Below are 97711 nucleotides of genomic sequence, written 5' to 3' on the forward strand. Positions count from 1 at the left end.
CTTCTGAACCGCACCTCTTGTTCCCACATCATAACTTGAGGTCAACCATTCGTCGATTTTCTTTTGTATGTCTTTATCTAAATTTCCCATTTTGTCGATGACAATGAATTAAATGGTATGCACTTATTTGAATGAAAGAATTGTCTTGATCAAGCCCTCTTTCGTACTTGTGGGTAGCGATTGAATCCCTAGAGCCTTTTTTACCTTACTATTAGATACAACATAGGATTCTGTTAATTTTTTCAGCCGTTCAGAATTAAGAGGTAATGGGAGTATATCTCCAATTTTAACGGTTGTCTTTATCAGAGACGAGGGTATGCGCAATAACTTGGGTTTCTTTCCCAATGTTTGAGAAATTAATGTGACCAGATCATTAGTAGACAATGCATCATCATCTGCAAAATTATACACCCCTGAAGGTATATCTTGACTTTCTATCATTGCCTTTATGAGAAATGATAGATTATCAATACTTAAAAACGACCTTTCATTGTGAAAAGAAGCTAACGGCCATGGAATTCCCTTTTCGACCACTTTATACAAAAGATTTAGATTTCCTTTATTCCCAGGGCCATGAATCATACAAGGACGGATAATAAATAAACGTTTCCCTTCGGGTAATGGCTTACTTAATAGATATTGTTCCGCTTGTAATTTGGATTTCCCATATGGCGTAAAAGGCCTTCCTTCTACCTCTTCTCCTAGCACACCATCAACTGTATCGGCTACAGCTTTGACTGAAGAAAAATAAAAAAAATCTTTAATTTGGGTATTTAAAAAAACATCATACAGCTCAATAGTAAGATCTCTATTCACTTTATAATATTCATCATCTTTAGAGGTATTATTTGTATCATGAGCTTTACCTGCCAAATGAATAATTGCATCAGCCTCTAGATTTAAATGGTTTAACCAGTTTTCATTTCTTAAAGAAAGCCCCTTAATAGTCTTAGCGTTTTTCTCTAAATATTTTACGAGATTCTGTCCTACAAAACCTGATACACCAGTAATAATGATATCCATAATTGAACAAAAACTAAACTATTTTCTTTTTAAAAATCCAAATACCTTCCAAATAGCGCGAGATTTTATTCGCAAAGGACTATAAGCAACTTTATTCATATCGAGTGCCTTCATAATTTCTTCCGATACTTTATTATAGCTTTTCCAGCCCGACGAACTTACTCCACCAACAAGCATTCTATGAGTAGTAATTCCAGTATAAGCCCAGGTAATTCTATTCTTTAAAAAGAATCGGGTTATTAATTCGTAATCTGCACCAATTTTAAAGTCTAGCGCATAATAACCAAATTTATCAAACAGTTCTTTTTTAAAAAAGATAGCGGGGTGCGCTGGCATAAAACCAATCTCTAACTTATCAGGTGTCCAGTTTTTTGCTGAATAATGACGAACAATCTTCCCTTCCTCATTATGCTGAACAATATCGCCTATACTAGCATTCACTTTATTAGTATATAAAAATTTAGCAATTCTAGAAATCACCATTGGATCAGCAAGTGTATCATCGGCATTTACAATACCAATATATTCTCCTGTGGCCATTTGGATCCCCTTGTTCATGGCATCATAAAGCCCTTTATCAGGTTCCGAAATCCATTTCGTTATAACATCAGAATATTTTTTTAATATATCTACAGTTCCGTCTTTGGATTTACCATCGACAATAATATATTCAATATTAGCATAATCTTGTGCTTGTACTGATTTTATTGTAGCTTCAATAGTATTAGATGCGTTCCAACAAACTGTTAAAATAGAGATTTTCATTGTTTTAAAATTATCCGAGATTACAAACATCAATATTATATTCTTTTTTAAAGAATATAACTAAGTCCTCCTTTAGGTGTCCGGCTTTCAACGCTTCATTAACTTTTGCATCAACAAGAAATCTATACCAAAAACATTGTAAAACACTCCAAATGAACCCTCTTTTACCCTCCAAAAAGCCTAATTGAAGAAAATATCTAATTACAAAAAATAAAAACGGCCTAATAAAAAGAGGCATTTTTAAATACTTTAGTTTGATCCACCGTCTTCTTTGTTCCGAATTTCCAAATAGGTTTGCATTTTGTTCCAAAACACCTGTAAAGCCATAAATCTTATCTAATATATCAATTGCTTCACGTGTAGCATACCCATTATGTTTTGCAGTCCACCAAGTTAGGTTATTCAAATTATTGTCAATTAAATCGCCATTTAATTCAACTGTGACACCTTCAGATATAATCATTCTTTCGTCCATCCAACGTTGTTCACATCTTGCCTTCCCATTTTTCCAAATTTTTAAGTGCCAAATCGGATACATACCACCATACTTCAAGGGCTTTCCCATAAAGTACATTAATCTTTTTATACGAATCCCACTAACATTCTCAGCGACATATTTAAGATCATTATTTATCGAATTAATAAGCTCAGTAGATAAATACTCATCAGCGTCTACACGCATCACCCAATCCGTTTTTATAGAACAATTATCCAACGCCCAATTAATTTGATTGGCATGATTTGACCACGGATTTTGAAAGAAAGAAGCGCCATATTTAAAAGCGATATCCCTAGTATTATCACTTGAAAAAGAATCTATTACAAAAACATCTGCATTAATTGCCTGCAATGATTTTAAACATCTTTCTATATGAAGATGCTCGTTATATGTTAAAACAATAACTGTTAAACTAGGCATTATTTAGAATTCTATTTTTTAAAAATTTCGCGGGATTACCGCCAACAACCGTCCACTCAATAACATCCTTAAAAACAGAAGATCTGGCGCCAACTACTGCTCCCTCCCCAACTGTCACTCCCATGCCAATAAAGACGTCTGCGCCAATCCACGATTGGTCACAAATTTTTATATCACTATGAATTAAAGGCATATTGCTAACATTAATATTATGAGAAGCTGTACATAGATAGGATTTCTGGGAAACTGTACTATGTTTTCCGATAGTAATTTTAGCTACATTATAACAATCTACTTCTGGCCCAAGACATGAGAACTCTGCCATTTCAAGATTCCAAGGCATATAAATTTTTACAGAAGAATAAATAACTGCCGTATTGTGAACACTAGCTCCAAATAACCTTAAAAGGAAAATTTTCCAGCCATTCAAAAACGTGCGCGGCAAAGGTCGTGCAAATACCTGCCAGATAACAACCCAAATTATTCGTAACCAACGTTGCTTAGAATTTATCTCGCTTCTATAACTCGAAACATTTACTTTCAACTCTTTCATTATAATATTTATTTACACAAATCTCGAAAAGAAAAGTTCTTCAACAAGTTTTCATCATTTATCATCCTCTTATGCCTTATTAATTCTTCATCATCTAAAAATCTATTTCTCAAAAACTTTGCTGGAACTCCCCCAAATATCGTAAAAGGTGGTATATCTTTGGTAACAACAGAGCCTAAAGCCACTATTGCCCCATCACCTATTGTAACACCCGCTTTTATTTTAACAAACGCACCAATCCAAACGTCTTTTCCTATAGTAGTTTTATTTAAAGTACCTCTACCAGAGAACACTATTGGGACACCAGGCACGTCATAACGGTGATCTCCTCCTATAATTGAGACATTATTTGCTAGCATTGTAAAATTTCCTATTTCAACCATCGGATAAATTATGCAGTTCGGGCCCACATAAGAATAAGCTCCAGCCACTAAATCAGAATATACACGAGAAGTACCTCCCATATAAAATGTTTTATGAACAAACTTCAGATTAAATCTCCTTCTATAATAAAACATTTTAAATTCTCTAAAAAATTTTCTAACTGTTTGCCTTAATAACATTTTTAATAATTTTAAACTGGTAATTAGGATTAAAAAAACTATCTATTCTTTTGTAACAATTTTGCCTAACAACTTCTCTATCTTCACGCTCAATCCACAAATTAAGCTTATTAGCCAAATCCAGAATATCTCCATCTTTAAAAAAGCTTCCAGTCAAGCCTTCTTCAATAGCTTCAAATTCAGGCATTTGATAAGGAAAATTGTCATTAGATATTACGGGAGTACCAAAAACTAAAGAATGCATAGCCGTTAACCCAACATTTCCAGGAGATACGCAAACATCGGCATGCGAGATGTATCCGGCAATTAACTTTTCATCATATATAGCTCCTGTAAACTTTACCTTCCCATCAAGATTGAATTGATGTACTTTTTCTTCTAAAAAGAACCGTTCTTCACCCTCACCTATTAATAAAAAATTAACCTCTACTTTTTTTTCATTTAGCAATTTAATCGCATCCAATACAAGATTCAGCTTCTTTACTTTTGTCAACCTTCCTATAAAAATTAGAGTAGGAAAATTATTGCAAAAAATATTTTCATATAGCTTCCCAATTTTAATTTCACTTCTTATTTGAAGTTGTTTATTATAATCCAAAGAATTGTAAATAACATGAAGAAACTTTGGATTGAAACCTTCTTTAACCATAAGATTCTTAGCATAATTACCATAAAGAAATATATTACTATTACCTAATCTATAGAAAATTTTCTTGATGAGTCGAAAGAAAAAGTTTTCTTTACCATACCAACCATGTGTCCAAAGGTAAATTCGTTTATTAGATATGGCAGAAAGTAGCAATATAACCCATGTTGACAAGGCATAATAATCACCTAAAATAATATAATGATTATATTTTTTAAAGAAAACCTTGACAGCTCCACTTTGCCAGTAAAACTTCTTAAAAATTCGAATGTTAGTAAGTTCATATTGGAAATTTGATAATAAATTATAATCTATTTTCTTCACATCATCCATTTTATCTCCAAAATAAAAATCCACATTCAGATCGTCATTTAATAATTTAAAAATACCATAGCGATAATGTTGGGCAAAATTATATATCAAACAAATTTTATTATTAAAAGCCATATTTATTTAAATAAATTCTTCGTAGATTCTATAAGCAAATTTTCGATAGTCTTCCCTTTACCTACGTTAATCCTCGACTTACTCAGAACCTTTGTATTAAATTGATCTGTAGCTGGGCTTTCCCACCAAAACACGCCAGAACATTGCTTTCCATCGACTTTTACATTTTTAATAACATTTAAATATCTCTTCATTATTGACGGCTCAATTAATTGACCTTTATAACGTTTATTAATAGTATGAACAACTGGCCAAACAAAAGGTATCACTTCTTTCTTTGTCAAATTCGCTAGTTTAATAGCCCTCTGAACATTAAATTTTATATAGTTATCATTTGCCTGAGCCCCTCGTTCATGATCAGGGAAAATAATATATGGAGCCGGAGATACGAAATCACAAAGGCGTAATATTGGCAATAATTTTGTATCATCCCCCTTAAAAAGATTTTTATAATACACTCTTGAAGGTAACCCATAAATCCCAATATTTAAATTGGGCCTAAGTTTTCTAATAGCTCTAATAGCCTGAATATAAACATCCTTAGCTTTCTCAAACTTCAAATCCCCATCAATTCCGTCTCTAAGATTTTCCATAACTGTTCCTTCAATATCAATAACCACAAAAGACTCGTCATTAAGCTTAGGGAAAGTGTCCTCTATCCATTTAGTAATATTATTAATATCTAATTCCCCATTTCTTTTAGGAGTAAGAATCCATTCTCCAACAAGATAATATTTCCGATATAAATTATTTGATTCCAAAATTCGCTTCTCTTTTTCACTATATCTACTTGATAAATAATAAACAGAGAAATCCTGTGCAAGTAAATAGCTACTATTCGAAATGCAATATGTAATAATAAAAACTATCAAAAATTTCATATATCTTCTTTTGGATTGTAAAAAAAATTCATCGTCAAAAATGCATAGTACCAAAATAAATAATTTGTATAAAAGGATTTTGAGCTTAAACCAAATACACAATACTGTATAAAAAGAACAGCGATCCAAGAATAATTTGGATAAATTTTTATGATAAAAAAAGACGACTTTAGAACTCGAACTAACCATTTGAAAAAGAAAAATGATCCAATGAGGCCTGTAGTCATGAGAGCTTCAAGTATCATATTATGTGGATAATATCCTTCGTATGTACCCTGATTTATTAGAAAGGAGCCTCCAAACAGTGGATTTTCAAAAAATTGATCCATTCCTTGCTTATAAATAATATCCCTTCCAGATGAATCACCTTTATCTAGAGATAATAATATTCTTTGTACAAAACTACTATTAAAAGATGTTAGAGAAGAAATAATACTATTGCCGAAAAATAAAAATGGTAAAATAATCATAGCCAAAACCACACCTCCCTTACCAATTCCTTTTTGGATGAAAAATATTAACGATAAACATACAAAAAGAGCCACCAAAGGACTACGGCTTGCAGCCATATACATAGCAAAAAGACCAAATAATAAACAAAAAACATACAATATCTTTGACTTTAAATTGCTTTTTTGTATTATTAGGAGCATAGATATTATTGCGAAACTGACTCCATAGTGACCTAATGTTAACGGTCCCATCACATTGTCGCTTCTACTCCGAAGTTCATTTGCCAAATTGTTAGATTCCCTTAAATTAAACCATAATGCAAAACATAAGGTCATAAACAGTAATAAAAATCCAGTCTTTAATAATTGCTTGAAATTAATCTTTTCTGAAAAAATAATTCCTATGGAAGGCACTAATGTAATAAAAAAAGTATACAATAAATAAGAAGATTTATCACTAAAAGTATCCGTTTTAACATTAATCACATATAAATCATATATCATATGGAATATATAAACGAAAAAAAACACAATAAGTGTAAAATTTTCCTTAAATATTCCAACAACTCTACTCTGATCGGTGGATCTAATATAAATTACTATAACAGCAAAAAATAAAGTCAAAAACGTATTCGCATATGATATAATCTGACTTGGGAGACCTAAAACTGAAAAAATTGATATTAAAAGAGGTGACACAAATAGAATAAAAAGTAAATACAATGTATCTATATTCCATTTATCCTCAATCATAGATATTCTATTAAAAGTAGTACCCATTGATGTATTTAATTCGACTCAAAAATGATTTTTATAAGCTTTTCAACATTCACTTCTACAGAAAATTTTTTTGCATCTTCGCTCATTTTATCCCTATTACAAAGAAAATTTCCCCTCTCTTTATAAGCTCTTTTTATAGCAACTCCATAATGTTCACTAGTGGGTTCTTTGACCAACCAACCATTTTGACCATCAACAATCATTTCCTCTGGCCCTCCTTTATAATATGCAATTACCGGTTTCCCCACTGCTAAAGATTCCGCTATAGTTATGCCAAACGGTTCAGGATTTGTCCTTCCATTAATCATAACATCAATACTATCATAAAAATTGTTTACATCAGAAATCGGGCCAATCAAACGTACATTATCACGTTCCGCAACCATTAACTTAATTTTATTTGCAAATTCGGACTCTAAAGGTCCACCTGCAATTAACAAAAATACATTATCATTATTCCCAGCAGAATTAACAAATGCCTCAATTACTATATCTATTGCTTTATCCTTATCGATCCTACTTAACATACCAAATATCACTGCTCCTTTCTCATTTTTGACCCCACTCCTGTATACAGATTCTCCTCCACTTATTCTTTCATAATCATACCCTGGGTAGACAACAAACTTACATATTCGGCCTATGGAGCATTTTGTGTATTCACTATTAGCTATAGGAATAATTCTAAACATCATACATAAGAAATGGTATATCCATTTAGATAAAGGACTTCCGACACTGTTAGCCATATGCCAAAAGCATGAGATTTTCAACCTAATACCAATGAGTCCTGCTAAAAACATGAAATTTTCACGTCTATAGATTATAGCATCATATTGGCTACTTAAATGTTCAATAATTGAAGCATACTGAAATTTCGAATATTTATATGTTGAAATTATCGACTTGATTCTATTCCAAATAGATCCATCAAATATTACATCCATATTTGGAAGACAATAATATTTATGGCAAGAGTTTTTATAAATTTCGAGTTTATCTCCAGAACCAATAATAATCAAATCAACCTGAACTCCCCGTTCTTTTAACTGCTTTAAATATTGAACTTCACATGTAAAAACACCTCCAGAATCACTACTATTTACAATTTTTAATATTTTCATATCTTATTTTTTCTACTTAAAAATTGTTTTGCATAACCATCTAACAGCAAAATAGAGGAATAATTTATTTTCTTCATAACAAATAAATAAATTCCACCACCTAAAATAATACTTAACAAAATTCTCACCCAATCGGGTATTCCCACAAATGTACTATTAAACAAAAAAACGACTAAAGCCATCAAAGCACTAGTTAAATAAACCATAAAAGTATCACTAAATTGATGTTTTAAAGAATAGTTTATCATTTTGGAAGAGTACATTCCACTTAAAAAAACCGCAGAAATGGCAACTATATTTTGTGACAAAATTATTCCTTTTAAACCAAGAGGGATTGAGCAAACAATACATATTACTGTTAGTCCTTTTCGAATTGCATTGAGCTTTAGAACCAAATCAGATCTTCCTTTAACTTTAAGTATATTGATATTATACCTCATATACGGATGTAAAATCCCAACCAAAGTTAATGATTGAAAATATGGAGCCATATGAACCCACTTTTCAGTCAATACAAATCTAAAAAAAGGAACAGCTATCGTAGAAATTAATACCATTATTGGTGTCAAGCAAAATACAACCAATCTAAAAATTTCCTTATAATAATTTCTCAATCTTTCGTTATCATCTTGAATTGCAACAAATGTTGGATAAGTTACCTTTTCAACTGCGGTTGCTATATTTTTACTTGGAAATAATTGAAACAGCTCTGCTCTACTGTAAAAGCCTAAAATTCTAGTGGAAAAAAACTTACCAATAATTATACTATAAATGTTATCGAAAACGGCATTTAATATATTATCTAAAGTGAGTTTATATCCAAATCTAAAATGTCCTAATAATTTTCTTTTATTAAACATAAATTTAGGTTTCCAATCTGATTTAAGCCAATATTGAACTGTTACAATAATATTTTGAAAGAGGTTATAAAAAACAATTGCCCATATTCCAGCCCCCATTTTAGCCATTGCTATCGAAATAATAGCTGAAACTAACATAGACGGCAATTGAATTATCAACTGTTCTTTAAATTTCATAGCTTTGATCAATCTCGTTACTTGGACACTAGCAAAAGCATTAACAATAAATGTTAAACAATAAACTCTCAAAACAGGAGTGAGTTCATTTAAATTATAAAATTTAGCAATCGGAGGAGCTAAGAAAAATATCACTAAATAAATAAACACTGAACTACTTAAGCATAACCAAAAAACACTTGAATAATCTTCTTCATCAAGATCTTGGGTGCGAATTAATGATGAATTCATACCTGAATCAGCAATGTTAACACCTATTGCAATAAATACTTGTAACAATGCGAACATACCAAATGCTTCTGGCAGAAGTAAACGTGCTAAAACAAGTTGAACAAAAAAACTAACCCCTTGGCTACCAAACATATGAATAATAGTCCAAAATAAACCAGAGGCAGTGTTAGATCTTAAAGACATAAGAATATTAACTTAATTCTTTATAAATCTAAATCTGAACGAACCATCTCTTTGACCAATGCAGCCAAATCATATTTCGGTACCCAACCTAACTTAGTCTTCGATTTAGTCGGATCGCCAATTAATAAATCTACTTCAGTAGGACGATAATATTGAGGATCCACCCTGACAATAACCTTACCTATTTCAAGCTGGTAATCAGGGTTAGTACATGACCTGACTTTCGCAATTTCACATTCTTCTGATCCTTCAAAATCCAATTCCACCCCTACTTCCGCAAATGCCAAACGAACAAAATCACGAACAGAAGTAGTAACACCTGTTGCAATCACATAATCTTCTGCTACATCTTGTTGTAGGATGCGCCACATAGCCTCAACGTAATCCTTGGCATGCCCCCAATCGCGTAATGCATTCAAATTACCCAAATACAAACAATCTTGTTTACCTAAGGCAATAGCAGCTGTTGCCATGGTGATTTTACGTGTCACAAAGGTTTCGCCACGACGTGGAGACTCGTGATTAAAAAGAACTCCATTACATGCGAAAAGATCATAAGCTTCTCTATAGTTCTTTGTAATCCAAAAACCATAAATTTTTGCTACGCCATAGGGTGAGCGTGGGTAGAAGGGGGAGTTTTCATCATAGAATCCCTTCTCATTTTTATTTTCCTCTAATCCGCCATATAGTTCAGAGGTAGATGCCTGATAGATTCGAGTCTTTTTCTCTAATCCTAAAATCCTCACAGCCTCTAATATGCGTAATGTACCAATACCATCAACGTTAGCTACATACTCTGGAGAATCAAAGGAAACCTTGACATGAGACATCGCTCCTAGATTATAGATCTCGTCCGGTTGAACCTCTTGGATAATACGGATAATATTGGTAGAGTCTGTCAAATCACCATAATGCAATTTGAAATTGACATTAGACTCATGTTGGTCCTGGTATAAATGATCGATTCGTTGTGTATTAAAAGAGGAAGCTCTTCTTTTAATACCATGCACCATATAACCTTTTTCCAATAGTAATTCGGCCAAATAAGAACCATCCTGACCTGTAATCCCTGTGATTAATGCTGTTTTCATATTTTAATATCGTATACTAATTCAATATTGTATAAAAATCCTCTATACAATACGGTTAATAATTTTGTAATTTTACTTCTTTATATTGACCCTCATTTTCCAAAAACCAAGCATAGGTACGCTCAATTCCTTCTTTCAATTCAACTTGATGTTTCCAGCCAAGCTCATGCATTTTGGATATATCCATCAATTTGCGCGGCGTGCCATCTGGTTTAGATTTATCCCAGACAATCTCTCCGGTATGCCCGACGACTTGTTGAATCAACTCAGCAAGCTCCTGAATGGTCAGGTCCTCACCTGTACCAACATTATAAAGATGCTCTGGCAATTTATTTTCTAAGGCAAAGACCACTGAGGCGGCCATATCATCCACAAATAAAAATTCACGCATCGGCGTACCAGACCCCCATAAGGTAACGGATTGATTTCCATTTAACTTTGCTTCATGAAACTTACGGATCATTGCTGGCAGCACATGGGAGGATTTGAGGTCGAAATTATCATGTGTACCATATAAGTTGGTCGGCATCAAACTCACATAATCTTTTCCGAATTGTTTGCGAATGGCCTGGCATGTTTTGACACCTGTGATTTTCGCGATCGCATACCATTCATTGGTGGGTTCGAGACTATCTGTCAACAGATAATCCTCTTTTAAAGGCTGAGGTGCAAACTTTGGATAAATACAAGAGGATCCCAAAAAAATGAATTTATCAACGTCACTTTTTAACGCACTATCGATCAGATTATTTTGGATCTGCATATTTTCCATTAAAAATTGATACGGGAAGTCATTATTGGCCAAAATCCCCCCCACACGAGCAGCAGCATCAATAACAACTTCAGGTGACTCTTGTTGAAAAAAATCCTGAACAGCAGTTTGATTCCTTAAGTTCAGTTCACCACTAGTTCTACCTATCAAATTAGTATATCCTTTAGACTCCAATATTCTCCATATTGCAGCCCCTACCATTCCGCGGTGACCAGCAATATATATTTTTGTATTTTTTTCCATTAAAAAATTCTTACGATTAATCCAATAATTTAGATTGATGTTTCTCAAGCATATTATAGATTTTTTTCACATCCTGAGACCTTTCTTTCTGTATAATCAAAAAGGCGTCTTTGGTATGTACAAATATTGCCCTCTTAAGCCCCACAAATCCAGTGAAAATATCTGTACCTATCACAATATTACCTTGATCATCTTTGGGATAGCCACTATTGATAAAATAGTCATACAATGACTCAAAGGATCCTAAATCAGACCAGTCAAAACTCGTTGGTACGACTCTAATTTTTTTCGAACGCTCCATCACAGCATAATCAACAGATATAGAAGGAATAGCTAAAGATAACTCTTGATCTAAGAATCCTTCTTTTGAAGCCTCCCATACCACTAAAGCCTTTTCATACACTATTGGCTCATATTTTTTCAGCTCTTCCAGAAAAACGGAAGCCTGAAAACAAAACATACCAGAATTCCAAAGGAAATTGCCTTTTTCAATAAAATCTTCGGCCGTATCCTGGTTGGGTTTTTCTCGAAATGACTTTACCTCATCACCATCAAATTCAATATAGCCATAACCTGTCTCAGGACGAGTAGGACGAATACCAAAGGTGACAATAAAACCTTCCTTTGCCTTTTCCACCCCCTCTTCCATGGCTTTTCGATACGCTTCGTCTCCAGCAATCATATGATCAGAAGGCGTTACGATAAGAATATCCTCGGGATTGACGCTAAAAGCGGCAAAAGCGATTGCAGCCGCGGTATTACGGGGTGTAGCTTCGACAATGTTTTTATAGGGCAACCCACAAGAAACCATTGCTTTGTGGCTCAAGTGCGTATTATCTTTGTTCCCGACCACAATGACTCGTTCAGCTACTTGTTGGTTGCGTTGGACAGTCATCTCAAACAGCGATCTCCCTTCAAATAAACCCAAATATTGCTTGGGGCTATGCTTGCGGGAAAGCGGCCATAAACGGCTGCCTATACCTCCCGACAAAAGAACGTGTACAATGTTCATTACTATAATCCGCTTAATAGTTATTTAACAATATTATTCACCAATAGCATAATAATCGAATCCCAACCCGTTTAACTGCGCACGATCCAATAATTTGCGACCATCAAAAACAAATGCCGGTTTTTTCATATCTTCTTTAATACGAACCCAGTCATAGCCTTTAAATTCATCCCATTCGGTCAATACCGCCACAGCATGGGCACCATGAAGGGCTTCATAAGGATCGTTAACAACCGTTACCAAACGGCGGTTATCTTCTGGCGAACGCGTACCTAAATAATCCAGATCTTTGTATACCTGCTCAGCAGGTACTTTTGGATCATAAACTACGATATGAGCTTCTTCTTCCAAAAGGTGATCTGCTACATAAATAGCCGCAGATTCACGGGTGTCATTGGTATCTTTTTTAAATGCCCAGCCTAGGAAAGCTATCTTTTTCCCATTGACTGTATTATACATGGTCTGGATAATATTCTCCGCAAAACGTGCTTTTTGATGATCATTCAAAATAATGACCTGCTCCCAATAATCCGCTACAGCTGTCAAGCCATAGGAACGTGCAATATAGACCAAATTCAAAATATCTTTTTGGAAACAAGATCCCCCGAAACCAACGGAAGCCTTCAAAAACTTAGGACCAATACGACTATCGTGACCTATCGCGCGAGATACTTCATCCACATTAGCTCCTGTCACTTCACATAATTCCGAAATGGCATTGATAGAAGAAACACGTTGCGCCAAAAATGCATTGGCAACCAGCTTGGATAACTCAGAAGACCACAAATTCGTTGTTAAAATACGCTCACGAGGCACCCATGCTTCATAAACCTGTACCAAAGCTTCGATCGCCTCTGCATCTTCTCCACCGATCAATACGCGGTCAGGGTTGTGCAGATCTGTAACTGCGGTACCCTCAGCTAAAAATTCTGGATTAGATAAAATATGAAAATTGACGCCATTGCCGGTATTGTCTAAAATACTCTTTAAAGCAGCAGCGGTACGAACGGGTAAAGTAGACTTCTCCACAACAATCTTATCCGACTTAGCAACAGCAGCAATTTGGCGCGCACACAACTCGATATATTTCAAATCAGCCGCTTGCCCTTTACCTTTTCCATAGGTTTTGGTAGGTGTATTAACCGAAATAAAGATCATATCAGCTTCATCTATTGCTTTCTCCACATCAGTAGAAAAGAAAAGATTACGCCCGCGCGCATCAGCAACAACAGCATCCAAACCTGGCTCATAAACGGGCAATTTATTTAAATCTGCATCATTCCAAGCATCAATGCGTGCCTGATTCAGGTCGACAACAGTAACAATAACATTAGGATTTTTCTGTGCAATGACTGACATGGTAGGACCACCTACATAACCCGCACCAATACAGGTTATTCTCTTAATTTCTTTCATTCTTGATATGCTCAAATTAATTTTATACTTTGATTTATTGTTATTTTACGCTATTTCAGATTCCTTTTTTTTATACAATACGATCATTCCACGTACGATATTAGGCTCCTCTGTATATACGGTCACCTTCTTACCAAGTATTGTGCCAGCTTTGATAGAAGCCCCCTTCAAATATTCTGAATTAAGCTCTTTTCCTTTCACTAAAACCTCAATATGCCCAGAATCAATACCTTGCGCATAGTCTCCTAATAATGCTACCTCTTCAACATCCCCTGTACGCTCCAACACCTTATCCACGAACGCATCAATCCCAAGAAAATTATGAATCAGCCCTTGTAAAGATGTAAAGAGTGAATGTTTAATATTTGCACGATAATAAATCTTATGTTCATTATCTTCACGAATGAGATAACCCGCATCGGTCAATTGATTAAGCTCTTTACGAATGGAATTGGTTGACTCTTTAAATTCATCAGCTAATCCACGTAAATAGCCACGATTGCTTGCCGAAACAAAAAATTTGATCAGCAGCTTAAGTCTGGTTTTGGATGTAATCAATGAATCCAGCATTGGTACAGTATTAGATTGAGTAACAAAAGTACTCATCTAAATTGATTGATGCAAATTAAAAAATTGTTAGTTAATACATAACGGTTAGCTTTTTACAAGATGAGCTTTCAAATAACTGAACAATAGCTTGATTTGAAAGAAATTCACGTGGAACATTCTATTAAACATTCAAATACAAGCGCTCCTAAACGAAATGCCTGAAAAATGAAAATATAAAATCAAGAGTTATCTTAAACAGATCAAACCTCGGCCTTTTGATAAAGATCGGAAATAGGTAATGTTGCTGTAAATGACTCTGGTCTATTGTGTTCAAAATTGAGCACACCGGAAATACTAACACGTCCACCGGTTAAGTTTTCAATCTTTGCTGTCCGTCGATTTACCTTAAATCGAACCGATACATCCGATTTGGTATGATCCTCCCGATCGAACGGGATAACCAAAATCTGCTCCAAATTAACATCTAGAGCGGCATGTAATGGCTTCACCTTTCGGATAACGATATTTTTTAGTTTTTCATCATTCCGTTTGGCTTTAAATACAAATACCCCCCCTCGGACATTTCTATCCCCACTATATTGTCCCGGTCGTTCCTGAAACATATAGCTCACAGTCATTCCGACAAGTCTATTAAATCTTTGTTCCTGTTGTCTTTTCTTCCAGAAAAGGTATCCTCCTAAAAATAAAACAATAAATACGGCTATGATCATCATATCAAATATGTTGGTTAAAATTAAATGACTTAAGTGTCGCACACAAAGGCGCTATTAAACAAAACCAAATATCTGATATTACTATTAATTCAACATTAAATCGACCTGGGACAAATAGGGGACATTTAAGAATTCACTCGCAAACAGCTAGCTATACAGATTAACTTTTTGTTAACAAAGCGCCTTAGGGGGATAGGTTTTAATAGATAGTACAATTCCGAAGCAAAAGAGCCGTTCATAATATGATCCGGCTCTTTCGTTAATCTAGTCAATCAGCTTGGACTGATGGCGTTCTAATGTATTATATATTTTTTTGACGTCCTGCGATTTCTCTTTTTGCAGCACCAAGATAGCGTCTTTGGTGTGAACAAGTATACTATCGCGCAAACCAACAAAGGCAGTATAGACATCCGTACCTATGACCATATTGCCATTTTCATCCACAGGATGCCCTGTCTGTTTTAGATAATCGTACATGGACTCAAAAGACCCAAGATCTGACCATTGAAAACTCGTCGCAACTACGCGAATTTTTTTTGAACGCTCCATTACGGCGTAATCAATGGAAATGGATGGTATCTCTTTTGACAAAGTTAAATCAAGTTCTCCATCCTGACGATGCTGCCAGGCATTAAAAGCCGTTGCATACACTTTGGGTTCGAAATTCTGTAATTCGCTCAGGAAAGTATCTGCACGAAAACAGAACATCCCCGAATTCCACAGAAAATTGCCCCGTTCAATAAAATCCTCTGCAGTATCCTGATTGGGCTTTTCCCGGAAAGAAAGAACCTTATCATCTTTATATTCGATATAACCGTAGCCCGTTTCCGGGCGAGTCGGCTGGATGCCGAAGGTCACAATATAACCTTTGTTTGCTTTTTCAATTCCGGACTGAATAGCCTTTGCGTAAGCATCATCGCCCACAATCACATGATCCGAGGGTGTAACAATCAGAATATCATCAGGCTGAGCCGCAAAGGCTGCAAAAGCAATTGCCGCGGCGGTATTACGTGGTGTAGCTTCGACAATATCAATGTAGTCTACCTTATTATTTTCCATCACCTCACGGCTCAGCCCATGATTGTCACGGTTGCCCACGACAATGACCTGACCACATAAGGACTGATTGCGCTTAATGGTCATCTCAAACAGAGATCCTTCTTTGAATAAGGAAAGATACTGTTTGGGATAACTCTTACGCGAAAGCGGCCAAAGCCGACTTCCTACTCCTCCCGTTAATACCACATGGATAACTGTACTCATAATATTATTTTTTCTCCGCTTCCTTATCTGCAACGACCTTACGCAAACCGGTACTTGAAAAACGATGTGTACGCTTGTTGTAATAAATCTCAATATTTTCTTCGACACAATATAGGCGGCCAGAAAAGTCTTTATCGCGGTATTCCTCACCGATAATACGCATATTGATCGGCAACGCTTTGATCATATCAATCAGATCTTGCTCCGTCTCGTAAGGGATAATCTCGTCCACATAGCGGCATCCTTCCAATTGGATATAACGCTCGACAATGGTCTGCGTTGGTTTAGCCTTTTCCGGAGACACCTCCGAAGGATCGGTATTGAGGCCAACGATTAAATAATCGCAGTGGCGTTTAGCCTCTTCCAACATCATAATATGGCCTGCGTGCAATAAATCAAATACACCAAAAGTAATTCCTATTTTCATGTCGTTATATGCTTTAAATTGTTGATGAAAGATCTGATTTTAATATGGATTGCTCTTCTAAATTGGCATTTGCCACAATCTTGCGCAAGCCTGAACTCGAGAATCGATGATCGCGGCTATTAAAATAAAGCTCGATTCCCTTTTCCTCACAATAGGCTCTACCGGTGAAGTTTTTCTCCCGATACTCGTCACCGACAATGCGGACATCAATATTAAAAGAGCGCAGCACATCCTCCAGATCCTGTTCAGTTGCATAAGGAACAATCTGATCCACATATTTGCAGCCCTTAAGCTGGATGTAACGCTCCACAACAGTCTGTGCCGGTTTGTTTTTTTCCGGCCGATCCAAAGTCGGGTCAGTCTGTAAACCACAGATCAAGAAGTCGCATTGGCGTTTAGCATCTTCAAGCATTTTGATATGCCCTGCGTGCAAGAGATCAAACGCACTGAATGTAATCCCGATACGCATGCCTTTGGCTGGAATAGTAATCATAGTCAAATTGAATATTAAAAATTTATAATAAAACGGCAGTACACCTATACCAAAGATAAAAATTAAAATATGATGCTGCTTTCTGTGCAGGAAGATTTAACGAAAAAATCATGCCAAAGAAGGGACATCGGCATGCCTAAGGTATAGATTGGCGCAAGCCCGTGCATCCGAAAGTGCCTCGTGGTGATTCAGTTCAATTCCCAACACCTCACAACAGGCATTTAAACGGGCAGGCTTAAAGCCTTTTCCCTGGTAGATCCTGAAGGTACATTCCCACTTCTCCATTAACCCCAAACTATCGTAAGGCAGGTTATAGTAATTCATGGTCTTACGCAAAACCCCGCGGTCAAACAGCTCATTGTGCGCAACCATAATCCGGTTATTAATCAAGGGAAGGATTCGAGGAAACAATTCTTTAAACGTGGGTGCATCGGCTGTATCCCGCGGTCTGATCCCATGAACACGCGTTGTCTGCCACATGTATTGGTTTTGAGGAGGCCGGATCAGTGAATAAAACTCATCAACGATAATACCCTGCTCAACCACCACAAGGCCAATGGCACAGGCTGAATTCTGGTTGGCCGTAGCGGTTTCGAAATCTATTGCGGTAAAACTTAATCCTGACTGCATGTTCACTCCTCTATAAACTTGCGGTAAAGTTAACAAATAGTATTTAGATATCAATTATTGAGAATTTGTATAGCCGTCTGTAATTCACATATAGTTTACCATGCACTTGAAAATGAAATAGGTTTTGACTATGTTTGAAAAGCATAATAATTAAACGTAAGGAATGAAAAGTTCAACTCTTGGTTTTTGGTTACCGATAGGCCTGATCATAAGCCTGCTGTGGGCCTGCAACGGAAATAACAATTCAAAAAAAGAAAGTAACGAAACAACGCCGCAAAAGGCAAGTATAACAAGTACTGCTGACAGCAGTCTGCTCCATTTCTGGGACAAATTTGACATGAACGATACAACGCAGGTGAAGAATCCGGACATCGGCGAGCAACAACTGGCTAATTTTATCGATCTGTTGTCTAAAACACCTGATTCGACCATGCGGGATAAAGCGGTAGACCTGATGCTGGACAAAGCCAAATCCAATAGGCCGAGTTTTGACCATTTCATTAAACTATACGAACGCTATCTTTATGACGGCAATTCGCCTATGCGGAATGACATTGTCTATGAGTCGGTGCTACGTTACCTGATCAAAACGGATCTGCTGTCGGATCTGGAAAAAGAGGCCTATCGTCCGATCTACAAATTGATACTGCGCAATAAAGTAGGACAGCCTGCAGAGGACTTCAATTACGAGCTGGCCAATGGCAAAAAAAAGAAACTATCACAGACAAAAGCGAAATATACCTTTCTGATCTTTTACGACCCTGAGTGTTCGCATTGCAAAGAAACCATCCATCAGCTCCGCGATACGCCAGAATTGGTCCAGCTGTTTGAACAGCGACAGGTGCAGGTGCTGGCAATTGACCCTTGGGGCGACCGCAACACATGGAAGAATTATATGCCCGAAATTTCCGAAAAATGGATCAACGGTTTTGACAGCGAGAGCAAGATCTTATCGTTCAACCTATATGACCTCAAAGCTTCACCAACCATCTATCTTTTGGATGAAAACAAGAAAGTGCTGTTGAAAGACACTTACCTGCAACCGGTGATTCAATATTTTGTTCAACCCAATCAATAGGATATGACCGAACATTCGGAGGACAATAAGACACGTATCATTTCCAATGCGCTTTATTTTAGCGAAGTACAACGTATGCTGGATGAAGGGAAGGAGGTCAGGATCCGTATCAAAGGGGGCAGCATGCGCCCTTTTATTCAGGATGGCGATAGTATCTTGCTACAGGCTTACCGGGGCGGGGCCTTGCAGCCAGGCAGTAACCTATTGGCCAGACATGAGGGAAAGTATGTTTTTCACCGCTATGTGGGGAAGAAAAATGGACAGATCGTCCTGGCCGGGGACGGCAATCTCGTGCTACGGGAGTATATAGATCCGACAGATATTATTGCTGTCGCTTTGGTTCATTTTCCGCAAAATTCAGCGAAGGAAATTAATTTAAACCACATTCGGGCAAGATTCCGCGGCCTCGCCTGGTACCATATCCGTCTGCTTCGACGGGTTGTGGCAAAATTGAATCGCATGGCACAGCAGTAAAACAAATTATGCTGATGAAAAATAATTATTAACTTTGGTTTTATTTATTCTATTTTGCCCCAACATATCCTTTTTCCAAGAATATACATCCGAAAAAAGGATATGACCATTAAAAACAGATAATTTATATATGAAATTGAGATCGGATTTAGTATTGAGAACAATTGGTTCAGATCATTTAATTGTAGACCCTAGCCAGGATATGGTCGACTTGTCGACCGTGTACACTTTAAATAGTACAGCGGCCTGGCTTTGGGAGGAATTAAAGGGAAAAGAGTTTGACCAATCTACCGTCGTTGAATTACTTTGCCAAAACTACGAAGTCGATGTTGAGCAGGCACAATCCGATACGGAAGTCTTACTTCAGGATTTTGAGAAACAAGGGCTATTGGAAAAATAACCTTTCCATTATTCAATCCGGATGAACAACAACAGCCTGAAACAACATGCACGCTGGGCATGGTCCATCAGCGAGGGCTATCGTGGCAGATTGCTTCTTTACTTTGTATTGGAGCTGATATGCATCGGTCTCTCCCTTGTTTTTGTATACCTGTCCAAAAAAGCGGTTGATGTGGCCACCTCCCCGGGGGAATTGCCGCTCAAATGGCTGTTGATCGGCATTATAGGCAGTATTACGCTCAATGTGGCTATTAAAGGCTATTCGGGCCGTCTGCTGGAACGGATCAAATTGATGCTGACACTCCAGTTGCAGCGTCATATGCTCGATGCGCAGATGTTATCGGTATGGCGCTTGATCAAAAACTGGCATACAGGTGATATCCAGATCCGGATTCAGACAGACTGTGAAGAAGTGGCCAACACCATCGCCAGTACCGTACTTTCTTTTGTATTGACGATTATCCAACTACTGGCTTCTGTAGGATTCTTATGGTATATGGACCCCATGCTGGCCCTGATGATCCTGGCCATCTCCCCCCTCTTTGTCTTTTCAAAGATCTACTTCCGTAAAATGCGCAAACTCAGCAAGGAGGTCAAAGAGGAGGAAAGTAATTTTTCAAAGGTCCTCCAGGAAAATCTGCGCTTCCGCCTGCTGATCCGTGCCATGGGCATTTTCCCAAAAAGACGGTCGAAATTGACGGCAAGCCAACAACAGCTTTTTATGCTGAAAATGCGTCAGATCAATTTTTCGACGTATACGCAGGGGGCGATGAAGGTAGCCATGAATGCGGGTTATTTGGTCGCCTTTATCTGGGGGGTCTATCGGCTACAATCGGGGCAGATCACTTTCGGAACAATGACGGCTTTTTTGCAACTGGTGGCGCGCATTCAGAGCCCGATTCTTGCCTTGATCGGCTATATCCCCGGCTTCGTCCGCTTTCGTGTATCCGCAGACCGCCTCCTGGAATTGCAGGAGGGGGAGATTGAACCTCAGGTAGAGCAGCAGCGATTAAATGGGACAGAAGAGCTGCGTATCACGGACCTGTCCTTTCGCTATGAGGATAAGTGGGTGTTGCAGCAGCTAAACCTCTCGCTAAAAGTGGGTGAGCCAACGGCAATTATCGGCCCGAGCGGAAAAGGAAAAACAACCCTGATCCGTCTGTTGCTATCGCTGCTAAAAGCTGAAACAGGTGACATCACAGTGGTTGACAAAGACGGTGAAAGATCCCTGGAAGCAAAACACCGTATCAATTTTGCCTATATTCCGCAGGGTAATTCGCTTTTCAGCGGAACGATACGGGAAAACCTTATGCTTCATGTAAAAGAGGATAGCCCACTGGATATTGATAAAGCGCTTTGGCTGGCCTGTGCAGAATTTGTATATGATTTTCCGGATGGTGTGGATACCTTAGTGGGCGAATCAGGAATGGGCTTATCGGAGGGACAAGCCCAACGTATCGCCATTGCGCGTGCCTTGATGCATGACGGTGATATCTGGCTCTTTGATGAAGTTACCTCAGCGCTGGACCGTACAACTTCGGATACGCTAACGCATCGTCTGCTGGAATATGGAAAACATAAAATATGTCTATTTGTAACGCACGACTTGAATCTGGCGGATAAATGTCCGCATCGCATCTATCTCGATTGAGGAAGATCAAGATGGCAACATATAAACATCAATAGAAAGAATCTGAATATTTCAACTAATATCAATGGATTAAAACAAAGCGAGCTTGCAAGCTCATGAAGTAATTAATCAAAAGATGAACTGAATCATGGATATCACCAAATCACCCGAGTTCGCTCAAACCCGCTACCATATTGCGGAATTATTGCTGGAATTTAACCATCCCAAGGAATTTCCCTTATATCAACTCCTTCGCTCCTTCCAGGGTTTTCACTGGGTAGGTACGTATAAAGCTGAAATTGTCATCAATATCAGTTTGGACAAGGCTCCGGTAACAGCCGATATGGGGACATTACGTACAGATGACTCCATCGCCTGGGGCGACCGGTTCCGTTTTTATGAAAAGGGTGATACCTTTATTACTACCATTGTAAATGAGAAGGGCAATGGCACATGGTACCAGTACAGTAACCGTAACTTTGAAGAATCGACGATCTATGTCCCTGAGAGCTCGGCGGATGAACAGAGTGCCGTGATCACCTGGATGGCCATGATGATATTTGGCCAGGCCAGCCTCCTCTATGATACGATAATGATTCACGCTTCTGTGGTCAATCACGAACGTAATGGAATCGCCTTTTTAGGTAAAAGCGGGACCGGAAAAAGCACACACAGCCGGCTTTGGCTGACACATATCCCCAATACGGCATTGCTGAATGACGACAATCCGGCCATCCGCATAACAGAAGATGGGATTTTTATCTATGGAACTCCCTGGAGCGGCAAAACCCCCTGTTATAAGAATGAACGGCAGCCATTAAAAGCATTCGTACGGCTGGAACAGGCTCCGGCCAATACGTTTACATGGCAGCCCGGAATCAAGGGCTTTATTGCGGTGCTCCCGAGCTGTACAGCAATCCGATGGAACAAAGATCTTTTTTCAGGTATGAATACAATTCTCGAAAAAATTGTAGCTGAAATACCGGTAGGTTATTTACAGTGCTTACCCGACGCTGCTGCTGCCCAGCTGTGTCATTCCTTCATATTTGACCGTAATTAATTCGTACTGAGCCTTCCATTAAATTAAAAGGTCACCAGATAACATGATTATCCGGTGACCTTTCGATCTCTCCTTTAGTTATCATCATACAGTCAAGTGCTCTTAGCGCACTGTGCCAGCACTAACTTATTTGCTTCTTGTCTTGATCATACCCCGCTCTGGCCTAGTATGCATTTTGCCCTGATCCACTGTTTGGATCGTTCGGGAAGAAATGCTGCGCAATGCTGCCCGGGTTTTGGTCGACGGAGCCGCATCCGCTAAAGCTGTTGCCAGCATTTTCTCCGCAGGATCTCCGACATCGGCTGAAACATCGTCACCGACGCCAGAAATATCAGGAACAAGGCCATCCCAATAATCGCGCAGGTCTCGGTCAGTACCCTTGTTATATTTTTCGCCAAGATTTCCGCGTGCGTTCTTCAGGATAAATGAAGCTGGCCAATAAGATACTTTGTCGCGGACTTTCTGCTCGAAAAACCCAACGGGCTTACCATATGTTCTTGATTCGGTGGCAATGATCTCAACCGGAAGGTGCGGAGTAAGCACATTGATCAGCATCTCCGCGGCTGAAGCTGTCTCTTCACTCACCAGGAAATAAACTTTATTGAGATTCAAGGCACTTCGTCCGTCGAAGTAGGTATCATACATATTCAGTTGATCTCTTAAGCTCTTTGCTGCATCCGACTGCATGTACTTGTTCATTTCATAGGTCAGCATCAACTTACCTTTGGTTTTGGCACCACCGATCTTATCTGCAATATAAATAGCCGCGTCTACATAGCCCCCGCCATTGTAACGCAGATCAACAATCAGGCTTTTGATCTGTTTGGCCTCATATTCCGTAAAGGCCGCATCGATATTTCTCTGATTTTGATTGTTTTTTTCAATTTCCTCAAAAGACGATAAAGCCAGATAACCGATATTATTGCCACTATTGAGGTAAATCGTATCCTTATAGACTGGATTGATGACGTACGAATTGTTATAGTTCATCGGCTTCTCGAACAGCTTATTATCAGCACGTTTGACCTGAAGAGTGAGGTTTGCTGCATCTAATGCGTTATTGATATTATTACGCAATCGACTGTAGGCTGCAGGATCCTTTACCTCGCAGCTTCCACCCGGGTCCGGACAGCTGACTTCGATCGAATAATTTTCCTTGTCATTATTGACAGATGTGATAATATCGGCCCGTTTAAACCCAGCCACCTGTGCCGGAGAACCACCTTCCACAAAGGAAATAAAGGGTCGTGCGGTCTTGCTGTCTATCGAAAACCACTGCACAGATATGCCATAGCCCTCGTTGTTATCCATCTTGGTACTGGCCTTTTCGGCGATATTGTAACCGTTGATACCTTCCATAAAGGAAAAGCGGTCAAATACCCCTGCGTAACCAGCCGCCACATGGACGGGTGTCAGCCTTTTGAGTGCATCAAGCACATTGCTCGCCGAACCATATTGATCGGTATATTGAGCCGGATCTTTTAAATAATCCGGAATAGATCCATCCGCCCATACGGAATAAAGCTTATAATATTTATAAATATCGTCTTTGATAAGCTGACCTTCGGTGCGGTCAGTTGGTTCGGGCTCCGGTTCGGGCTCGGGATTATCCTTTTTACAGGAGAGAATAAAAAGGCCGGAGAGCAATATTGCAGCCAGACGCCCTACTTGTTTTACACGCATTGTGTTCATACTTGAAACATTTGTAAAACAAACATAAATAATTTTAGCTGATCCGCAATGAAAAAAAACGCAGCCTCCCCATGATGCGCTACTGTAATAAATAACATTTTTTAACAATTTCATTTGTCTGTATGAAGATATTTCTTACATTTGCGCTGTTTATAATTAATCTAAATAAATTTTTAAAACAACAGAGATTCCGAATCTACCAAATAGATCAAGCGATCAACATAACATGAAAAACATCAAATACAATAGTATCTTTCTGCTTATCCTATTAGCATTCAGCGCGCAGGCGCAAAAATTTACTGCATCATTAAAAGGGTATGTCAAAACCACAGCCCAACAGGGGATTGCGGCTTCGACCATACGAATCGGTGACCTTTACTCATCAACAGATGAAGCAGGGTACTATGAAATCAAGCATATTGACCAAAGAAGTGTGACAATAACAGCTTCTGCGATAGGTTATAGAAATATAACGAAAACTATTGTCCTAAAAGCCGGCGAAAATACATTCGACCTTGAACTTACATCGGATCAAAAAGAAATTGACCAGGTGGAAGTATTTGGCCGTACGAAGGCTCAGGAAGTGAACCGGCAGGCTTTCAATGTAACTGCTGTAGATGCAACCAAGCTTTATAATACAACACTGAACATCTCAAGCGCACTTGATCAAGTGGCGGGTGTACGTGTACGTGAGTCTGGGGGCGTGGGCTCCAACTTTAACCTAATGCTAAATGGTTTCAATGGAAGTCAGGTCCGTTATTTTATTGATGGTATCCCCATGGAAAATTTTGGTTCAGCTTTCCAGATCAACAATATCCCCATTAATATCGCTGAACGTATAGAAGTCTATAAAGGTGTCGTACCTGTATGGCTGGGTTCTGACGCACTGGGCGGTGCCGTCAATATTGTAACGGGAGACCGGTTTAAAAACTACGTGGATGCCTCTTATTCTTTTGGCTCCTTCAATACGCACCGAACCGTAATCAATGCGGCACATACCACAAAAAGCGGATTATTTTTCCAACTGAATGCCTTTCAAAACTATTCCGACAATAATTATAAGGTTACAGTAGATGTTGCGGACCTCAATACACAGCAGTATAAAGAAGGGGTTAGATTAAAAAGATTCCATGATACCTATCACAACGAATCCCTGATCGCAAATATCGGTGTGGTCAATAAGCCGTACGCGGATAAATTGCTTTTTGGAATCGTATTGGGTAAAAGTTACAAAGAAATTCAGACCGGAGCCCGGATGGAAACTCCATTTGGTGGCTGGCACCGCAGAGGCACTACGGTAATGCCAACCTTCAAATATAAGAAGTCTGATTTATTTGTAAAAGGTCTGGACCTGACGCTAAATGGTAATATCAACGTCGGTACGGAACAGAATATTGATACCGTATATGCACGGTTTGACTGGTATGGCAATCGGAAGTATATCCCCGGAAAGGGCGGGGAAAGTTCCTATTCCATGTACAAATACAAGAATAATCTCGCTGTTGCCAATGCTATTTTAAACTATAAACTCTCCGAAAATCACAGCTTGTCGATAACAGATGTGTTCAACAGCTTTAAACGAATGGGAAGCGATGAAGTAAATCCGCAAAATACTTCTTTGGAGCGGGCAAAACTCAGTCAAAAAAATGTGTTGACTTTCGGTTATCAATACGATGTAAAAGACCGCTACAGCGTCAATGCTTTCGTAAAAAATTACCACCAGCATAATGTAAATGGAGCCAATGAGCTTGTCAAAGATCTATCAAAATGGGGCTATGGAACAGCGCTAGCCTATTACTTTACACCATCTTTCCAATTGAAGGGTTCTTATGAATTGACTGTACGCATGCCTACCCCGGATGAACTCTTTGGCGACGTGGAGAATTATGAAGGAAATTTTGCATTAAAACCCGAAAACAGCAATAATTTTAACCTCGGTATAAATTACGATTTTGCATTGAATGCTGCCAATCGTTTTTCCTTAATGGCCAATGCATTTTATCGAAATGCGGACAATTTCATCTACCAAAGGCTCAATAACAACCAAACCAAATATATCTCCGACAATAGAGATGGGGTCCGATCCATAGGTGGTGATATGGACTTGCACTATTCACACAGCAACTGGTTTACAGCGGGCCTTAATATGACCTATCAGTCCGTTGTCAATACACAGAAGTACGAACCTGATTATACAGGCATAAGTCCATTGTACAAAAAAACAATGCCGAATATTCCGTACCTCTTTGGAAATCTAAATGCCGCTGTCACGCTATATGATTTTGGTGGTAAGGACAATAAATTAACGTTCGGCGGCAGTCTGCAATATGTACATCGCTTCTGGCTTTATTGGCCAATTTTGGGGGGGACCGATGAGGATTCCGAAAAAAGACAGATTCCAATGCAAATGGCACTGGATGGCAATGTGGTCTATTCCATCGCTAACGGACGCTACAATATTGCCTTTGAAGGTAAAAACCTAACGGACAACCGTCTGGTTGATAACTTTAGTTTACAGAAACCAAGCCGTGGATTCTATCTTAACTTACGCTACTTTTTCAATAAATAATAACGCATAATATTTTAAACATGAAAACAAAATCATTATTATCAGTCTTAGCAGCAGCTATCTTAATAACATCTTGCTCCAAAAGTGAAAACCCCAATCCGGTGGATCCTGATCCTACTCCAGGTGCGGGAAAATATATTGTTGCCGTGACACCTATTGCCAGTACTGGGGTAGCTGACTATTTAGTCACATCCAGCTCGCTTGATGACGGTAAAGTGTCCATTATCGGAAATGGTATTGAACAAGATGGAACATGGAGATACTATTTGACAACGAATAACAAATTTTTTAGCTTCTTATACGGACAAGGTAACCCCGGAGCTGTGACAGCTTATAACCTGACGGATGGAAAATTAAAGAAATTGACCAATTTCCAGTCGGAAACCGTAGCGGCATTTGCCCCTGTCAACGACGATGTATTGATGGCCAAAATGACCAGAAATCCAACCACTCCTACACATACCTGGTACAGGGTAAACACCAATAGTCTTTCCATGGTAGGTGAAGGTACAATAAAGGCACTTGAGCTGACCAATAATGGAGAAATAGGATATTTTACTTGGTTAACCCAAGTGGGCAACAAAGTATTTGCGCCTATTATGTCAATTCAGGACCGTAATTTTACAACTACACAGCCAAATAAAGCATGGATTGCAGTCTATTCTTACCCGGACATGAAGCTTGAAAAAGTTTTTACCGACGAGCGTACAAGCTATATAGGCCAATACTTTACCAATGGTCTAGGTACAGTTGAAAATGGTGATATCTATGCATTCTCTGCTGCCAACGCAGAATCAAAAGTGGGCGAAGACGTTAAAATCACAACAACTAATCCTTCGGCTATCTTAAAGATTGCTTCAGGCGCAACAGAATTTGACAAAAACTATTTCTTCAATATTTCTCAGGTTTCCGGAGGATACAACATTGTTAACTGGACATATGTAGGTGGCAACAACTTTATCGTGAGCTCCCAAAAGAAACAATCCGATGGTAGCTACAGTGCGGAAACAACCATTGCTGCAGTAAATGTGGTCGATAAAACATTTAAAACGATCAGTGGATTACCAAAAGCCGACGAAATAAAAACATTTACACAACGGAACAATTACAGTAAGAAAGATGGCAAAACAGGCTACATCGGTGTGAACTTAAAATCGGGCAAAAGCTATGTCTACAAGATCGATGCTGCTGCAGCTACCGCTACCAGAGGTCTGGAAGTTGAAGGCGGATCGATCACCGCAATCGAACATTTAGACTAATCTCATTTTATACTTACAATACATACCCAATATGCTGATAGGTAGCATATTGGGTATCTGTATAAAACCGCATAACCAACTATGTACACATTTTTACTCCTGCTCATTTTTGCTGGTAGTTTTTTCTGGTTCTGTTCATCAGAAAAAGTCAAGATCAAGCATGCGCCAGCGCTCATACTCCCCCTGGTGAGTGATAAGATGCGTGCGAAGATACTGGGTATCGTCCTGCTTGGGCTTTCCTGGGTACTGACCATGTATTTACAGGGGCTTCTTTCAGGAACACTTGCCTTCGGCGCTTATGTGATGGGATTTTTTAGCATGATCGTACTCCTATGGCCTTACCGCTATTTCCAGTGGAAACAAATTACTGTTGTTTTTATAATCGCTTTCTTTTTTGAAACAATCATCTTCTAAACCATGCCAGCGAATAAAAAATATTTAAGCCATCCTTTTCAGCGGTTCCTCAAATTAACCGCGGGATTCTTCGGTGGTTATTTTGTGATGCTCTATCTGCACCTTTGCCTGACCAAAATGTTTGATAAAACGGATATATTGATCACGACTTATGTGACGGGTTTTATCGTCTGGGGAATATTATTGCTTGTCGCCTTTCTTTCAAAAAACGGCTGGCTAATCTGGGGTATCTATCTGCTTCTGATTGCTCTGTTCTATGGTATCTTCCTTTACCTATAATCTCCTGACCTATGAATTTAAGACGTTATAATATCTATTTCAATACGCATACCATCTCAGGGATAATCATCTGTGCGATCTTGTATGTGATCTTTTTTGCGGGATCTTTTTCGTTTTTCAAAAATGAGATCAACGCCTGGCAAAAAAATGAGTCGGACAAAGGGGGAGCCTACCGAAACCTGGTTTTTGACCACCTCCTGGATTCTATTGGCCAAATCAAAGAACTGAAAGGAAGGGATATCGCATTTTATATGCAGCATAATGGTCACGCTAGCTATGTCAATATCGGAGCCTCACAGGATACAATTGTTGCGAATAAAGCAAAAGCGATCGCTGCGCAAAAAGAATTGGCCGAAAAGACACGGCTCGCAGCGACCAATAAAGGCACAGCGGTAAAAGACGCAAATGCCAAAGATGAAAAAAAGAAAAAACGGGGCCGTGGCCGACGTGGAAATGAAGATTCCATGTATTTTTCTTATGACCTGGCCACAAAAAAACCGTCAGATTACAGCGATGGTTATACGATGGGTGAATTTTTGTATCGCCTGCACTTTTTAGCACCGCTCAACCAGATCGGGATCAATATCGGAAGACCTTTTGGCTATACCCTGGCGGGCCTGGTTTCTTTTATCTTTCTATTTGCCCTGATATCTGGCCTGATGCTCCACTGGGACAAAATCAAATCGAACTTTTTTGTATTCAGGCCGGGAAACAAGTGGAAAACCGTCTGGACCGACATGCATACAGCACTTGGCGTGATCGGATTCCCGTACCAATTTATGTATGCCCTGACAGGTATCGTTCTCATCGTAAATTCAGTCCTTATTATTCCATTCAGCAAATACCTCTATGACGGGAAGGAGGATGAAGTATATGCTGCCCTTGGGTATAACGACAATACAAAATACACCTATCTGTACGAGCCCCTCACGACAACCTTTAAGATGGGGAATTTTTTGGATAAACTGGAAAACAAATGGCCCAATAGCCATATGAACCGCATCTTTATCAAAAATTATGGTGACAAAAGCATGCATGTGGTTGCGTTGTACGATGCTGATATCGATAAAAATTTTGCCGGCTCAGGTCGGATGGTCTATCGTGTAGCGGATAATAAAATACTTTTCGAGAAATCGGCTGCCGAAAATGGCTCCTACCTGGATTATATGAAAGGATTTATTTACCGCTTGCATCTTGCTGATTTTGGTGGGTATCCGATCAAAATCATCTACTTTGTCCTGGGTATTATGGGCTGTTTTGTAATTATTTCAGGTATTCTGATCTGGCTGGTTGCACGTGATAAAAACAATATCCCGAAACGTAAGCGCATCTTCAATTTCTGGGCCGCCAATGTATTTATGGCTGCTTGTCTAACCATGTTTCCGGTTACCGCAGCAACCTTTATCGCTGTTAAATTGGCGACGAAGGTGGACCAATCTTTTATATTTCACGTTTATTTTTATAGCTGGCTGGCTTTGGGAGTCTTTTACATTATCCGTAGAAATATCGGAAAAACCAATCGAGAGACTCTTCTACTAGGCGCAGTGTTGTCAATAGCGGTACCAATTGTCAATGGTATAAAAACCGGAAACTGGATTTGGGAAACGTTTCGTTCGGGCGCAAATGACATTTTACTGGTGGATCTCCTTTGGTTGTCTTTAGGGATCATCGGCTTGTTGATCTTCAGAAAGATGGCGCAAACAGCCAAAAAAGATGCCGCGAATGGTCAGGGTACAGCTACGCCTAAAAGCAAAGAGCAGACTGTTGCTGACGACAGTGGCAATGGTCCAACAAAGCCTTTGCCTCCAAAAAGGTCATTTGTACCTAAAAATACCCGCACGACAGAAGCATAATTTCGTTGTTCATATTCGCAAATGGCGGGCCTACAAGCTCGCCTTTGTTATTTTATGCGACCTCCTGGCTTTAATATCGGTACTTCTCTTTCCACTTGTCGCGTAGACTCTGGCGGATCTTCTCTTCTTGCGGGTTTTGTCCGGGTTCATATAATTTTACGCCACTCACCTCTTTGGGCAGAAATTCCTGCAGCACAAAGTTTCCCGGATAGGCATGTGCATATTTGTATTCGGCGCCATAATTGAGCTCTTTCATCAGCTTGGTGGGCGCATTGCGGATATGCAGGGGCACAGACAAATCACCCGTTTGCTTCACCAGCGCCTGGGCCTTATTGATGGCTTCATAAGAGGCATTGCTCTTAACTGAGGTGGCCAGGTAAATAACGGTTTGCGACAGAATAATACGCGATTCGGGCCAGCCGATTACATTCACTGCCTGAAAACAGTTGTTGGCCAACAAGAGCGCATTGGGATTGGAGTTGCCAATATCCTCGGATGCTAAAATCAGTAATCTACGGGCGATAAATGAAGGGTCTTCGCCCCCCTCGATCATGCGCGCCAGCCAGTACACGGCAGCATTGGGATCAGATCCACGAATAGACTTAATAAAAGCTGAAATAATATCGTAATGTTGTTCGCCCGCCTTGTCGTATATCGCCATGTTCTGCTGCACCTGCCGCAGGACAAAAGCATTCGTAATCGGCTCCCTGTGGAGAACCGCCGCATTGACCACAAGCTCAAGCACATTCAATAGTTTGCGTGCGTCACCTCCGGACAACCGCAATAGCGCCTCATATTCCTCGACAACAATTTCATGCTTTTGGAGGTATTCGTCCTCATGCAAGGCCTTTTGCACAAGGCCAATAAGATCCTCTTCAGACAAATGCTCGAGCACATAAACCTGACAACGGGAAAGCAATGCTGATATGACCTCAAATGAGGGATTTTCGGTGGTGGCACCGATCAGTGTAACCAAGCCCCTTTCGACAGCGCCCAACAAGGAGTCCTGTTGGGATTTGGAAAAACGGTGTATCTCATCAATAAACAGAATGGGCTGATCCTGATTGAAATTCATCAGTCGCTCGGCTTTATCGATCACCTCACGGATATCCTTTACACCAGCTTGTATAGCGCTCAAGGAGAAAAAAGGTCTATCCAGCTCTTTCGCAATTAACAGCGCCAGACTTGTTTTTCCCACCCCTGGAGGGCCCCATAAGATCATCGAAGGGATATTTTTTTGTTGAATCGCATGATACAGGACTGCATCAGGGCCGACAATATGTTGCTGTCCCACATAATCATTCAATTGATGTGGACGCAGTCTTTCTGCAAGCGGGATACGTGTTGCCATAACACAAAATTAGTATTTAGTATTGAGATATGGGTATTGAGATATCTTTAACATTTTTTCACACAATTTTTCTTCATATTTGCTCTAGTATAAGTTCTTTATGGCTGAGCAGAGAACGATAAATTGCCTTCACTATACAATTTATCTGAGTTTGCTCTAGTATAAGTTCTTTATTGCTGAGAACAATAAGGTTCGCTCTATTGTATTTAAAATGCTTGTGGAAGCAGACCTGAGCTTGCCAGCTTATTGAAGATAAAACGATAGATTGCTTTTGGCATGCAATTTATCTAAGTTTGTAATACACGTTTATGACGACGTAATCATTTTAAAGGATGACAAAATACTGGACCCGACTTCTGACTGCCCTAATCCTGACCCTTGGAATGAGCGGTAAGGTGGCGGCACAGCAAGCCCCAAAGGATTATACGGGGGCGATAAAAAAATATGATGTTTCATTTAAAGGTGTAGGCCCAGAGGTATATTTCCTGCCTCCTCCAAAGACTGAAAACGAAATTATTGAAGATAATTATAGTGATAAAAAGGGCTTTAGCAAGGAAATTGCCAGACAGCTGCTCTTCCAACGCCTGTTACTGCAATTGAAAAGCACCAATAACATGGGGCATTTTCAATACCTGATAAACCCCGTTCCTGTCGATGCCGCAGCATGGAATAATGCCATCGAGAACCAAAAGAAATCTGAAAACTGGATTGCGGGTTACGCCCTGGCGAATGAGGCCGCGCTATTTGCCATTAAAAATAACGACAGCAGCAATGCCTCAAAATTCCTTTATGATGCACTGTCTTTGGCCAACCGTACCGACAATAAAGATGACATTGCTACAATCAATCTGAATCTGAGTAATTTTCAATTGTACAATGGAGACTTTATCAAAGCGGAAGAAAGTGCCCAAAAATACCATAACCATGCGACAGTCAGCAAAAGCTATCTCGAACAGGCCAATGCTTGGTTATTAATTGCCATGGCACGTGCAGGACAAGGAAACTTTAAAGCCGCGGAAAATAACATTATCCGAAGTGCCATTCCCCTATTCAATAAATCAAAAGCCTATGAAGGCAAAATATTCGCCTGGGAAATGCTTGCGGAGATTTACTTTAAACAAAATAAATACACACAGGCACAGTGGTTTTTGCTGCAGGCACGCGATCTGGCCAATGCAAAAAAACTGATCGGCGAACTTGCGGAGATCGAATATTTACTTGCGGCCTCCAAACAAAAGGACGGTAATTACAAGGTCGCCATCAAAGAATTTATTCAAGCCGCTGAACTGGCTTCCAATGAGAATAACAAACAGCTGTCGTTGGCGATATTGGACAAATTGGGCGAAGTTTACCTGGTTCTGGAGGATTATCCATCAGCAGACCAGACTTACAAAGCGTATACCCAGCTGAAAAATGAATTGTACAATTAATCGGCTGTGATCAGATCATAGCAACCGTAGGAATAAAAAGTAAGAAATAAATTGTATTTTAAGCTTTTTGTAAATATTAAAGGATAAATCAAATAAATTTTTAGAATCTATGTCAATGTGCTATGAATTTCACTAAATTTAGCACGCTTATCAATAAGAGCTGAAAATTTTTTTATAAAATGATTATTAAAACTGTCGAAAATATGTTTAGGAAACTCATATTTGCACTTTTTGTGGTATCTATTGTCTCCTGTGGATCAACACCACGGGTGGCGCTTCCAGATGATGGCGGCCTCAAGCCAAGTACCCAGCATCAGATCATCGCGAAAGAAGTGATTGGATTATTGGAAAATGCGAGCTACAAGAAGGTCAAAATGAATGATTCGGTATCTGGAATTATCTACGATAATCTGATCAAAGGGTTGGACCAAAGCAAGAATTACTTGATTCAGTCGGATATCGATGAATTTCAGGCTTACAAGAGTAATCTGGCTCAGGATATGAAAGATGGCGATCTTTCTGCTGCTTTCCATATCTTCAATGTCTACAAAAAAAGATATTTGGAAAGAATGCAATATGCGCTTTCTGAAATAGACAAAACGCATGACTTCAACAAAGATGAATTCTATCAACCCAACCGGGAAAAATTAGGCTGGTTCAAAACTGATGCCGAGGCGAACGACCAATGGCGTAAACGGGTAAAGTATGACTTATTGAATCTGGAAACAGCAAGTGGAAAATCTACGGACAGTGCCAAAACCAAACAGGTGGAAACATTGAAGAAACGTTATGTGAATTTAATTTCGCAGACAAAAAAATACAATTCCAATGACGCCTTCCAGATTATTATGCAGGCGCTTACGGATGCCGTGGATCCGCATACATCGTATTTCAACCCATCCTATGCACAGGCTTTCAATGAAGGGATGGCAAATACTTTTGAAGGCATTGGTGCAAGACTGATGATTGACAACGAGGCCGTGAGCATCAACGAAATCATTCCCGGCGGACCGATCTTTAAGGATAAAACCATTCAGGTGAATGACAAGATCATCGCTGTCGCACAAGGTAAAGATGGCGAATTTGAAGATATCATCGGCTGGAGACTGGATGCAGCAGTAGCCAAAATAAAAGGACCTAAAGGAACCATTGTAAGGCTTAAGATTATTCCGGCCGGACAACCAATGAACTCGCATCCGCGAATTGTTTCATTGGTCCGTGAGAAAATCGTCGTTGAGGAGGAATCCGCGAAGAAAGAAATCATGAACATCAAAGGTGCCGATGGCAAGATGTATAAAGTCGGGGTGATCAATATTCCTAAATTTTACATGGATTTTGATGCCTACAGAAGACGTGATCCAAACTATAAAAGTACAACACGGGATGTAAGATTAATCTTAGACACCCTGAAACAGGCGAAAGTCGATGCCGTATTAATTGATTTACGTTTCAATGGCGGGGGATCACTTCCGGAAGCAATCGACCTGACAGGATTGTTTATCGATAAAGGACCTGTGGTACAGGTACGAGATACCAAAAACAATATTGATGTCGAAGAAGACAAAAATGCCGGTGTGACCTGGGACGGTCCACTAGGTGTGATGATCAACCGCTTCTCGGCCTCAGCTTCTGAAATCTTCGCCGGTGCGATTCAGGATTATGGCAGAGGGGTAATCCTTGGCTCACAAAGTTATGGTAAGGGAACCGTTCAATCGGCTATAGACATGTCACGTGTCATTAGTCCAACAAGCCGCCTGTTACTGAAAGCTTCTGGTGAGAAAGATCCTGATACCCCCGAAGGTGCGCCACAATATGGACAGATCAACATTACACTGGGTAAATTCTACCGTGTCAATGGCAGCAGCACACAACATAAAGGGGTAACACCTGATATTACATTTCCATCACAATTCTCCGCAGAGAAATTTGGTGAAAGTTCAGAAAAATCTGCGCTTCCTTGGGATCAGATCCAGTCCAGCAACTTCAAAAAAGTCGCTGATATGACCGGTGTGGACAAACAGCTCGAAACCCTGCATGAGACACGTATCAAAAATTCACTTGAATACAAGTACCTAAAAGAGGATATTGAAGAGGCTCAAAAAGATGAGGACGTGAAAATTTCACTGGAATTGAATAAATTCAAGAAAGAAAAAGATGACAACCTCAAGAAAAATAGGGACCGTATCAATGCTTTATTGAAATTACAGGGCAAACCAGCATGGGAAGAGGGTAAACCGCAACCGAAAATGGATCTTGACTTTGTAAAAGATGAAAGTGCAAAAGTAATGACGGATTACATCATCAATTTTGCAAACAAAAAATAACCGGGACAACCCCATAAAAAAAGGCAATCGCGTAATAACGGTTGCCTTTTTTTATGATACTCATCACAATACTAAGCCTTTAACAGCGAATTCATCTTTTCTTCGTACCTTGTCATAACGCGATAATCGCATAGATTTTAGAATGATGGTCCGCGCGTGTAAACTTTAAGCGGCTTAAACTGTTTACATACTAAACATCGACTTGACATAAATTTCTAACTTATAGCACAATGAAACGTATCCTGCTTTTAACCGACTTTTCAGAAAATGCACTCTTAGCGGCGAAACAAGTCGCCCTCTGTGCAGCGGCCTGGAAAACTGAACAAGTTATTGTTTACCATACGTATAACAGCGTAACAATTGTAAACAACGAACCTATAGTTGTGGTCAATGACGAAGTGAAAGAGGCCAAAGAGAAAGAACTAAATAGCTGGCTGGAACTGATCAAGCCTCTTTTTCCACCACAGGTGATCTTGTCACACAGGATGGAAGATGTCGACTTGCCGATAGGAGTGAATGACCTCTGTAAATCGGAGTCCATCGATCTGGTGGCGCTGGGAATCACCGGACAGACTGGCTTTGCGAAAATATTGGTGGGCAGCAATGCCATTACCTTAATGGATATCTGCAATAAGCCCATGCTGATTGTCTCCCACAAGGTCGATCCGGCAGTTCCAAAACATGTACTGGCAACCACCGACCTGAAAGAAGTGGACCGGAAATTAAGTCTGTTTAACCTGGATCAGGTCCTCGATGCTTTTTCCGCACAGTTATACGTACTGAATGTTGCGAAGCGCGAGAGTTCGGCCGCAGATCTGGCACAGGAATTAAAACATTTACATGAACGGCTGGACAAGTATAAACCTATCTATGATTACATCAGTCACGACGATATCACGATGGGAATAGCGGAATATGCGAAAGAGAAGCATATTGACCTCATCCTGTCCTTTCATAAGAAACAAGGTTTATTGGCGAGTCTATTTAAAACGAGTATATCCAAAAAGATGGCCTGGAACGGCGCGGCCAACTTATTGGTTATTCCAATGGACAAGTCCTAAATAGGCACTAACACCAAGGGGCTTTGNNGAGCCCCTTGGTGTACATGTCAATATCAGGAAAGACCGGCAGGGCGATTGTTTTCCGCCAAATCCCTGTTATTTCTTGTCCACGGAATGCTTCCCGGGTCCGATAAATACAAGCCCGAGAAACACGAAAAATAGTTCGATCGCATGGGATGCGCCTGAGATACCGTCGCCTTTGGACAGGTGCATCAATCCGGCAACCACCATCGTAAAGGCAAGCAACAGTGCTGAGGGCCTAAAGAATAGCCCTAAAAGTAGAAAAAGACCACCAATGGTTTCTGCTGCTGCAGCCATAAAACCCCAAAATGCCGGCATAAAATTAATACCCATATTGCCCATTGCTTTACCCACACCGGCCCAAAGTTCTGGCCCTCCCTGCAGCTTAGGCAAACCATGCATAATCATCATGACGCCTAATCCGATACGAAGAACCAGTAAGCCTGTATCTCTATATTTACCCAGTGAATTCCAAATTGCCATAAATAAAAATTATAATTTAAAATGTTAATGACTGATAGACTCTCCTAAAATAACCAAAATTTTTCATTGATCGGTGTTCAAATTCTCCTTTTGATACCGCAAAATTAAACCAGTATGGAATATCTTCCCTTGATATAGATTAAGAAATTTCACAAAATAAACTGACCTGAACAGAAAAATATTGCATTTATGCTACTAAATATGTAATTTAATAGACATAGACCCGATTATAAAATAAAATGAAGAATCTTCTCTTGTTAACGGATTTCTCTGACAATGCTTATGCTGCCGCACAATACGCAGCAAAGTTAGCTCCGCTTTGGGGAATAGAAAAGGTTGTGCTTTACCATACCTATGAGGTTGTCCCTACAGTCGGAACAGAGCCTGTCGTCATCAGTAATTCAGATATTCTGGAAGAAAAACAAAAAGATCTCAATGTATGGCAGGAGGATCTGATGCAGCTGTTTCCACAGGGTATCGCATGGAAAGTGACCCTAGAAGAGTATGAGTTAAGCTATGGTGTCAACCGCACCTGCGCCGAAGAAGATATTGATCTTGTGGTGGTGGGAACGGCCGGTAAAAGTGGTTTCAAAAAACTGCTTCTGGGAAGCAATACCTTAAAATTGATTGAAAACTGTCATACTCCGCTATTAGTTGTACCGGCCAAAGCGGAATTTAGGATTCCCAAAAAAATGCTGATCGCAACGAATCTCAAAGAGGTGAAAATCAAACTGGACCGCCTGCTGGTCAATGCTGCGGAAGTACTCCGCAAAAGCGAAGTTTATGTGGTCCATGTGACCAAGGAAGATCCTGCGAGTAAAGCGCTAAGTACAGAAATTAATATCATGACCGATCTGCTGGCCTCTTACCATCCGATCTACAGCTATATCCTGCAATCGGATATTGCCGTTGGCATTAATCAATACATCAATGAGAATCATATCGATATGATGGTCACGTTCCATCGCGATAAAGGATTACTCAGCCGGATTTTCAACACCAGTATTGCACAAAAAATGGCCTGGAAAAGCCAGGCCGCAATGATGGTTATCCCTGTCCATTCAGGGTAGTATGGAAAGACTATACGTATATAAGTTCCGTTTTATTGGCACTCGTTATTAATCTTACTTTCCGGCCTAATACCAGTGCATGGTTATCATCTATATGTCCTGCTGGATAAGCAAAGGCAACCGGAAAGTCGTATTCTTTAACTTTGTCCCAGATAATTTCCTCTACTGTCTGTCCAAATGCGGGGTCATTGTCTTTCATGGACGAAAAACCACCGACGATAAGGCCTTTCAGTTTTTTAAATTTACCCGCGCGCTTCAACGCCCAGAGCATCCGGTCCACGGAATAATAGGCCTCGCCCACATCTTCAATAAAGAGAATTTTATTGGCATACTTAACATCGGAATCCGAAGCTAAGACGGATAATAGTATAGCCAAATTTCCACCAATCAGCTTCCCTTCGGCCTCCCCCGGACGATTGGGAAATACAGACTGCTCGTAGGCAAAGTCCATGGGTTCCCCAAAAAGCGCATTTTTCAGCGTCTCCAGTGAAGCTTTTGTTCCCGATTCAAAAGACTTGGGCATCTGCCCATGGATGGTTGCAATTTTATAGTTACGCTGAATATGACTGTGCAGGACTGTGATATCGCTAAAGCCGACCAACCACTTGGGATGCTGCTCAAACTCCGAAAAATCAATCTCATCCACAATACGGACACAACCGTAACCTCCCCGGGCCGCAAACACAGCTTTAATGGATGGATCATCCAAGGCCCATTGCAGATCTGCGGCGCGCAGCTGATCATCGCCGGCGAATTGGTGGTAAGATGTCCCTACTGTCTCCCCTACCAGAACCTCCAGTCCCCAGCTCTTCAATGTTTCAATCCCAATATCAATCGTGCCGCGAATGAAACTGGCCGGACAAACGATCGCAACTTTGTCGCCCTCTTTAAGAAAATCAGGTATTTTAGACATATTCATTATGTTTCATGAATGATTTTGATTCTTTATGGCTATGAAGCTATCATAAGCCAAGGTGCTTTATTTTAACTCAAATTATTTTGTTCTTGCCCATGATGGTTTCCCCTATTAAAAATTTTCAATGGATGAGGAGAAAACGATAAATTTGGTCGTCCATAAGCTCTCTAAGCGCCAAATTAACACAAATTTATCTTAGTTTTATACCGTAAATTGAATTATCTTTGTGAAGAAAATAAGTAAAAACTTTAATATACTTTCAAGCATTGAGTATTCTAGATAAAAAACGTTATACAATTACTTCGGCATTACCCTATGCCAATGGTCCTTTACATATCGGACACCTCGCCGGTGCTTATATTCCCGGTGATATATTTGTTCGTTATCTGCGTTTAAATCAAAAGGATGTAGTCTATGTATGTGGATCGGACGAGCATGGCGCAGCCATTACCATCCGCGCAAAAAAAGAGGGCATTACGCCACAGCAGATCATAGATAAATACAACAAACAGATCAAAGAGAGCTTTGAGGAGTTTGGCATTTCTTTCGATATCTACCACCGTACTTCCGAGCCGATTCACCATCAATTGTCACAGGATTTTTTCCTGAATTTATACAACAAAGGTGAATTTGTCGAGAAATTTTCGGAGCAATACTATGATGAGGAATACCATCAGTTTTTGGCAGACCGTTATATCACAGGAACCTGTCCAAACTGTAAATCCGAAGGTGCTTATGGCGACCAATGTGAAAAATGTGGCACCTCACTTAGTCCAACAGACCTGATTAACCCCATTTCTACACTGAGCGGGAAAACACCGGTATTGAAAGAGACGAAACATTGGTATCTGCCATTGGATAAATATCAGCCCTGGCTTGAAAAATGGTTAATCGAAGGCAAGAAAAATATTCTTAAATCCAATGTTTTTGGCCAATGTCAATCCTGGCTAAAATCGGGTCTGCAACCTCGCTCCATGACCAGAGATCTGGACTGGGGAGTGGATGTACCTTTGGAAGAAGCACAAGGAAAAAAACTATACGTATGGCTGGATGCGCCAATAGGTTATATTTCCGCGACGAAACAATGGGCAATTGACCACGGAAAAAATTGGGAAGACTATTGGAAAACCCATGAAAATCCAGCGGATGATGCGACATTGATCCATTTTATCGGAAAAGATAACATTGTATTCCACTGCATTATATTTCCGGCGATTCTTCATGCACATGGGGACTATATCTTACCGGAAAATATTCCTGCGAATGAATTCCTCAACCTGGAGGGGGACAAGTTGTCAACTTCCAGAAACCATGCGGTCTGGTTACATGAATATCTACAGGAATTCCCGGGCAAACAGGATGAGTTACGTTATGTATTGACCTCGATATTACCGGAGACCTCGGATGCTGAATTTACCTGGAAGGATTTCCAGGCACGGATCAACAACGAGCTGGTAGCCATCTTCGGGAACTTTGTCAACCGTGTGATGGTACTTTCCCATAAATATTTCGATGGCAAAGTATTAAATGGTTCTCCGCTGACAGCAGTGGATCAATCGGTACTGGACGAGTTAAAATCCTACCCAGCGTCGATCAAGTCCTCTCTGGAGCAGTTCCGTTTCCGTGAAGCATTGGCCGAATTTATGAATGTTGCACGTCTTGGTAACAAGTATTTAGCAGATGAAGAGCCATGGAAAGTAATCAAAACAGACGAGGAACGCGTAAAAACGATTCTGAATGTCGCGTCTCAGATTGTTGCTAACCTGGCTGTACTGGCACAGCCTTTCTTACCAAAAACAGCAACGAAGTTATTTGAAATGCTCAATTTCCCACAGGGGAACTGGAGTGATGCGGGCAACGAAGGACTAATTGAGAATGGCCATCAACTGGGTGAAGTCCAATTGTTGTTTGATAAGATCACCGATGAACAAGTAGAGTTCCAATTGAACAAACTTGCGGAGGCCAAATTGAAAAATCTAGCAGATAATGCTAAGGTCGCTCCTGCAAAAGAAAATATCAGTTTTGACGATTTTGTGAAAATGGATATCCGTGTGGGAACAATTTTAGCGGCTGAGAAAGTAGCGAAAACAAAGAAATTACTAAAACTAACGATAGATACGGGTATTGACAACCGCACCGTCGTATCTGGTATTGCGGAATTCTTCAGTCCTGAAGAAATTATAGGACGTCAGGTATCTATATTGGTGAATCTGGAGCCGCGCGAAATCAAAGGCATTACCTCCCAAGGGATGATCCTAATGGCTGAAGATGCTGATGGCCGGCTGGATTTTGTCAAACCGGATACTGCAATCAAAGTAGGTAGCACAGTACGCTAGTAGCTATAAGCGATACCATAAAAAAGCCTGTCCAAGAGACAGGCTTTTTTATTAAAGGTGATCAATACTATTTCAAGTCCCTTCGTGCTTTACTCGCACTAATGATGCAAAATCATATGAAAATCTTAGAATAATACGCTCTGTAAACGTTTTTTAAAATCTTTGTCATCCATCCAATCGTAGACCGTATCTTTCAATTTTTTTATGATCTCTGCCTTAGATTCCGCAACAACCTTTTTCTTTTTGGTAAGCACATTGGAGACCGGGGCATTGGTAAGTTCAATTTTGGTTGCAAACATATTGATATTCATGCTAGGGACGGATACCCCCAGGATCAATCCGGGCAAGCCATGGATTAATTCAGGTCCACCCGCTATCGGAATCTGTCCCGCAAAAAATGCGACAACATAGATAGAATCTTGTATGATCCCATTTGCCCGTCGACAATCATATCCGGCTATTTTGCGGTATTCGTCTGTGTACTTCCATTTCACCGCCGGCAGAGAATCTTTCATCAACAGCTGCTCATCACCAAAGGGCAGTAACTTGATAAACTCGCCGTTTTTAAAATTCATATAAGTCTTTGAATCTGTCAATGCGGGGTTGTACCAGGAAACATTTCGATAATTCGCGGGATAATCTTCCTCTACAGTTTCAAACAATGTTTCCTGATCGTAAAATTTTAATGTATGATGTGTGATCACTTCCACAGGCCCATTTTTGACCGCATTGTCTACCCCCAGCTTATCCCAGGTATCCAGGTCGGGCTTACTGAGATACGTCCGTTTAAGATAGTTCTGCACATGGAATTTCCGTTCGAACGTCACCGTGCCGCTGCTTGGAAAAAATGCGTTCTGGGCTTGTATCGTAGTGACGGATAAGCATAATAGCCACAGCATTGATATCAATTGCTTACTCATTTATCACCTCCCTTCATTGTTGTAAAATTGTAGATCACTTTTAACATTCCATAACGACGCAACACATCATTACTGGTCTGGACAAATGCAGTACCGTCCTGATAACGACGTACGCCAATATTCTTATTTAATATATCATTGACAAATAGCTGCGCTTCGAGGGATTTATCTTTCAAGAATTTTTTGGAAATATAACCATTCATATTCAACATATTAATGGACTGCAAAGTCTTAGTCGCAGCCTGATAATTCTGCTGCATGGAGACAGAAATCTTAAAGTCTTTGGGTAAGTAATAGGTTGCTTGTGCATACGAATTGAATTTAAATGTGGTCTGGTTCAATTCGGGCTGCAGATAAGAATCCATCTGTTCAACACCAGGACTTAAGCTGATATAAAAATCCATTTTATTGGCTTTATACCGATTAAAGCCAATCTCGGGCCCGATACTCCAGGTCTTATTACGATTGAGCCTAGGTTCTTCATTAAGCAGCGATAGATAGCTATATTGGCTATTGTATTCCGCATTCATACCCATATTCATTTTCAAACCCCATTTTTTCTTTAACATAAAATTATATGATCCACTTCCGTAGAAACGCCAGTTGTCTTTATCAATATTGACAAACGAAATTTTTCGGGTACCGTCTTCTAGATTATAACGAACACTGCTGTTAATGTTTCGTTTCCCCTGATTGGCGCTGACATAAAAGTAGAAGCTCTGGTCTTTGATCTGTTTGTAAGAATTATAATTGAGGGAATAGGAATTATTAAAACCGGCTTTCAGGTCCGGATTGTCCAAATATTCGACAAGCGGCTGACTATTTTGTTTGAGCGGTTCAATCTGTGTGAGCGAAGGCTGAACAGTCTGCCCATTATAATTGAATCCTATATTCTTCGTTTTTGAAATCTTATAGTTCACATTCAATGAGGGTCTAATGGATGTCTGATCGCGTTGCAATACAGTATTCAAGTTGTTGTAGGTCCGTTTCACAGCCTCAAAATCAGTACGGTTGCTTAGATTGACCGTCCATGTATTTGTTTTATAATTCAATGCCGTATTAACACTATTTTTTAAACTGGAAAAATTAAAGTCATTCAATACACTTTCGTCCAGCACAGTATATTGATGCGTGATAGAATCTCTATTGAAAGATTGATTAAGTGTTTCTGATTTATTGCTGGAAAAAGAGTATCCGATTGATCCAGTGATCCTTTTTGACAGCGGCTCGGTATAGGTAAGAGAGGCTCCATATGTATTATTGCGAAGTTCATCTTTTTTAAGTTGATCAATTGTATCAGTACGATTGTCATTGAAAAAAATGTTTTCGGAAAAATACTTTGTATCTGAATTATTTTGGTCCGTATTTGCATTCACATTAAATGTAATGGAGCGCCGTTCCTTTTTAAAACGTCGGGTCAACATTGCATTCACGTTGAATTTATCCTGATCACTATTCAGATCCGTACGCGATTTAGTTCTGGTAATATCTTTTCCATCAAGGGTTTTCTGATAAGCTTCAGCCTCGGATAGATTATCTCTGCTGGATTTATTGAAGCCCATGTTTACCGTCAGATCGGCAAGTGAATCCAATTTATAATCGTATCTAAGATTGGCAACATTGGCTCTGTTCTCATTTTCTGATCTGGTGATATTACTGTCTATCTGCGCGCGCTCCGGCAAGTTATTCTGCGCATTATAAGTACTTGTATTATTTACATCGATCTGGCTGCGCTTGTAGTTGACATTGATTTTATGTTTATCGTCTTTGCTTTTATCGGAATAACTTACCCCCATATTTAGAGCCTTAGGTACGCCGCCACCCCGGTATCGCCCATCCCATCCACCTTCCGTTTCATCTCCGCCCGAAGAGATCATAATGCCTCCCCCATCCATCATCTGGACATTGCCGCTTCCCCCAACACCATATTTTTGACTATCTTCAAACCCCAGTCCCACCATACCATCGTTGGCCAGGATACCGTAAGCCGCAATTTTCTGCGATCCTTTAAATTTATTGAGCATGACTTTCCCGCCATAGTATTTATCCGTTCCGGCCCCAGCGATTGCCTGGCCGAACATCCCTTTCTTCTTATCCTCTTTCAGCTTGATATCAATGGTCTGGGTACGCTCCCCATCATCCACGCCCGTACGTACAGCCAGATCTGATTTTTTTTCGTAGACCTGTACCTTGCTCACCATATCCGATCGGATATTTTTGGTAATCAGGGTGGGGTCATCTCCAAAAAATTCCTCTCCATCAAGCAGTACCTTCTTTACCTCTTTTCCCTGCGCCGTAATCTTACCTGTCCCATCGATCGTAATGCCGGGCAATACCCTGAGCAGATCATCTACTTTGGCATCTTTCTCCACCTTAAAACTACCAGCATCGTACTCTATAGTATCACCCTTGATGACAACGGGAATTCTCCCATTGACCTGCACCTCTTCCAAGAGCAAAGCCGCCTTTGACAGTGCTATCAACCCGATGTCGTAATCTTTAGCTGTAATATGGATATCTTTTACAAGATCTGCATATTGTGGGTAAGACACCACGATCTTATAAACTCCAGTATCCAGATTGGCAATTTGGAAAGTTCCATTTTCTTTCGTTCGGTCGAACTTAATTAAAATGGAATCTCTGGGATTAAGTAACGCAACAGACGCTTGATGAAGTTTAGCTTGGTCTTTCCCGTCAACCACAGTCCCCACAAGCCTATGTTGGGCATAGGAAATAGAGCTAAAGGCTGAGAGTATAAGAAACAAAACTAAGGAATAGGTTAGTTTCATAAATTTTCCGTTTATATAGTATTGATATAAAGATATTAATGTTACTACGGAAAATTCGTAAAATAATGTTAAATAATTACGAAGTTAAAAACATAAACAACAAATAATAAAAACAGTGGATAGACAAGGAAAACAAAACACTGTTTATCAGCTCATTATTAAAACAAAAAAGGAGATGCAACTTATCTGTTACATCTCCTTTTTTGTTTTTGATGACTCAATTTATCTTACCTAATCTACATTTAGGTTCAATTCTTTTTCTTTATTGATTAAATGAGCGATGCTCGTATCATTCAAAATCTGTAACATCGCATTCCTGACTTCAACAAATGTATCCCGTATCCCACAGGCATGTTCTTCGGTACACTCTTCACAGGAGCGATAGAAATTGAGACTGACACAGGGAAGTAAAGCAATCGGCCCATCGATCAGGCGCATCACCTGCGATAAAAATACATCTTCAGGAGCCTTATTTAGACTGTAACCACCACCTGCACCTTTTTTACTGTAGAGAATCCCCGCATTTCGCATTTCAAGGAGAATCTGTTCCAAGAATTTCTTTGGAATATTTTCTTCTTGCGCAATCTTAACGATCTGCATAGGTTCATTTCCGTAGTTACGACCGAGCACCATAAGTGCTTTAATTGCATATTTTGTCTTTTTGGAAAGCATAATTTGTTAACCCCCTGTTGAATTGCAAATTTACGTTTTTTATTCAATAGAATAAAACCTATATCATTAGCAGGTAAAAAGAACCCTTAGCACAATTTCATCTGGTTGGATATCCTTATGCTAAGGGCGATCGTATTAGAACTTAACGTTATTGGCTCAAAACTGCCGTAATTGGTTTACCGATACTACCATTTGGTTCGGTAATATGCAACAGCGATGAAATGGTAGGCGCAATATCCACAATATGCACTTCGGTATTGGATACGCCCGGTTTAATGCCCCAGCCCATAAATACCAATGGAATATGAGAATCGTATCCCGACCAGGTGCCATGTGTTGTTCCTGTAGAACGCGGCGTTCCATCATACCATTGTGGTTCACAAACGATTTGGATAACACCGCTCCGTTTGAAATTATAGCCGTTGATCATTTTTTCACGGACAGGCTCCGGGATCATGAGGCTTTCACCTTTTTCCATATCCGCAACATAAGCAACACCTTCAGTCTGGCGCAACTCGCGAATAATGGTCTCTTTGATTTTATCCCGGTCCAATTGAAGCGAGTCAATCATCTGATTGTTCAGATGGACCTGGTAATTCATGAGACTTTTGACGATTTTTTCCTGTCCGAATTTCTCTTTCAGCTTTTTGTTGAGATCCGAGATAATCTGACGGGAATAGAAATAGCCGCCATTTCCTTTCATATCCATAAAGAATCTGGAATTGTAGGAAGCACCGTGATCAGCTGTCAGGAAGAAGGTGTAATTCCCTTTCCCAACCGTATTGTCCAAGTAAGCGAAAAAATCCGCCAGCTGTTTATCTAACTGCAGGTAAATATCTTCGATCTCCACTGCGGTCAATGAGTAACGGTGTCCAACATAATCCGTAGCGGAAAGACTGACACAGAGGAAATCGGTGTTTTTGGTCGGATTATTTCCCATCTGCTCGTTTTTGATCGCTTCCATGGCTAGATCCAAGGTGAACTGATTTCCCATCGGTGTTGTTTTGATCAACTCAAGACCTTCATCTTTCATCAGCTTGGATGTCGCCCGTGGCAAAGTCGGCTTTTCTTCACCGGGATATTTTCCCTCATAGATATTATCGTCAGCAATGCTATTAGCCGCGTAAGTACTTACATCATACATGGGCTTCCAGTCTGCTTTAAGATACTTTTCAGCTAATTTTTTCTTGTTGAAGTCCACCACCCATTTTGGCAATTTATCCATATAAAAATTGGAGGTAATCCAATTGCCTGATTTTGCCTCAAACCAATAAGCCGCATCGGCAAAATGGCCAGCAGGCAATATTCCGCCACGATCTTTGATCGCTATACCAATGACTTTGGATTTAAAATTTGAAGCCAGTTTCAACTGATCCGTTACGGTAGATGCCAGCAAGTTCCGTGGAGATTGTTTACCTTCTTTTTCAGTTGTCCCTACTCCAGTGACATTGTCATCTTGTGTACAGTACATATTCTTACCTGTAAGCTCTTCGATCCAGTCATTGCCAGCAATACCGTGTATGGAAGGTACAGAACCGGTATATACCGAACTGTGTCCAATAGCCGTATAGGTCGGAATGTAATTGATCAGGGTATTCTCACAGGAGAAGCCTTCTTTCAAAAGTCGCTTGAAGCCATCATTGCCATATCGATCCGCAAAACGATATAGATAATCCCAGCGCATCTGATCCACCATCAGACCGACGACCAGTTTGGGTCTGTCCGGTTGTTGTGCCATGGAGAAGAGTGCAGCTATTCCAAATACGACACTTAAAAAAAATCTTTTAATCATTGTTGTTAGATATTAGTATTGAGATATTAGATTTGAGATTCTGGGTTGTGCCAGTCTACGGCTTATGCTCCTTATTCTTTAATCTTTATACCAGCCTGAGACTTAACAGCTGTTCCCATTTTTGACTTTTTAATATTAATATTGAGTAATTAGTATTTAGATTTTAGTCCGGCAAACCTTCGGTTTATCAACATGATCTATCATTCTAGCGCTTTAATTTTCGTCTTGATTCCAGCACGCTCTGCATTAGCCGGTTATTTAATAACAGGTACTAAAGTAGGCTTAATCTTTTAAATGTGTTTTTAAAAACTGTCCTGTATAAGAATCTTTACAATGCACAAGATCTTCCGGAAGCCCTGCAAAAACGAGCTTTCCCCCTTTATTTCCCCCTTCAGGTCCGATATCAATGACCCAGTCTGCCGACTTGATCATATCCATATTATGCTCGATAACCAGTATACTATTGCCTAGATTGATCAGTGCATCAAAAGACTTCAGCAGCTTTTTAATATCCTGAAAATGTAAGCCGGTCGTCGGTTCGTCGAAGATAAACAGGGTTTTCTTACTGTTATTGCCTTTGATCAGAAAGGATGCAAGTTTAATCCGCTGTGCCTCTCCGCCGGAGAGTGTACTAGAAGATTGCCCGAGCTTAACATAGCCCAGTCCAACATCTTGCAATGGCTGCAGCTTGGCCAATATCTTAGGCTGATCACCAAAGAATACGATGGCTTCATCCACACTCAATTCAAGGATATCGGCCACGGATTTGCCTTTGTATTGCACATCAAGGACAAACTGTTTGAACCGTTTGCCACCGCAGGCCTCACAGGGCAGCACGATATCTGCCATAAACTGCATCTCGATCTTCACTTCTCCCTCGCCCTGACAGACATCACAGCGCCCGCCTTCAACATTAAAAGAAAATGCAGCAGGTTTCAGTCCCGCAGCTTTGGATGCTGCCTGATTAGCATACAAAGCTCTGATCTCATCCCAGGCTTTCACATAAGTCACCGGATTCGAACGTGAAGAACGGCCAATAGGATTCTGGTCCACCATCTCGATCTGCTCCACCTGCGCAATATCGCCTTCGATGGAATCATAAACACCAGTTTGCTCACCAGAATAATTACCGATTGATTTCTGCAACGCTGGGTAAAGAATCCGTTTCACCAAGGAGGTCTTTCCCGAACCCGATACTCCGGATACAACCGTAAATATATTTAAAGGGAACTGCACATCTATTCCCTGGAGATTATTCTCATGTGCTCCTTTAACGGTAATGCCATGAGACCATTTGCGTCTTTTCTTGGGTACTTCAATCTGGCTTTTTCCGCTCAGGTATTGTCCGGTTAAGCTCTTGTCATCTTTTAAGATCTCGCTATATGTTCCGGCAAATACCATCTCACCGCCATTGATCCCGGCTTCGGGGCCAATATCAATCAGGTAATCCGCAGCTTCCATCATCTCCTGTTCGTGTTCAACCACAACAACAGTATTACCGACATCACGAAGGGATTTCAGCACCGAAATCAACCGTTGTGTATCACGCGGATGTAAACCGATACTGGGTTCATCCAGGACATAAATCGAACCTACGAGCGAACTTCCGAGCGATGTTGCCAGATTGATCCGTTGGGATTCTCCTCCAGAAAGGGTATTTGACAAGCGATTTAAAGTAAGGTAACTTAAACCCACATCGCATAAAAACTGTAGTCGATTATTAATTTCGGCCAATAAGCGCTTCGCGATCATCTGTTCATTTCCTACCAAAGGTAAATTGGTAAAAAATGCCAAGGCTTCTTCCAAAGGCATTAATACGATATCGGTGATTGACTTCCCACCCACCTTGACATAAGTTGCATCTTTGCGCAATCTTGTGCCGCGGCAGTCCGGACAGTCCGTCTTACCCCGGTAACGTGATAACATCACACGATATTGAATTTTATAGGTCTGCTCCTCCAATTCCTCAAAGAACTGATTAAGTCCGGTGAAATAATTATTTCCCGTCCATAATACCTCCTTTTGCTCCACTGTCAGGTCAGAATAGGCACGGTGGATGGGGAAATCAAACTTTAGGGAATTTTTGACCAGCACCTGTAACCATTCCCCCATTTTCTCTCCCCGCCAAGGTGCAATTGCTCCGTCGTATACCGAGCGGCTCTTGTCGGGGATAACCAGATCGGGATCTATACCGATAATTTTTCCATAACCCTCGCATCGCCGACAGGCACCATAAGGATTATTGAAACTGAAGAAATTGGGACTAGGCTCTTCAAAAGTTATTCCATCGAGTTCAAACTTATGCGAGAAATGATGTCTTTTCCCATTTTCCTCCATAAACAGTTCTCCTTTTCCCTCAAAAAATCCGGTCTGAATAGAATCGGACAATCGGTTTACGGTATCATCATCCTGCTCAATACGTACACGATCGACTACGATCAATACCTCAGCATCCTGAATCGTTGCATTGGCCATGCTTTTATCATCAATGATGCTTTCGATTTTTTGCATTTTATCCTGATAAACGACGCGGACGAATCCTTTCTGCAGTAAAAGCGACAGTTCTTCTTTGAGCTTGCGTCCGTGAGAAGGCACCAACGGAGCCAAGAGCGTGACGGACTCCCCCTCGTCAAACTTCAGGGCGAAATCCACCACCGAGCTCACACTGTCCTTTGTCACTTCCCGACCGGAAACGGGAGAAATTGTTTTGCCGATCCGGGCGTAGAGCAATTTCAGGTAGTCGTAGATCTCGGTTGAAGTCCCTACGGTAGAACGCGGGTTGCTCGTGATCACCCGCTGCTCGATGGCGATCGCCGGCGCGATACCTTTGATGTAATCGACCTCGGGTTTATTCATCCGCCCCATAAACTGCCGTGCATAGGAAGAAAGACTCTCCACATAGCGCCTTTGCCCCTCCGCATACAGCGTATCAAAAGCAAGGGAAGATTTTCCCGAACCCGACATTCCTGTAATGACAACTAGTTTATTTTTGGGAATATCAACATCAATATTTTTTAAATTGTTGACTCTTGCCCCTTTTATCTGAATATATTCTTTTGGAGTATGCTCCACTTTTTTACGCATAATAATCCTTATCTCACACAAAGTTACGCAATCTTGGCTGATTATAGACCCATTGTATCAAAAGCTGACACGAAAAAATCCCTCTGCTATAGCGGATATTTTCCACAGACTTAGAGGTTGCCTTTTTTCAGTTCGCCAATAGCATAATCCACGGCTCTCGCAGTTAAAGCCATATAGGTCAATGATGGATTTTGTGTTCCGGTTGAGGTCATGCAGGCACCATCAGTAACAAAGACATTTTTGACCAGATGCAGCTGATTCCACTTATTCAACAGGGAGGTTTTTGGATCCAGCCCCATACGTGCTCCACCCATTTCATGGATATCCAGGCCCGGGTTCTGGTGGCTGTCACTGATCCTAAGATTTTTCACTCCGGCGACTTCCAGCATCTCTTGCCCCTGCTGAAAGAAGTCATCTCTTGATCTATAGTCATTATCTTCGTACCCGACCGAGGTAATAAGCTGCGGCATACCATAGGGATCTTTTTGATCTGTGCTCAAACGGACGTGATTATGCTCCTGAGGAATCGTTTCCCCCTGCATCATCATCGAAACGCCCCAGCCGCCTAATTCCGCTAAACTGTCCTTATAAGCTCCCCCAACCTGCTCTCCTTCAAAATTACCGCCCCTCGAACGGTAGGCTCCAAAGAATGACGCATAGCCTCTTAAAAAATCCGTTTCCTGCCGCTGTACATTTCTAAAATTGGGGATAATCGGCTGAGTTGGCCTACGACCATAATAATATTTGTCTTCATACCCCTCCATTGTGCCCGAAATGGTGCCTAGATAATTATGAAAGGCGACATATTTGCCCAACAGCCCACTATCGTTTCCAAGGCCATTCGGGAAACGTCCGGATGTGGAATTCAACAAGATGAGGTTTGTCGCTAATGCGGAGGCATTAACAAAGATGACCTGCGCAAAAAACTCCTGACTCACTTTTGTTTCGGCGTCGATAATACGGACTCCGACTGCTCTTTGCTTTTTATCGTCATAGCGTATGGATTCGACAATCGCCTGTGGGCGAATGGTGAGGTTACCTGTTTTAGCAGCCCAGGGCAACGTAGATGCATTGGAACTAAAGTACCCTCCGAATGGGCATCCACGATGGCATAAACTACGGGCCTGACACTGGCTGCGCCCCTGATCAATATGGATCTGTCGGGGCTGGGTCAGATGGGCACAACGCCCCTGAATCACCGGACGATCCTTATACTGTTGCTGTATGCGTTGCTGTATTGCTTTCTCCACCACATTCATCTCCCATGCTGGAAGAAAATCTCCGTCCGGCATGGCATCAATTCCATCTTTATTACCCGAAATGCCTGCAAAATGCTCAACATACGAATACCAGGGAGCGATATCATCATACCGGATGGGCCAATCTACGGCAAAGCCATCCCGTGCGGGCCCCTCAAAATCATACTTAGACCATCTTTGCGTCTGACGTGCCCAGAGCAGCGATTTACCACCGACTTGATCCCCCCGAATCCAATCAAAAGGTTTTTCCTGGATATAGGGCTGTGCGGCATCCGGCAAAAAGAAATGTTTGGCATCTTCCCGATAGGCATAACATTTTGACGCGACGGGATTTTCGTCTTTGATGAGCCTTTCCACTTGCCCCCCATGTCTGAACTGCCAGGGATCCATATAGGCTGTCGGATAATCCTGAATATGTCTGACATCTTTTCCCCGATCCAGGACAAGCGTTTTCAATCCCTTTTCGCAAAATTCTTTGGCAGCCCAGCCGCCAGATATGCCCGAACCGATCACAATAGCATCAAAATGGTTTTTCTTATTCATCATTATATTTAGGTCATTTTTGAAAAGGTAATATACTGTAAATAATACTATTGCAACAAATATTCCTGATAGTTCAGTTAATTTTGTTACAAAATGGAATCTAAGCGATCCTCGAAATTAACATCGTGGTCAACACCTTTCAGCATCAAATGCTTAAGCTTTTATCCTAGTTTTTTAAACAATTATTTTAAATATTCAGCCATTCACAATTAATCCTTCTGCATTTTCGGCTGTCTTAGAAATATAGTTACATAAACAACAAAATGGCAATACAGCAATAATTGTGTTTAAAAGAACAAAATAAAAAAATAGTTATGAGAAAAAATGTATTAAATGTTATAGTCATGATGCTATTCGTTTTAGTCGCATCCACAACAGTAAGCAAAGCACAGATGGTAATTGATAAAATAGATTTAAGTATTTTTCCGGCAGCGGAAAAAGGGTACAAAAAAATGGTGATTGAAGTGCCACATTCAGAAAATGACAAGAATAAAAAAATTGAGTTTTCCGTTGGTAAATGGATGGAAGTAGATGGCTGTAATACCTTTAATTTAGCCGGCACTTTTGAAAAGAAAGATCTTCAAGGATGGGGTTATGATTACTATGTATTCAAAACAAACGGAAATGTAGCGAGTACCATGATGGCCTGCCCCGATAAAGCAAAAAGAAATCTTTTTGTAAGTGCTCAACTGGAAACAGTACGTTACAATGGTCGAATGCCTATTGTTATTTATATCCCTGAAGGTTATGAAGCTCAATTCAAAATCTTCACGACGGATGGGGATACCTACCGTGCTGCCGAAGTCAGAGAAAAGAAAAAATAACAGCAGTAAGATTTAATTTAGTTAACTAAACAATAGCAGGCGAACATAGCTTGTAACAGAAAGAGGCTGTCTCAAAAAGACAGCCTCTTTTGTATTATCATCTTTAGTTACCTACTATTGGAATTTTTTCGCGTTTACTTTACGCTCATTTTCCGTCAAGTAGATTTTACGCAAACGGATAGATTGTGGTGTAACCTCAATGTATTCGTCGGCTTGGATATACTCCATAGATTCTTCCAGAGAGAATTTAATTGCCGGTGCGATACGTGTGTTATCATCTGTACCAGATGCACGCATATTTGTCAATTGTTTACCTTTAACGATGTTAATCGTTAAGTCATTGTCACGGATGTGCTCTCCTAAGATTTGTCCTTCATAAATATCCACACCTGGATCAACGAAGAACTTACCTCTATCTTGTAACTTATCAATAGAGTAAGCAGTTGTTGTACCTTTATCTAAAGAAATCAATACACCATGCAAACGTCCAGGAATTGTTCCTCTCCAAGGCTCGTATCCTTTCAGACGGTGTGCCATAACAGCCTCTCCAGCTGTAGCAGTCAATACGTTGTTACGCAGACCGATGATACCACGAGAAGGAATTTCGAACTCAAGATGCTGCATTTCACCTTTCGTTTCCATCACTAAAAGCTCACCTTTACGTTGTGTTACCAACTCAATTACTTTACCAGAAACTTCTGCAGGAACGTCAACAACCAACACCTCGATAGGCTCACATTTCTTACCGTCGATCTCTTTCAAGATTACTTGAGGTTGACCTACTTGTAATTCGTAACCTTCGCGACGCATTGTTTCAATCAATACAGATAAGTGAAGGATACCACGTCCATAGACCAACCAAGCGTCCGGAGATTCAGTAGGAACGACACGTAATGCCAAGTTCTTCTCTAATTCTTTTTGTAAACGATCGTGAATATGTCTAGAAGTAACCAATTTACCTTCTTTACCAAAGAATGGGGAGTTATTGATTGTGAACAACATGTTCATTGTCGGCTCATCAATGCTGATAACTTCCAATTGTTCCGGGTTGTCAAAATCTGCGATTGTATCACCGATATCGAAACCTTCGATACCAACAACAGCACAAATATCACCACATTTAACTTCCTGTACACGGCGACGGCCCAAACCTTCAAACGTGTGCAGTTCTTTTACACGTGATTTTACGATCTTACCATCACGTTTTACCAACGAGATTGGCTGACCTTCTTTAATCGTACCACGAGCTACACGACCGATAGCAATACGTCCTACGAACGTAGAGTAATCCAACGATGTAATCTGCATTTGTAATGTACCTTCAACAAATGGCGAAGGCGGGAAGTGATTGATGATCGCATCTAATAGTTCAGACACATCTTCTTTCTTTTCTTTCCAATCTGTTGACATCCAACCATGTTTGGAAGAACCATATAATACTGGAAATGCTAATTGCTCCTCTGTCGCATCAAGGCTAAAGAATAAGTCAAATACATTTTCGTATACCTCTTCTGGGCGACAGTTTTCTTTGTCCACTTTATTGACAACAACCAAAGGTTTCAAACCTAAGGATAATGCTTTTTGTGTAACGAAACGTGTTTGCGGCATTGGGCCTTCGAAAGCATCCACCAGCAATACAACACCATCAGCCATTTTCAATACACGCTCAACTTCACCACCGAAATCGGCGTGACCAGGTGTATCAATAACGTTAATTTTTACTCCTTTATATTCAACAGAAACGTTTTTAGCGACAATAGTAATACCGCGTTCACGTTCTAAATCGTTATTATCCAGAATTAAATCACCTGTACCATCATTGTCTCTAAAAAGATTTGTGAAGTGTAAGATTTTGTCTACCAACGTAGTTTTACCGTGATCGACGTGAGCGATAATCGCTATGTTTCTAATATTTTGCATCTAGCAAGTAAATTTGTTTTTAAATTCAGGGTGCAAAGATAAACATTTTGCACCACAAAATTTATAACTATGTGTATTTTATTTAATTACACCTAATTCTTTGCCTACTTTGGTAAAGGCAGCAATCGCTTTATCCAAGTGTGCAAGCTCATGTCCCGCCGAAATCTGCACACGGATACGGGCTTTTCCCTGAGGTACAACAGGATAGTAGAAACCGATCACATAGATACCTTCGTCCAACATTTTAGCCGCAAACTCTTGTGCAAGTTTCGCGTCATAGAGCATCACAGGGACGATCGGATGGAAACCCGGCTTGATATCAAATCCTGCTTCCGTCATTTTTTCACGGAAATATTTCGTGTTGGATTCCAGTTTGTCACGCAAGGTTGTCGTGTCGCTCAACATATCTAATACCGCAACAGAAGCGCCTGCAATCGCCGGTGCCAAGGTATTTGAAAATAAATATGGGCGCGAACGCTGACGTAACAAATCAATGATCTCTTTTTTACCGGACGTGAAACCACCAGAGGCGCCACCAAGGGCTTTACCGAGGGTTCCGGTAATGATATCTACACGGTCTATTACATTGAAAAGTTCGTGCGTACCACGGCCGGTAGCACCGATGAAACCTGTACAATGAGATTCATCGATCATCACCAAAGCCTGATATTTGTCCGCTAGATCACAGATCTTGTCCAACGGCGCCACTGATCCGTCCATGGAGAACGCACCATCGGTAACGATGATTTTGTGTCTTGCTCCTGAGGCTGCCTGCAACTGTGCTTCCAAATCTGCCATATCCGCATTTTTATAGCGGAAACGTTGTGCTTTACACAAACGTACACCATCGATGATCGAAGCGTGGTTCAGCTCATCAGAGATAATTGCATCCTCCGCACCAAACAATGGTTCGAAAACACCGCCATTCGCATCGAATGCTGCCGCATATAAAATCGTATCTTCCGTTCCTAAGAACTGGGAAATCTTTGCTTCTAATTCTTTATGTACATCTTGTGTACCACAGATAAAACGTACCGAAGACATTCCATATCCGTATGTGTCAATCGCTTTCTTCGCAGCTTCGATTACTTTTGGGTGCGAGGACAGGCCCAAATAATTGTTTGCGCAGAAATTGACCACTTCCTGTCCTGTGCTCACTTTAATGTCAGCTCCCTGAGGAGTAACGATCACTCGTTCTTGTTTATACAATCCCGCTTCTTTGATTGCTTCCAATTCCTTTTGTAAAACTGGTTGTAATGTATTGTACATAATTCGAATTTATTTTTTTATACAATATTACAGTTTTTTCACTGGAATAAATTGCATTCCTTCCCGGGATAGGGGTTATTCACGGAGAATTCACCTCAAATCAATGTTTTGATAACATTAAACCGTTTGCACAAATTTGCGTTCCGCAGTGATTTCTTTCCTTTTGCAACGAATAATGGCACGATCAAGAAGGAGATAACAGACAAACTGCATTGGATTTCCGGCAGCATGACTGTGGAGCAACTAACGGAGTGATACAGGTCAACAACTGTTATTTAATGCAGATTCAGTTTATTCGTAACGCAGGGCATCCACCGGATCTAATTTTGAAGCTTTTGATGCCGGATAATAACCAGACAACATCCCCACAAGACCACATACTGCAAATCCGAGAATAATAGCAGCCCAAGGGATAATAAAGGATGTCCCCAGTTGAAGGGCCAACAAATTACCAATCAGGATGCCGATAAATATACCCGCGACACCGCCCATCATACAGATGACAATGGCTTCCATCAAAAACTGCTTGCGTATCACACTGGGCGTAGCACCTATTGCCTTCCGAATACCGATCTCTCTTGTCCGTTCGGTAACCGATACCAGCATGATATTCATCAGTCCGATGGATGCACCAACAAGAGTGATAAAGGCAATCACGACTGCCCCTAAGGTCACCATCGCCATATTCTGCATCAGCATTTGTGCTACTGCATCTGATTTGGTAATCTCAAAATCATTGGACTGTCTTGCAGATAGTCCGCGAATATTCCGAAATACAATGGAGGCCTCACCGATCGCTGCTTCCAAACGCATTGGGTCATTGGAGGATACCGTGATCACATAGGATGGCTCTACGACCTGCATGACCGATCTTGCTTTTACCAGGGGAATAAAGCAGGCTCTATCACCACCCATACCTGCAGAGGAACCTTTGCTTTTTAGCACTCCGATGACCTGGTATCGGATATTATTGACCGTAATAAATTGTCCAATCGGGTCAATGATTTCGCCAAAGAGCATTTTACTGACCTCACTACCGATGATAATCACGGCCCCACCAGTCTCTACATCCCGGACGGAGAAATTACGCCCTTCACTGACGATGTAGCCCGAGGTCTGAAGATAATTTTCATCGGTACCAATAAGGCCAATATTAGGGTTTGTCTTTTTCGATTGAAATTTTGCGGTCGAATTCCAGGTTACATTGGCACTGATGGATGTCGTCGCATTAAAATGAAAATTCTGTTTGAACCTTGCCGCTTGGGCATAGGTAATATTGGCAAATACCTTAGACCGTGTACCTCCCGTACCGATCTGCACATTGATCCCCCTATTCCGTATATTGAATGAATTGGATCCCATGGAAGAAAAGGAATCCGTTAAGGAGTTTTTCATGGCATCAATAGATGTCAATACACCGATCAGGGCCATCATCCCTATCGCTATGATCAATGCCGTTAAAAATGTCCGCAACTTGTTGCCTACAATGGATTGCAGTGCAAGTTTTACGTTTTCAACATAAGACATTTTTACGGACATACGGCGATTTTTATTATTTGCAGATGAAAATACTGTTATTCCTCCACAAAACCAAAAGGCAATTTATTTCATTAGAATAAATTGCCTTTTTTATACCAGATCAACGCCAACAAGAAGATGGCCATTAACTTGGTAAGATCTTACTTTAAACTATAACACAACGATTAATTGATCCTTTTCCAGGTCTCCGTCCGGCCGAGCAAACTAACCCCTACATAACCACGTATGTCGAGTTTGTCCCCTTTTAAAGTCATTTTACAACTATAGGTTTTCCCTGTTTTTGGATCATAGATCTTTCCATCTTCATAGGTATTTCCATCTTTTTCAAAATTGGTCAAGATCTCCAATCCCTGAACTGCCCGGCCCTGAAGCGCCTTGTCTGGGTTTTTAATATCTTTCTTGGGCTGTCCGGCTTCATTATTTGGAAATTTAAGCCAATAAAGCTTACCAAAAAATTTGTCCCCTTTTTTATAAATCTCCACACGGCCCTCGCCGCTTGGGTTTTCCCACTTTCCGATAATCGGATCTGTTTGCGCAAACAATGTTACTGTAACAAGCAACATGATGAATGACATCATAATTTTCTTCATTGGTCTATATTTTTATGAATTTATTTTACCATTTTTTTGCCTATCTCTCAAATCGCCTATCTCCAAAAGATTCTAGAGAAAAAATAAAACCGTCTAACCAATTCCAATGGAGTCCAGCGAATTAAAGCGTGTGGACTTATAAGTTAAATATACAAAATATTTACTATGCTTGCATATATTTATTTTCCATATTCCCTATTGATTTAAATAGATAAATGAGTTAATTCCTGTTTGCCCCAATATCGGCAGATAAAAGAGAGACTCGATTTTCCATGTATAAAGCCAGCTTGGGGTCCGAAGCAGTCCCGAACTTGGTATGAGAAAAAGGCGAAGAAAGGGACCGAAACTTTGGCATTGCGTTTGCACGATAGTTATTATATTATTACTTTATTCACTGTTTATAAATTAGCACATATTATGAAATTTATTATTAGTCTTCTACTTACCGGCGTAGTCGTCGCAGTTGCTTGTTGGATTGTTCCAGGTGCACATGTCGCAGGATTCGGCTGGGCTATTGTCGCGGGGTTGGTCATCGGATTTGTCAATGCAACCGTAGGTTCAATTTTGAGATTGTTCACTTTTCCATTAAACTGGCTTACGCTTGGGCTGGTTTCCTTTATTATCACCGTTTTAATGGTATTACTTTCAGACTCGCTCCTTGGATCCAAATTTGATGTGGATGGATTTTGGACAGCAGCATTGTTCGCCATCGTCGTTGCCGTATTGGAAATGATCGTCGGAAGCACTTCAAAAGACTAAAATTATATAATTATATATAAAAAAGGCTGTTTTCCGATTGGGGAAGGCAGCCTTTTTCGATATCAACAGGAATGATGATCTCCAGACAGAAAGGCTGTTTCTAAAGCTGTTTATGCGCTATTTTAATTTCCCTACCCTCGCTTTTTAAGCTTAAAATAGCTAAATTTAAATTATTTAACAGATCCTCCGATATATGTGCGAACACAACCACGAGCATAGCCATCCAGAAAAAGAGACTCCCTGGTGGATATCACAACGCAAACTTCTTATTGCACTTATCCTATTGATCACACTGCTGATCCTCAAATATGCCTTTAAGATCACGCTTCCTTTTTATGCTTCTTTATTTTTAAATGGTACGGCATACCTATTAGCAGGTATACCTGTTCTGCAAATGGCTTTGCGAAAGGCCAAACGCGGTGATTTCTTCAATGAATTCTTTTTGATGAGTGTTGCCACCTTAGGGGCTTTTGCCATCCGGGAATTTGAAGAAGGGGTTGCCGTCATGGTCTTTTACCAGATCGGCGAATGGTTTCAGGATACAGCTGTAGATAACGCCAAAAAATCCATAAAATCGCTTTTGGACATCCGTCCGGATAAAGTCACGGTCTTGCGTGATGGAAAACAACTGGATGTAGATCCCAAAACCGTCAATATCGGTGAAGTGATTGTTGTTAAAGCGGGTGAAAAAGTTGCACTGGACGGGAAACTGCTGAATGAACGGGCTGCATTCAATACTGCGGCGCTCACCGGAGAAAGCAAGCCCGACACGAAATATAAGGGCGAGGCCATCTTTGCGGGCATGACCAATTTAGAATCAGTTTGTGAAATCAGCGTAAACAGTCTGTTCAAGGACAGCAAGCTGAGCAAGATATTAGCAATGGTGCAGGATGCTACGGCACGCAAATCCAAAACACAGCTATTTATCTCCAAGTTTGCAAAGATCTATGTCCCTATTATCTTCGCGCTTGCTGTTCTTGTCCTTATCGTCCCGTTATTTATTGTCAGTGACTATAGCTTTAGAGAATGGTTTTATCGTAGTCTGGTATTTCTTGTGATCAGCTGTCCCTGTGCCCTGGTTGTCTCGATCCCATTAGGTTACTTCGGCGGAATAGGCCTAGCTTCCAGAAACGGGATTTTGTTCAAAGGCGGTAATTTCCTAGATGCCATCACTGCGGTCGATACCATTGTCATGGATAAAACGGGTACTCTGACCGAGGGTGTTTTTGAAGTCAAAGAGGTCATTGCTGTCAATGGACAGTTGGCGGAACTATTAGATTATGCCAAAGCCATTGAGTCCAATTCGACCCATCCAATTGCAAAAGCGATCGCGCGCTACCATCCGGGAGATCCGACTTTTATTACCAAAGGAATCATGGAAGTAGCCGGCCATGGACTCAAAGCGACGATCAACGATAAGCTTGTCCTTGCCGGCAACAGCAAACTGCTGGACAAGTTTGGCGTCTCCTATCCAGAAGAAATAAAGCTAATTGTCCATTCCATCGTACTGATTGCAATAGACAAGCAATATGCAGGCTACATTACGGTTGCAGACCGAAATAAACCGGACGCTAAAGCGGTAATTTCGGCCATGCGGGCACAAGGCCTATACACGGTCATGCTGTCCGGTGATAAGAAAGCGGTAGTGGATGAGGTGGCAAGGGAACTGGGGATAGATAAGGCTTACGGCGACCTGCTGCCAGAGGATAAAGTAAGTCAGGTCCAAAGATTGATCGACGAAGGACGAAATGTGGCTTTCGCGGGCGATGGTGTCAATGATGCTCCTGTGGTTGCTTTGGCCCAAGTAGGCATCGCAATGGGCGGATTAGGTGCAGATGCGACTATCGAAACGGCTGATGTGGTGATACAGAATGATGAACCCCATAAAATTTTGTCTGCCATCAAAATCGGTAAGATCACCCGTAATATTGTCTGGCAGAACGTCATCCTGGCAATGGGTATCAAAATTATTGTGCTGATTCTCGGGGCCGGCGGGGTTGCCACTCTCTGGGAAGCTGTGATCGCTGACGTTGGCGTGGCGCTATTGGCGATTTTAAATGCCATCCGGATTCAGCATAAAACGGTATAATACAGTCCAGAAAGAGCCGTTTTAAAAAAATAAAACCTGTAAAATACATTCGGCCAAACTTGTTGAAGATCAGCCGAATGTACGATAAGGACGTATTAATCGCGCCAGGATTTATAGGCATTGATCAATCCATTGGTGGAAGAATCGTGACTTGTGATCGGATTATCGTCGCTCAGCTCCGGTAGGATCTTATTGGCAAGCTGTTTACCAAGTTCAACACCCCATTGGTCAAAACTGTAGACGTTCCAAATTACCCCCTGTACAAATATCTTGTGTTCGTACAGCGCGATAAGTCTGCCCAATGTCCGTGGAGTCATTTTTTTCAATAAAATGGAGTTTGTTGGCCGATTGCCCTCAAATACTTTATAGGCTTTTAACTCTTCGATCTCAGCATTGGATTTACCTGCTTTTTGGAATTCAGCAACAACCTCTTCCTCGGTTTTACCATTCATCAGGGCCTCTGTCTGTGCAAAGAAATTAGACAATAAAAGTTGATGGTGGTTGCCGATCGGGTTAAGGCTATTTGCTGGCGCAATAAAATCACATGGAATCAATTTCGTCCCCTGATGAATCAACTGGTAAAAAGCATGTTGACCGTTTGTTCCGGGTTCACCCCAAATGATCGGCCCGGTCTGGTAGTCGACGCGTTCACCATTGCGGTCAATGTATTTTCCGTTGCTCTCCATATCTCCCTGTTGAAAATATGCTGCAAAGCGATGCAGGTATTGATCGTAAGGAAGGATGGCATGGCTTTCAGCCTCAAAAAAATTATTATACCATATACCGAGCAAAGCCAATATTACCGGAATATTTTCCTCAAAGAGGCTGGTTCTGAAATGCTCATCAGCTTCATAGGCACCTTTTAAGAGTTCCTCGAAATTATCAAATCCGATCGCCAGGCTGATGGAAAGCCCAATGGCAGACCATAGTGAATAACGTCCACCAACCCAATCCCAAAATACAAACATATTTTGCGGATCTATACCAAAAGCCGTTACAGCCTCCGTGTTGGTACTCAATGCCGCAAAATGTTTGGCGACATCTTTCTGTCCGGCTCCCCTACTCAGAAACCAATCTTTTGCCGTATGTGCATTGGCCATTGTCTCCTGGGTAGTGAATGTTTTGGATGCAATCAGAAACAAGGTTGTCTCCGGATCTACTTCTTTTAAAGTTTCGGCAATATGTGTTCCGTCTACATTGGACACAAAATGCACGTTCAGCCTGGTTTTATATGCCTTTAAAGCCTCGGTCACCATCACCGGTCCCAAATCAGAACCGCCGATACCGATATTGACAACATCGGTAATCACTTTTCCGGTGTAACCCTTCCATTCACCGGAAAGAATCTTCTCTGTAAAAGCTTTTACCTGCACCAATACATTTCTAACCGCAGGCATCACGTCCTTGCCATCCACAAAGACAGGCTGATCGGACTGATTCCGCAAGGCCGTATGCAAGACGGGTCTATTTTCGGTCACATTGATCCGCTCGCCGGCAAACATCGCCGCTATCGCTTCGGACAGATGACACTCTTTGGCCAGCTGGATCAACAATGCGATGGTCTCTTCGTTGACACGATTTTTGGAATAATCTAAAAGAATATCCTCAAAGAGAATCGAAAATTTCTCAAATCGCTGTGGATCTGCCGCAAAAAGCTCGCGTAAGTCCTGCTGATTGATATCGATATAATGATCTACCAAATATTGGTAGGCTTTGGTCGTCGTAAAATTAATTTTTGGAAACATACTGTTTTTATTTGAAATTATTTGCTTTAAGCCGGCATAAGAACCTTCCATATTTTTTATTACACTTCGTGTAGCCCTCTAAACAAAGGTTTATGTGCCTGCGCTATCAAAACTAAAAAAAAAAGGTGAGATACAAACCGACGGTTTCCGATCATCCCTATTTTTTATTTTTTATTTTTTGATTTTGAATATCTACATTAGCGGGTATGACAAAAGAACAAATTCAAGACTTGAGGGATCGTGTTACTTCCCTAAGGAGGCATCTTTGACATTGATGTCCGTAAAAATGAAATAGAAAGAGACCAGGCCATAACCCTGGAAGCAAACTTCTGGGACGATTCCAAAGCTGCAGAGAAAATACTCCAGGCCATTAAAAATCAGAAGGTATGGACAGATCATTTTGATGAAGTAGCTTCGGCAGTTGAAGACACCTATGTCATGTATGAGTTTTTTCAATCCGGGGACGCAACAGATAAAGAACTGGATGATCAGTATAAACTTGCACTGGAAAAGGTTGAAGAGCTGGAGTTCAAAAATATGCTCAGCGCCGAGGAGGATCAATTGGATGCTATCCTACAGATCACAGCGGGCGCCGGAGGTACCGAAAGTTGCGACTGGGCGGCTATGCTGATGCGCATGTATATTATGTGGGGTGAGAAAAACGGGTATAAAGTGACCGAGCAGGACTCCCAGGAAGGCGATGTCGCGGGGATCAAAAGTGTCACCCTTCAATTATCCGGAGCATTTGCTTATGGTTACCTTAAAGGTGAAAATGGGGTCCACCGACTAGTCCGCATCTCGCCCTTTGACTCCAACGCCAAACGACACACCTCATTTGCATCGGTGTATGTCTACCCATTGATTGATGACAACATAGAAATAGACGTTAAAGATTCGGAAATCGAATGGGACACTTTCCGTTCGGGAGGTGCCGGTGGCCAGAATGTGAACAAAGTGGAGACAGCTGTCCGGCTACACCATAAACCCACGGGCATCATTATCAAAAATCAGGAGACGAGATCACAATTGCAGAATAAGGAAAATGCGCTGCGCTTATTGAAATCGCAACTGTATGAGATTGAAATGCGCAAACGGCAAGAAGCCTCTGCTGCAATCGAAGGAAACAAAAAGAAAATCGAATGGGGATCCCAAATTCGTAATTATGTCTTGCATCCTTATAAATTAATCAAGGATTTACGGACAAATTACGAAACATCAAATACCCAAGCGGTACTGGATGGAGACTTAAACGATTTCTTGAAAAATTATTTAATGGAATTTGGCGGTTAATCTACCATAAAAAAACTACAAAATTGAAGACGCTCCATAGATGGGCGTCTTTTTTTTGTCACGGCAATCACTGCCTTCTTTCATACACAGTCTGTCACTGTAACTGTCAGTTACGCTTTAAAAAAATCTTAAAAACGTTAAAAAATCTTAAATGTCGACTGTATGCATAGGGTAGCAAATTATTGATTAAACAGACAAGCTATCAAACGTAAACAATTAAAAAACAATTATTTACAACACATAAAAGTGTATCAAGAACGTTACAAAGTGTAGGTTTCTTCAATTTTTGGCACAAAATAAAGGCATGTATTTTGCGTTTATGCATTCGTAATATTTTCATTACAAACGACACTATACTTGGGGTCAACAAAGAAAATAAAAAGAAGAATGTATATCTAAAAATAGAACGGTTATGAATTACATGAAAGAAAACTCAATCGTATCAAAGCAGATGACCCAACAATGGAAACCTGCCGTGTACGACGTCAATGAAGAACAGCAACAATCTGAGACAACAGTAAACAAAGTCGAGGAAAGCAATTTTGGAACGAAAGAATACGTTATTTTTGGAGCGACTTTTTTCGTGCTATTTGCATCAGTCTTTGGTGTATATATGCTTCAGCCAGATTTTGATGCATTACGTTTTCAACGTTTAGACAGTATCGGCGGAATATTTTTAATTGGCTTGGGAATATTTTTAGCCGTTGTCGCCCTAAGTTTTTTAATCTTTTTGATTGTACTTCACCGTAAATACAAACCCATTGCGTCTGTTTCGGATGAAGAACTGCCGACCTGTACAATTATTGTTCCGGCTTATAATGAAGGACAACTGGTATACGATACGCTCCATAGTTTGGCAAGCAGCGACTATCCGGAGAAAAAACTTCAGATCATCGCTATTGACGACGGAAGTAAGGACAATACTTTTGCCTGGATACAACGTGCGAAGATGGAATTGGGTGATCGTATTGAAATTTATCAACAACCCAAAAACATGGGCAAGCGCCATGCGTTGTATCGTGGATTTAAATTAGGGACAGGCGAAGTCTTTATTACAGTAGATAGTGACTCTGTGGTCAATAAAGACACCATTCGCAATATGGCCAGTCCATTTGTGACCAACCCAGAATGTGGGGCAGTAGCAGGTAATGTGCGTGTACTGAATAATAAAAAGGCAATCATCCCTCGTATGTTAAATGTGAGTTTTGTCTTCAGTTTTGAGTTTGTACGTTCGGCTCAAAGTATGCTAGGAACAGTAATGTGTACCCCTGGAGCTCTATCCGGGTACCGCAGAGAAGCTGTTATGCACTGCTTGGAGGATTGGGTCAACCAAACTTTTATGGGACAACCCTCTGATATTGGAGAAGATCGCGCCATGACAAATATGATATTGAAACAGGGATATCATGTATTGTTTCAATCGAATGCTTACGTATACACCGATACGCCTGTACGTTATAAAAATTTATATAAGATGTTTATCCGTTGGGAAAGAAGTAATGTACGTGAAAATATTATGATGAGCCAGTTTGCCTTTAAGAATTTCCGTAAAGGGCCGAAATGGGGTGCACGTATCCTATTGATCATGCAATGGAAAAAAGTACTGCTTTCCTATCCAATGATGTTATTAATGCTTTGGACCGTATTTCATTATCCATTGATGTTTTTGAGCTCAACCTTAGTCGGAATCCTTATATTTTCAAGTATTCAGGCTTATTTCTTTGCATCCAAAAATTCAGACGCAAAAGAAGCTTTCTGGGCTTATAGTTACAGTATATTTTACGCTTTCAGCTTATTTTGGATCACACCTTATGCCATTGCTACGGCTGGGCGTAAAGGTTGGTTGACAAGAGGCTAGTTTCGACGGAAAGAACGTATCTTTACTTTAAATATAAATATGACAGATTTTCAGATTAAAAAAATTGCCATTATTGGTCAGGGTTATGTGGGATTGCCTTTAGCGATAGCTTTCTCTGAATTCTTTCCGGTGATTGGCTTCGATATAAACAAAACGCGTATTGACGAACTTAAAGCTGGTATAGACCGTACACTTGAAGCAGATGGTGATGAGCTATTGCATGCACGGAATCTATATACCGCATCGGAACAGCGCAGGGGCTACGACGCAAGTTCAACCGTTCATGATATCGCAGATGCCAATGTGTATATCGTCACAGTCCCGACACCGATAGATCGTTATAACTCGCCCGACTTATCACCGCTCTTGGCTGCATCTAAAATGATTGGAGAACTGCTAAAAGCGGGGGATTTAGTTATCTATGAATCCACGGTCTATCCGGGATGTACCGAAGAAGAATGTATCCCCGTTTTGGAAAAAAATTCGGGTTTGAAATTTAATCAAGACTTCTTTGTTGGCTACTCTCCAGAGCGTATAAACCCTGGCGATAAGGTGAATTCATTGCAAAAAGTGATGAAAGTAACTTCCGGAAGTACTGCCGAAGCGGGACTTGTGGTTGATGGGCTCTATAAAAAAATTATTCATGCCGGTACACATCTAGCTCCTTCCATCAAGGTAGCAGAAGCAGCCAAAGTAATTGAAAACGCGCAGCGGGATGTCAATATTTCTTTTATGAACGAATTGGCCCTGATCTTTGACCGCGTTGGTATAGATACACAGGATGTGCTCGATGCTGCCGGAACAAAATATAATTTTCTTCGGTTCAAACCGGGATTAGTTGGGGGACATTGCATTTCAGTAGATCCTTATTACTTAGCGCAAAAGGCGACCCAGCTGGGTTACCATCCGCATGTGATCTTGTCTGGCCGCGAGGTTAATGATCAAGTAGCTTCTTTTATTGCCTCCAAGGTCGTCAAACTGATGATACAGAAAAACATCAAATTTGACGGAGCCAAAGCATTGGTATTGGGGGTAACGTTTAAGGAAAACTGTCCAGATATCCGTAATAGCAAAGTTATTGACATGATCCACGACCTTAAAGAATTTGGTCTTGAGGTCGATATCTATGACCCTTGGGTGAATCCAGATGAATTAAGGAAGCATTTTGGTTTAGAATTACTAGAAACTCTTCCGCAGTCAGGAAATTACGACAGCATAATTCTAGCTGTGGGGCATCGGGAGTTTTTACACCTGGATCTCAAAAATTTAAAAAAGGATCCTTCTGTCGTATTTGACATCAAGGGAATACTTGACCGAAAATTGGTAGATGCCCGCTTGTAGTCTCATTTATTTGATACTATTTTTAGGTTGCATTCTTTTAAAACCTTTAGTTTTCACCTCCAAATATGGTGAAAACTGAAGGTTTTTTCCATATTTGGAGGCAATGTAATCATTTGATTAAAAAAACCATCATCAAATCTCTTGTTTGGTAATATTAACTTAACACCACAAGTATAAATCTGACCTCATTAAATTAAGCGCTATTTGGCACCAATTGCGGCACCTATGAAACAGTTAAGCGACACCGAGCTATTCCCTAGCATTCAAACGGATGATTGTTATTCTTTTCCTGAAGTAATCAATCGCTATTCAGAGATCTTTTTCCGCTTTATCCAGCGCCGGGTTTGTTGTGATTCTATTCTATCTAAAAAATTGACCCAAATGGCGGGAATTGATCAACAAATCATCCAATAATTATCCAATAATTATCCAGATAAATAGCGATCTAACTAAGCATACATCTAAAAATACAACCTTATATATCCATGTTTATCAATTCTATATCATTTTTTTTGTTTATGTGTAGCGTTTACCAATAATTATCCGTAGTATTAATAAACCAAAAACAAGTTTAAGGCCAGGAGAGAAATGCGCCTTTGTCTGATCAATATCAGGTGATGTAACTACTATAAACTAAATCATGGAAAATAATTTGCGAAAATCAGATCAATTCAATGACCACAGCTACGGCCTCCATGCCAATTGGTACAATACCCTCTATCCAGAAAAAGAACAAAAAATTAAGGTAATCAAATCCTTAAATAGCTACAATGGAAGTATCAACCACTGGTTACAGAACCTTTTTTTCAATTGTCTGAATCCTTTTACCAAGAATAAAAATGCGAAATGGCTTACCCTTGGTGATGCTTATGGACATGACGCGCGATATCTGCTTGACCAGAGTATTCAGGATGTAACCGCAAGTGATCTGGATGACAGTTTCCTGAAAGTTTCCCATGAAGAAGAATTTATCAAGGATTTCTCCGCCCAAAACGCTGAATCATTAACGTTGGAAGATGAGAGCGTGGATTATATACTCTGTAAGGAAAGCTACCATCATTTTCCACGTCCTTACGCCGCGCTCTACGAAATGATCCGGGTAGCCAGAAAAGCTATTATAATTATTGAGCCACAGGATCCGATATCAAAAATGCCTTCCTTATTGTATTTGGCCAATTTACTGGGAAGAATCAACGACAGGACGATCAATAAGATCTGGAAAAATAGGTTCTCCTATGAAAAGGTGGGAAATTTTGTCTACAAGGTTTCAGAACGGGAATTTGAAAAATTTGCTGCTGGCCTCAACCTTCCTATGATTGCAATAAAAAAAATCAACCCAAACTTTTGGTTTCCGGGCAGTGAACATATCAAAGCTGATAGAAAGGAGAAGGTTTTCAGGCGTATTCTTTTCAGAAAGAAAATACGTGATCTTTTTTCCAATTGGGGGGTATTGCCGAGCCAGACACTTTCCATTGCTGTCTTTAAGAATATGCCCGATGATTCCCTAAAGAAATCCCTTATCGAAGAAGGATACAGATTGGTCGAGATCCCGAAAAATCCACATATCCAAAAGTCATCGTACTAATCCCACAGCGAAAGCTGGTATGAAAAATTATTCGATTACTTTTATTGTTCCTGATCTTTGTTTCCGCGAGTGCATGTAAAAAGGAGAAAATCATTTGCGGGCAATTGGACAAGTTGGTACAGACCAAAATTAACCATCTGAACGCAGTCAGAAAGGAGCTTCATTTCGGAGGAATTCAATTCTGAGTTATTTTCTGCAGTTTAAATGAAATAGAACAAATGCTATAGTATCGTTCTCGACAAGATTAGACCATTTTAATCGCATAAAAAAAGCGACTCTTTTGAAGTCGCTTTTCGTAGCCCGTAGGGGAATCGAACCCCTGTTTCAAGAATGAAAATCTTGCGTCCTAACCCCTAGACGAACGGGCCGTTTTCTGTTTCGGTGTGCAAATATAGAAAGTTTTCTAAATCTGTCAAAATTTTATCGGGATTTTTATTCATTTTTTTCTAAATGGATCGCAAAACCCTCTAAAATAGCTATATTTAGACTCATTGAAAAAGTAACCAACATGACTAATTTAAAAAAAATTAAAAACCCACTACTCTATGCTGGCCTTGGCATGGCACTTTTTAGCCAAGCAGCATATGCTCAAAAATCGAGCTCAATTGCAGATCAGCTGCAACTCACCTGGCAAGTCAAGGATGGCCAGAATATCCGTAAAAACCCTGTCTCAACAATCATTCTGAAAAATACGGGCAAAAGCGCAATACAGCTTAATGATTGGAGCCTCTGGTTTAATTTTATCCGATCTATTGATCCAGATAAAGTAGATAATAGATTTGCCATTGACCACAGGAATGGCGACCTATTTCAGGTTAGTTTTAAGAAAAACAATTTTTTATTAAATGCACAGGACACCATCCATATTGATTTTACAACAACCGGATTAGTCAATTATACCGACGGACCAATCGGTTTATACATAAAAAATAGCAAAACCGGGCTTTCAACAGATATTCGGAACTATACAGCAGTGAAAACCGCTCCTCAATCCGAGGCCGAAAAAAATAATTACTGGTCCTATAAATATGACCTAAACCAACTTACCAAAGGGGTCGAAGCACAGCGCGTTATCCCCCTACCGAGTCATATTAACATCAACGATAACACAAAATTTAATGTAGCGACCGGTACAAAAATATTTGTTGCCAGCGAATTTTCTTCAGAAGGGAATTTTCTGACAGATTTTCTGAACAAATACACGGGAATCAAGCTGTCCCCTTCCTTGGCAAAAGAGGATGGAATTGTTATCGTCAAAGCAAATGATCTAAAACCTGAATCCTATCGGTTAAATATTGATACAAAGGGTATACACATAGAGGCATCGGATAAAGCAGGTGCATTTTATGCCATACAATCTTTAAAATCACTGATCAATCATCAACAATGGAGTAAAACCACGAAATCAATTGCCTTACCACACGCGAGCATAGAAGATAGCCCGCGCTATGGATACCGTGGTTTTATGCTGGATGCGGCCCGTAATTTTCATAGCAAGGCAGAAGTTTTACGTATTTTGGACCTGATGGCGGCCTACAAATTGAATAAGTTCCATTTCCACTTTATCGACGACGAAGGTTGGCGACTGGAAATCCCCTCTCTGCCCGAACTAACCGCTGTAGGAGCAAACCGTACTGCTAATTTTGAGGATGGTAAAGGAATTCAACCTGCTTACGGTTCTGGGGCAACGGCAAAAGCGCATCAATTCTACACCGTAGCTGATTATATCGAAATCTTACAATATGCACAGGCAAGACATATTGACGTAATTCCTGAAGTCGAAACTCCGGGGCATGCCCGCGCGGCGATCAAAGCCATGCGTGCCCGGTATGCTCACTACACCAAAGCGGGTGACAAACAGAAAGCTGAAGAGTTTCTATTGGATGATGCAGACGACAAATCGGTTTATAACTCTGCGCAGAACTGGAACGACAATGTGATGAACCCTGCCCTGCCTTCAACGTATCATTTCCTGAGCAAAGTAGTCGATGAAATCAAAGCTATCCATGAAAAAGCCGGAGTACCGTTGAAAATGATCGATTTGGGAGGTGACGAAACACCGAGTGGTGTCTGGGAAAAATCACCCAAAATCCTTGCTTTCATGAAAGAGAATAATATCAGCAATGTCCTGGATGTATGGCCACTATACATTGCCAAAATAAATCAACTTGTCCAAAGTAAAGATCTGACTATGTCGGGATGGGAAGAGATGGGTATGCGTAACAAAGGGAAAGGAATGGAAGTTAACGCTGAATTGGGTAAATCCAACATCCATCTCAATGTATGGAATAACCTACCAGGACAGGGACAAGAAGATTTAGCTTACCGCTTAGCAAATGCAGGCTATAAAGTTGTGTATACAAGTGCGGCTAACAACTACCTGGATATGTCATGGGATCGTGATTTTGCGGATCCGGGTCATAGCTGGGTGGGTACTGTAAACTTGAACAGAACCTATTCTTTCTCACCGGAAAACTTCTTCATCAACCTTCGTAAAGATGACACCGGAAAAGATCTCGTAAAAGAAGCTTATACCAACAAGGAGCAACTCACGGCTGAAGGAAAGAAAAACCTGCTAGGCATTAAGGGTGCACTCTGGGCAGAAAAAGTATCGACAGATCAACGGCTTGAGGAGATGATATTCCCTCGGCTTATCGCCATTGCCGATCGTGCCTGGGCGCAGGAACAAGCTTGGGAAAAAGGCAATGCTTATGATGAAGCAACCTATCGTAAGTCGTATACAGCTTTTATTAAGAAATTAGGCGAGGATGAATTGAAGAAACTGGATATTATTAATGGGGGTTATACCTATCGCCTTCCGAAGCTTGGAATTAAAAAAGAGGGCAACCAGTTGTATATCAATACAGATTATCCCGGATTCAAAGTCTATTATACAGACAATGGAAGCACGCCGACATTGAAGTCAAAAGAAGTAAATGGCACAATTCCTTTTCAAGTGGGCAAGAAATATCTATTCAAGGTCTTCGATGCCAAAGGTAGATCAGGAGACGTTATTGCATATTAACAACTGAACTGGATTATTACAATAAAATAGTGATATCCGATGTACTTAAGCTCGTCGGTGTAATAGCACAGGCCAATAGCAATTCTAAAACTGAAAAAGGGGATGATTTCGAATAGAAATCATCCCCTTTTGTGTATTAACAATTAAATGCTATCCGCTTAAAACTTATAGCTTAACGAAACAGCCGCATTTCTCGGGTCAATCTGATTGATAAAACCTCCTCGGAAATACGAGTTCAAGCCAATCTCATTAGTGATATTGTTAACAAAAACTCTTGCGTCAAACCTACGCCATTTGTACCCCACCTGTGCATTTAAAGTTGTATAAGCTGGCATATTGAAAGGCTTTTCTCCATAATATTCACCGTGGCCCTGTGGTTTCAAACTGTATTCATTAACAGGACGGTCTCCAACATAGTAGACACCAGCACTTAAACTCAGGTTCCTCAAGGCGCCTTGATTAAACACATACTGCACCCATGCATTGGCTGTATGCTTCGGTGCGTTCATTGGCGCTGACCCATTCATATAAGATGGAGAATTTTTATAGCGAGCGTCCAAATATGCGTAACCTAACATCACTGTAAGATTTTCCAATACACGGCCGTTTAATTCTGCTTCAATACCATCCCTAATTAAATCTCCAGCTTTGAAATAAAGTCCCGTCGCTTGATTTTCAGTATTATACTCAGCATTCGTTAAATCGGACGTATAAATGTGAAAATAAGTCAGATTAAATCGTAGTCTGTTGCCCAGCCAATCAGACTTAATACCGCCTTCAAATTGCTCTGTTTTAGATGCACCAGCTGTGGTGCCATCAACGAGCGGACTAGCTGCACTCCTTAAATTTGTCGCATTGGTATAAGATCCAAAGATATTGAAGTTTTCAAAAGGAGTTACAATCACTCCTGCCATTGGATTCCATGCAGATTCTCTTTTATTGCCGTTTGATGTAAAGTCTTTTGTTATTATTTCAGAATAGCGTAGACCTAAAACTGCTTTAATATATTTATTGAATTCTATCACGTCCTGTGCCATAAAACCAATGGATGAATAATAGTTTCTAACTGGTGTTTTGGCCTCAAAAGATACTTTCTTTCCCGTATGTTCATTTCCCAACGAATCTGTATAAGTGACGTTGGTCAAATCGTTGGCCCAATCTCCATAAATATCAATAATATCAATAGTACCTGCTGCCAAGGCTGACTGGTCTGCTTTTTTTAGGAGAACTTTATCCTCCAACAGGCCCAGCTTCGTACCAAATGAAGTTGTTGTTGCATCAGCAATACGGTAATCAACCCCCGCCTGCACCAGATGCTTTACCTTACCGGTATAAAGATCTTTTCCGATCAGGTCAAATTGAAAAGTTTTGTTCTTGTCATCTCTCAAACTCTTACTCATCTTTCTAGAAAAAGTATCAAATTTTTTCGCATCATCTTCGATAAGTGTGGCTGAAGTAGTCAAGTTATCGACCTGATAAGATGATGTCGCAATTGAGGCGCGAATGCTCCAACGATCGCTCAATTCATGATTGATCTGCCCCATAAAGCTTTTCATTTCGGTATTTACATTATCAGAATTCATACCTAAGAATTTATTATTGGGTATGACATACAGTGCATTGATACTCTGCGAAGAGTTTAAGTTAACAGCCGAATTGACCGGTGTACGGTTATCATTAAAGTAATCTCCTTCTAAAGTGATCGTTGTTCTGTCTGTCGGTTTCCAAGCCAATGAGGGGTTCAGATACACACGGTTGGCCGAAAGTCCTTTTCTAAAACTATCGCTTCTTTCATAGGCGCCGTCCATACGAAAAGCAACGGTCTCCTTTTTATCCAACACAGTCTGAAAATCAAATGTCGGACGAAATTGCCCCCAGCTTCCTACGCGTACTCCAACTTCGCCAGCGTTGATAAAATTAGGCGTTTTGGTCACCACATTGATCACTCCTCCGGCATTCCCAAGGTCAGTAATAACACCCTGTGTTACCGCTGCGGATCCTTTGATCATCTGGATAGACTCTACCCCTTGCATGTCCACAACACCAGAAGCGGTCTGAAACTGAGAATCCATACGTACTCCATTTTTCAAAACTGGCACACCTCTGAAACCCCGTGTAGATAGCGATTCTTTAACGCCGCCATATGAACCGAAAAGCGTAACACCCGGAATATTTCTTACAGCATCTGTCAACGTTAATATCCCCTGATCTTGAATTACTTTATTTGATATCACCGATATACTCTGAATCTGATCGGAAGGTTTTAAAGGCATACGGGTGATCATCTCAAGTCCCTTTGGCTTTTTATTCCGCTCACCAAACACCTCCACTTCATCGATAGCCTGCTCATTGCTCACCAACACCACCGGTTTTATGACCACCTCACGGCTAGCGGAGCTAAATACATAATCAACCGAAGTTGTTTGATATCCTAAATAGGTAAAACGGATTACCGCATTCTGATCGACACCTTGAAGTCTAAAATGACCTGTGTGATCTGTCCGTACGGTTTTATCGCCAATTGAAACGGTTACTGAGCTTAATGGATTGTTGTTTGCATCAACAACCTTTCCTTTTACGATCCCTGAAGTTTGACCATATACAGCGCTTCCGATTAAAAATGTAGAGGCAAGAGCAAGTAAGTGTTTGTCCATGTTAATAATTTTGGATAATTATTTTTAATTATTCTAAATAACGAAGCAAAGATATAAAAACTTGCTTATTTAGAATAATTAAAAACAAAAAAAGCTCTGAACCACTTATGATTCAGAGCTTTCCTAATATTAACTCAGATTATTTTAGTCAAATTTCCATCGTACAAAAGCTTCTATCGCTTCGTAGTTAGCTAGACCTAATCTATCATATAACGACGCGGTATCACTAGTACGGTCTTCAGCACGCACCCAAAATTCACGTGGATCATCACCCGGGAATACAGGTAGATCTTTTTGGGATTGGTGTTTGAAGATCGCTAAACGCTTGCGGTACACCTCTTGTGGTGATAGGGGAACGGCCATTTCAATCTCATGGATTGGGTATTCATGCCATGCGCCTCTGTACAACCATAACCAACAGTCTTTTGTCCACTCGTCAGTTTTGCTCAATCTTTTCAAAGCTTCGAACAAAATATCGAAACATACTTTATGTGTACCATGTGGGTCGGCAAAATCTCCCGCTGCAAATACTTGGTGCGGTTTTACCTGACGCAACAATTCCATTGTTTGTTGAATATCATCTTCAAACGATACTTCCTTCGCAAATTTTTGTCTATCATAGAATGGAAGATCCTGGAAGTGAATATTTTCATCTGGCAATCCGACTAAACGAGCTCCGGCAATGGCTTCTCCTTTACGGATCAATGCCTTTATTTTGCGAACAAGTTCGGTATCGATCTGATTTGGTTTTTTCGTTGCAAAGATTGCTCTTTCTTCATCATAAATCTGATTGATCTGAGCGGCCTCCGCTTTCGCACCGATTTGATTTGCCAGATCCTCCGCAAACTCCAGGTAACGTACTACATCATCATCCCATACAGCCGTATTACCACAAGTCTGATATGCAACATGCACATTGTGCCCTTGATCTGCCAAACGGATAAATGTCCCCCCCATGGAGATGACATCGTCATCTGGGTGTGGAGAAAATACAATCACATTCTTCTTAGCCGGATTGGCTCGCTCCGGACGTTGTGAATCGTCTACGTTAGGTTTACCACCCGGCCATCCTGTAATCGTGTGCTGAAGTTCATTAAAAATACGGATATTGATGTTATAAGCAGGACCGGTTTCAGTCACCAGTTTTGCCATGCCATGGGCATTATAGTCTTCGTCAGTAAGTTTCAAAATCGGCTTATTGATCTCTAAGGCCAACCAAACAACTGCCTTTTTAATCAAAGACGGTGTCCAGGTAACATCTTCGGCTAACCATGGAAGATCAAAACGTGTCAACAACGACGCTGCTGCCTCATCCAAAATGAACTCGACATTATCCGAAAGTTGAAGATATGTAGCCGGAATCTCTGCTGAAATCTCGCCTTCAACAGCTTTTTTGATGATCTCCGCTTTCGTTTCAGTCCATGCCATCAGAATGATCTCACGTGCTTTGAAAATTGTACCTACCCCCATTGTAATGGCTTTTCTTGGCACATTTTCTTTTCCACCAAAAGCGCGAGAGGCATCACGACGTGTCAGATCATCTAAGGTTACAATACGAGTACCGGAGTTGGGCGCAGAACCCGGTTCGTTAAAACCAATGTGTCCGGTACGACCAATACCTAGCAATTGAATATCTAAACCTCCAGCAGCTGTAATCTTTTGCTCGTATGCCTCACAAAATGCATTGACTTGATCAGGTGCCAGGGTACCATCAGGAATATTTACATTCGCCTTATCAATATCCACGTGATCGAACAAGTTTTTGTTCATAAAGGTCACATAGCTCTGATCGGCGTCAGGTTGCATGGGGTAATATTCGTCAAGATTGAAGGTAATCACGTTCTTAAAGCTTAAACCTTCTTCTTTGTGCAAGCGAATCAGTTCTTGATAGACCTTCACCGGTGTGGCACCAGTGGCAAGACCCAGAACAGCTTTTTCACCTTTCTCTTGCTTTGCACGAATAATGTCAGCAATACGATTTGCAACGTTTTTCGAAGCTGAATTTTGATCTGGATAGACGCTTACGGGGACTTTCTCGAAGCGTGTTTCTTCCAATAAATTTAATCTAGCCATTTTATGGATATATTGATAAACGTGAATTACAAATTTATGAAATTAGTGAGTTAAGTTGAAGTAAAATTTTAATAAAGTGCCCTGTTCTTAACAATATTTTAAATAAAACCTTTTAGCCCTAAATTTAGCATCTAAAACAGGCTAAATTTTATTCAAAATAGCTACTGCTTCCAATAAAGTAACGTCCTGTTTGGCGAAACAAACCCGCAAAACTTGTTGATCTGTAGCCTGTTTATAGAATGCGGAGAGCGGGATTGTCGCTATTTTATGATGCGCTGTCAAATAACGGGCAAAATCAAATTCTTTCTCCTGGCTGATTGCACTATAATCAAGATTCAGAAAATAGGTACCTTCACAGGGCAGTACTTTAAAACGGGATTCCTTCAACCCATTTTTGAGCAAATCTCTTTTTTTCTCAAAAAAACCAGCGAGACCTTCGACGTAGGCAATATCTTTTAAATATTCCGCAATCGCAATTTGCATTGGTGTATTGACGCTGAACACGTTAAACTGATGGATCTTTCGAAATTCTCGTGTCAGCATGGCCGGAGCTACACAGTACCCAATCTTCCAGCCTGTCGTATGCAACAGCTTTCCGAAAGAAGCAACAACAAAACTCCGTTCGCGCAAGGTCGGAATACTCAAAACTGATTGCGGCTCAACTCCATCAAAGACAAGATGTTCATAGACTTCATCGCTGAGCAGCAGCGTGTCCGTACCTTCCAGAAGCTTGCCAAGTTTATTCAATTCTTCATTTCCGAGAACTTTCCCTGTAGGATTATTCGGATTATTGATAATCACCAGTCGTGTTTTTTCGTTGATCAACGTAGCCACATAAACCCAGTCAATCTGAAAATCCGGTGCCAATAATCGAACCGGAATAACCCTACCTCCAAACAATTCGATCGTTGGGGCATAACTATCGTATGCCGGCTCGAATATAATCACTTCATCTCCAGCCCCGACCACTGTTGCTATAGCTGTAAAGATGGCCTGGGTTCCCCCGGCTGTTATCGTGAGTTCCTCTGAAGGATCTATATCCACGTCATATACAGCCTTGTATTTATTTACGATCGTCTCTCGCAGACTTTGTGCGCCGATCATCGGCGCATACTGATTATGTCCTTTTTCCATCGCCGCAGCAACCAATTGGGTAAGCCTGGGATCCGTTTCAAAATCCGGGAATCCCTGTGAAAGGTTGAGGGCCTGCTCCGCATTGGCAAGCGCGGTCATCCGGGTAAAGATCGATGTACCGACATGTGGAAGTTTAGCTATTAGGTTGAAGTTCATTTTTTGACATTTTATTAATCTACTAAATTAGTGGATTTTCTTATATTTGTAAATATATAGAAGAATAGCAACATGATAAAATACATCACACTACTTTTTTTGGTTCTTCCGCTCTTTGGTTCAGCTCAGAAAAAAGAATTGACCAAACAGGAATACATTGCCCGTGTTAAAGCAGCACCTGATTCTATTTCAACCTTAGTTGATTTGCGTCGTGTAGGCGGCTACGATCCTGTTTATACGGAGTTGCAGGAGCTTTATAATACTTTGAGTGCCAATGTCAAAAACTCCAACGAAGGAAAAGAATTCCAGGAATATTTAAATGCGCTGGAGACGGTTCAGATCGGAAAAGTCGCACCTGCTTTTACACAAAACGATACAACAGGCAACCCTGTACAGCTATCCGATTTTAAAGGCAAGTATGTACTGCTTGATTTTTGGGCTTCCTGGTGTCCAGACTGTCGCGTTGAAAGTCCTGATCTCGTAAAAACTTACCAGCAGTTCAAAGGAGACAACTTTGAAATCCTGGGTATATCCTTTGACAAGGACCGCAACTCCTGGATCAAGGCCATTCACGCAGATAAACTGCACTGGAGACATGTTTCTGACTTAAAACGCTGGCAAAATGATGTCGGCACATTATACGCAGTAAAGTCTATCCCTCAAAATGTACTGATTGACCCCAATGGAAAAATCATTGCAAAGAACTTGCATGGCGATGCTTTACGTGAAAAGCTAAAAGAAGTATTGAAGTAGGTTTTCGATATACATGGTTACTATCACCTTCTAAGTGAGCATCAGAAATGAGGCTATAAGGGAATAAGAACCATATTAAAAAGAATAGGTGCCTGATTTTTGGGCACCTATTCTTTTTCTTCAAGGTTTTAGCAAATCAACCAAATAAAGCGCTAAAAATATCCTCCAATTTAGCTACTGGCCTAATGGCAATATTATATTTTTTGGCATCCAGTCCTTTGGTATTAAACTTGGAAATAAAGATTCCATCAAAACCCAGCTTCTCAGCTTCCTGGATACGTTGTTCAATCCGGTTGACGGCTCTGATTTCTCCCGACAAGCCCACCTCGCCGGCAAAAGTCAGGTTGCTCCGTATCGGAATATCTTGCTGAGATGAGATAATCGCAACGACAACTGCCAGATCAATAGCGGGATCTTCGACCCGCAGCCCGCCGGCAATGTTCAAAAATACATCCTGTGCACTTAAACGAAAACCAAATCGCTTTTCTAATACGGCTAACAGCATGTTTAATCGCTTTGTATCGTAACCTGTAGATGAGCGTTGGGCTGTACCAAATGCCGAATTGCTCACCAAAGCCTGCACCTCGATCATCATAGGCCGCATCCCCTCCAGCATGGCTGCAATAGAAACCCCACTCACGGGCTCATCACGTTGTGAAATCATGATTTCGGACGGATTGGAAACCTCCCGCAATCCGGAACCCTGCATTTCATATATACCCAATTCCGAAGCGGAGCCAAACCTATTTTTGACAGCACGCAAAATACGATAGACATGATGACGATCGCCCTCAAATTGGAGTACGGTATCAACCATATGTTCCAATACTTTCGGTCCGGCTATGGAACCATCCTTGGTAATATGCCCTACAATAAATACGGGAGTACTGGTTTCTTTGGCGAACCGGAGTAATTCGGCGGTACATTCCCGTACCTGGGAAACCGAACCCGGTGCCGATTCAATCTGTGATGAATGCAGCGTTTGGATGGAATCAATGACGATAACATTGGGCTGTACGGTCTCAATCTGCTTGAAAATATTTTGTGTGGATGTCTCCGTCAGAATATAACAATTGGCTTTAGAGGACTGTGACAACCTTTCTGCCCGCATCTTGATCTGTTGTTCGCTCTCCTCTCCGGAAATATAGAGCGTTTTGACCTGTGGAATGGACAAAGCCAGCTGCAGCATCAAGGTGGACTTTCCTATTCCGGGCTCACCACCGATCAACACCAGGGAGCCCGGAACTATGCCACCGCCTAATACACGGTTGAACTCCTGATCGGGGGTAAGAATACGGGATTCATCCTGATACACAATCTCATGGATGATTGCCGCCTTATTTGTCCTTTTTGTGTTTCCGGTTGTTGTTGTGCTTCGCCATTCAGGGACTTTTGAACTACTTTTTTCAACTACCTCCTCAACAAAACTATTCCATTGTTTGCACGAAGGACACTGTCCCATCCATTTGGGAGCCTCATAGCCACAGTTTTGACAGAAATATGCGGATTTTGTTTTTGCCATTCTACGAAATTACAAATTTCCATCCATTACCCTATTCTTCATTTTCTTTTAAAATCCGTAGAAAATTCAGTCCCATAATCTTCGCAACATCTGCTTTGTTGTAACCTCTTTCCAAAAGTCCCTTTGTCAATAAAGGAAACTTAGAAACATCTTCTAAGTCCTGAGGTGACGATTCGATGCCGTCAAAATCCGACCCAACTGCAACATGATCAATACCCACTTTCCTGACCAGATAATCAATATGATCCAATAATTTGGATAATGGTGCGTCGGCTTCGCGCTTGGCCTCCTTTGACAACTGATCATACAAGCTCCAGGTACTCTGCGTTGTATCCGCATTCTTCCCAACCTGTTTTTTGTAGATCTTCTTTAACCTTGTTTCATAGGTCGGGTCTAAAAAACCAGAGTAAAAGTTCACACCGATCACACCGCCGTTTTTCTTCAACGCTTCCAATTGTTCATCTTTCAGGTTTCGGAAATGTGGACATAAACGATAGGCATTACTATGCGACACCAATATTGGCTTACGGGAAACCGCAAGGACATCATAAAAAGTCTGCTCACCACCATGGGAAAGATCGACCAGCATACCAAGTTCATTCATTTTTTTAATGATTGCTTTCCCATGATCAGTTAATCCTTTTGCCTTCGAATCCATCTTTTTGGACTCCATCGCAGCACAGCTTGCCCACGGTAGATTATAGTTCCAGGTCAAGGTCAAATATTTCGCGCCACGTTCATGGAGCCTAACCAGATTGTCAATACTCTCCTCAATCATATTACCGCCCTCCACACCGACAATTGCGGCAATTTTTCCAGTTTTTAGAATTGCATCAATGTCCTTTGTGGATTTCGCTAAGGCGATATCTTCCGCATGAGTAGCAATCATTTTTTCCAGCGCATCTATCTGGGCATTGGCATGTTCAAATGCTCCGGTCTTCCATTTCGCATCATCGGACCAAACAGCAAATACCTGCACATCTACTCCACCTTCCTTTAACCTTGGTAAATCCGTGGCACCGGAATTCAGACGCTGGCCGATATCTTTTCCCTGAAAAATAGACTCATAGATCACATCATTATGCCCATCAACAACAACCATGTCTGTATGAATTTGCTTATAATCCTGACTATAGGCCGGGCGGGTCAAGGATAGCATGCACAGTACCATGAGCAATGGATTTTTTATCATTTTTTCATTTCATTAATTGTTTCGTAAATCGCATCCTGAATCCGACTGCGGATATTGAGATCCAACAATTTGGTACTGACCTGCGGGTGTACCCGATTGGATAGAAAGATATAGACCAGCTGGTTTTGCGGATCTATCCAGATACAGGTACCTGTGTAACCCGTATGTCCGAAGACAGTGCTATTGGCTAATTTAGATGGATATTCATTTTTCGGATTTGGATCCCAGCGGTCAAACCCCAGTCCCCTCCGACTTGATGTGGACTGCTTACTGGTAAACTGATCTATTGTTTCAGTCTTAAAATAGCGTTCTCCGCCATACTCACCTCGATTCAGCAACAGCTGTCCATATATCGCCAGATCATTGGCGGTAGCAAATAACCCCGCATGCCCGGCGACTCCCTCCGCCATCGCTGCTCCTTGATCGTGCACATACCCTTCCAATAATGTCCTGCGAAATGAAGTATCCTGCTCCGTAGGTACAATCTGCTCTCTTGAAAATCGTTCCCTGGGAAGATACCCCGCGTGTGTCATTCCTAATGGTCGATAGAAATTTTCCTGAACATAATCCTGCAAGGGTACTGCCGTCTGATGTTCGGCAACTTCCTTCATCACATACATGCTTATGTCGCTATACACATAGTTTCCTGTTGGCTTAACTGGAGACTTTAACATTTCGGGCCACATCACATCCCGATAGTAATGGTTGAGAATATAACTATTGTCAGCCATCTTAACCTGATGCTGTTGATCTGGACTGGCAACAACATCCCCAGCTTTCAAATATTTATAAAATGGGATAAATGGCGTAAAACCAGCTTCATGCAGCATTACGGAGCGCAATTTGATATCTTTTTTATTCGTATACTTCGCTTGCCACAGATAGTGCCCCATGGTGCTGTCCAGATTAATGATATTACGTTCAGTCAGACGCATAATAACAGGAGTAGTACCCGCGATTTTACTGACTGAGGCCAGATCAAAAATATCACTTGTTTTTGTTGGAATAGCCTTCAAATAGGTATGATAACCGTATGATTTTTCCAATAACACCTGCCCGTCTTTGATAACCATCACGACCGCGCCCGGAGTTGCCTGCTTCTCAATTGCTTCTTGTGCAATGGCATCAATTTTTTTGGTCAATTTACCCAAGTTCAGACTTGAGTTTTCACCAAAGTTGTATTGAAGTCGCGTTTGAGCCGTCTTGGCGTTTCCTTCAGTAATGGCTGCTCCACCAAAAATTGACATCGCGGCATTGCGTTGACCGACAGCGGTAAAAGGTGCCAGTAGTTCAATCAAATCGGATTGTGGATGCTCAGACACAGCCTTTTTGCTGCGCTCATGCTCAAAGAAATGGCAGAGCACAACCTTTTTATTGTTCAGGACTGCCTGCTTAAGCTGCGCCAAACAATCTGCATCCAAATCATCTTCCTTGCCAGCTACAATAATCGTATTATAATACTTGATATCTTCGTCAAATTTACTGAAATCAAAAAGTGCTGTATTCGCATAACGCTTCAGCTGATTTATAAACGCAGCATATTTGTCTACATTTGGAACGACGACGGCAATACGCCGTTGATCCAACCCTGTGAGTGGCAGCAGCTGATCTACATTATTAAAAAGTATGGTTTCGTTCTTTATAGTCGACTTATATTGAGCGAACAGGGGGGCAATACAGAACAAACCTGCAAATAACACCCCGAAAAATCGTTTTTTCATTCTGTTTTTATCGTTTTTTAGGTTCTATCAAATAAAAATACGAATAAAATAAAAAAGCCAAGTTCATTCCTGTAAAAAAATCAATTTTGTTACGCTTGTTTTCTAAATCCCCCGGTTAGGGATTTTCGGGATGAGCAAGCATAAATCTTTTTTTTTTCTGTAAATTTGGTTAATGCCGGAATTGATTCAAGATAAAACAATATTTTCCCTGTTAGAGGTGAGCAAAAGTATCCAAAAAACGCTTGCTGAGCGTTACAAGAGCTTATATTGGATCAAGGCGGAGATGAATAAACTCAACCACTATACACATTCCGGACATTGTTACCCCGAACTCGTTGAAAAACAGGATGGCAAAATCGTTGCAGAGATCAGATCAACTCTGTGGAAAGCAGATTTCACCCGAATCAACAACAATTTTCTGAAAATTGCCCAAGAACCCTTAAGGGAAGGCATTACGATGTTATTTCAGGCGAGCATTTCCTATGATCCGATGTATGGTTTAAGCTTAAGGATTGTTGATATTGATCCGACTTTTACCTTAGGGGAACTGGAGAAAGAAAAACTGGACAGCATTAGAAAGCTCAAAGAAGAGGGCATTTACGAGGCCAATAAATCTATTCCGTTCCCAATGCTTCCAAAAAGGCTAGCAATTATTTCGGTGGAGACGAGCAAAGGTCTTTCAGATTTTTACAAAATTATAAATCAAAACCCATGGGGCTACAAGTTGGAATGCACACTATTTCCAGCGCTCTTACAGGGTGATAAATCCATTCCCTCCATTATCAATCAACTCGCGGTGATCGCCGATAAAATAGCTGAATTTGACGTGGTCGCCATTATTCGTGGTGGTGGTGGTGAGGTTGGTCTATCAAGCTACAATAATTATTTATTGGCAAAGGCAATAGCGATCTTTCCCATTCCTGTATTGACCGGCATTGGCCATTCTACCAACTATACTGTGAGTGAGATGGTCGCCTATAAAAATGCGATCACACCGAGTGAGCTGGCTGATTTCCTTATTCAAAAATTCCACAATTTTTCTGTCCCAATCGAAAAGGCGGCAGAAGGGATCCAACAGCTGATCTTTACACGGTTTAAGGAGGAGAGAAACTTCCTGTCTCAAATGGCAACGCATATCCAATGGGTCGGAAAACGAGAACTTCAGACTGCGCGCACCAATATTCAGCATATACAGCACGAGCTGGGTGCGTTGATCAAACTACGCTTTTATGAACATAAAACAGCGTTGGCGCACACCGAACGGATTATCCAGCTTTCTGATCCGCGGCGACTGCTCAAACGGGGATTTTCCATCACAAAAGTCAATGGCAAATTACTTCAATCTCTTGATCAGCTATCTCCTGGCGACCTGATCCAAACGATGGTGATAGATGGCGAAATTATAAGTACTGTAACGGATAAGAAAGCGCTTAGCGACAGTTCCGAAAACAGCTAACCGGAACTATATTAAACTGAAAAATTTAAATAGATAGCATACAATGGAACAAAAATATACGTATACCGATGCCTTCAATGAATTACAAACGATTGTAAAAGAAATTGAAAATGGCACAACAAATATTGATGAGCTTGCTGAGAAAATCAAACGCGCATCCGAGCTTATTGAAGTATGCCGGGCAAAATTGACCGCAACCGAAGATGAAGTGAATCAGTTGTTGCAAAAGATCGCTCCGGCACAGGATGCAGATCCTGATTACCCCTCCTAATATTGATAAGCAACTACTTGTTTATCTCTTCGCAAAACCTCCATGAATTCTCGATGTTGTCTTGTGTTTCCAGTCAAGCGCCAGCTAAATCATAATAAGATATGCGCTGTATTAAAACATGGGAACTTCAATCAGTAGCAATTTTGCATTGTAATCTGCCGTGATCTCCATTTTTTCCGAATCGTAGATGCCGATAGCATCTCTTCGGGATAATGTTTCGCTGGCCACCTTTACCTTTCCTTCAAGCACAAAAAGGTACATACCATTTCTTTCCGAATGAACAGTATACGAAACTGTATTCCCTTCATCCAGGTCCGCAAGACTGAAATACGCATCCTGATGAATATGAACGGTGTCCGGATCAGAACTATCAGGAGATACAATGGTCGCAAACCTATTATGGCGATCTAAATGCAGGTAAGATTTTTGATCATAACCGGGTGTTAGATTCATTTCATTGGGTATAACCCATATTTGCAGAAATTTGACAAGATCTTTCTGATCACCATTAAACTCTGAGTGCTTCACCCCTTTACCCGCGGACATAATTTGGACTTCTCCTGTTTCAATATTACGGACATTGCCCATACTGTCCTGATGGGAAAGTATCCCCCCCAAAGGTATGCTCACGATTTCCATATTGTCATGGCCATGACGACCAAAACCCTGACCGCCCTCCACCTGATCATCGTTTAATACACGTAATGCTCCAAAGTTTATTTTTTGAGGATCAAAATATTGCCCAAAGCTAAATGAATGGGCACTTTTCAACCAACCAAAATCAACATGGCCGCGATCGTTTTCTCGGTGTATGATCTTTTGCATCTGTTTCTTTTTGTTACATAAATAACTACTAATCAGAGGACAAAACTCATACCAACAAGCTTTTTAGTAAAAAATCTGCCAATTTGACAAAAAAACACCATTAAAGTACTTTGAGTTTATCGGGAGCAACAGCCTGAATAAGTGCCCGGGCGAGGATCCGGTTGGGATCCACTACGGTCATTCCATTGTGATCTCTTTCGGGAATGGCCAATGGCAATTCGGCACATCCCAAAATAATCACCTGTGCACCCTGTTTTTTCAAATCATCCATAGCCATTAACAAATCTTCTCTTGCCTTATTGGCTATTGGTGCTGGTTGTGCCTTAATCCCATATTCTTTATCGTAAATAGCATTGTTTACCTTTTCTTTTTGTGCACCTTCAGGTTCTACGATAGGAAATCCTTTTTTCATAAAAGCTTCCCGGTACTGGCTGTAAGCCTGCTCACCTGCTGTCGATAGCACACCTATGGTGCTATCTGGATAATTTTCATGAACAAAGCGTACCGTCTCATGGACAATATGAAGCAACTTCAGTTCATTTCCTAAACGGGCCATTTCATCCTGAATAACTGAAAAAATCGGTTCTGCATGCGCTGTATTCGACGGAATTGCCGCAATCGTTGCGCCAGCCTGCTCCAGTTGTTTTAAAACCACGGCTATTGCCTTTCCGGGATTCTCCTTCGATTTATCCAATAAATATGCGGAACGATCCGGAATCAAATTAGGGCAGGAAAACAACAACAGTGGCAAGTGTTCCTGATCGGAACTTGACACTGTCTCATCTATAATTTTCTTGGCTATATCCAAGCCCGCATAAGGGCCAAGGCCTCCTACTATACCAATCATAACACTATTTTTTTATACCTTAGATATAACCAATAGCTCGCGGAATGGTTTGAACAAATTACCATTCGATGGACTGATCCTCGTCCGGAATCTGTGTATTGAGCTGACGCTCCAAAATCAATGAGCCCGAGACCTTGAATTTGATCGCTGTAGTAGAAACAAGCGTATAATCTGTAAATTCATAATCCACATTATTGATTGTGATATAACGATGCAGTAAATAAGGACGGACGGCATCCATCTGTTCAGTAATGGTATAACTTGCATCTTTTTTCACAACAAACTTAATATCGGGATTGTCCGAGCGAAAAGTTACTGTACCTGTCTTAGTGAAGGTTGCATATATCCTATAATTTCGTCGATCTTGTCTCTCTTCATCAATATTCCCTGCATAGAAAAAAACAGTATTTTCGTCCACCACATAACTTCTAATTTCACTTTTCACGACTGGAGTTTCATTTTCTTGTCCCTCCATCCTAGTTAAGAGGGCAGCTCCCGAATAATTGCCTGAATAAATCGTTGAATGGATTAACCCGAAGTATTGCTTTCTTATAATACTTTCGAGGGTGTCCTTTATAGATTTGTATCAACACTAGCGACCTATAAATTAATCTGTTAAAAGAAAAAAAGCAGCTAGTGAATTGAATGTCTCGTTTTTTAAGGGAATGCACTTTTTACACGTGAACGGAGCCCTTAAAAGCAAGAATAATGCAATGGTGTTAGGGATAATGTTACAGCAAGCATAAGGACAGTGTAGACACAGTGGCAGGAGCGATTCAAGTGCCCGGTACTACAAATAGTGAAAGATGCAATTGTTACGCTTAAAACCGAAACATATGGAGAAAATTAGGCATTCGGAACTGCCTTTAACGATCACTATTCGATTATTGGGTTTAACAGTTTGCAATATTTACGCTCATTCCAACAATCCGCCTACGAATGCTGAGATGTATGACGCGGATGACGAGTCAAATAATGCATACTGTACCCAAATATAGCTATCACAGCGGCCAGCATGCCGATCAATAATGCGGAGTCACTCCCAAACGGTTTTAACTTTACTAGTAACATCAGGTTAAAAAATATCAGAATAGCACTGATCACTTTTCCCAGCCGCTCTTCTTTTTGATACCTCTTACCGTAACTAACCCGATAACTATTCATGGATGCCTGTAGCAGCTGGTCGGAAAACTTTGCTGAAGGTGTATCCAAAATCTCCTGTTTCAGTAAATCTGCAAGTGGATCACTCTTTTTCATTTTCTCACGGTTTATCATAAATCTTTCATTTCATTCCCTAATAAACTTCTTAGCGATTGTTCTAGTTTTTCCCGTCCTCTCATCAGCCTCATTTTGACGGCTGACTTTCCAATGTCCAGGATTTTCGCTATTTCTGACGTGCTTTTCTCTCCCAGATAATGAAGTGTAATCGCCGACCTTTCTTCTTCTCCAAGTCTAGAAAGCGCCAGGTCAATATATCTTTTCCTATCTGACTGAATCAGGCCGCCAATTTCTCTCTTTTCGTCGAGCAGATAGCTTTTGGATTCGGAATTTTCAGCCAGTTCTGTCGTTTCAATTCGTTTACTACTTTTTCTAGTCAAAGCTGTATAGTAAACGATTTGATATAGCCAAGTGGAAAACTTAGCCGCACTTCTAAATTTATCCAATGCCCGGAAGGCTTTCATAAACGAATCCTGCACCACTTCTTCAGCATCTTCATTATTTCCGCAAATTTTAATTGCCAACGTATAGGCCAGCTTTTGATAAGTTGACACCAAATAATCAAAGCCCTCACGCTCACCATCCAAGGCTTTTTTTAAGTAATAGTCTTCACCTTTACGGTTTTTTCCGAACAGCATGCGTGTGGCCAAATTATTTATAAGTACTATTACTTAGACTATCAGAAAAAAATATTGGTCACATTGTGACCACTTATCCCTAAATTCAGTCCTATCAGGAAATTAACAAAAACAATTGAAATGGAAACTACATCAGCGGCATTATTTATATCCATCTCCCTTGTCGTATTTGGGATTAGCTATTATTACTTTACCACCAGACATAAAGAACGCATGGAAATCATAGAAAGGGGGCTTTCGCCGGATTATTTTAAAAATCAATCCAAATTTTTGCCAATGCTGCTGGTACTTGGCTTCAGCAGCGTCGGAGTTGCTCTTGGATTGGCCGCGGGTCTAGCCCTAGGTGATCTCTTTCCCACCCAAAAATTTCTGGCTGTCGGGATTTGCATTTTTATGGGGCTCGGCCTCGCACTTATCACGTCTTACTTCGCACTGAAAAGCACTCCGAAAAAAGAATAAAACCACTTTTTTTACAATTAACATTCAGATTTAACAATAACTTATAAAAAATGAAAACATCATTACTGGTATTGCTATGCCTTATTTTTTCGCTGCTTGTCCAAGTTATAGCACTCGCACAGACCAACCAGCAGCAGTTTGATTCTCTCACCAGTGCCCAATTTGCTAAAGATGGCGCAGGTACAGTTGTGTACCTAAGCAGAGGTGACCAGGTGCTTTATCAGAAGGCATTTGGTAAAGCCAACATCGAGCTTGATGTGGCGATGACGCCGGAACATGTATTTCGCCTGGCATCAGTGACCAAGCAGTTTACTGCAGTACTGATCTTGATGCTGCAGGAACAAGGCAAGTTGTCGATCCAAGATGACATCCGCAAATACATCCCGGATTTCCCGGAGAAAAAGAAAGTAATCACGATTGAAGCCTTGTTAACCCATACCTCTGGAGTCGTTAACTATACTGGCCTGCCAAGCTTTACTGATGAAATCAAACTAAAAGGCCTAAGTCCTAGACTGCTGGTGGATTTAGTCAAATCGGAACCATTGGACTATGATCCCGGTTCAGACTACAAATATTCCAATTCCGGATATATTTTGCTGGGCTATATTATAGAACAAATAACAGGAAAAAGCTATGCGGAATTTATCGAAGAAACGATTTTCAAGCCTTTAGAAATGACTCATTCTTATTATGATACCCCGACTAGGATCATATTTGGTAGAGTGTCAGGATATGTCCAGCGAAATGGTGCATACCGTAATGCAGACTATCTGAGCATGAGCCTTCCCTATGCCGCCGGTTCGCTGATGTCAACCGCTGGGGATTTGCAAAAATGGTACAATGGCTTGCATAACTGCAAATTGCTGAAATCAGAGATAATCAGGAAAGCACAAACATCCTTTAAACTGAATGACGGACGTTTGACAGGCTATGGTTACGGATGGGAAACGGGAAATGTCCAAGGAAGTCCTAGCGTTAAGCATGTAGGCGTGGTTAATGGTTTTTTTACTTATGCAGCTTATCTGCCACTGGAAAATCTTTCTATTACGATACTACGGAATTGCGATACCCCCTATGAACCTGATATCCTGGCATCCAAGCTCCTCGCTGTGGCTTTAGGAAAACCATACGACTATAAACCCATTACACTAAAGTCATCTGAACTGGAAGTGTTTCAGGGTGTATATAACATTAAAAATGGTAGAAAACATTCTGTACGGTTGCAAGATGGAAATCTGATGTATTATTATCTGGGTGGGCCAAAAACTCGTTTGGTTCCCAATGGAAAGGATCAGTTTTTGGTGGAAAATAGTCTAAACACGTTCAAATTTACCAGAGATGAAAAAGGTATCGTGGATGGGTTTACGGCAAGTGGTACGGGTATGCCTAGCTCGGCTGTCAGAGAAAACACTGTCTTGGAAGCTCAACCAAAAATCAACGTTTCCAAGACACAATTAGCGAAATACACCGGAAAGTACCAATTTAATCCCGGGCCAGTATTTGAAGTGGTCCTGGAAAACAACATCCTTTATGGACAAGTGGGGAACGACAGAAAGGAACTAGTGCCGTTTGACAAACACAAGTTCTACGCCCGGGACTTGGATGCGACTATTGTTTTTAACGTAGATAATAAAGGAACAGCCATTGGTCTGACCAAAATCCAGAACAGTAATATGGTCTCTAAGAAACTCTAGCAGCATTATAATTAGACGATCCAATTATTGTTTAGGCGCCAAACTGCCCAGCTTCAAAGATAAGCCACTTGTAAAAATTGGAACTAGATAAGCTGTAGATAAGATAATTGCTTGTTTAACAAAACTCGATGAACTTTTCATAAATGCAGGTGTTGATGATAAACGCTATATTGTTGGCACTTATACCCTTAAAAATTATAGTTTGATGGATTGACTTATCGAGCATCCCGACATAATGAATATTAGAAGTTATTCTCCTGTTTACAAAGTGCTAAAAACAAAAAAACCTGCAAATATAACATCTGCAGGTTTTATCTTTTGTAGCCCGTAGGGGAATCGAACCCCTGTTTCAAGAATGAAAATCTTGCGTCCTAACCCCTAGACGAACGGGCCATTTTTATGCAACTCCAAAAGTTTTGTTGTTTTTGGAGTTGCAAATATAGGCCTTAAAATCATTTATACAAAAATAATTTTAAATATTTTTTAGATGAGGTCAAAACCGATATCACGACGGAAATACTTTCCTTCAAAATAGATCCTTCCGGCATCAGCTGTAGCCTGTTGAAGCGCTTCAAAAAGCGAATCCTGTAATGTGGTTACCGCGATCACACGTCCGCCGGCAGTAACAACCTTGCCGTCCTGTTCCTTCGTTCCCGCCTGGAATACAATCGACTCCTTAACATTCTCTATATTCGCGATCTCCTTTCCAGATTCATACGCTCCTGGATAACCTCCTGCCACTAACATAACTGTAACCGCGGTCTTTGGAGAAACGGTATAAGAGCGTTGATCCAAATTTCCCTGTGCGACGCCTTCCAACAGATCCAGCAGATCAGATTCGATACGAGGCAATACTGATTCTGTTTCAGGGTCTCCCATACGCACATTATATTCAATTACATAGGGTTCACCATCAACATTCATCAAACCGATGAAAATAAAACCCTTGTAGGGAATACCATCTTTCTTCAGCCCTTCAACAGTTGGTTTGATGATACGTTCTTCCACTTTATTCAAAAATATTTCGTCGGCAAAAGGCACCGGAGAAATGGAGCCCATTCCACCTGTATTTAGACCTGTATCACCTTCTCCAATACGTTTGTAATCTTTTGCAGAAGGAAGTACCTTATAAGAGTTTCCATCCGTTAGGACAAATACCGAGAGTTCAATTCCTTTTAAAAATTCCTCCACCACCACTACACGACTTGCCTCTCCAAATTTGGAATCTGCAATCATTGCTTTCAGTTCGGCTTTCGCATCTTCAAGTGTTTCACAGATCAACACACCTTTTCCGGCTGCTAAACCATCGGCCTTAAGCACAATCGGTAACTTCTGGCTCTCCAGATAAACCAATCCTTCAGCAAGCGAGTCGGCATCAAAAGAACGGGAAGCGGCAGTAGGCACGCCGTGGCGGTCCATAAACTGCTTCGAAAAATCTTTCGAACCTTCTAATTGTGCACCTTCCTGCTGTGGGCCTATAACAGGAATATTTTTTAAATCTTCCCGGTTCAAAAAATAATCATGAATACCTTTTACCAAAGGCTCTTCTGGTCCCACCAACACCATTTGTATCGCATTTTCCAAAACAAAGGATGCGATAGCTTCAAAATCAGTAACTTTAATATTTACATTTTGGCCATATGCTCCGGTACCAGCGTTTCCTGGAGCAATAAACAATTGATCTAAACGTGGACTTTTCGACAGTTTATAGGCGAAGGCGGATTCACGACCTCCTGAACCGATTATTAGGATATTCATAGCACAAAGATATTTTTTTTATGCTAATTTTCAGACATAAGATCGTTCAAAAACGGATTTTATATTTATTTTCCAACTCAAAAGCGTCCCCATCCCAGTAATAGAAATTGCCGGATCTCTTTCATGCGATAATATTTTGATTTATAAGTTGATTAAAGGGAAAATATTTTCTAATTTTCAAGAAACATTAGTCATATGTATGCTCGCTTATTGCTGTTAATCAATTGCCTTCTGCTTCCTTTTCTGGCCTCCGCTCAAATTGATCAGACCATACAGAAATTGGATACCTATCACGAAAGTCATGTTACGGAAAAAATTTATCTACACCTGGACAAAAATGACTATTCAGCGGGTGAAAATATCTGGTTCAAACTGTATTGTACCACGGCACCATTTAATTACCTGAGCAATATCAGCAAGATTGCGAATATCGAATTGATCTCGCCGACAAATAGCATTATCAAAAGCATTAAAATCCCCCTCACATTGGGCCTTGGCATCGGTGATTTTAGTCTATCGGACACACTCGTGGAGGGCTCGTACCGGATCAGAGCATACACCCGCTGGATGCAAAACGATTCCATCTCCAATTTCTATGAGCGGATTGTACCGATTACCAATGGTCGGGCAGACAATGTCATTACTCAAAGCACTCTCCTTCAAAATGGAACTGAAAATCTCTTCCAGATCAACTTAAAGACAATTCAGGGCGCGCCGCTAATAAACAGCAGCGTGAGCTATACCCTCCAACAGGATGGCCTAAAAGAAAAAACCGGGCGCTTAAAATCCAATGAAAATGGAACAATAGCTCTTGAGCTCAAAGATAATTTTAAGGGCGGAACATTATCCTTACAATTTTTATCATCAGATAAAAGACGCGTATTAAAGAATTTTACAATCCCAGATCCCAACCAACGGAACAGTATCCAGATTTTCCCTGAAAGTGGTGAGCTCGTAAACAATATTCTGAGCAAAACCGGGGTTAAAGTACTTACACCCGCCGGACTGGGCCTGAAGTCCAAAATCAAAATCGGAGAGGAAAACCAGGCTCCCATCATCGAATTTGAAACAAATGACCTCGGCATGGGCAGTATGCCCCTTATTTTAAGCACAGGAAAAAAATATATTGCCACGGCTGTATTCCCGGACGGAAATTCGGTGAGCACCTCTCTGCCTCAGGTAGCTGCCTCAGGCTACGTACTCACTGTCAACTCAGGTTTAAAAGATAAAATCGCCGCGCAATTATCGGCGACAGATGACCTCGTAACGGGTAAAGAAGTCTACCTCATTGCACAATACAATGGATTTGTTTTACATGCTGTTAAACAAAAGTTAAACGGGCCGGAAATATTATTCAACATTCCCAAACAGGATCTTCCTTCGGGAGTAATCCAATTAACAGTACTGAACGAGCACTTGGTTCCGATCATCGAAAGGCTCGTATTTAGTTACAATGCTCCAAAAACAATATTGCCAATAACCTTACAATTGAACAAGCCAACATTTACAACACGGGATCAGGTAATCGCAAATCTTTCGGTTAAGGAAGGTAGCAGTGATACTTCAAAAATAGCCGCACTCTCAGCTTCGGTAATCAACCTCAATAAGTCCGATTCTGCTACAGCGCAATATCATTCTTCGATTGTCTCCGAGCTGCTCTTAAAATCCGATCTCAGGGGCTTTATAGAACGTCCAAATTATTACTTTGAAGATCTGAACAATATTAAGTTCAATGAACTTGACAACCTTATGCTGATCCAGGGCTGGCGTAAGCTAGATTGGAAAAATTATCTTAATACGACGAATAATGCGTACCTTCCGGAGAAGAGCCTCGCAGTCTCGGGCACTGTGAAAAAAACCGGACGAAAGGCACTTGTTCCGAATGCAAAAGTTACTTTAGTCCCCACGAGCAATATGATGCTAAGTATAGATACACTGACAGATAGTGATGGCAGATTTGCTTTTGATAACCTGTTTTTTGCGGATAGTATCAAGTTTATTGTCACCGGGAATGGTCAAAAAGAGAAGAATAGAGTCGATATACTTGTTGACAATCCCCCCTCTCCCGCTGTCAAGGAAAGTAAAGACAAGCCACTGATGCAGAATGACATCAACACCAAGCTAATCAACCAGCTCAAGGATAATCAGCAATTTCTGGCCGAACTTGAAGCTGCCGGTATTATTCAAAAAAGCATCAAACTGGAAGAAGTTCAGGTCAACAGGGTCAGAGCCAATAAAGCAGATAAAAATTCAAGAAACCTCAATGGCCCCGGCAATGCAGATCAGGTGATTACGGCCGAGGACCTATCTACCTGTGCGACCCTAGAGCAATGCCTTGCGGGGAGACTAGTGGGAGTTATTTTCCAAAACGGAGTTCCTTACAGTACCCGATCGATGGGATTAAATGGCGGCAGTCCCATGCAGGTAGTGCTAGACGGCATGTATATTGAGCCTGACCAGATCAGTATGATCAACGTCCCGGATATCGCGAGCATCGAAGTGCTGAGAAGCGCTGGAAACACCGCCATTTATGGAATGTATGGCGGCAACGGTGTATTGGTAATCACCAGTAAATCTGGCGATGCGATGTTATCCACCTATACGCCAACAGGAATAATTACCATTTTACCCAAAGGTCTGCATGTGAATCGCAACTTTTTCAAACCACAATATAATAGCACACAGAAACAGGTGCTTAATCGTGACCTCAGAACAACAATCGCCTGGGAACCAAATCTGGTAACAGCTAAAAACGGAGAAGCCAAATTTGATTTCTACACTTCGGATGAACCCGGAACATATAAAATCACGATTGAAGGAATTGACATGGAGGGAAAAATTGCACACCTAGAATATTTAATGGAAGTAAAGCCACAATAGCAAGCCGAACAAACCGTTATACATTTAAATAAACTCATTATGGAGCATATCAAAACCCAAGTAGAAGACCATATTTTAAGCATTTTTCTGGATCGAGGAAAGTCAAACGCCATCGATACGCTATTACTGAAAGAGCTGATAGAGACGTTGGAGATAAATCGGGAAAACGACGCCGTTCACGGCGCAATTCTTATTGGTAAAGAGAACTTTTTCAGTGCGGGGCTCGATCTCATCACCTTATTTGGCTATAATGAGAATCAAATCAGGGAATTTTGGAATCTTTTTTTGGAGGCTACCTCGCTATTGGCGTCATTTCCAAAACCAATTGCTGCGGCCATATCCGGTCATAGTCCTGCCGGAGGCTGCGTATTTGCCCTATGCTGCGATTATAGGATCATGGCCGAGGGTAATTTTGTCATCGGGCTCAATGAAATACCCGTTGGGTTGATTGTTCCCGAAAGCATTTTTCAACTGTATGCTTTTTGGATTGGAAAACGGACTGCGTATCAAAACCTGCTTGAGGGAAAACTCTTAACTCCAGATGAAGCAAAAGCACAAGGTTTGGTAGATGATGTCGTTCCAGCAAACATGCTTTTTAATACCGCAGCAAAGAAAATAAAACAGATCTCACAGTTTAATCAAAAGACCTGGCAGACCTCCAAACTGAACTTCAGAAAAGAAATAATTCTTAAATTGCGCGAGAATAGAGAAGAAACTATTCAAGAAATCCTCGTCCAATGGTGGCTGCCTTCGACAAGGTCAATATTAAAGTCGATCATAGATAACTTGACTTCAAAAAAATAGTATTAAAAAAAATAAAAACAACATGAGAAATCTCTTTTTCTTTGTTCTGGTCTGTATCTCGATAGGTGTATTCTCCTGTAGAAACAATAAAAAGGAAGACAAGGCCGTAAAAATTGCCCAAGATTCTATCCCCTTAGATACGATAAGCAAACCCGACACACTCGAAAAGGAAGTCAAAAAAGAGGATACAGAAACATTAGAGCAAGTTTTGGAAAAAATAGCCAAAGCATATATTGATCAAGACAGCAAAACAATCAATAATTATATACATCCCAAATTAGGTATCTATATCATCTATCGCCCGGGGGCACTGGACTCGTATGTGCACCAAAACAATTTTAGCTTTACCAAACCGGTGCCAGAGTATCACTCGTATGAAAAACTGAGTTACAAAGGACCTTTAAAAGCTGGAAAGCTTCCCGTTTTTGACTGCGGCACAATGAAATGGGATAAACTCGGTTTTTTTTATGACAAAAAATCCCGCCCAAATGAACTGTCACAAACAGCCAAGTTTATGAATGAGATTTTAGACGCAAAAATTACGGGTAACGAATTAAAACGATTAAGAAATATAGAAATCAGAAGTTATCGCGCGATAATGACCTCCAATGAAAGCGAAGAACCATTTGTTTTTCACGTTACAAAAGAAGGAGAAAAATGGTACATTACAGTTATTGATCGTGCATATGCGGGTTGCGATGCCTAAAAGATTTTTTTACATTTAGCCATATTTAATGATAATGGGAAATTTAGATAAAGACTTACAAAAGAAAATTGATGACTGGTTGACCTCAAGTTATGATGTGGAAACAAGAGGTGCGGTTCAGAAG

79 protein-coding genes and 2 tRNA genes are annotated in these 97711 nt (G+C 40.7%); 32 read left to right on the plus strand and 49 right to left on the minus strand.

Going from position 1 to position 97711, the window contains the following annotated elements; translation table 11 throughout:
* Positions 1-123: 123 nt before the first annotated feature.
* From B4G94_RS01765 to B4G94_RS01860, 20 genes are all read right to left on the minus strand, one after another.
* Positions 124-1023: an NAD-dependent epimerase/dehydratase family protein gene (locus tag B4G94_RS01765; RefSeq protein ID WP_286856752.1), complete on the minus strand. Its 900-nt coding sequence runs from the start codon at positions 1021-1023 to the stop codon at positions 124-126.
* 18 nt (positions 1024-1041) lie between these two features.
* Positions 1042-1788, minus strand: a complete 747-nt coding sequence (locus tag B4G94_RS01770) for a glycosyltransferase family 2 protein (RefSeq protein WP_286856753.1) — start codon at positions 1786-1788, stop codon at positions 1042-1044.
* 10 nt (positions 1789-1798) lie between these two features.
* Positions 1799-2707, minus strand: a complete 909-nt coding sequence (locus tag B4G94_RS01775) for a glycosyltransferase family 2 protein (RefSeq protein ID WP_286856754.1) — start codon at positions 2705-2707, stop codon at positions 1799-1801.
* Positions 2700-3260 carry a putative colanic acid biosynthesis acetyltransferase gene (locus B4G94_RS01780; protein WP_286856756.1) on the minus strand — a complete coding sequence of 187 codons (561 nt, stop codon included), beginning with the start codon at positions 3258-3260 and terminating at the stop codon, positions 2700-2702. The genes B4G94_RS01775 and B4G94_RS01780 overlap by 8 nt, the downstream gene beginning before the upstream one ends.
* A gap of 8 nt (positions 3261-3268) precedes the next feature.
* Complete coding sequence (locus tag B4G94_RS01785; RefSeq protein ID WP_286856758.1) at positions 3269-3823, minus strand: acyltransferase; 555 nt, start codon at positions 3821-3823, stop codon at positions 3269-3271.
* Entirely contained in the window at positions 3801-4916 is a 1116-nt protein-coding gene (locus B4G94_RS01790) for a glycosyltransferase family 4 protein (protein WP_286856760.1), read from the minus strand. The genes B4G94_RS01785 and B4G94_RS01790 overlap by 23 nt, the downstream gene beginning before the upstream one ends.
* Before the next feature lie 2 nt (positions 4917-4918).
* A complete protein-coding gene (locus B4G94_RS01795) occupies positions 4919-5797 on the minus strand; it encodes a hypothetical protein (protein ID WP_286856761.1) in 879 nt (292 codons plus the stop codon).
* Positions 5794-7029: an O-antigen ligase family protein gene (locus tag B4G94_RS01800; protein ID WP_286856763.1), complete on the minus strand. Its 1236-nt coding sequence runs from the start codon at positions 7027-7029 to the stop codon at positions 5794-5796. The genes B4G94_RS01795 and B4G94_RS01800 overlap by 4 nt, the downstream gene beginning before the upstream one ends.
* An 8-nt stretch (positions 7030-7037) precedes the next feature.
* Positions 7038-8153: a glycosyltransferase family 4 protein gene (locus B4G94_RS01805; protein ID WP_286856765.1), complete on the minus strand. Its 1116-nt coding sequence runs from the start codon at positions 8151-8153 to the stop codon at positions 7038-7040.
* A complete protein-coding gene (locus tag B4G94_RS01810) occupies positions 8150-9604 on the minus strand; it encodes a lipopolysaccharide biosynthesis protein (protein ID WP_286856767.1) in 1455 nt (484 codons plus the stop codon). The genes B4G94_RS01805 and B4G94_RS01810 overlap by 4 nt, the downstream gene beginning before the upstream one ends.
* Before the next feature lie 20 nt (positions 9605-9624).
* Positions 9625-10695 carry a GDP-mannose 4,6-dehydratase gene (gene gmd / locus B4G94_RS01815; RefSeq protein WP_286856769.1) on the minus strand — a complete coding sequence of 357 codons (1071 nt, stop codon included), beginning with the start codon at positions 10693-10695 and terminating at the stop codon, positions 9625-9627.
* Between the two features lie 55 nt (positions 10696-10750).
* The gene (locus B4G94_RS01820; protein WP_286856771.1) at positions 10751-11710 is read right to left on the minus strand and encodes a GDP-L-fucose synthase family protein; all 960 of its coding nucleotides are present in this window, start codon (positions 11708-11710) and stop codon (positions 10751-10753) included.
* Positions 11711-11726: 16 nt separating this feature from the next.
* The gene (locus tag B4G94_RS01825) at positions 11727-12722 is read right to left on the minus strand and encodes a mannose-1-phosphate guanylyltransferase (protein WP_286856772.1); all 996 of its coding nucleotides are present in this window, start codon (positions 12720-12722) and stop codon (positions 11727-11729) included.
* Positions 12723-12755: 33 nt separating this feature from the next.
* Positions 12756-14138, minus strand: coding sequence for a nucleotide sugar dehydrogenase (locus B4G94_RS01830; RefSeq protein ID WP_286856774.1), 1383 nt, complete (start codon positions 14136-14138; stop codon positions 12756-12758).
* Positions 14139-14183: 45 nt separating this feature from the next.
* A complete protein-coding gene (locus tag B4G94_RS01835; RefSeq protein ID WP_286856776.1) occupies positions 14184-14708 on the minus strand; it encodes an ArsR family transcriptional regulator in 525 nt (174 codons plus the stop codon).
* A 239-nt stretch (positions 14709-14947) separates the two neighbouring features.
* A complete protein-coding gene (locus B4G94_RS01840) occupies positions 14948-15421 on the minus strand; it encodes a hypothetical protein (RefSeq protein ID WP_286856777.1) in 474 nt (157 codons plus the stop codon).
* A gap of 264 nt (positions 15422-15685) precedes the next feature.
* A complete protein-coding gene (locus tag B4G94_RS01845; RefSeq protein ID WP_108635290.1) occupies positions 15686-16684 on the minus strand; it encodes a mannose-1-phosphate guanylyltransferase in 999 nt (332 codons plus the stop codon).
* A gap of 4 nt (positions 16685-16688) precedes the next feature.
* A complete protein-coding gene (locus B4G94_RS01850) occupies positions 16689-17111 on the minus strand; it encodes an adenylyltransferase/cytidyltransferase family protein (protein ID WP_108635291.1) in 423 nt (140 codons plus the stop codon).
* A gap of 13 nt (positions 17112-17124) precedes the next feature.
* Positions 17125-17604 carry an adenylyltransferase/cytidyltransferase family protein gene (locus tag B4G94_RS01855; RefSeq protein ID WP_286856778.1) on the minus strand — a complete coding sequence of 160 codons (480 nt, stop codon included), beginning with the start codon at positions 17602-17604 and terminating at the stop codon, positions 17125-17127.
* A 108-nt stretch (positions 17605-17712) separates the two neighbouring features.
* Positions 17713-18234: a 3'-5' exonuclease gene (locus B4G94_RS01860; protein WP_286856780.1), complete on the minus strand. Its 522-nt coding sequence runs from the start codon at positions 18232-18234 to the stop codon at positions 17713-17715.
* A gap of 163 nt (positions 18235-18397) precedes the next feature.
* On the opposite strand from B4G94_RS01860, the gene B4G94_RS01865 reads away from it, so the two are divergent.
* The 5 genes from B4G94_RS01865 (at position 18398) to B4G94_RS01885 (ending at position 22875) form a co-directional block, all read left to right on the plus strand.
* A complete protein-coding gene (locus tag B4G94_RS01865; protein WP_286856781.1) occupies positions 18398-19312 on the plus strand; it encodes a DUF5106 domain-containing protein in 915 nt (304 codons plus the stop codon).
* Between the two features lie 3 nt (positions 19313-19315).
* On the plus strand, positions 19316-19786 hold the full coding sequence (locus B4G94_RS01870) for a S24 family peptidase (protein ID WP_286856783.1): 471 nt from the start codon (positions 19316-19318) through the stop codon (positions 19784-19786).
* A 130-nt stretch (positions 19787-19916) separates the two neighbouring features.
* Entirely contained in the window at positions 19917-20186 is a 270-nt protein-coding gene (locus tag B4G94_RS01875) for a PqqD family protein (RefSeq protein ID WP_286856785.1), read from the plus strand.
* Positions 20187-20207: 21 nt separating this feature from the next.
* Positions 20208-21836 carry an ABC transporter ATP-binding protein gene (locus tag B4G94_RS01880; protein WP_286856787.1) on the plus strand — a complete coding sequence of 543 codons (1629 nt, stop codon included), beginning with the start codon at positions 20208-20210 and terminating at the stop codon, positions 21834-21836.
* 127 nt (positions 21837-21963) lie between these two features.
* Complete coding sequence (locus tag B4G94_RS01885; RefSeq protein ID WP_286856789.1) at positions 21964-22875, plus strand: hypothetical protein; 912 nt, start codon at positions 21964-21966, stop codon at positions 22873-22875.
* A 126-nt stretch (positions 22876-23001) separates the two neighbouring features.
* Here the strand turns inward: B4G94_RS01885 and B4G94_RS01890 are convergent, their stop codons facing one another.
* The gene (locus tag B4G94_RS01890; protein ID WP_286856790.1) at positions 23002-24567 is read right to left on the minus strand and encodes a S41 family peptidase; all 1566 of its coding nucleotides are present in this window, start codon (positions 24565-24567) and stop codon (positions 23002-23004) included.
* 226 nt (positions 24568-24793) lie between these two features.
* Between B4G94_RS01890 and B4G94_RS01895 the strand changes: the two genes are divergently transcribed.
* The 5 genes from B4G94_RS01895 (at position 24794) to B4G94_RS01915 (ending at position 30941) form a co-directional block, all read left to right on the plus strand.
* Entirely contained in the window at positions 24794-27136 is a 2343-nt protein-coding gene (locus B4G94_RS01895) for a TonB-dependent receptor (protein ID WP_286856792.1), read from the plus strand.
* Between the two features lie 20 nt (positions 27137-27156).
* Positions 27157-28395 (plus strand): DUF4374 domain-containing protein, encoded by a 1239-nt coding sequence (locus tag B4G94_RS01900; protein ID WP_286856794.1) that lies wholly within the window; start codon positions 27157-27159, stop codon positions 28393-28395.
* A gap of 81 nt (positions 28396-28476) precedes the next feature.
* Positions 28477-28809: a hypothetical protein gene (locus tag B4G94_RS01905; protein WP_286856796.1), complete on the plus strand. Its 333-nt coding sequence runs from the start codon at positions 28477-28479 to the stop codon at positions 28807-28809.
* A 3-nt stretch (positions 28810-28812) separates the two neighbouring features.
* On the plus strand, positions 28813-29088 hold the full coding sequence (locus B4G94_RS01910; RefSeq protein WP_286856797.1) for a hypothetical protein: 276 nt from the start codon (positions 28813-28815) through the stop codon (positions 29086-29088).
* An 11-nt stretch (positions 29089-29099) separates the two neighbouring features.
* The gene (locus B4G94_RS01915) at positions 29100-30941 is read left to right on the plus strand and encodes a PepSY-associated TM helix domain-containing protein (RefSeq protein ID WP_286856798.1); all 1842 of its coding nucleotides are present in this window, start codon (positions 29100-29102) and stop codon (positions 30939-30941) included.
* 70 nt (positions 30942-31011) lie between these two features.
* Here the strand turns inward: B4G94_RS01915 and B4G94_RS01920 are convergent, their stop codons facing one another.
* Positions 31012-32292, minus strand: a complete 1281-nt coding sequence (locus B4G94_RS01920) for a replication-associated recombination protein A (RefSeq protein WP_286856799.1) — start codon at positions 32290-32292, stop codon at positions 31012-31014.
* A gap of 332 nt (positions 32293-32624) precedes the next feature.
* Here B4G94_RS01920 and B4G94_RS01925 point away from each other — a divergent pair, with 332 nt between their 5' ends.
* From B4G94_RS01925 to B4G94_RS01935, 3 genes are all read left to right on the plus strand, one after another.
* Positions 32625-33722, plus strand: a complete 1098-nt coding sequence (locus B4G94_RS01925) for a tetratricopeptide repeat protein (RefSeq protein WP_165305238.1) — start codon at positions 32625-32627, stop codon at positions 33720-33722.
* 203 nt (positions 33723-33925) lie between these two features.
* Positions 33926-36046, plus strand: coding sequence for a carboxy terminal-processing peptidase (locus tag B4G94_RS01930; RefSeq protein ID WP_286856801.1), 2121 nt, complete (start codon positions 33926-33928; stop codon positions 36044-36046).
* Between the two features lie 230 nt (positions 36047-36276).
* Complete coding sequence (locus B4G94_RS01935) at positions 36277-37107, plus strand: universal stress protein (protein ID WP_286856803.1); 831 nt, start codon at positions 36277-36279, stop codon at positions 37105-37107.
* A 96-nt stretch (positions 37108-37203) separates the two neighbouring features.
* Here the strand turns inward: B4G94_RS01935 and B4G94_RS01940 are convergent, their stop codons facing one another.
* Positions 37204-37611 (minus strand): DoxX family protein, encoded by a 408-nt coding sequence (locus B4G94_RS01940; protein WP_108635322.1) that lies wholly within the window; start codon positions 37609-37611, stop codon positions 37204-37206.
* A 239-nt stretch (positions 37612-37850) separates the two neighbouring features.
* Between B4G94_RS01940 and B4G94_RS01945 the strand changes: the two genes are divergently transcribed.
* The gene (locus tag B4G94_RS01945) at positions 37851-38681 is read left to right on the plus strand and encodes a universal stress protein (protein ID WP_108635323.1); all 831 of its coding nucleotides are present in this window, start codon (positions 37851-37853) and stop codon (positions 38679-38681) included.
* Positions 38682-38691: 10 nt separating this feature from the next.
* On the opposite strand, the gene B4G94_RS01950 is transcribed toward B4G94_RS01945, so the two are convergent.
* Positions 38692-39594, minus strand: a complete 903-nt coding sequence (locus B4G94_RS01950; protein ID WP_286856804.1) for a S66 peptidase family protein — start codon at positions 39592-39594, stop codon at positions 38692-38694.
* Between the two features lie 269 nt (positions 39595-39863).
* Here B4G94_RS01950 and metG point away from each other — a divergent pair, with 269 nt between their 5' ends.
* Positions 39864-41933 (plus strand): methionine--tRNA ligase, encoded by a 2070-nt coding sequence (gene metG / locus B4G94_RS01955; RefSeq protein ID WP_286856807.1) that lies wholly within the window; start codon positions 39864-39866, stop codon positions 41931-41933.
* 125 nt (positions 41934-42058) lie between these two features.
* On the opposite strand, the gene B4G94_RS01960 is transcribed toward metG, so the two are convergent.
* From B4G94_RS01960 to B4G94_RS01985, 6 genes are all read right to left on the minus strand, one after another.
* Entirely contained in the window at positions 42059-42832 is a 774-nt protein-coding gene (locus B4G94_RS01960) for a GLPGLI family protein (protein ID WP_286856809.1), read from the minus strand.
* A 17-nt stretch (positions 42833-42849) separates the two neighbouring features.
* Positions 42850-45642 carry an outer membrane beta-barrel protein gene (locus B4G94_RS01965; protein WP_286856811.1) on the minus strand — a complete coding sequence of 931 codons (2793 nt, stop codon included), beginning with the start codon at positions 45640-45642 and terminating at the stop codon, positions 42850-42852.
* 231 nt (positions 45643-45873) lie between these two features.
* Entirely contained in the window at positions 45874-46314 is a 441-nt protein-coding gene (locus B4G94_RS01970) for an RrF2 family transcriptional regulator (protein ID WP_104384633.1), read from the minus strand.
* A 148-nt stretch (positions 46315-46462) separates the two neighbouring features.
* On the minus strand, positions 46463-48106 hold the full coding sequence (gene pafA, locus B4G94_RS01975) for an alkaline phosphatase PafA (RefSeq protein ID WP_286856815.1): 1644 nt from the start codon (positions 48104-48106) through the stop codon (positions 46463-46465).
* 282 nt (positions 48107-48388) lie between these two features.
* On the minus strand, positions 48389-51190 hold the full coding sequence (gene uvrA, locus B4G94_RS01980) for an excinuclease ABC subunit UvrA (RefSeq protein ID WP_286856818.1): 2802 nt from the start codon (positions 51188-51190) through the stop codon (positions 48389-48391).
* Between the two features lie 110 nt (positions 51191-51300).
* On the minus strand, positions 51301-52995 hold the full coding sequence (locus tag B4G94_RS01985) for a GMC oxidoreductase (protein ID WP_286856819.1): 1695 nt from the start codon (positions 52993-52995) through the stop codon (positions 51301-51303).
* A gap of 311 nt (positions 52996-53306) precedes the next feature.
* On the opposite strand from B4G94_RS01985, the gene B4G94_RS01990 reads away from it, so the two are divergent.
* A complete protein-coding gene (locus B4G94_RS01990) occupies positions 53307-53816 on the plus strand; it encodes an ecotin (protein WP_286856821.1) in 510 nt (169 codons plus the stop codon).
* Between the two features lie 114 nt (positions 53817-53930).
* Here B4G94_RS01990 and typA read toward each other — a convergent pair whose 3' ends face one another.
* From typA to B4G94_RS02010, 4 genes are all read right to left on the minus strand, one after another.
* Complete coding sequence (gene typA / locus B4G94_RS01995; RefSeq protein ID WP_108635332.1) at positions 53931-55736, minus strand: translational GTPase TypA; 1806 nt, start codon at positions 55734-55736, stop codon at positions 53931-53933.
* A gap of 78 nt (positions 55737-55814) precedes the next feature.
* The gene (gene kbl / locus B4G94_RS02000) at positions 55815-57005 is read right to left on the minus strand and encodes a glycine C-acetyltransferase (protein WP_286856823.1); all 1191 of its coding nucleotides are present in this window, start codon (positions 57003-57005) and stop codon (positions 55815-55817) included.
* 291 nt (positions 57006-57296) lie between these two features.
* Positions 57297-58544 (minus strand): ABC transporter permease, encoded by a 1248-nt coding sequence (locus B4G94_RS02005; RefSeq protein WP_165305222.1) that lies wholly within the window; start codon positions 58542-58544, stop codon positions 57297-57299.
* A gap of 164 nt (positions 58545-58708) precedes the next feature.
* Positions 58709-59134: a DUF2147 domain-containing protein gene (locus B4G94_RS02010; RefSeq protein ID WP_108635335.1), complete on the minus strand. Its 426-nt coding sequence runs from the start codon at positions 59132-59134 to the stop codon at positions 58709-58711.
* Between the two features lie 417 nt (positions 59135-59551).
* Between B4G94_RS02010 and B4G94_RS02015 the strand changes: the two genes are divergently transcribed.
* Complete coding sequence (locus B4G94_RS02015) at positions 59552-59893, plus strand: phage holin family protein (RefSeq protein ID WP_108635500.1); 342 nt, start codon at positions 59552-59554, stop codon at positions 59891-59893.
* 193 nt (positions 59894-60086) lie between these two features.
* Positions 60087-61982 carry a heavy metal translocating P-type ATPase gene (locus B4G94_RS02020; RefSeq protein WP_286856824.1) on the plus strand — a complete coding sequence of 632 codons (1896 nt, stop codon included), beginning with the start codon at positions 60087-60089 and terminating at the stop codon, positions 61980-61982.
* A gap of 95 nt (positions 61983-62077) precedes the next feature.
* Here the strand turns inward: B4G94_RS02020 and pgi are convergent, their stop codons facing one another.
* Positions 62078-63727: a glucose-6-phosphate isomerase gene (gene pgi, locus B4G94_RS02025; RefSeq protein ID WP_286856825.1), complete on the minus strand. Its 1650-nt coding sequence runs from the start codon at positions 63725-63727 to the stop codon at positions 62078-62080.
* Positions 63728-63933: 206 nt separating this feature from the next.
* Between pgi and prfB the strand changes: the two genes are divergently transcribed.
* The 5 genes from prfB (at position 63934) to B4G94_RS02050 (ending at position 69801) form a co-directional block, all read left to right on the plus strand.
* A protein-coding gene (prfB, locus tag B4G94_RS02030; protein WP_108635337.1) for a peptide chain release factor 2 occupies positions 63934-65017 on the plus strand; the annotation gives its coding sequence in 2 pieces (ribosomal slippage) (positions 63934-63993 and positions 63995-65017; 1083 coding nt in all).
* 412 nt (positions 65018-65429) lie between these two features.
* Entirely contained in the window at positions 65430-66875 is a 1446-nt protein-coding gene (locus tag B4G94_RS02035) for a glycosyltransferase (RefSeq protein ID WP_286856826.1), read from the plus strand.
* 39 nt (positions 66876-66914) lie between these two features.
* The gene (locus tag B4G94_RS02040; protein WP_108635339.1) at positions 66915-68216 is read left to right on the plus strand and encodes a nucleotide sugar dehydrogenase; all 1302 of its coding nucleotides are present in this window, start codon (positions 66915-66917) and stop codon (positions 68214-68216) included.
* A 204-nt stretch (positions 68217-68420) separates the two neighbouring features.
* Positions 68421-68630 carry a hypothetical protein gene (locus B4G94_RS02045; RefSeq protein ID WP_286856829.1) on the plus strand — a complete coding sequence of 70 codons (210 nt, stop codon included), beginning with the start codon at positions 68421-68423 and terminating at the stop codon, positions 68628-68630.
* 226 nt (positions 68631-68856) lie between these two features.
* Positions 68857-69801, plus strand: a complete 945-nt coding sequence (locus B4G94_RS02050; RefSeq protein ID WP_286856831.1) for a class I SAM-dependent methyltransferase — start codon at positions 68857-68859, stop codon at positions 69799-69801.
* 296 nt (positions 69802-70097) lie between these two features.
* Here B4G94_RS02050 and B4G94_RS02055 read toward each other — a convergent pair.
* Positions 70098-70169 (minus strand) — tRNA-Glu (locus tag B4G94_RS02055).
* A 140-nt stretch (positions 70170-70309) separates the two neighbouring features.
* Here B4G94_RS02055 and B4G94_RS02060 point away from each other — a divergent pair.
* Positions 70310-72826 carry a family 20 glycosylhydrolase gene (locus B4G94_RS02060; RefSeq protein ID WP_286856833.1) on the plus strand — a complete coding sequence of 839 codons (2517 nt, stop codon included), beginning with the start codon at positions 70310-70312 and terminating at the stop codon, positions 72824-72826.
* A 158-nt stretch (positions 72827-72984) separates the two neighbouring features.
* Here B4G94_RS02060 and B4G94_RS02065 read toward each other — a convergent pair whose 3' ends face one another.
* The 3 genes from B4G94_RS02065 to B4G94_RS02075 form a co-directional block, all read right to left on the minus strand.
* The gene (locus B4G94_RS02065) at positions 72985-75480 is read right to left on the minus strand and encodes a TonB-dependent siderophore receptor (RefSeq protein ID WP_286856834.1); all 2496 of its coding nucleotides are present in this window, start codon (positions 75478-75480) and stop codon (positions 72985-72987) included.
* Between the two features lie 144 nt (positions 75481-75624).
* Positions 75625-77553 (minus strand): glucosamine-6-phosphate deaminase, encoded by a 1929-nt coding sequence (gene nagB, locus B4G94_RS02070; RefSeq protein WP_108635343.1) that lies wholly within the window; start codon positions 77551-77553, stop codon positions 75625-75627.
* Positions 77554-77694: 141 nt separating this feature from the next.
* A complete protein-coding gene (locus tag B4G94_RS02075; protein WP_286856835.1) occupies positions 77695-78843 on the minus strand; it encodes a methionine aminotransferase in 1149 nt (382 codons plus the stop codon).
* 72 nt (positions 78844-78915) lie between these two features.
* Here B4G94_RS02075 and B4G94_RS02080 point away from each other — a divergent pair, with 72 nt between their 5' ends.
* Positions 78916-79596: a peroxiredoxin family protein gene (locus tag B4G94_RS02080; protein WP_108635345.1), complete on the plus strand. Its 681-nt coding sequence runs from the start codon at positions 78916-78918 to the stop codon at positions 79594-79596.
* 136 nt (positions 79597-79732) lie between these two features.
* Here the strand turns inward: B4G94_RS02080 and radA are convergent, their stop codons facing one another.
* From radA to B4G94_RS02095, 3 genes are read right to left on the minus strand one after another with little or no spacing between them, the layout of a single operon-like run.
* Complete coding sequence (gene radA / locus B4G94_RS02085; protein ID WP_108635346.1) at positions 79733-81118, minus strand: DNA repair protein RadA; 1386 nt, start codon at positions 81116-81118, stop codon at positions 79733-79735.
* Positions 81119-81149: 31 nt separating this feature from the next.
* Positions 81150-82310 carry a dipeptidase gene (locus B4G94_RS02090; protein WP_286856838.1) on the minus strand — a complete coding sequence of 387 codons (1161 nt, stop codon included), beginning with the start codon at positions 82308-82310 and terminating at the stop codon, positions 81150-81152.
* Positions 82307-84031, minus strand: a complete 1725-nt coding sequence (locus B4G94_RS02095) for a serine hydrolase domain-containing protein (RefSeq protein ID WP_286856840.1) — start codon at positions 84029-84031, stop codon at positions 82307-82309. The genes B4G94_RS02090 and B4G94_RS02095 overlap by 4 nt, the downstream gene beginning before the upstream one ends.
* A gap of 172 nt (positions 84032-84203) precedes the next feature.
* Between B4G94_RS02095 and xseA the strand changes: the two genes are divergently transcribed.
* The gene (gene xseA, locus B4G94_RS02100) at positions 84204-85487 is read left to right on the plus strand and encodes an exodeoxyribonuclease VII large subunit (protein ID WP_286856842.1); all 1284 of its coding nucleotides are present in this window, start codon (positions 84204-84206) and stop codon (positions 85485-85487) included.
* Positions 85488-85530: 43 nt separating this feature from the next.
* On the plus strand, positions 85531-85758 hold the full coding sequence (gene xseB, locus B4G94_RS02105) for an exodeoxyribonuclease VII small subunit (protein WP_108635350.1): 228 nt from the start codon (positions 85531-85533) through the stop codon (positions 85756-85758).
* A gap of 111 nt (positions 85759-85869) precedes the next feature.
* On the opposite strand, the gene B4G94_RS02110 is transcribed toward xseB, so the two are convergent.
* The 5 genes from B4G94_RS02110 to B4G94_RS02130 all read right to left on the minus strand — a co-directional run bounded on the left by B4G94_RS02110 (position 85870) and on the right by B4G94_RS02130 (position 89286).
* Positions 85870-86583: a pirin family protein gene (locus B4G94_RS02110; protein WP_286856844.1), complete on the minus strand. Its 714-nt coding sequence runs from the start codon at positions 86581-86583 to the stop codon at positions 85870-85872.
* A gap of 100 nt (positions 86584-86683) precedes the next feature.
* Complete coding sequence (locus B4G94_RS02115) at positions 86684-87430, minus strand: aspartate/glutamate racemase family protein (RefSeq protein ID WP_286856846.1); 747 nt, start codon at positions 87428-87430, stop codon at positions 86684-86686.
* Between the two features lie 58 nt (positions 87431-87488).
* The gene (locus B4G94_RS02120) at positions 87489-88007 is read right to left on the minus strand and encodes a BT_3044 domain-containing protein (RefSeq protein WP_313532967.1); all 519 of its coding nucleotides are present in this window, start codon (positions 88005-88007) and stop codon (positions 87489-87491) included.
* Between the two features lie 356 nt (positions 88008-88363).
* On the minus strand, positions 88364-88687 hold the full coding sequence (locus B4G94_RS02125; protein ID WP_286856847.1) for a hypothetical protein: 324 nt from the start codon (positions 88685-88687) through the stop codon (positions 88364-88366).
* A 14-nt stretch (positions 88688-88701) separates the two neighbouring features.
* Positions 88702-89286 (minus strand): RNA polymerase sigma factor, encoded by a 585-nt coding sequence (locus B4G94_RS02130; protein WP_108635359.1) that lies wholly within the window; start codon positions 89284-89286, stop codon positions 88702-88704.
* A 120-nt stretch (positions 89287-89406) separates the two neighbouring features.
* Here B4G94_RS02130 and B4G94_RS02135 point away from each other — a divergent pair, with 120 nt between their 5' ends.
* Positions 89407-89745 (plus strand): DUF6249 domain-containing protein, encoded by a 339-nt coding sequence (locus B4G94_RS02135; protein WP_165305177.1) that lies wholly within the window; start codon positions 89407-89409, stop codon positions 89743-89745.
* Positions 89746-89795: 50 nt separating this feature from the next.
* Positions 89796-91439 (plus strand): serine hydrolase, encoded by a 1644-nt coding sequence (locus B4G94_RS02140; protein WP_286856848.1) that lies wholly within the window; start codon positions 89796-89798, stop codon positions 91437-91439.
* A 321-nt stretch (positions 91440-91760) separates the two neighbouring features.
* On the opposite strand, the gene B4G94_RS02145 is transcribed toward B4G94_RS02140, so the two are convergent.
* Together B4G94_RS02145 and purD are read right to left on the minus strand one after the other, a co-directional pair.
* Positions 91761-91832 (minus strand) — tRNA-Glu (locus B4G94_RS02145).
* A 90-nt stretch (positions 91833-91922) separates the two neighbouring features.
* The gene (gene purD, locus B4G94_RS02150) at positions 91923-93197 is read right to left on the minus strand and encodes a phosphoribosylamine--glycine ligase (RefSeq protein WP_286856850.1); all 1275 of its coding nucleotides are present in this window, start codon (positions 93195-93197) and stop codon (positions 91923-91925) included.
* Positions 93198-93392: 195 nt separating this feature from the next.
* On the opposite strand from purD, the gene B4G94_RS02155 reads away from it, so the two are divergent.
* From B4G94_RS02155 to B4G94_RS02165, 3 genes are read left to right on the plus strand one after another with little or no spacing between them, the layout of a single operon-like run.
* Complete coding sequence (locus B4G94_RS02155) at positions 93393-96077, plus strand: carboxypeptidase-like regulatory domain-containing protein (RefSeq protein WP_286856851.1); 2685 nt, start codon at positions 93393-93395, stop codon at positions 96075-96077.
* Positions 96078-96116: 39 nt separating this feature from the next.
* Positions 96117-96881 carry an enoyl-CoA hydratase/isomerase family protein gene (locus B4G94_RS02160; RefSeq protein WP_286856852.1) on the plus strand — a complete coding sequence of 255 codons (765 nt, stop codon included), beginning with the start codon at positions 96117-96119 and terminating at the stop codon, positions 96879-96881.
* A gap of 22 nt (positions 96882-96903) precedes the next feature.
* Complete coding sequence (locus B4G94_RS02165; RefSeq protein ID WP_286856853.1) at positions 96904-97587, plus strand: hypothetical protein; 684 nt, start codon at positions 96904-96906, stop codon at positions 97585-97587.
* The last annotated feature ends 124 nt before the right edge of the window (positions 97588-97711 follow it).

Source organism: Sphingobacterium sp. UBA7625 (assembly GCF_002484085.1).
Taxonomy (GTDB): domain Bacteria; phylum Bacteroidota; class Bacteroidia; order Sphingobacteriales; family Sphingobacteriaceae; genus Sphingobacterium; species Sphingobacterium athyrii.

Coding starts and splice junctions, on each gene's coding strand:
- B4G94_RS01765 (WP_286856752.1), bottom strand. CDS start 1,023: ATGGATATCATTATTACTGGTGTATCAGGTTTTGTAGGACAGAATCTC.
- B4G94_RS01770 (WP_286856753.1), bottom strand. CDS start 1,788: ATGAAAATCTCTATTTTAACAGTTTGTTGGAACGCATCTAATACTATT.
- B4G94_RS01775 (WP_286856754.1), bottom strand. CDS start 2,707: ATGCCTAGTTTAACAGTTATTGTTTTAACATATAACGAGCATCTTCAT.
- B4G94_RS01780 (WP_286856756.1), bottom strand. CDS start 3,260: ATGAAAGAGTTGAAAGTAAATGTTTCGAGTTATAGAAGCGAGATAAAT.
- B4G94_RS01785 (WP_286856758.1), bottom strand. CDS start 3,823: ATGTTATTAAGGCAAACAGTTAGAAAATTTTTTAGAGAATTTAAAATG.
- B4G94_RS01790 (WP_286856760.1), bottom strand. CDS start 4,916: ATGGCTTTTAATAATAAAATTTGTTTGATATATAATTTTGCCCAACAT.
- B4G94_RS01795 (WP_286856761.1), bottom strand. CDS start 5,797: ATGAAATTTTTGATAGTTTTTATTATTACATATTGCATTTCGAATAGT.
- B4G94_RS01800 (WP_286856763.1), bottom strand. CDS start 7,029: ATGGGTACTACTTTTAATAGAATATCTATGATTGAGGATAAATGGAAT.
- B4G94_RS01805 (WP_286856765.1), bottom strand. CDS start 8,153: ATGAAAATATTAAAAATTGTAAATAGTAGTGATTCTGGAGGTGTTTTT.
- B4G94_RS01810 (WP_286856767.1), bottom strand. CDS start 9,604: ATGTCTTTAAGATCTAACACTGCCTCTGGTTTATTTTGGACTATTATT.
- gmd (WP_286856769.1), bottom strand. CDS start 10,695: ATGAAAACAGCATTAATCACAGGGATTACAGGTCAGGATGGTTCTTAT.
- B4G94_RS01820 (WP_286856771.1), bottom strand. CDS start 11,710: ATGGAAAAAAATACAAAAATATATATTGCTGGTCACCGCGGAATGGTA.
- B4G94_RS01825 (WP_286856772.1), bottom strand. CDS start 12,722: ATGAACATTGTACACGTTCTTTTGTCGGGAGGTATAGGCAGCCGTTTA.
- B4G94_RS01830 (WP_286856774.1), bottom strand. CDS start 14,138: ATGAAAGAAATTAAGAGAATAACCTGTATTGGTGCGGGTTATGTAGGT.
- B4G94_RS01835 (WP_286856776.1), bottom strand. CDS start 14,708: ATGCTGGATTCATTGATTACATCCAAAACCAGACTTAAGCTGCTGATC.
- B4G94_RS01840 (WP_286856777.1), bottom strand. CDS start 15,421: ATGATGATCATAGCCGTATTTATTGTTTTATTTTTAGGAGGATACCTT.
- B4G94_RS01845 (WP_108635290.1), bottom strand. CDS start 16,684: ATGAGTACAGTTATCCATGTGGTATTAACGGGAGGAGTAGGAAGTCGG.
- B4G94_RS01850 (WP_108635291.1), bottom strand. CDS start 17,111: ATGAAAATAGGAATTACTTTTGGTGTATTTGATTTATTGCACGCAGGC.
- B4G94_RS01855 (WP_286856778.1), bottom strand. CDS start 17,604: ATGATTACTATTCCAGCCAAAGGCATGCGTATCGGGATTACATTCAGT.
- B4G94_RS01860 (WP_286856780.1), bottom strand. CDS start 18,234: ATGCAGTCAGGATTAAGTTTTACCGCAATAGATTTCGAAACCGCTACG.
- B4G94_RS01865 (WP_286856781.1), top strand. CDS start 18,398: ATGAAAAGTTCAACTCTTGGTTTTTGGTTACCGATAGGCCTGATCATA.
- B4G94_RS01870 (WP_286856783.1), top strand. CDS start 19,316: ATGACCGAACATTCGGAGGACAATAAGACACGTATCATTTCCAATGCG.
- B4G94_RS01875 (WP_286856785.1), top strand. CDS start 19,917: ATGAAATTGAGATCGGATTTAGTATTGAGAACAATTGGTTCAGATCAT.
- B4G94_RS01880 (WP_286856787.1), top strand. CDS start 20,208: ATGAACAACAACAGCCTGAAACAACATGCACGCTGGGCATGGTCCATC.
- B4G94_RS01885 (WP_286856789.1), top strand. CDS start 21,964: ATGGATATCACCAAATCACCCGAGTTCGCTCAAACCCGCTACCATATT.
- B4G94_RS01890 (WP_286856790.1), bottom strand. CDS start 24,567: ATGAACACAATGCGTGTAAAACAAGTAGGGCGTCTGGCTGCAATATTG.
- B4G94_RS01895 (WP_286856792.1), top strand. CDS start 24,794: ATGAAAAACATCAAATACAATAGTATCTTTCTGCTTATCCTATTAGCA.
- B4G94_RS01900 (WP_286856794.1), top strand. CDS start 27,157: ATGAAAACAAAATCATTATTATCAGTCTTAGCAGCAGCTATCTTAATA.
- B4G94_RS01905 (WP_286856796.1), top strand. CDS start 28,477: ATGTACACATTTTTACTCCTGCTCATTTTTGCTGGTAGTTTTTTCTGG.
- B4G94_RS01910 (WP_286856797.1), top strand. CDS start 28,813: ATGCCAGCGAATAAAAAATATTTAAGCCATCCTTTTCAGCGGTTCCTC.
- B4G94_RS01915 (WP_286856798.1), top strand. CDS start 29,100: ATGAATTTAAGACGTTATAATATCTATTTCAATACGCATACCATCTCA.
- B4G94_RS01920 (WP_286856799.1), bottom strand. CDS start 32,292: ATGGCAACACGTATCCCGCTTGCAGAAAGACTGCGTCCACATCAATTG.
- B4G94_RS01925 (WP_165305238.1), top strand. CDS start 32,625: ATGACAAAATACTGGACCCGACTTCTGACTGCCCTAATCCTGACCCTT.
- B4G94_RS01930 (WP_286856801.1), top strand. CDS start 33,926: ATGTTTAGGAAACTCATATTTGCACTTTTTGTGGTATCTATTGTCTCC.
- B4G94_RS01935 (WP_286856803.1), top strand. CDS start 36,277: ATGAAACGTATCCTGCTTTTAACCGACTTTTCAGAAAATGCACTCTTA.
- B4G94_RS01940 (WP_108635322.1), bottom strand. CDS start 37,611: ATGGCAATTTGGAATTCACTGGGTAAATATAGAGATACAGGCTTACTG.
- B4G94_RS01945 (WP_108635323.1), top strand. CDS start 37,851: ATGAAGAATCTTCTCTTGTTAACGGATTTCTCTGACAATGCTTATGCT.
- B4G94_RS01950 (WP_286856804.1), bottom strand. CDS start 39,594: ATGTCTAAAATACCTGATTTTCTTAAAGAGGGCGACAAAGTTGCGATC.
- B4G94_RS01960 (WP_286856809.1), bottom strand. CDS start 42,832: ATGCTGTGGCTATTATGCTTATCCGTCACTACGATACAAGCCCAGAAC.
- B4G94_RS01965 (WP_286856811.1), bottom strand. CDS start 45,642: ATGAAACTAACCTATTCCTTAGTTTTGTTTCTTATACTCTCAGCCTTT.
- B4G94_RS01970 (WP_104384633.1), bottom strand. CDS start 46,314: ATGCTTTCCAAAAAGACAAAATATGCAATTAAAGCACTTATGGTGCTC.
- pafA (WP_286856815.1), bottom strand. CDS start 48,106: ATGATTAAAAGATTTTTTTTAAGTGTCGTATTTGGAATAGCTGCACTC.
- uvrA (WP_286856818.1), bottom strand. CDS start 51,190: ATGCGTAAAAAAGTGGAGCATACTCCAAAAGAATATATTCAGATAAAA.
- B4G94_RS01985 (WP_286856819.1), bottom strand. CDS start 52,995: ATGATGAATAAGAAAAACCATTTTGATGCTATTGTGATCGGTTCGGGC.
- B4G94_RS01990 (WP_286856821.1), top strand. CDS start 53,307: ATGAGAAAAAATGTATTAAATGTTATAGTCATGATGCTATTCGTTTTA.
- typA (WP_108635332.1), bottom strand. CDS start 55,736: ATGCAAAATATTAGAAACATAGCGATTATCGCTCACGTCGATCACGGT.
- kbl (WP_286856823.1), bottom strand. CDS start 57,005: ATGTACAATACATTACAACCAGTTTTACAAAAGGAATTGGAAGCAATC.
- B4G94_RS02005 (WP_165305222.1), bottom strand. CDS start 58,544: ATGTCCGTAAAAATGTCTTATGTTGAAAACGTAAAACTTGCACTGCAA.
- B4G94_RS02010 (WP_108635335.1), bottom strand. CDS start 59,134: ATGAAGAAAATTATGATGTCATTCATCATGTTGCTTGTTACAGTAACA.
- B4G94_RS02015 (WP_108635500.1), top strand. CDS start 59,552: ATGAAATTTATTATTAGTCTTCTACTTACCGGCGTAGTCGTCGCAGTT.
- B4G94_RS02020 (WP_286856824.1), top strand. CDS start 60,087: ATGTGCGAACACAACCACGAGCATAGCCATCCAGAAAAAGAGACTCCC.
- pgi (WP_286856825.1), bottom strand. CDS start 63,727: ATGTTTCCAAAAATTAATTTTACGACGACCAAAGCCTACCAATATTTG.
- B4G94_RS02035 (WP_286856826.1), top strand. CDS start 65,430: ATGAATTACATGAAAGAAAACTCAATCGTATCAAAGCAGATGACCCAA.
- B4G94_RS02040 (WP_108635339.1), top strand. CDS start 66,915: ATGACAGATTTTCAGATTAAAAAAATTGCCATTATTGGTCAGGGTTAT.
- B4G94_RS02050 (WP_286856831.1), top strand. CDS start 68,857: ATGGAAAATAATTTGCGAAAATCAGATCAATTCAATGACCACAGCTAC.
- B4G94_RS02060 (WP_286856833.1), top strand. CDS start 70,310: ATGACTAATTTAAAAAAAATTAAAAACCCACTACTCTATGCTGGCCTT.
- B4G94_RS02065 (WP_286856834.1), bottom strand. CDS start 75,480: ATGGACAAACACTTACTTGCTCTTGCCTCTACATTTTTAATCGGAAGC.
- nagB (WP_108635343.1), bottom strand. CDS start 77,553: ATGGCTAGATTAAATTTATTGGAAGAAACACGCTTCGAGAAAGTCCCC.
- B4G94_RS02075 (WP_286856835.1), bottom strand. CDS start 78,843: ATGAACTTCAACCTAATAGCTAAACTTCCACATGTCGGTACATCGATC.
- B4G94_RS02080 (WP_108635345.1), top strand. CDS start 78,916: ATGATAAAATACATCACACTACTTTTTTTGGTTCTTCCGCTCTTTGGT.
- radA (WP_108635346.1), bottom strand. CDS start 81,118: ATGGCAAAAACAAAATCCGCATATTTCTGTCAAAACTGTGGCTATGAG.
- B4G94_RS02090 (WP_286856838.1), bottom strand. CDS start 82,310: ATGATAAAAAATCCATTGCTCATGGTACTGTGCATGCTATCCTTGACC.
- B4G94_RS02095 (WP_286856840.1), bottom strand. CDS start 84,031: ATGAAAAAACGATTTTTCGGGGTGTTATTTGCAGGTTTGTTCTGTATT.
- xseA (WP_286856842.1), top strand. CDS start 84,204: ATGCCGGAATTGATTCAAGATAAAACAATATTTTCCCTGTTAGAGGTG.
- xseB (WP_108635350.1), top strand. CDS start 85,531: ATGGAACAAAAATATACGTATACCGATGCCTTCAATGAATTACAAACG.
- B4G94_RS02110 (WP_286856844.1), bottom strand. CDS start 86,583: ATGCAAAAGATCATACACCGAGAAAACGATCGCGGCCATGTTGATTTT.
- B4G94_RS02115 (WP_286856846.1), bottom strand. CDS start 87,430: ATGATTGGTATAGTAGGAGGCCTTGGCCCTTATGCGGGCTTGGATATA.
- B4G94_RS02125 (WP_286856847.1), bottom strand. CDS start 88,687: ATGAAAAAGAGTGATCCACTTGCAGATTTACTGAAACAGGAGATTTTG.
- B4G94_RS02130 (WP_108635359.1), bottom strand. CDS start 89,286: ATGCTGTTCGGAAAAAACCGTAAAGGTGAAGACTATTACTTAAAAAAA.
- B4G94_RS02135 (WP_165305177.1), top strand. CDS start 89,407: ATGGAAACTACATCAGCGGCATTATTTATATCCATCTCCCTTGTCGTA.
- B4G94_RS02140 (WP_286856848.1), top strand. CDS start 89,796: ATGAAAACATCATTACTGGTATTGCTATGCCTTATTTTTTCGCTGCTT.
- purD (WP_286856850.1), bottom strand. CDS start 93,197: ATGAATATCCTAATAATCGGTTCAGGAGGTCGTGAATCCGCCTTCGCC.
- B4G94_RS02155 (WP_286856851.1), top strand. CDS start 93,393: ATGTATGCTCGCTTATTGCTGTTAATCAATTGCCTTCTGCTTCCTTTT.
- B4G94_RS02160 (WP_286856852.1), top strand. CDS start 96,117: ATGGAGCATATCAAAACCCAAGTAGAAGACCATATTTTAAGCATTTTT.
- B4G94_RS02165 (WP_286856853.1), top strand. CDS start 96,904: ATGAGAAATCTCTTTTTCTTTGTTCTGGTCTGTATCTCGATAGGTGTA.